Annotated in this window: 104 protein-coding genes, 4 tRNA genes and 3 pseudogenes (1 of these 111 cut by a window edge); 71 read left to right on the forward strand and 40 right to left on the reverse strand. The window is 67.4% G+C overall.

Annotated features, from left to right (window positions below; translation table 11 throughout):
* Nucleotides 1–49: 49 nt before the first annotated feature.
* From ACFOLC_RS11910 to ACFOLC_RS11920, 3 genes are all read left to right on the forward strand, one after another.
* Entirely contained in the window at nt 50–1,690 is a 1,641-nt protein-coding gene (locus tag ACFOLC_RS11910) for a serine hydrolase (RefSeq protein WP_386759481.1), read from the forward strand.
* A 149-nt stretch (nt 1,691–1,839) separates the two neighbouring features.
* Nucleotides 1,840–2,289, forward strand: coding sequence for a hypothetical protein (locus ACFOLC_RS11915; protein WP_386759482.1), 450 nt, complete (start codon nt 1,840–1,842; stop codon nt 2,287–2,289).
* A 121-nt stretch (nt 2,290–2,410) separates the two neighbouring features.
* The gene (locus ACFOLC_RS11920; protein WP_386759483.1) at nt 2,411–3,400 is read left to right on the forward strand and encodes an LLM class flavin-dependent oxidoreductase; all 990 of its coding nucleotides are present in this window, start codon (nt 2,411–2,413) and stop codon (nt 3,398–3,400) included.
* A gap of 4 nt (nt 3,401–3,404) precedes the next feature.
* On the opposite strand, the gene ACFOLC_RS11925 is transcribed toward ACFOLC_RS11920, so the two are convergent.
* Nucleotides 3,405–4,178, reverse strand: coding sequence for a hypothetical protein (locus ACFOLC_RS11925; protein ID WP_386759484.1), 774 nt, complete (start codon nt 4,176–4,178; stop codon nt 3,405–3,407).
* Nucleotides 4,179–4,276: 98 nt separating this feature from the next.
* Between ACFOLC_RS11925 and ACFOLC_RS11930 the strand changes: the two genes are divergently transcribed.
* A complete protein-coding gene (locus ACFOLC_RS11930; protein WP_386759485.1) occupies nt 4,277–5,140 on the forward strand; it encodes a LysR family transcriptional regulator in 864 nt (287 codons plus the stop codon).
* Nucleotides 5,141–5,159: 19 nt separating this feature from the next.
* Here the strand turns inward: ACFOLC_RS11930 and ACFOLC_RS11935 are convergent, their stop codons facing one another.
* The 4 genes from ACFOLC_RS11935 to ACFOLC_RS11950 all read right to left on the reverse strand — a co-directional run bounded on the left by ACFOLC_RS11935 (nt 5,160) and on the right by ACFOLC_RS11950 (nt 7,638).
* On the reverse strand, nt 5,160–5,606 hold the full coding sequence (locus ACFOLC_RS11935; protein ID WP_386759486.1) for an FKBP-type peptidyl-prolyl cis-trans isomerase: 447 nt from the start codon (nt 5,604–5,606) through the stop codon (nt 5,160–5,162).
* Nucleotides 5,607–5,705: 99 nt separating this feature from the next.
* Nucleotides 5,706–6,503, reverse strand: a complete 798-nt coding sequence (locus ACFOLC_RS11940; protein ID WP_386759487.1) for an SDR family NAD(P)-dependent oxidoreductase — start codon at nt 6,501–6,503, stop codon at nt 5,706–5,708.
* 114 nt (nt 6,504–6,617) lie between these two features.
* Nucleotides 6,618–7,145 (reverse strand): SRPBCC family protein, encoded by a 528-nt coding sequence (locus ACFOLC_RS11945; RefSeq protein WP_386759488.1) that lies wholly within the window; start codon nt 7,143–7,145, stop codon nt 6,618–6,620.
* A gap of 103 nt (nt 7,146–7,248) precedes the next feature.
* Nucleotides 7,249–7,638 (reverse strand): ArsR/SmtB family transcription factor, encoded by a 390-nt coding sequence (locus ACFOLC_RS11950; protein WP_386759489.1) that lies wholly within the window; start codon nt 7,636–7,638, stop codon nt 7,249–7,251.
* Between the two features lie 165 nt (nt 7,639–7,803).
* On the opposite strand from ACFOLC_RS11950, the gene ACFOLC_RS11955 reads away from it, so the two are divergent.
* Nucleotides 7,804–8,337 (forward strand): phage baseplate assembly protein V, encoded by a 534-nt coding sequence (locus ACFOLC_RS11955; protein WP_386759490.1) that lies wholly within the window; start codon nt 7,804–7,806, stop codon nt 8,335–8,337.
* 40 nt (nt 8,338–8,377) lie between these two features.
* Nucleotides 8,378–8,698, forward strand: coding sequence for a hypothetical protein (locus ACFOLC_RS11960; RefSeq protein WP_386759491.1), 321 nt, complete (start codon nt 8,378–8,380; stop codon nt 8,696–8,698).
* Between the two features lie 45 nt (nt 8,699–8,743).
* On the opposite strand, the gene ACFOLC_RS11965 is transcribed toward ACFOLC_RS11960, so the two are convergent.
* Nucleotides 8,744–9,973 (reverse strand): BaiN/RdsA family NAD(P)/FAD-dependent oxidoreductase, encoded by a 1,230-nt coding sequence (locus ACFOLC_RS11965; RefSeq protein WP_386759492.1) that lies wholly within the window; start codon nt 9,971–9,973, stop codon nt 8,744–8,746.
* Nucleotides 9,974–9,977: 4 nt separating this feature from the next.
* A complete protein-coding gene (locus ACFOLC_RS11970; RefSeq protein WP_386759493.1) occupies nt 9,978–10,526 on the reverse strand; it encodes a YaeQ family protein in 549 nt (182 codons plus the stop codon).
* 195 nt (nt 10,527–10,721) lie between these two features.
* On the opposite strand from ACFOLC_RS11970, the gene ACFOLC_RS11975 reads away from it, so the two are divergent.
* On the forward strand, nt 10,722–11,588 hold the full coding sequence (locus ACFOLC_RS11975; RefSeq protein WP_386759610.1) for a pseudouridine synthase: 867 nt from the start codon (nt 10,722–10,724) through the stop codon (nt 11,586–11,588).
* Between the two features lie 149 nt (nt 11,589–11,737).
* On the opposite strand, the gene ACFOLC_RS11980 is transcribed toward ACFOLC_RS11975, so the two are convergent.
* From ACFOLC_RS11980 to ACFOLC_RS12000, 5 genes and pseudogenes are all read right to left on the reverse strand, one after another.
* Entirely contained in the window at nt 11,738–12,508 is a 771-nt protein-coding gene (locus ACFOLC_RS11980) for a type 1 glutamine amidotransferase (protein ID WP_386759494.1), read from the reverse strand.
* Nucleotides 12,509–12,626: 118 nt separating this feature from the next.
* The gene (locus tag ACFOLC_RS11985; RefSeq protein ID WP_386759495.1) at nt 12,627–14,696 is read right to left on the reverse strand and encodes a DEAD/DEAH box helicase; all 2,070 of its coding nucleotides are present in this window, start codon (nt 14,694–14,696) and stop codon (nt 12,627–12,629) included.
* Between the two features lie 105 nt (nt 14,697–14,801).
* Nucleotides 14,802–15,066 (reverse strand): annotated as a pseudogene (locus ACFOLC_RS11990) (DUF188 domain-containing protein).
* A complete protein-coding gene (locus ACFOLC_RS11995; protein WP_386759619.1) occupies nt 14,973–15,179 on the reverse strand; it encodes a hypothetical protein in 207 nt (68 codons plus the stop codon). The pseudogene ACFOLC_RS11990 and the gene ACFOLC_RS11995 overlap by 94 nt, the downstream one beginning before the upstream one ends.
* A 33-nt stretch (nt 15,180–15,212) precedes the next feature.
* Complete coding sequence (locus ACFOLC_RS12000) at nt 15,213–15,362, reverse strand: hypothetical protein (protein ID WP_386759496.1); 150 nt, start codon at nt 15,360–15,362, stop codon at nt 15,213–15,215.
* A gap of 148 nt (nt 15,363–15,510) precedes the next feature.
* On the opposite strand from ACFOLC_RS12000, the gene ACFOLC_RS12005 reads away from it, so the two are divergent.
* The 4 genes from ACFOLC_RS12005 (at nt 15,511) to ACFOLC_RS12020 (ending at nt 20,707) form a co-directional block, all read left to right on the forward strand.
* Nucleotides 15,511–17,070, forward strand: a complete 1,560-nt coding sequence (locus ACFOLC_RS12005) for a protein adenylyltransferase SelO (protein ID WP_386759497.1) — start codon at nt 15,511–15,513, stop codon at nt 17,068–17,070.
* Nucleotides 17,071–17,492: 422 nt separating this feature from the next.
* Nucleotides 17,493–19,406, forward strand: coding sequence for a ribosomal protection-like ABC-F family protein (gene abc-f / locus ACFOLC_RS12010; RefSeq protein ID WP_386759498.1), 1,914 nt, complete (start codon nt 17,493–17,495; stop codon nt 19,404–19,406).
* Nucleotides 19,407–19,468: 62 nt separating this feature from the next.
* On the forward strand, nt 19,469–20,071 hold the full coding sequence (locus ACFOLC_RS12015; protein ID WP_386759499.1) for an alpha-ketoglutarate-dependent dioxygenase AlkB family protein: 603 nt from the start codon (nt 19,469–19,471) through the stop codon (nt 20,069–20,071).
* A 75-nt stretch (nt 20,072–20,146) separates the two neighbouring features.
* Entirely contained in the window at nt 20,147–20,707 is a 561-nt protein-coding gene (locus ACFOLC_RS12020) for an SRPBCC domain-containing protein (RefSeq protein ID WP_386759500.1), read from the forward strand.
* Nucleotides 20,708–20,724: 17 nt separating this feature from the next.
* On the opposite strand, the gene ACFOLC_RS12025 is transcribed toward ACFOLC_RS12020, so the two are convergent.
* Entirely contained in the window at nt 20,725–21,558 is an 834-nt protein-coding gene (locus ACFOLC_RS12025) for an SDR family oxidoreductase (RefSeq protein WP_386759501.1), read from the reverse strand.
* Between the two features lie 152 nt (nt 21,559–21,710).
* Between ACFOLC_RS12025 and thpR the strand changes: the two genes are divergently transcribed.
* A complete protein-coding gene (gene thpR / locus ACFOLC_RS12030) occupies nt 21,711–22,295 on the forward strand; it encodes an RNA 2',3'-cyclic phosphodiesterase (RefSeq protein WP_386759502.1) in 585 nt (194 codons plus the stop codon).
* On the opposite strand, the gene ACFOLC_RS12035 is transcribed toward thpR, so the two are convergent.
* The 3 genes from ACFOLC_RS12035 to ACFOLC_RS12045 all read right to left on the reverse strand — a co-directional run bounded on the left by ACFOLC_RS12035 (nt 22,289) and on the right by ACFOLC_RS12045 (nt 25,723).
* Nucleotides 22,289–22,549 carry a hypothetical protein gene (locus tag ACFOLC_RS12035; protein WP_386759503.1) on the reverse strand — a complete coding sequence of 87 codons (261 nt, stop codon included), beginning with the start codon at nt 22,547–22,549 and terminating at the stop codon, nt 22,289–22,291. The two genes, thpR and ACFOLC_RS12035, sit on opposite strands and share 7 nt — an antisense overlap.
* A gap of 302 nt (nt 22,550–22,851) precedes the next feature.
* Nucleotides 22,852–23,889 carry a YbaY family lipoprotein gene (locus tag ACFOLC_RS12040; RefSeq protein ID WP_386759504.1) on the reverse strand — a complete coding sequence of 346 codons (1,038 nt, stop codon included), beginning with the start codon at nt 23,887–23,889 and terminating at the stop codon, nt 22,852–22,854.
* 55 nt (nt 23,890–23,944) lie between these two features.
* Nucleotides 23,945–25,723 carry a M14 family metallopeptidase gene (locus ACFOLC_RS12045; protein WP_386759505.1) on the reverse strand — a complete coding sequence of 593 codons (1,779 nt, stop codon included), beginning with the start codon at nt 25,721–25,723 and terminating at the stop codon, nt 23,945–23,947.
* A 158-nt stretch (nt 25,724–25,881) separates the two neighbouring features.
* On the opposite strand from ACFOLC_RS12045, the gene ACFOLC_RS12050 reads away from it, so the two are divergent.
* From ACFOLC_RS12050 to ACFOLC_RS12065, 4 genes are all read left to right on the forward strand, one after another.
* Complete coding sequence (locus ACFOLC_RS12050; protein WP_386759506.1) at nt 25,882–26,511, forward strand: glutathione S-transferase family protein; 630 nt, start codon at nt 25,882–25,884, stop codon at nt 26,509–26,511.
* Between the two features lie 41 nt (nt 26,512–26,552).
* Nucleotides 26,553–27,281: a hypothetical protein gene (locus ACFOLC_RS12055; protein WP_386759507.1), complete on the forward strand. Its 729-nt coding sequence runs from the start codon at nt 26,553–26,555 to the stop codon at nt 27,279–27,281.
* A 228-nt stretch (nt 27,282–27,509) separates the two neighbouring features.
* Nucleotides 27,510–29,144, forward strand: a complete 1,635-nt coding sequence (locus tag ACFOLC_RS12060; RefSeq protein ID WP_386759508.1) for a POT-type proton-dependent oligopeptide transporter — start codon at nt 27,510–27,512, stop codon at nt 29,142–29,144.
* Between the two features lie 19 nt (nt 29,145–29,163).
* Nucleotides 29,164–29,769, forward strand: coding sequence for a rhomboid family intramembrane serine protease (locus ACFOLC_RS12065; protein WP_386759509.1), 606 nt, complete (start codon nt 29,164–29,166; stop codon nt 29,767–29,769).
* Nucleotides 29,770–29,795: 26 nt separating this feature from the next.
* On the opposite strand, the gene ACFOLC_RS12070 is transcribed toward ACFOLC_RS12065, so the two are convergent.
* Nucleotides 29,796–29,981, reverse strand: coding sequence for a hypothetical protein (locus tag ACFOLC_RS12070; RefSeq protein ID WP_386759510.1), 186 nt, complete (start codon nt 29,979–29,981; stop codon nt 29,796–29,798).
* A 230-nt stretch (nt 29,982–30,211) separates the two neighbouring features.
* Here ACFOLC_RS12070 and ACFOLC_RS12075 point away from each other — a divergent pair.
* The 8 genes and pseudogenes from ACFOLC_RS12075 to ACFOLC_RS12110 form a co-directional block, all read left to right on the forward strand.
* Nucleotides 30,212–30,724 (forward strand): annotated as a pseudogene (locus tag ACFOLC_RS12075) (histidine biosynthesis protein HisIE); the annotation flags it as partial.
* Between the two features lie 268 nt (nt 30,725–30,992).
* Nucleotides 30,993–31,271, forward strand: a complete 279-nt coding sequence (locus ACFOLC_RS12080; protein WP_386759511.1) for a GNAT family N-acetyltransferase — start codon at nt 30,993–30,995, stop codon at nt 31,269–31,271.
* Nucleotides 31,272–31,567: 296 nt separating this feature from the next.
* A complete protein-coding gene (locus ACFOLC_RS12085) occupies nt 31,568–32,281 on the forward strand; it encodes a pseudouridine synthase (protein WP_386759512.1) in 714 nt (237 codons plus the stop codon).
* 95 nt (nt 32,282–32,376) lie between these two features.
* Nucleotides 32,377–33,201, forward strand: coding sequence for a DUF3298 and DUF4163 domain-containing protein (locus ACFOLC_RS12090; RefSeq protein ID WP_386759513.1), 825 nt, complete (start codon nt 32,377–32,379; stop codon nt 33,199–33,201).
* A 91-nt stretch (nt 33,202–33,292) separates the two neighbouring features.
* Nucleotides 33,293–34,435: pseudogene (gene cfa, locus ACFOLC_RS12095) on the forward strand (cyclopropane fatty acyl phospholipid synthase); the annotation flags it as partial.
* 227 nt (nt 34,436–34,662) lie between these two features.
* Nucleotides 34,663–36,084, forward strand: a complete 1,422-nt coding sequence (locus ACFOLC_RS12100) for an amino acid permease (RefSeq protein ID WP_386759514.1) — start codon at nt 34,663–34,665, stop codon at nt 36,082–36,084.
* Between the two features lie 362 nt (nt 36,085–36,446).
* On the forward strand, nt 36,447–41,108 hold the full coding sequence (locus tag ACFOLC_RS12105; protein WP_386759515.1) for a DEAD/DEAH box helicase: 4,662 nt from the start codon (nt 36,447–36,449) through the stop codon (nt 41,106–41,108).
* Nucleotides 41,109–41,206: 98 nt separating this feature from the next.
* Entirely contained in the window at nt 41,207–42,508 is a 1,302-nt protein-coding gene (locus ACFOLC_RS12110) for a glycerophosphodiester phosphodiesterase family protein (protein WP_386759516.1), read from the forward strand.
* 71 nt (nt 42,509–42,579) lie between these two features.
* Here the strand turns inward: ACFOLC_RS12110 and ACFOLC_RS12115 are convergent, their stop codons facing one another.
* Nucleotides 42,580–44,784, reverse strand: a complete 2,205-nt coding sequence (locus ACFOLC_RS12115) for a M3 family metallopeptidase (RefSeq protein WP_386759517.1) — start codon at nt 44,782–44,784, stop codon at nt 42,580–42,582.
* A 197-nt stretch (nt 44,785–44,981) separates the two neighbouring features.
* On the opposite strand from ACFOLC_RS12115, the gene ACFOLC_RS12120 reads away from it, so the two are divergent.
* The 5 genes from ACFOLC_RS12120 (at nt 44,982) to ACFOLC_RS12140 (ending at nt 51,829) form a co-directional block, all read left to right on the forward strand.
* On the forward strand, nt 44,982–45,770 hold the full coding sequence (locus tag ACFOLC_RS12120) for a DUF1223 domain-containing protein (protein WP_386759518.1): 789 nt from the start codon (nt 44,982–44,984) through the stop codon (nt 45,768–45,770).
* A 377-nt stretch (nt 45,771–46,147) separates the two neighbouring features.
* Nucleotides 46,148–48,139, forward strand: a complete 1,992-nt coding sequence (locus ACFOLC_RS12125) for an amidohydrolase family protein (RefSeq protein ID WP_386759519.1) — start codon at nt 46,148–46,150, stop codon at nt 48,137–48,139.
* A gap of 260 nt (nt 48,140–48,399) precedes the next feature.
* Nucleotides 48,400–50,712 carry a TonB-dependent receptor gene (locus ACFOLC_RS12130; protein ID WP_386759611.1) on the forward strand — a complete coding sequence of 771 codons (2,313 nt, stop codon included), beginning with the start codon at nt 48,400–48,402 and terminating at the stop codon, nt 50,710–50,712.
* Nucleotides 50,713–50,948: 236 nt separating this feature from the next.
* On the forward strand, nt 50,949–51,440 hold the full coding sequence (locus ACFOLC_RS12135; RefSeq protein WP_386759520.1) for a glutathione peroxidase: 492 nt from the start codon (nt 50,949–50,951) through the stop codon (nt 51,438–51,440).
* The gene (locus ACFOLC_RS12140; RefSeq protein ID WP_386759521.1) at nt 51,437–51,829 is read left to right on the forward strand and encodes a hypothetical protein; all 393 of its coding nucleotides are present in this window, start codon (nt 51,437–51,439) and stop codon (nt 51,827–51,829) included. The genes ACFOLC_RS12135 and ACFOLC_RS12140 overlap by 4 nt, the downstream gene beginning before the upstream one ends.
* Before the next feature lie 9 nt (nt 51,830–51,838).
* On the opposite strand, the gene ACFOLC_RS12145 is transcribed toward ACFOLC_RS12140, so the two are convergent.
* Entirely contained in the window at nt 51,839–52,648 is an 810-nt protein-coding gene (locus ACFOLC_RS12145; protein ID WP_386759522.1) for a ferredoxin--NADP reductase, read from the reverse strand.
* Between the two features lie 104 nt (nt 52,649–52,752).
* On the opposite strand from ACFOLC_RS12145, the gene ACFOLC_RS12150 reads away from it, so the two are divergent.
* Complete coding sequence (locus tag ACFOLC_RS12150) at nt 52,753–53,424, forward strand: DUF488 domain-containing protein (RefSeq protein ID WP_386759523.1); 672 nt, start codon at nt 52,753–52,755, stop codon at nt 53,422–53,424.
* Entirely contained in the window at nt 53,349–53,777 is a 429-nt protein-coding gene (locus ACFOLC_RS12155) for a hypothetical protein (RefSeq protein WP_386759524.1), read from the forward strand. The genes ACFOLC_RS12150 and ACFOLC_RS12155 overlap by 76 nt, the downstream gene beginning before the upstream one ends.
* A 70-nt stretch (nt 53,778–53,847) precedes the next feature.
* Here ACFOLC_RS12155 and ACFOLC_RS12160 read toward each other — a convergent pair whose 3' ends face one another.
* Together ACFOLC_RS12160 and ACFOLC_RS12165 are read right to left on the reverse strand one after the other, a co-directional pair.
* On the reverse strand, nt 53,848–55,044 hold the full coding sequence (locus tag ACFOLC_RS12160; protein WP_386759525.1) for a PQQ-dependent sugar dehydrogenase: 1,197 nt from the start codon (nt 55,042–55,044) through the stop codon (nt 53,848–53,850).
* A gap of 33 nt (nt 55,045–55,077) precedes the next feature.
* Nucleotides 55,078–56,976, reverse strand: a complete 1,899-nt coding sequence (locus tag ACFOLC_RS12165) for an ABC transporter ATP-binding protein (protein ID WP_386759526.1) — start codon at nt 56,974–56,976, stop codon at nt 55,078–55,080.
* Nucleotides 56,977–57,307: 331 nt separating this feature from the next.
* Here ACFOLC_RS12165 and ACFOLC_RS12170 point away from each other — a divergent pair, with 331 nt between their 5' ends.
* The gene (locus ACFOLC_RS12170; RefSeq protein WP_386759612.1) at nt 57,308–58,822 is read left to right on the forward strand and encodes a fumarate hydratase; all 1,515 of its coding nucleotides are present in this window, start codon (nt 57,308–57,310) and stop codon (nt 58,820–58,822) included.
* Nucleotides 58,823–58,888: 66 nt separating this feature from the next.
* Here the strand turns inward: ACFOLC_RS12170 and ACFOLC_RS12175 are convergent, their stop codons facing one another.
* The 3 genes from ACFOLC_RS12175 to ACFOLC_RS12185 all read right to left on the reverse strand — a co-directional run bounded on the left by ACFOLC_RS12175 (nt 58,889) and on the right by ACFOLC_RS12185 (nt 61,697).
* Nucleotides 58,889–59,845 (reverse strand): patatin-like phospholipase family protein, encoded by a 957-nt coding sequence (locus tag ACFOLC_RS12175; RefSeq protein ID WP_386759527.1) that lies wholly within the window; start codon nt 59,843–59,845, stop codon nt 58,889–58,891.
* Between the two features lie 96 nt (nt 59,846–59,941).
* Nucleotides 59,942–61,132 (reverse strand): phospholipase A, encoded by a 1,191-nt coding sequence (locus ACFOLC_RS12180; RefSeq protein ID WP_386759528.1) that lies wholly within the window; start codon nt 61,130–61,132, stop codon nt 59,942–59,944.
* A 79-nt stretch (nt 61,133–61,211) separates the two neighbouring features.
* Entirely contained in the window at nt 61,212–61,697 is a 486-nt protein-coding gene (locus ACFOLC_RS12185; RefSeq protein WP_386759529.1) for a DUF456 domain-containing protein, read from the reverse strand.
* Nucleotides 61,698–61,911: 214 nt separating this feature from the next.
* Here ACFOLC_RS12185 and ACFOLC_RS12190 point away from each other — a divergent pair, with 214 nt between their 5' ends.
* On the forward strand, nt 61,912–62,121 hold the full coding sequence (locus tag ACFOLC_RS12190) for a cold-shock protein (RefSeq protein WP_137265652.1): 210 nt from the start codon (nt 61,912–61,914) through the stop codon (nt 62,119–62,121).
* Between the two features lie 231 nt (nt 62,122–62,352).
* Here ACFOLC_RS12190 and ACFOLC_RS12195 read toward each other — a convergent pair whose 3' ends face one another.
* Both ACFOLC_RS12195 and ACFOLC_RS12200 read right to left on the reverse strand, forming a co-directional pair.
* Nucleotides 62,353–62,835, reverse strand: coding sequence for a peptidoglycan-associated outer membrane lipoprotein precursor (locus tag ACFOLC_RS12195; protein WP_386759530.1), 483 nt, complete (start codon nt 62,833–62,835; stop codon nt 62,353–62,355).
* A 152-nt stretch (nt 62,836–62,987) separates the two neighbouring features.
* Nucleotides 62,988–63,428 (reverse strand): hypothetical protein, encoded by a 441-nt coding sequence (locus ACFOLC_RS12200; RefSeq protein WP_386759531.1) that lies wholly within the window; start codon nt 63,426–63,428, stop codon nt 62,988–62,990.
* 93 nt (nt 63,429–63,521) lie between these two features.
* Here ACFOLC_RS12200 and tcdA point away from each other — a divergent pair, with 93 nt between their 5' ends.
* Nucleotides 63,522–64,328 (forward strand): tRNA cyclic N6-threonylcarbamoyladenosine(37) synthase TcdA, encoded by an 807-nt coding sequence (tcdA, locus tag ACFOLC_RS12205; protein ID WP_386759532.1) that lies wholly within the window; start codon nt 63,522–63,524, stop codon nt 64,326–64,328.
* 6 nt (nt 64,329–64,334) lie between these two features.
* On the opposite strand, the gene ACFOLC_RS12210 is transcribed toward tcdA, so the two are convergent.
* Nucleotides 64,335–65,102: a TatD family hydrolase gene (locus ACFOLC_RS12210; RefSeq protein WP_386759533.1), complete on the reverse strand. Its 768-nt coding sequence runs from the start codon at nt 65,100–65,102 to the stop codon at nt 64,335–64,337.
* A 4-nt stretch (nt 65,103–65,106) separates the two neighbouring features.
* The gene (locus ACFOLC_RS12215) at nt 65,107–65,307 is read right to left on the reverse strand and encodes a DUF6116 family protein (RefSeq protein ID WP_386759534.1); all 201 of its coding nucleotides are present in this window, start codon (nt 65,305–65,307) and stop codon (nt 65,107–65,109) included.
* A 176-nt stretch (nt 65,308–65,483) separates the two neighbouring features.
* Between ACFOLC_RS12215 and ACFOLC_RS12220 the strand changes: the two genes are divergently transcribed.
* The 6 genes from ACFOLC_RS12220 (at nt 65,484) to asnB (ending at nt 73,424) form a co-directional block, all read left to right on the forward strand.
* Nucleotides 65,484–66,284 (forward strand): glycine zipper 2TM domain-containing protein, encoded by an 801-nt coding sequence (locus ACFOLC_RS12220; RefSeq protein WP_386759535.1) that lies wholly within the window; start codon nt 65,484–65,486, stop codon nt 66,282–66,284.
* Between the two features lie 270 nt (nt 66,285–66,554).
* Nucleotides 66,555–67,718, forward strand: coding sequence for an acyl-CoA dehydrogenase family protein (locus ACFOLC_RS12225; RefSeq protein ID WP_386759536.1), 1,164 nt, complete (start codon nt 66,555–66,557; stop codon nt 67,716–67,718).
* Between the two features lie 196 nt (nt 67,719–67,914).
* Nucleotides 67,915–68,469 (forward strand): GNAT family N-acetyltransferase, encoded by a 555-nt coding sequence (locus tag ACFOLC_RS12230; protein WP_386759613.1) that lies wholly within the window; start codon nt 67,915–67,917, stop codon nt 68,467–68,469.
* On the forward strand, nt 68,466–69,122 hold the full coding sequence (locus tag ACFOLC_RS12235) for a glutathione S-transferase family protein (RefSeq protein WP_386759537.1): 657 nt from the start codon (nt 68,466–68,468) through the stop codon (nt 69,120–69,122). The genes ACFOLC_RS12230 and ACFOLC_RS12235 overlap by 4 nt, the downstream gene beginning before the upstream one ends.
* Before the next feature lie 45 nt (nt 69,123–69,167).
* On the forward strand, nt 69,168–71,465 hold the full coding sequence (locus tag ACFOLC_RS12240; RefSeq protein ID WP_386759538.1) for a thiamine pyrophosphate-dependent enzyme: 2,298 nt from the start codon (nt 69,168–69,170) through the stop codon (nt 71,463–71,465).
* A gap of 9 nt (nt 71,466–71,474) precedes the next feature.
* Nucleotides 71,475–73,424 (forward strand): asparagine synthase (glutamine-hydrolyzing), encoded by a 1,950-nt coding sequence (asnB, locus tag ACFOLC_RS12245; protein ID WP_386759539.1) that lies wholly within the window; start codon nt 71,475–71,477, stop codon nt 73,422–73,424.
* On the opposite strand, the gene ygfZ is transcribed toward asnB, so the two are convergent.
* Entirely contained in the window at nt 73,421–74,293 is an 873-nt protein-coding gene (gene ygfZ / locus ACFOLC_RS12250) for a CAF17-like 4Fe-4S cluster assembly/insertion protein YgfZ (protein WP_386759540.1), read from the reverse strand. The two genes, asnB and ygfZ, sit on opposite strands and share 4 nt — an antisense overlap.
* Before the next feature lie 29 nt (nt 74,294–74,322).
* Between ygfZ and ACFOLC_RS12255 the strand changes: the two genes are divergently transcribed.
* The 22 genes from ACFOLC_RS12255 to ACFOLC_RS12360 all read left to right on the forward strand — a co-directional run bounded on the left by ACFOLC_RS12255 (nt 74,323) and on the right by ACFOLC_RS12360 (nt 91,970).
* Complete coding sequence (locus tag ACFOLC_RS12255) at nt 74,323–74,487, forward strand: DUF1674 domain-containing protein (RefSeq protein ID WP_386759541.1); 165 nt, start codon at nt 74,323–74,325, stop codon at nt 74,485–74,487.
* An 82-nt stretch (nt 74,488–74,569) separates the two neighbouring features.
* The gene (gene sdhC, locus ACFOLC_RS12260; RefSeq protein ID WP_386759542.1) at nt 74,570–74,965 is read left to right on the forward strand and encodes a succinate dehydrogenase, cytochrome b556 subunit; all 396 of its coding nucleotides are present in this window, start codon (nt 74,570–74,572) and stop codon (nt 74,963–74,965) included.
* The gene (gene sdhD / locus ACFOLC_RS12265; RefSeq protein ID WP_386759543.1) at nt 74,962–75,354 is read left to right on the forward strand and encodes a succinate dehydrogenase, hydrophobic membrane anchor protein; all 393 of its coding nucleotides are present in this window, start codon (nt 74,962–74,964) and stop codon (nt 75,352–75,354) included. The genes sdhC and sdhD overlap by 4 nt, the downstream gene beginning before the upstream one ends.
* A 3-nt stretch (nt 75,355–75,357) precedes the next feature.
* Nucleotides 75,358–77,163: a succinate dehydrogenase flavoprotein subunit gene (gene sdhA / locus ACFOLC_RS12270; protein ID WP_386759544.1), complete on the forward strand. Its 1,806-nt coding sequence runs from the start codon at nt 75,358–75,360 to the stop codon at nt 77,161–77,163.
* A gap of 15 nt (nt 77,164–77,178) precedes the next feature.
* Nucleotides 77,179–77,961 carry a succinate dehydrogenase iron-sulfur subunit gene (locus ACFOLC_RS12275; protein ID WP_386759545.1) on the forward strand — a complete coding sequence of 261 codons (783 nt, stop codon included), beginning with the start codon at nt 77,179–77,181 and terminating at the stop codon, nt 77,959–77,961.
* A gap of 89 nt (nt 77,962–78,050) precedes the next feature.
* Nucleotides 78,051–78,473 (forward strand): MAPEG family protein, encoded by a 423-nt coding sequence (locus ACFOLC_RS12280; RefSeq protein ID WP_386759546.1) that lies wholly within the window; start codon nt 78,051–78,053, stop codon nt 78,471–78,473.
* A complete protein-coding gene (locus ACFOLC_RS12285) occupies nt 78,470–78,730 on the forward strand; it encodes an FAD assembly factor SdhE (RefSeq protein WP_386759547.1) in 261 nt (86 codons plus the stop codon). Before ACFOLC_RS12280 ends, ACFOLC_RS12285 begins: the two co-directional genes overlap by 4 nt.
* Before the next feature lie 106 nt (nt 78,731–78,836).
* Nucleotides 78,837–79,151, forward strand: a complete 315-nt coding sequence (locus tag ACFOLC_RS12290; RefSeq protein WP_386759548.1) for a hypothetical protein — start codon at nt 78,837–78,839, stop codon at nt 79,149–79,151.
* A gap of 6 nt (nt 79,152–79,157) precedes the next feature.
* On the forward strand, nt 79,158–80,399 hold the full coding sequence (locus ACFOLC_RS12295; protein ID WP_386759549.1) for a lipoprotein-releasing ABC transporter permease subunit: 1,242 nt from the start codon (nt 79,158–79,160) through the stop codon (nt 80,397–80,399).
* A gap of 7 nt (nt 80,400–80,406) precedes the next feature.
* Nucleotides 80,407–81,132, forward strand: coding sequence for a lipoprotein-releasing ABC transporter ATP-binding protein LolD (gene lolD / locus ACFOLC_RS12300; protein WP_386759614.1), 726 nt, complete (start codon nt 80,407–80,409; stop codon nt 81,130–81,132).
* 3 nt (nt 81,133–81,135) lie between these two features.
* Nucleotides 81,136–83,514 carry a DNA internalization-related competence protein ComEC/Rec2 gene (locus ACFOLC_RS12305; protein WP_386759550.1) on the forward strand — a complete coding sequence of 793 codons (2,379 nt, stop codon included), beginning with the start codon at nt 81,136–81,138 and terminating at the stop codon, nt 83,512–83,514.
* Between the two features lie 25 nt (nt 83,515–83,539).
* Nucleotides 83,540–84,175 carry a MotA/TolQ/ExbB proton channel family protein gene (locus ACFOLC_RS12310; protein ID WP_386759551.1) on the forward strand — a complete coding sequence of 212 codons (636 nt, stop codon included), beginning with the start codon at nt 83,540–83,542 and terminating at the stop codon, nt 84,173–84,175.
* Nucleotides 84,176–84,187: 12 nt separating this feature from the next.
* On the forward strand, nt 84,188–84,622 hold the full coding sequence (locus tag ACFOLC_RS12315; RefSeq protein ID WP_386759552.1) for an ExbD/TolR family protein: 435 nt from the start codon (nt 84,188–84,190) through the stop codon (nt 84,620–84,622).
* Nucleotides 84,619–86,367, forward strand: coding sequence for a lipid A export permease/ATP-binding protein MsbA (gene msbA / locus ACFOLC_RS12320; RefSeq protein WP_386759553.1), 1,749 nt, complete (start codon nt 84,619–84,621; stop codon nt 86,365–86,367). Before ACFOLC_RS12315 ends, msbA begins: the two co-directional genes overlap by 4 nt.
* Nucleotides 86,364–87,395 (forward strand): tetraacyldisaccharide 4'-kinase, encoded by a 1,032-nt coding sequence (lpxK, locus tag ACFOLC_RS12325; protein ID WP_386759554.1) that lies wholly within the window; start codon nt 86,364–86,366, stop codon nt 87,393–87,395. The genes msbA and lpxK overlap by 4 nt, the downstream gene beginning before the upstream one ends.
* On the forward strand, nt 87,392–88,168 hold the full coding sequence (gene kdsB / locus ACFOLC_RS12330; RefSeq protein WP_386759555.1) for a 3-deoxy-manno-octulosonate cytidylyltransferase: 777 nt from the start codon (nt 87,392–87,394) through the stop codon (nt 88,166–88,168). Before lpxK ends, kdsB begins: the two co-directional genes overlap by 4 nt.
* 19 nt (nt 88,169–88,187) lie before the next feature.
* Nucleotides 88,188–88,670 (forward strand): low molecular weight protein-tyrosine-phosphatase, encoded by a 483-nt coding sequence (locus tag ACFOLC_RS12335; RefSeq protein WP_386759615.1) that lies wholly within the window; start codon nt 88,188–88,190, stop codon nt 88,668–88,670.
* A gap of 192 nt (nt 88,671–88,862) precedes the next feature.
* The gene (gene uvrC / locus ACFOLC_RS12340; RefSeq protein ID WP_386759556.1) at nt 88,863–90,749 is read left to right on the forward strand and encodes an excinuclease ABC subunit UvrC; all 1,887 of its coding nucleotides are present in this window, start codon (nt 88,863–88,865) and stop codon (nt 90,747–90,749) included.
* Nucleotides 90,746–91,312: a CDP-diacylglycerol--glycerol-3-phosphate 3-phosphatidyltransferase gene (pgsA, locus tag ACFOLC_RS12345; protein WP_386759557.1), complete on the forward strand. Its 567-nt coding sequence runs from the start codon at nt 90,746–90,748 to the stop codon at nt 91,310–91,312. The genes uvrC and pgsA overlap by 4 nt, the downstream gene beginning before the upstream one ends.
* Before the next feature lie 153 nt (nt 91,313–91,465).
* A tRNA-Gly gene (locus tag ACFOLC_RS12350) sits at nt 91,466–91,541 on the forward strand.
* Between the two features lie 144 nt (nt 91,542–91,685).
* Nucleotides 91,686–91,759 (forward strand) — tRNA-Cys (locus ACFOLC_RS12355).
* Between the two features lie 124 nt (nt 91,760–91,883).
* Nucleotides 91,884–91,970, forward strand: a tRNA-Leu gene (locus tag ACFOLC_RS12360).
* Between the two features lie 5 nt (nt 91,971–91,975).
* Here the strand turns inward: ACFOLC_RS12360 and ACFOLC_RS12365 are convergent.
* The gene (locus ACFOLC_RS12365) at nt 91,976–92,917 is read right to left on the reverse strand and encodes a LysR substrate-binding domain-containing protein (RefSeq protein WP_386759558.1); all 942 of its coding nucleotides are present in this window, start codon (nt 92,915–92,917) and stop codon (nt 91,976–91,978) included.
* Between the two features lie 69 nt (nt 92,918–92,986).
* Between ACFOLC_RS12365 and ACFOLC_RS12370 the strand changes: the two genes are divergently transcribed.
* From ACFOLC_RS12370 to ACFOLC_RS12380, 3 genes are all read left to right on the forward strand, one after another.
* Nucleotides 92,987–94,000: a YeiH family protein gene (locus ACFOLC_RS12370; protein ID WP_386759559.1), complete on the forward strand. Its 1,014-nt coding sequence runs from the start codon at nt 92,987–92,989 to the stop codon at nt 93,998–94,000.
* Nucleotides 94,001–94,086: 86 nt separating this feature from the next.
* Nucleotides 94,087–95,367 (forward strand): nucleotide sugar dehydrogenase, encoded by a 1,281-nt coding sequence (locus tag ACFOLC_RS12375; protein ID WP_386759560.1) that lies wholly within the window; start codon nt 94,087–94,089, stop codon nt 95,365–95,367.
* A gap of 106 nt (nt 95,368–95,473) precedes the next feature.
* Nucleotides 95,474–97,039 (forward strand): FMN-binding glutamate synthase family protein, encoded by a 1,566-nt coding sequence (locus tag ACFOLC_RS12380; RefSeq protein WP_386759616.1) that lies wholly within the window; start codon nt 95,474–95,476, stop codon nt 97,037–97,039.
* 200 nt (nt 97,040–97,239) lie between these two features.
* Here ACFOLC_RS12380 and ACFOLC_RS12385 read toward each other — a convergent pair.
* Nucleotides 97,240–97,314, reverse strand: a tRNA-Val gene (locus tag ACFOLC_RS12385).
* An 84-nt stretch (nt 97,315–97,398) separates the two neighbouring features.
* On the reverse strand, nt 97,399–98,253 hold the full coding sequence (locus ACFOLC_RS12390; RefSeq protein WP_386759561.1) for a hypothetical protein: 855 nt from the start codon (nt 98,251–98,253) through the stop codon (nt 97,399–97,401).
* A gap of 148 nt (nt 98,254–98,401) precedes the next feature.
* Here ACFOLC_RS12390 and ACFOLC_RS12395 point away from each other — a divergent pair, with 148 nt between their 5' ends.
* Nucleotides 98,402–98,713, forward strand: coding sequence for a hypothetical protein (locus ACFOLC_RS12395; RefSeq protein ID WP_386759562.1), 312 nt, complete (start codon nt 98,402–98,404; stop codon nt 98,711–98,713).
* 74 nt (nt 98,714–98,787) lie between these two features.
* Here the strand turns inward: ACFOLC_RS12395 and ACFOLC_RS12400 are convergent, their stop codons facing one another.
* Together ACFOLC_RS12400 and ACFOLC_RS12405 are read right to left on the reverse strand one after the other, a co-directional pair.
* A complete protein-coding gene (locus ACFOLC_RS12400; RefSeq protein WP_386759563.1) occupies nt 98,788–99,414 on the reverse strand; it encodes a TetR/AcrR family transcriptional regulator in 627 nt (208 codons plus the stop codon).
* 35 nt (nt 99,415–99,449) lie between these two features.
* Complete coding sequence (locus ACFOLC_RS12405; RefSeq protein ID WP_386759564.1) at nt 99,450–99,722, reverse strand: acyl-CoA-binding protein; 273 nt, start codon at nt 99,720–99,722, stop codon at nt 99,450–99,452.
* Nucleotides 99,723–99,874: 152 nt separating this feature from the next.
* Between ACFOLC_RS12405 and ACFOLC_RS12410 the strand changes: the two genes are divergently transcribed.
* Nucleotides 99,875–101,863 carry an SDR family oxidoreductase gene (locus tag ACFOLC_RS12410; protein ID WP_386759565.1) on the forward strand — a complete coding sequence of 663 codons (1,989 nt, stop codon included), beginning with the start codon at nt 99,875–99,877 and terminating at the stop codon, nt 101,861–101,863.
* A gap of 97 nt (nt 101,864–101,960) precedes the next feature.
* Here the strand turns inward: ACFOLC_RS12410 and ACFOLC_RS12415 are convergent, their stop codons facing one another.
* The 3 genes from ACFOLC_RS12415 to ACFOLC_RS12425 form a co-directional block, all read right to left on the reverse strand.
* Complete coding sequence (locus ACFOLC_RS12415; RefSeq protein WP_386759566.1) at nt 101,961–102,920, reverse strand: restriction endonuclease; 960 nt, start codon at nt 102,918–102,920, stop codon at nt 101,961–101,963.
* 275 nt (nt 102,921–103,195) lie between these two features.
* The gene (locus tag ACFOLC_RS12420) at nt 103,196–103,753 is read right to left on the reverse strand and encodes a phasin family protein (RefSeq protein WP_386759567.1); all 558 of its coding nucleotides are present in this window, start codon (nt 103,751–103,753) and stop codon (nt 103,196–103,198) included.
* Between the two features lie 88 nt (nt 103,754–103,841).
* Nucleotides 103,842–105,080 (reverse strand): patatin-like phospholipase family protein, encoded by a 1,239-nt coding sequence (locus ACFOLC_RS12425; RefSeq protein ID WP_386759568.1) that lies wholly within the window; start codon nt 105,078–105,080, stop codon nt 103,842–103,844.
* 111 nt (nt 105,081–105,191) lie between these two features.
* Between ACFOLC_RS12425 and ACFOLC_RS12430 the strand changes: the two genes are divergently transcribed.
* Nucleotides 105,192–105,941 (forward strand): FFLEELY motif protein, encoded by a 750-nt coding sequence (locus ACFOLC_RS12430; protein ID WP_386759569.1) that lies wholly within the window; start codon nt 105,192–105,194, stop codon nt 105,939–105,941.
* A gap of 6 nt (nt 105,942–105,947) precedes the next feature.
* Here the strand turns inward: ACFOLC_RS12430 and ACFOLC_RS12435 are convergent, their stop codons facing one another.
* A complete protein-coding gene (locus ACFOLC_RS12435; protein WP_386759570.1) occupies nt 105,948–106,223 on the reverse strand; it encodes a polyhydroxyalkanoic acid system family protein in 276 nt (91 codons plus the stop codon).
* 81 nt (nt 106,224–106,304) lie between these two features.
* Here ACFOLC_RS12435 and ACFOLC_RS12440 point away from each other — a divergent pair, with 81 nt between their 5' ends.
* On the forward strand, nt 106,305–107,105 hold the full coding sequence (locus ACFOLC_RS12440; RefSeq protein ID WP_386759571.1) for an FHA domain-containing protein: 801 nt from the start codon (nt 106,305–106,307) through the stop codon (nt 107,103–107,105).
* Here the strand turns inward: ACFOLC_RS12440 and msrQ are convergent.
* Entirely contained in the window at nt 107,074–107,733 is a 660-nt protein-coding gene (gene msrQ, locus ACFOLC_RS12445; RefSeq protein WP_386759572.1) for a protein-methionine-sulfoxide reductase heme-binding subunit MsrQ, read from the reverse strand. The genes ACFOLC_RS12440 and msrQ overlap by 32 nt on opposite strands.
* A gap of 2 nt (nt 107,734–107,735) precedes the next feature.
* A complete protein-coding gene (gene msrP / locus ACFOLC_RS12450) occupies nt 107,736–108,704 on the reverse strand; it encodes a protein-methionine-sulfoxide reductase catalytic subunit MsrP (RefSeq protein WP_386759573.1) in 969 nt (322 codons plus the stop codon).
* A gap of 137 nt (nt 108,705–108,841) precedes the next feature.
* Between msrP and serC the strand changes: the two genes are divergently transcribed.
* A complete protein-coding gene (serC, locus tag ACFOLC_RS12455; RefSeq protein ID WP_386759574.1) occupies nt 108,842–109,942 on the forward strand; it encodes a 3-phosphoserine/phosphohydroxythreonine transaminase in 1,101 nt (366 codons plus the stop codon).
* 110 nt (nt 109,943–110,052) lie between these two features.
* On the forward strand, nt 110,053–111,156 hold the 5' portion of the coding sequence (pheA, locus tag ACFOLC_RS12460) for a prephenate dehydratase (RefSeq protein ID WP_386759575.1). It continues 96 nt past the right edge of the window; 1,104 of the gene's 1,200 nt are visible here — the first part of the coding sequence; its start codon is at nt 110,053–110,055; its stop codon lies off the right edge, out of view.

The following is a 111,156-nucleotide window of genomic DNA, read 5'->3' on the forward strand; positions in this document are numbered from 1 at the left end:
GGGTCGGGTATCGTCGACAGTGGGGTTTATCTACAGAGGCGGCAATCGGATGGGATTGGGTTCGGGATTGGGGTGGGCGCGGGGCGCCGTGTTGGGCATGTCGCTGGCACTGTGCGGTGCGGCCTCGGCGCAGACGAGCGCGCCAGTCCTGCCGGCGCAGCTGCAGGACTTCGACGCCTATGTCGAGGGCGTGCGCAGGCAGTTCGACGTGCCCGGCATCGCCGTGGCGATCGTCAAGGACGGGCAGGTGGTGCTCGAGCGCGGCTTTGGGGTACGCCAGCTCGAAAACAACGCGCAGGGCAAGCCGTCACCGGTCGATGCGCACACGTTGTTCGCCATCGCGTCCAACACCAAGGCGTTCACTGCGGCCTCGCTGTCGATCCTTGCCGACGAGGGCAAGCTCAGTCTCGACGACCGCGTGATCGAGCACCTGCCGTGGTTCCGTATGTCAGATGCCTACGTCACCCAGGAGATGCGCGTGCGCGACCTGCTGGCCCATCGCAGCGGCCTGGGGCTGGGCGCCGGCGACCTGCTGTACTGGCCCGGCACCGACTACAGCACCGCCGAGGTCGCCCGTCGGCTCAAGGACGTGCCGTTGACCGGCAGTTTCCGTGGCCAGTACGCCTACGACAACATCCTGTACGGCGTGGCGCAGCTGGTGATCGAACAGGTCAGCGGGCAGTCGTATGCGCAGTTCCTGCAGCAACGCATCTTCAAGCCGCTGGGCATGAGCGAGACGCGCTTCAACAGCGATGCGCTGCGCAGGGGCGACAATGTCGCCACCGGTTACGCCAAAGCCGACTTCAAGGATCTGCAGCCGGCGCCGCGGATGGCATGGGGCAATGTTTCCGGTGCCGGCGGCATCTATTCCAGCGTGCACGACATCGGCAAGTGGATGCGCATGCAGCTCGACGGCGGCGTGTACCGCGACGACAAGGGCCGCGAGCAACGCTTGTTCAGCGAAAAGCGCCAGCAGGCGATGTGGTCGGTGATCACGCCGATCCCGATTGCCAAGCCGTCGGTGCCGCAACTCGAAGCCGCCAGGCCCAACTTCCTCGGTTACGGCGAAGGCTGGCAGCTGTCGGATTACCGTGGGCAGAAGCTGGTCTGGCACACCGGCGGCTGGCCCGGCATGGTGTCGCGGCTGACCCTGGTGCCGGAGCACAAGCTGGGCGTGATCGTGCTGACCAGTACCGAGTTGTCCGGCGCATTCAACGCAGTGACGATGCGCGTACTCGATGCCTATCTGGATGCGCCGAAGACCGACTGGAGCGCCGCCTACGCTGCCGCGCTGGCGAAGTCGCAGGACAAGGCCGACGAGGACTGGCAGAAACGCCTGAAGGCGCGCGCGGCCGGCTCCCAACCGTCACTGGCGCTGGCCAACTACACCGGAACCTACCGCGACCCGTGGTACGGCGACGTGCTCGTCGAGCAGCAGTCCGGCAAGCTGCTCCTTCGCTTCAGCCGCACCCCGGACCTGGTCGGCGAGCTCACGCACTGGCAGCACGACACCTTCGTGGTGCGCTGGAACCAGCGCTGGCTCAACGCCGACGCTTTCGTCACCTTCGCATTGACGCCCGACGGCGCGATCCGCGAGGTGCGGATGGAGGCGATCTCACCGCAGACCGATTTCAGTTTCGACTTCCACGACCTGCGCCTGGCACCGGTCAAGGCAGCAGGCGCAAGTTGAGGGTCAGCGCCCGGCAGGTGCGTGGTGATCGTCGCCGCCACGCACCGGGCGAGTACCTGCAGTGCGGCTTCACGATGTACGGTTACTGGCGTCGCCGCGCCGCGGGCTCTGGCCATTCTGGGGTGACGACGAAACGGGAGGAGAGGAGCATGGATCGATCGTGGTGGCAGGACACCCAGGACATTCCACGTTTGGTACGCGCTGTCTACGCCTGCATTTCCGGTCCGGCCGATGCGCCGCGCGACTGGGCGCGCTTCCGCTATCTGCAGCATCCGCGCGCGACCAGCCTGCGCACGGTGGTCGAAGCCGATGGCTCGACGCGCGCGGCCGTGTTCGATGTCGACAGCTACATCGCCGATGTCACGCCGTTCTTTGCTACCAACGACTTCTTCGAGGTCGAGACCGAGCAGCGCGTGCAGCGCTTCGGCCAGGTCGCCCACGTGTGGAGCCGCTACGAGGCGCGACCGGCGCTGGACTCGCCGGTGCTGCTCAAACGTGGTGCCAACAGCATCCAGTTGTGCCACGAGCACGGCCGCTGGTGGGTGTTCAGCACGATCTGGGACAACGAGCGCGAGGGCGTGACGTTCGACCTGTGGTGAGTACGGCATGCAATCGCGCCGACCGGCGCAACTGTGTAGTCACATGGATGAAACGCATCGGCGCTGGCATTGATCGCATGGCGCCCCCAATTCAGTAGTCCGTGCCCAGCGACGTGCCCGCATGATTCCGTTCTCCGTCCTCGATCTCGCCCCCGTCACCGAAGGCAGCGACGCCACGCAGGCGTTCGCCAACACGCTCGACCTGGCGCGCCATGCCGAGCGCCTGGGTTACCAGCGTTACTGGCTGGCCGAACACCACAACATGCCGGGCATCGCCAGCGCGGCGACCGCGGTGCTGATCGGCCACGTTGCCGGCGGCACGCGCACGATCCGCGTCGGCGCCGGCGGCATCATGCTGCCCAACCACGCGCCGCTGCAGGTGGCCGAGCAGTTCGGCACGCTGGCGTCGTTACATCCGGGGCGCATCGATCTAGGCCTGGGCCGCGCGCCGGGCACCGACCAGGCCACGGCGCGCGCATTGCGTCGCTATTTCGACGGTGCTGATACCTTTCCGCAGGATGTGGTCGAGCTGCTGCACTACTTCGAGCCGGCGCAGCCCGGCCAGGCGGTGCGCGCGGTGCCGGGGGCCGGCATCGAGGTGCCGGTGTGGTTGCTTGGCTCCAGCCTGTTTTCGGCGCAGCTGTCGGCGCGGCTCGGCTTGCCATTCGCGTTCGCCTCGCATTTCGCCCCCGATTCCATGGACGAGGCACTGGCGCTGTACCGGCGCGAGTTCCAGCCGTCGGCGCGCCTGCAGCAGCCGCACGCGATGCTGGCGCTGAACGTCATCGCCGCCGACAGCGATGCACAGGCGCGTTATCTGTTCACGACGCAACAGCAGGCCTTCGTCAACCTGCGTCGTGGTCGACCGGGGCTGATCCCGCCACCGATCGACGACATCGAGTCGTTCTGGGAGCCGCACGAGAAGCTCGGTGTCGAGCGGGCGCTGGCGTGCAGCGTCGTCGGCGCCGCGGATGGGGTCGAGCAGGGCATCCGCGCGTTCATTGAGCGGCATCGCCCTGACGAACTGCTGCTGACCGCCAACGTCTACGAGCATGCCGCGCGCGTGCGCTCATTCGAGATCTCGGCACAGGTGCGTGAACGACTGGGCTGAGGACTCATCGTCCTGGGATCAGACTCAGGTCCGCGCGATAGCTCCAGGTTTCCGTCTTGACCGTGGTCGCCGACGCCGTCAGGTCAGCCAGTGCGGCGGCATTGCCGCTGCGTTCGAGCAGCGTTTCGAGGCTGCGGCTGCGGTGGTCGTAACCGGCCTGGCCGTAGTGCGCGATCATCAGCATGTATTCCGGCGCGATACCGCCGTCGCGCTTCTCGTACCAGCTGTGCGCGGGCGCCGTGGCCTCGCCGAGCAGCACGGTCCGCGCGGCGCGCACAGCCTGCTCAAAGCATGGCTGCGTGCCCGGGCGCAATGTGTAGTGGAATACCTGCACGATCTCCGACGGTCGCCAGTGTTCCAGTGGCAATGCGGTGCTCAGCTCGCGGCGCAGGCGATAACTGGCGCGAAAAGCGGGCTCGGCATAGGCGGTGACGTTGCGTGCCGCATCCGCCTGGTCGCCGACGGGATCGATGCGCTGCTCGAAGGCGGCGAACGACGTGCCGAAGCTGCCGTCGACGAACAGGCCGGCGCGGTCGCCGTCGACGATGTCCCAGCCGAACCACGGCAGCGGGTCCTGGCGGTCGCGGTGCCAGCGCAGGTGGGCGCGGTAGCCGGCGTCGAACTGCGCTCGCATGCCCGGCTTTGGGGTGTAGGCGAACAGGTGCGCGGCATCGCCGCTGTCGATCAGTGTTTCCTCCGAGCGTACGGCTTGCGCCGTCAGCGATGGGGAGGCGACGGCCAGGGCCAGGACGAAGAACGGATGGATCGCGGCAGGCATGGCGCCACTCCGGTGGAATCGCCGGCAGGTTAGGGCGCCAGGCCGAGGCGGACCATTTCAAATATTCGCCGGGGTATTCCACGCCATAGAATGAAGCGATGGGACCCGACTTCAAGCGACTGTCCGTATTCCGCACGGTGGTGAACAGTGGTGGCGTCAATGCGGCGGCACGCGTGCTGCACAAGTCGCCATCAGCGGTCACCTACGACCTGCAGCAGTTGGAGCGGCAGTTGGGCGCGTCGCTGTTCCGCAAGTCCGGTCGGCGCCTGGTGCTGACCCCGCGTGGTCGAGCACTCGCCGCATCGATCGAACGCGCCTATCTGGACCTGCAACAGGCCTGGGAAGGGCTGGGCGATGCAAATGGACGCGAGCCGCTGCGCATCGCCTGCGTGTCCGGCTTCGGTCGTTATCGGCTGGTGCCGCGGCTGATGCGGATGATGCCGCCGGAACGGCCGGTCGAAGTGCTGTTCCGCACTGCCAGCGAAGTGCAGGCCCTGCTTGAGAGCGGCCGTGTCGCATTGGGTGTCAGTTATCGACCACTGGTGACGGCCGGTATCGTCTCGACGCCACTGGCGGAAGAGGAACTGGTGCTGGTCGGCCCGAAAACCCGCCGCGCGGCGCCCAGGCCGGAGGACATCCCGAAGCTGCCGTTCGTCACTTACGAGGAGTTCGACTACGTTTTCTTCCGCTGGTTCGAGGCCAATGGCTTGCCATTGCCGCAACCCTGGCATCGCGTCGATCACTTCGATGAACTGGAAGAGGCGTTGGAGAGCGTGGCCAGCGGCCGCGGCTGGTCGATCGTGCCGCTGGATTCAGCGTTGGGACGCGCTTACGGGAGCCGTTTGCGCGTGCACCGCCCGCGACGGCATGCCTGCATCAACGACATCCACCTTGTCGGCAGCGAGCACGAGTTGCGCGGCGAGGACGCCGCGTTGTTGATGCAAGCCGCCAAAGCGGGTTGAGCGACGGGAGCAGCGCGGCTCAGTGCTCGCGCACGTCGAGCAGCTCGACCTCGAACACCAGTGAGCCGTTTGGCGGGATCACGCCACCGGCGCCCTTGCGGCCGTAGCCGTACTCGGGCGGGAGCAGCAGCACGCGTTTGCCGCCGACGCGCATGCCGGCGACGCCGTCGTCCCAGCCACGGATCACACGGCCGGCGCCGAGCAGGAAGGTGAACGGCTCGTTGCGGTCGCGCGAGCTGTCGAACTTGCTGCCGTGCTTGTCCGGTGCCTTCTCGTCGTAGTTCCAGCCGGTGTAGTGCACGGTCACGTCCTGGCCTGACTTGGCGACGGCGCCATCGCCGACCTTCTCGTCGATGGTCTGGAACGCGGCGATCGTGCCACCCGGCGGCGGGCCAGGATCGGCGCAGGCGGCGAGGGCGAGACAGAGCAGCAGGCTGCAATTGCGCAGCAGGGCAGTGGTGTTCATCGAGCTAGCGTAACGCAGCGCGACGGGAGCAAGCTCAGTCCTGGTGGGCGCTTGTAGTAATGCGCGCACGTTCCTGTCGTTCAGCATGTCGTCTGCGGCTCAGTCCACCAGCGCGCCGCAACTGAGGTTGACGATGGCGCCGGTCATCGCGCCGGCACGGTCGGAGGCGACAAAAGTGGCGGTGTCGGCGACTTCCTGCAAGGTCGGCAGCCGCTTCAGCAGCGTTCCGGTCTGCGCGTGCGTGGCCAGCATTTCCTCGATGCTCAGACCGGTGCGTTGCGCGAAACCGGCAAAGACCTCGCGCGTGTGCGAATGAGCGACGGCCTCGGGAATCGCGTGCGGGCGCAGGCAGACCACGCGGATGCCGCTGGCACCGAGCTCGCCGGCAAGCAGGCGCGAGAACGCCTCGACCGCGGCACTGGCGACGCCGTTGCCGAGGAAGCCGGTGCCGCTCATGCGCGCGCCGGGCGTCGACAGCGACAGGATCACGCCGCCGCCGCGTGTGGCCATGTGCCGGGCGACGGCCTTGGCGACGATGAAGTGGGCACGGGCATAGGCGTCGACCGGATGCATGAAATCCTGCAGTGTCAGCTCGGCCAACGGCGGCCCCTGCACGTGGGTGAAGCCGACAGCATTGAAGGTGATGTCGATTCCGCCGGTAGCCTCGGCAATCGCATCGGCATGTGCGTCCACCGCCGCCTGATCGAGCACGTCGAGCGTGGCGACCTCGGCGTGACCGTCGGCAGCGACGATGTCGCGCGCCACGGCCTGCAACCGTGCCGGCGTGCGTCCTGCCAGGAACACCTGCGCGCCTTCACGCGCGAATGTGCGGGCGGTGGCTCCGCCGATGGCGCCACCGGCGCCGTAGATCACCGCGGTCTTGTTTTCCAGCAACATGTCGGATCTCCTGCGTTCGAAGCAAAGTCCATGGATCCCCGGCCACCGGGCATGGCCCGCAAGCAGCGGCGCGCATCGCTCCGTCTGCGCGGGGATGACGAGCTGTGATGCGCCTCAGTCGGCCGGCATGCGACGCGCGTACTCGGCCTCCAGGCGTGTGTGCGTGGCCCAGAAGCCAGGCGGCTCGCGGCCTTCGATGCGGTCGATCAGGATGCCCAGATGCACGTGCCAGCCGCTGGCGACGCTCAGCATCGTGTTGCGGTCCGGCAGACGGCTGTGCGTGACCACCAGCTGCACGCGATCGCCCTGCGCGCGCAGTTCGAAGCGCACTTCCGACTCCTTGCCCCAGGTGTAGGCCAGCAGGTGCGGCGGCTCGCAGGCGGTGATGGTGCCGGACATGCGGCTCTCGCCGGCGTACTGCGCGTACTTGGCCGGCGGCGGCTCGTCGTTGCGGGTGAGTTCGGAGTTGTGGAACACAAGCTCGACACTCCCACCGACGCGCTGGTCCATCTCGCCGGAGGCGAGCCAACTGGCGCGCTTTCCCGATTCGGTGAGGTAGTCCCAGACGCGTTCGATCGGGCCGGGCAGGCTGCGCTCGATGCGCACGGTGCCGGGGGCGATGACGGTGCCGAAATCGTTCATGACGAGCTCCTTGTGATCGGGTGTGGGTTGGGTGCTTGGCCGCCGAGTTGCCGCACGAGCCCGGCCAGCACGTTGACGCGGATCGTGACCGTGTCGTGATGGGTCATCGCGGTTTCCCCGGTGTCTTCGTCTTCCTGGGCTTGCTGGTGGAGGTGCCGGCGGCGCGATCCTCGGCCTGCAGCAGCGCATCAAGCGCATCCAGGCGCTGGTTCCAGAACTGCTCGTAGTAGCGCATCCATTCCATGCCGCCGTGCAGGGGGTGCGCGTCCAGCCGACAGACGTGGGTGCGGCCCTGCACGCTGCGCTGCACCAGGCCGGCGCGCTCGAGCACCTTGATGTGCTTGGACGCGGCCGCCAGCGACATCTCGAAGGGCGCGGCCAGTTCGCCGACGCTGCGTTGCTGCTGCGCCAGGCTGCGCAGCATCGCCCGCCGCGTGGGGTCGGCGAGTGCGCTGAACACGGCGTCGAGCCGCTCGGAATTATTGTCAACCATAAGGTTGAATCTGCTCTCCGTGGCGGGAATTGTCAACCATCTGGTGAAATATTTCCGGCAGACCCAGCAGTCGGCCCCAGCTTGAAAGGCCTCTGGCCAATACCGGCCTGTATTCACGTTATCGCTTAGTGAACAATCCGCGCGAAAACAAACAGGACGGTCCGCATGCCACACGCCAGCAAGCCTGCGCCATCAAGGCATTACGGCAAGCACCGCGGTGTGGTGATCGACAGCATCGATCCGATGCAACTGGGCCGCGTGCTGGTGCAGGTGCCGCATGTGCTCGGTGCCGGGGTGGCGCGCTGGGCGATGCCGTGCGTGCCGGTGGCCGGCCATCAAAGCGGCGTGTTCCTGCTGCCGTCGGTGGGGGCGCCGGTCTGGATCGAGTTCGAACAAGGCGATGCCGAATTGCCGATCTGGGTCGGCGGCTATTGGGTCGACGCGGCCGAGTTGCCGTCGTCTGCGCATGCCGGCCTGGCCGGGGCGTCGGGTCTGGTGTTGTTGCAGACGCCGGGCCAGAACGCGCTGACGATCTCGGACCAGTCCGGCCCCGAAGGCGGCGTCGTGCTGAGGGCACAGTCCGGGGCGACGATCGTGATCAACGAGGCCGGCATCACCATCAGCAACGGCCACGGCGCCAGCATCGTCCTGGCCGGGCCGATGGTGACGATCAACGAAGGCGCGTTGACGGTGATGTAGCGATGGCGATGCAGGGACCAAACCAGCGGGAGCGCGAATCATGCCGGGCGCGGTGATGCACCTGGGCGCCAGCGTGACCTGCGCGCACGGCGGGCCGGCGACGCCGACCGCGCCCTACACCCGCGTCACCCTGGGCGGCCGACCGGTGGTGACGGTGGCTGCACCGTACACGATCGCCTACTGCAACCTGCCGCCCGCGGCCGCGGCACTGCGCTGCAGTGCCGGGCAATGGCTGGCCGGCAGCACGCGCGTATTCGCCGGAGGCCGCGCGCTGGTGCTCGACAGCAGTCCGTCACTGTGCGTGCCGAACGGCGCGGCGATGGTGGTGCTGGAATGCCAGGCGCGGGTGACGGCGGCCTGATCCGCATGCGCTCAGCCGGCCAGAAGCCGGCGCAGCATGCTTCCACTACACGGCTTTGCCGGCGGCGTGGCCGGAGGCCCAGGCCCACTGGAAGTTGTAGCCGCCGAGCCAGCCGGTGACGTCGAGCACCTCGCCGATGAAGTACAGCCCGGGCACGCGCCTGGACTGCAGCGTGCTGGACGAGACTTCATCGGTGTCGATGCCGCCGAGGGTGACCTCGGCGGTGCGGTAGCCCTCGGTGCCACTGGCGACCAAGGGCCAGCTTTGCAGCACCTGCGCCAGCTCGCGCAATTGCGGCGCGTTGTACTGCTTCATCGGTTTGTTCGGCAGCCACACCTCGCACAGGCGCTGCGCGAAACGCTTGGGCAGCAGTTCGGCGAGCACGGTCTTGAGTTCGGCGGCGGGGCGCTCGTGCTGCAGCTGCTGCAGGGTGTCCAGCGCGTCGCGCCCGGGCAGCAGGTCCAGGCGCAGGTCGTCGCCGGGTTGCCAGTACGACGAGATCTGCAGGATCGACGGGCCGCTGACGCCACGGTGGGTGACCAGCAGGAAGTTGCTGAAGCTCTGGCCATTGCACTGGGCGGTGACCGGCAGGGCGACGCCGCTGAGATCGGCCAGCCGCTCCTGGTGCTTGCCGCTGAGCGTCAGCGGCACCAGCCCGGCGCGCGTGGGCAGTACGTGGTGGCCGAACTGGCGTGCCAACTCATAGCCGAAGCCGCTGGCGCCCATGCTCGGGATCGACAGGCCGCCGCTGGCAACCACCAGCGCCGGTGCGGCGAAGTTGCCGCGCGTGGTGTGCAGGCGGAACAACATCCCGCCAGAAGCGTGGCCAGCAGCCGTGCCGCCAGCCGCCGCTGCGCTGTCGCCATGGGCGACGCGCTCGATGCTGCAACTGGTTTCGATGCGCACGCCGGCGGCATGGCACTCGTCGAGCAGCATCTTCACGATCAGCTTTGACGATACGTCGCAGAACAGCTGGCCGAGTTCCTTCTCGTGCCAGGCAATGCCGTGCCGCTCGACCATCGCGATGAAGTCCCACGGCGTGTAGCGCGCCAGTGCTGACTTGCAGAAGTGTGGATTGGCCGAGAGGTAGTTGGCCGGCGTGGTGCCGGTGTTGGTGAAATTGCAGCGGCCGCCGCCGGACATCAGGATCTTCTTGCCGACCCGGTTGGCGTGCTCGACCACCAGCACGCGCAGGCCGCGTTGGCCGGCGGTGAGCGCGCACATCAATCCGGCCGCGCCACCGCCAACGATCAGGACGTCGAAGGTGTCGGCCATGCGCTCAGGCAGCAGCGGCCAGGCGCACGGTCGGGCGCAGGGCGACGTTGGCACTGTCGCTCATCAGTTGCAGCTCACCGTCCTGGATCATCGCGGTCAGGCGCATGCCGCGCCCTAACAGGGCCGCCACCGAGGCGACGCTGGCCGCGTCGATGTCGATCACGGTCAGGTTCTTGAGCCGTGCCAGCGCGGCGGCGTTCTTGTCCCACCAGATATCGGCGCCGTTGCCGCTGTAGGTCAGCACCACCACCTGGCGCGCGCGCCCGCAGGCCTTGCGCAGGCGCGACTCGTCGGGCTGGCCCAGCTCGATCCACTGCTCGATGTCGCCGGTGTAGTCGCGCCGCCACAACGCCGGCTCGTCCTCGTCGCTGAGGCCGCGGCCGAACTCCAGGCGCTCGTCGGCGTGCAGGGCGAACGCCAGCAGCCGCACCATCAGCCGCTCGTCGGTTTCCGACGGGTGCTGGGCGAGGGTCAGGTTGTGCGACGCGTAGTAGTGCCGATCCATGTCGCTGACCTGCAATTCGGCTTTGACGACGGTGGATTTGGGTGCCATGGACTGCCTGCGGCGAATGCCGGGTGAAAACCAGGGCGCATTCTAGGTGCTGGCGACCGGCGCGTCCGATTGGATGCGCGGCCGCCGCGTCAATCGGGCGGCGCACCCGGCGAGGATCGGTGCCGACCAGTCTGTGTTTGCGTCAGACTGACCGACCTTCCCGCTCGGAACCCGCCACCGTTGCCCGCCATTCCCTTGCTCGATGGGCTCGCCGCGAGTCGCCTGCAGTTGCCGCCCGGGCCGTGGGCGACGGTGCTGGAGGGGCTGTGCGCGCAATTCCCGGCGATCGGGCGTGAACAGTGGCGCGACCGCTTCGCGCGCGGGCGCGTGCTCGATGCGCGCGGCGCGGCGCTGGCACAGGACGCGCCGTACCGCGTGGGCAGTCAGATTCACTACTACCGCGAAGTGGCAGACGAGCCGTCGATCCCGTTCGCTGAGTGGGTCGTGCACGTCGACGATGACCTGGTCGTTGCCGACAAGCCGCACTTCCTGCCGGTGGTGCCGGCCGGGCGCTTCGTACGCGAAACCCTGCTGGCGCGGCTGGTGCGCACGCTCGGCAATCCACAGCTGGTGCCGTTGCACCGGATCGATCGCGACACCGCCGGGCTGGTGCTGTTCTCGGCCAATCCGGTCACGCGTGCGGCGTACCAGGCGCTGTTCCGTGAGCGTCGCATCGACAAGGGCTACGAGGCGCTCGCGCCGGCGCTGCCACAGCAGGTCTTCCCGCTGGTGCGGCATTCGCGGATCGAACCGGGCGAGCCGTTCTTCCGCATGCACGAAACTCCGGGTGAACCGAACAGCGAGACCCGCATCGACGCAGTGGCGCGCGATGACGGCATCTGGCGCTACGCACTGGCGCCGGTGACGGGACGCAAGCACCAGTTGCGCGTGCACCTGGCCGCGCTGGGCGCGCCGATCCTCAACGACCCGTTCTATCCGGTGCTGGCCCGGCAGAGTGCCGATGACTATGCGCGCCCGTTGAAGCTGCTGGCCCGATCGCTGGTGTTCATTGATCCGCTCAGCGGTGAGGAACGCCGGTTCGAGAGCGGCTTCGTTTTGTAGCCGGGCTTGGACGCTGGGATGTCGCGTCCGGCCTCCATCCGGCGTCATTCCGAACATCTCCGCCCCGTGTCATTCCGAGCGCAGTGAGGGATCTGCTGCTTTGAAGCAGATCCTTCGCTTCGCTCAAGATGGCAAACGAAGAAACTGCCCTAGACCCACTCGCGCGAAGGCAGGGTGTAGCGCCGCTGCGGGCATCCGACCAGGTCGAGAAAACCGTTGAACACGGCGTCGGCCTGCGCCTGCATCGCCATGATGTGTTTGCCGGTGCGGGCACGGATGGTCTGTTCGTCGCTGGCGTGGCCGGGCTCCAGGCCCGCCAGCTCGGCCAGTTCGGCGCGATAGCCCGGATTGGCCAGCCAGCGGTCGATCAAGCGCTCGTCCATTTCCAGGTGGAACTGGAAGCCGTAGGCGTTGTCGCCGTAGCGGAAGGCCTGCGGTTCGCAGCTGTCGGTGCGGGCCAGGTGGGTCGCACCCTGCGGCACGTCGAAGCTGTAGCGGTGCCACTGGAACACCGGCGTGCCTGGCCCCAATGGCGCCAGCACCGGGTCGGCCTGGCCGGCCGCGGTGGTGTGCAGCGGGTACCAGCCGATCTCGGGCTGGTGGTGCCGCTGCACCGGCGCGCCGAGCACGTGCGCCAGCAGCTGCGCGCCGAGGCAGATGCCAAGCACCGGCTTGCCTTGCACGAGCATGCGCTCGATCGCGCGCATCTCCGTCAGCAGGTGCGCACGGTGCGCGCTGTCCTCGACGTTCATCGGCCCGCCCAGCACGATCAGGCCGCGGTAGCGGTCGACATTGGGCTGCACGTCCGGGTGGCGTTCGAAGTTGGTGAAACGGATGCGGTGGCCGCGCCGCCGGATCAGTGGATCGAGCGTGCCGAGCGGTTCGGCGGCAACGTGTTGGAAGACAAGCAGGCGGGACATGGCGCGGACGGGCAGTGCGGCGATTCGCCACCGACTATGCCAAATCCATGTCCGCGAGCGGTGTTGCGGGGGATCACGGCGTCATGACCGTTCGTCATGACGCCGTGACTGGCCGGATTCAACGCGGCGGACGCGGCTTGCCCGGCTTGTGGAAGCCGCCGGGCTTGTGCGGGCCGGCCCCGTGCGGCTTGCCACCGTGGGGCCGGGGCGCGCGGGGTGGGCGGCGCTCGTCGTCGAAAGCGCGGCCTTCGGCGCGGTGCGGACGCTGGCCATGATCGCCGCCTTCGCCGGCGTGGCTGATGCGCAGCTGCTGGCCGGCGACGCGCACGCGCTTGAGGTGGTCCATGATCTCGCGCGGCATGCCCTCGGGCAGGTCGATCAGGCTGTGGTCGTCGCGGATGTCGATGCGGCCGATGTAGCGGCTTTCCAGCTCGGCCTCGTTGGCGATCGCGCCGACGATGTTGCCGGGTTTGACGCCGTGCACGTGGCCGACCTCGATGCGGAAGGTCTCCATGCCGGGTTCCGACTGGTGCGGAGCACGCGGTTCGCGGCGCGGTGCCGGCGCCTCGTCGTCGAACATGGCTTCGGCGGCGTTGACCGGACGGTCGCCGCTGCGCTCGATGTGGACCGGCGGGGTGAATTGGCGCTCGGCATGACGCGGACGCTCGTCGCGCGCTTCGAACGGCCTGGGTTCGAATTGACGCGCCTCGCGCGGCGGACGGGCGTCACCGCGGTCGCGGGAATGCTCGTGGCGCTCGCGCGGGCCGCGCTCGGACGGTCCTCGCGACGACGGCCCCCGCTCGCCACGTTCGAAAGGCGCGCCCTGCGACGGCCGCAGTCGTTCGGCGGTCACGTCCAGCAGCAGTGGCATGTCGCCCTGCACCAGCTTGGCCAGGGCGGCGGCGATCTCCACCGCCGGCACGTTCTGCTCGCGCTCGTAGCGCTCGACCAGGTCGCGGAACTGCCCCAACTCATCGCTTTCCAGCGCGGTGGTGATGCGGCCGAGGAAGCGATTGACGCGCTGCTCGTTGACCGTCTCGATGGTCGGCAACGACATCTGCTCGATCGGCTGGCGGGTGGCACGCTCGATCGCGCGCAGCATGCCGCGTTCGCGCGGGCTCACGAACAGGATCGCCTCGCCCTTGCGGCCGGCGCGGCCGGTGCGGCCGATGCGGTGCACGTAGCTTTCGGTGTCGTAGGGGATGTCGTAGTTCAGCACATGGCTGATGCGCTCGACATCGAGGCCGCGCGCAGCGACGTCGGTCGCCACCAGCACGTCGATCTTGCCGTCCTTGAGGTTCTGGATGGTCTTCTCGCGCTGTGCCTGCTGCACGTCGCCGTTGATGGCGGCGGCGGCGATGCCGCGCGCGGCCAGTTTCTCGGCCAGCTCCTCGGTGGCGAGCTTGGTGCGGGCGAACACGATCATCGCGTCGAATGGTTCGGCTTCGAGGATGCGGGTGATCGCGTCGAGCTTGTGCATGCCGCTGACCGCCCAATAACGCTGGCGGATATTGGCCGCGGTGGTGGTCTTGGCCTTGATCGAGACCTCGACCGGGTCCTTCAGGTAGGTCTGGGCGATGCGCTTGATCGGCGCCGGCATGGTCGCCGAGAACAGCGCGACCTGGCGCGTTTCCGGGGTCTTCTTCAGCACCGCCTCGACGTCGTCGATGAAGCCCATGCGCAGCATCTCGTCGGCTTCGTCGAGGACCAGGCAGCGCAGTTGCGACAGATCGAGCGAGCCGCGCTCGAGGTGGTCGATGATGCGGCCCGGGGTGCCGACCACGACCTGCACGCCGCGCTTGAGCGCCTGCAGCTGCGGGTAGTAGCTCTGGCCGCCGTAGATCGGCAGCACGTGGAAGCCGGGCAGGTGGTGGGCGTACTTCTGGAACGCCTCGGCGACCTGGATCGCCAGTTCGCGGGTCGGCGCCAGCACCAGCACCTGCGGCTTGGTCTGGGCCGGGTCGATGCGGGCCAACGCCGGCAGCGCGAACGCGGCGGTCTTGCCGGTGCCGGTCTGGGCCTGGCCGAGCACGTCGCGACCGGCCAGCAGCGGCGGGATGGTGGCGGCCTGGATCGGCGAGGGCGACTCGTAGCCGACCTCGGCCAAGGCGCGCAGCAGCGGTTCCGGCAGGGCGAGATCGGTGAATTTCAGGGACGGGGCGTCAGCAGAGGGCGTTTCGGCGCTCATGGGAAAGGGCTCGGTAGCGCCGGCAGACGCCGGTCGGAAGACCGCGCATTGTACCGGACGGGCGCGTATCGGCCCCGTGGACGCTACGGGGCGCTGAACCGTGAGTCAGCGGCGCGCCAGCCAGCGGTCGAGCCGGTTGGCGAAGGCCTGCCGGTAGCGGGCATGGAACACCGGCGGGCCGCCGGTCTGGACACCGGCGCCGCGCAGTTCGTCCATGAGTGCGCATCGACAGGCGCTGGGCGATGTTGTCGCGGGTGTAAAGATCGCCGCGTGGGTTCAGCGCCACCCCACCTTTTTCCAGCACCAGTGCCGCCAGCGGAATGTCCTGGGAGCCACTGGTTGGCGACCAGAGTGACCTGGACCCGCGCACGCTGGCGCGGCGCGGAACAGGATCTCGCGGATCACGCCGGGGCAGGCATCGGTGTCGACCCAGATCCGCGGCGCCTCGGCCGCGGCGCCGTCATGGGCGGTGTCGTCACTCATGTGGGCCACGCCGCCGCAGCGGCCACCGGCCGGTTATTCGCCCGTCTTGTTACCGGACGTGTCGGCGGCGGCGGGGTTTGCCGCGTCCTTGGCGGCCTGCTTCTTCGCCTGCTTTTCGTCCTGTTTCTTCTTCTTGGCGATCTCGCGCTGTCGCTTTTCGAAGGAGTAATTGGGCTTGGCCATGGGGGCGGTCTCGTCTTGGTAATGCCGCCAGTCTAGGCCATCGGCGCCTCATCCCCTAAATCATGCGCAGACATGCCGTTTCTGACGTCCTGGCTGGGTAATCTGCCGGCTTGGGTAACATGCCCGCATTGCCTGTATGAGCGGCCCGGTGCGCAATCTCGTTTTCGACAACGCCTTCGTGCGTGACCTGCCGGGAGATCCGGAGTTCAGCCCCGGGGTGCGCCAGGTGCACGGTGCGCTGTACTCCCGCGTCGAGCCGACCCCGGTGGCGGCGCCGCGGCTGCTGGCGCATTCGGCCGAGATGGCGCAGCGGCTGGGTTTCAGCAAGGCCGACGTGGCCTCGCCCGAATTCGCCCGCGTCTTCGGTGGCAACGCGCTGCTGCCCGGCATGCAGCCGTACGCGGCCAACTACGGCGGCCACCAGTTCGGGCATTGGGCGGGGCAGCTCGGCGACGGCCGCGCGATCACACTGGGCGAAACCGTCAATGCCGCCGGCGAGCGCTGGGAGCTGCAGCTCAAGGGTGCCGGCCCGACCCCATACTCGCGCACCGCCGACGGCCGCGCCGTGCTGCGCTCGTCGATCCGCGAGTTCCTGTGCAGCGAGGCCATGCACCATCTGGGCGTACCGACCACGCGCGCGCTGAGCCTGGTCGGCACCGGCGAATGGGTCGAACGCGACATGTTCTACGACGGCCACCCCGAGCTGGAGCCGGGTGCGGTCGTGTGCCGGGTGGCGCCGTCGTTCATCCGCTTCGGCAACTTCGAGCTGCCGGCTTCGCGCGGTGACGTCGCCGTGCTGCGCCGACTGGTCGATTTCTGCATCCGCCGCGATTTCCCACAGCTGCACGGCGACGGCGAGGCGCTGTACGGCGAATGGTTCGCGCAGGTGTGCGAGCTCACCGCGGTGATGGTCGCGCACTGGATGCGGGTCGGTTTCGTCCATGGCGTGATGAACACCGACAACATGTCGATCCTCGGGCTGACCATCGATTACGGTCCCTACGGCTGGATCGACGACTTCGACCCCGACTGGACACCCAATACCACCGACCGCCAGCACCGGCGCTACCGTTTTGGCCAGCAGCCTCAGGTCGCGTACTGGAACCTCGGCCGCCTGGCAGGCGCGCTGTCGCCGCTGTTCGACGGCGTCGGGCCGCTGCAGGACGGCCTGCGCCGCTATGTCGAGGCCTACACGGCCGCCGATCGCGACAACACCGCGCGCAAGCTCGGCCTGGTCGAATGCCTTGATGAGGACATCGGTCTGATGCAAGTGCTGCAGGAGCTGCTGAAGGCGACCGAGGTCGACATGACGCTGTTTTTCCACGGCCTGGCCGCGATCGACCCGGTCGCGCCGAACCTGGCGTCGCTGGAGGCGGCGTTCTACGACGACGCCAAGCGCGATGCGGCCGAACCGGCGTTGCGTGACTGGCTCACGCGCTACGCGGCGCGATTGGCGCAGCAGGCGCTGCCTGATGCCGAGCGGCGCGCACGCATGCAGGCCGCCAACCCGCGTTACGTGCTGCGCAACTACCTGGCGCAGGAGGCGATCGACCGGGCCGCGCAAGGGGATCTGGGCGGTGTCGACGAACTGCTCGAGCTGCTGCGCCGTCCCTACGACGACCAGCCCGGCCGCGAGCGGTTCGCGCAGCGGCGCCCGGACTGGGCGCGTGACCGCGCCGGTTGCTCGATGCTGTCCTGCAGCTCTTGAATACGGCGGCCGCTCGCCCGGTCACGCTGGCGGGGCGCGGCCGGGCCTAGGGAACTGCTGCGACTTGCGCTGGTGAAGCTGTTCGCTCTGGTGAAGCTGTTCGCTGAGGTCGGCGGCGTGCCGGAGGCGGCGCGATAGCACCTGCCAGCCGCCGTCGGACCACGCTGCAACCTGCGCCGCCAGGCCGGCGGGCATCACACCGGGGCGAAGCCCTTGGTGGTCTTCTTTTCGTTCTTCTCTGCGCGCTTTTCCTTCATCGTCTTGGCCGGCTTCTTCTTCTGTTCCTTCTTGCGGTCCATGCCCTTGCTCATCGTCTTCCCCTCATCGGCGGCCGCCGCGCGATGCCGCGGCCCAGGGCGCAGTATGCGCCTGCCGTGACCGTGCGGGGCGCCGTGGCGGTCGCGGCCACGTAGAATGGTCGGATGCCTCTGATCACCTTGCAAAACGTCGACTACAGCGTCGGCGGCCCGCTGCTGCTCGAAAATGTCGAGCTGTCCATTGAACCCGGCGAGCGTATCGCCCTGATCGGCCGCAATGGCGCCGGCAAGTCGACACTGATGCGCCTGCTGTCGGGCGATATCCACCCCGACGACGGCGAGATCCGCCGCGAAGGCGGGGTACGCATCGCCCGCCTCGAACAGGAAGTCCCGCACGGCGCCGCCGGCGACGTGTTCGACGTGGTTGCCGCCGGCATGGGTGAACTGGGCGCGTGGCTGGCCGAGTACCACCATCTCAGCCACGCCGAGGAGTTCGACGCCGAGGCGATGGGCAACGTCCAGGCCAAGATCGAGGCCGCCAACGGCTGGGGTGCCGACCAGCGCGTGGTCGAGACCCTCGACCGTCTCAGCCTCGACGGCGATGCCTCGTTCGCCGGTCTGTCCGGCGGCATGAAGCGCCGGGTGCTGCTGGCGCGCGCGCTGGTGTCGGCGCCGGACCTGCTGCTGCTGGACGAGCCGACCAACCACCTCGACATCGAGGCGATCGACTGGCTCGAGGAGTTCCTGAAGTCGTCGTGGAAGGGCGCGCTGGTGTTCGTCACCCACGACCGCCGCTTCCTGCGCGCGCTGGCGACCCGCATCGTCGAGATCGACCGCGGCCAGGTCACCAGCTGGCCGGGCGACTGGGCCAACTACGAGCGCCGCCGCGAGGAGCGCCTGCATGCCGAGGCACAGGAGAACGCACGTTTCGACAAGATGCTGGCGCAGGAGGAAGTCTGGATCCGTCAGGGCATCAAGGCCCGCCGCACCCGCGACGAAGGCCGTGTCCGCCGATTGAAGGCGATGCGCAACGAGCGCGCGCAGCGTCGCGACCTCACCGGCAACGTGCGCATGGAGCTGGCGCAGGCCGAGTCCTCGGGCAAGAAGGTGATCGAGGCCAAGCACGTCACGTTCGGTTACGGCGGCGGCAAACTTGGTAAAGGCCTGCTGCTCGACAATGTCTCGACCACGATCTTCCGCGGCGACCGCATCGGCCTGATCGGCCCCAACGGCAGCGGCAAGACCACGCTGCTAAAGGCCTTGCTGGGCGAGTTGCAGCCGGTCGCCGGTGAAATCCGCACCGGCAGCAATCTGCAGATCGCCTACTTCGACCAGTACCGCGCGACCCTGCGCGAGGACTGGAACGCGCTCGAGAACGTGTCCGAGGGCCGCGAGTTCGTCGAGGTCGGTGGCCGCCAGAAACACGTGATCGGTTACCTGCAGGACTTCCTATTCACCCCGGAACGCGCGCGCGCGCCGATCACCCGCCTGTCCGGCGGCGAGCGCAACCGCCTGCTGCTGGCCAAGCTGTTCGCGCAGCCGTCCAACCTGCTGGTGATGGACGAACCGACCAACGACCTCGATGTTGAGACGCTCGAACTGCTGGAAGAGTTGCTGGGCGAATACCCCGGCACGCTGCTGCTGGTCAGCCACGACCGCGACTTCCTCGACAACGTGGTGACCTCGACCCTGGTGATGGAAGGCGAGGGACGCGTCGGCGAGTACATCGGCGGTTACAGCGACTGGCTGCGGCAGCGGCCGGTGAAGAGCGTGCCTGCGCAGTCCCAGGCCAAATCGAGTTCGATGCCGGTCGCGCCGACGGTGGCGGCTGCCGCCGTGCCCGCCGTGCCCGCCGTGCCCAAGCGTAAACTCAGTTTCAAGGACGCACGCGAGCTGGAGCAGTTGCCGGCCCGCATCGAGACGCTGGAGAACCGCCTGGCCGAACTCACCGCGCAGATGAACGAGCCCGCGTTCTACCAGCGCGACAGCGCGGCGATCAACGCGCACAACGAGACGCTGGCGGCGACTCATGCCGAGCTGGACGCGGCCTACGCCCGCTGGGCCGAGCTCGACGCGTAGCCGTCGATCAGAAGCCCGGGAGTGGCGCAGCCGTTGAGACGGCGGCCGCGCATGCTGCCGCCATGGTCGCGCTCCAGCAAACCAGCCTGTTCGCCGCCGGCCCGTTGGTCCTGTTCGAGGACGCCGAAGGCGGCGTGCGGTACTGCCCGGGCGTCCTGCCGCCGGTATTGGCGCAGCAATGGTTTCAGTCGCTGCGCATGGACGTCGACTGGCAGGCGCAGCGGCGGCCGATGTACGACCGCGTGGTCGACGTGCCGCGGCTGGTCGCGGGCTACCGGCTCGACGATCCGAATTTGCCGGTGCCGCTGGCAGAGGCCTCGGCACGGCTGCGCGCCTTCGTCACGGCACCGTTCAACAGCGTCGGCCTCAATCTCTACCGTGACGGCCACGACAGCGTCGCCCCGCATAACGACAAGCTGCACAGCCTGGTGCCGGGTCAGCCGATCGCGCTGCTGTCGCTGGGTGCACCGCGGCGCATGGCGATCCGGGCCAAGCATCCACCGCGACCGGTGCGCCACATCGAACTCGAGGCGGGCAGCGTGTTGCTGATGAGCCATGCTTCGCAGCTGCACTACGATCATGGCATCCCCAAGTCGCGCGAGCCGGTCGGGCCGCGCATCAGCCTGGCGTTTCGCGTGCGTCCGCCGGTGCCGGAACGTCGCTGACGATTGCGTCTGCACTTGCCTGTGGCCCACCGCCGCGCTACATCGACAGCTCACACGGCGACGAAGGCGACGCGGATGCGCACGACGACAGGCATGCTGGTAACGCTGGGCCTGCTCCTGGCGGGCACGGGCACGACGGCGGTGGCTGCGGTCAAGGACTCGGCGAAGGACGGTTTCACCATCGAGAACGAGCGGGTGGTGCCGGTCGACGCGGCGACGGCGTGGCGGGCGCTGGTGGAGGATGTCGACCGTTGGTGGCCGAAGGATCACACCTGGTGGGGAGCGGCCTCGACGCTGTCGATCCAGGCGCGTGCCGGCGGCTGCTTCTGCGAAGTGGCTGGCGCGCAACAGGCACAACACCTGACCGTCACCTTCGTTGATCCCAACAAGACACTGCGCATGATCGGCGGCCTGGGGCCGCTGCAGGGCATGGGCGTGAGCGGCGCGCTGGAATTCCGCCTCGCCGCGGCCGAAGCCGGCGGCACGCGCATCACCTTGTATTACCGCGCCGGCGGGTATTCGTCGGACGACCTGAGCAAGATCGCGCCGGTCGTGGACCGGGTGCAGGGATTGCAGTTGGAGGGCCTGGCCGCCTATCTGCGTCAGCGTGCCGCGCCGGCCGGTCGCCCGCGGTGATGGCGCGGCCGACACTCTCAGCCGATGAACCCGCCGCCATTGACGTGAATGAACTGGCCGGTGACGTAGCTGCTGTCCGCACAGGCCAGGTAGACAAAGGCCGGGGCGACCTCGCTGGGCTGGCCCGGGCGCTTCATGGGGGTGTTGCGGCCGAACTGGGCCTGCTGCTTCTTGCTGAAGGTCGAGGTGATCAGCGGCGTCCAGATCGGTCCCGGCGCGACGCCGTTGACGCGGATGCCGCGGTCGACGAGGTTCTTCGCCAGCGAGTAGGTGAAACTCTCGATCGCGCCCTTGGTCGCGGCGTAATCGATCAGGTGGTCGCTGCCGCGGAACGAGGTCACCGAGCCGGTGTTGATGATCGCGCTGCCCTTGCCCAGGTGGGCGAGGGCATGCCGGGTGAGGTGGAAGAACGGGTAGACGTTGTTCTCGAAAGTATCCCGTAGCTGCGCCGCGGAGATGTCCTCGGGACGTTCCTGCGGCGTCTGTTCGCCGAGGTTGTTGACCAGCACGTCGAGCCGGCCGAGCACCTTGATCGTGCGTGTCACCGCAGAGCGACAGCGCGCCTCGCTGCGCGCGTCGCCGCGCAGCAGCAGGCAGCGTCGTCCTTCGGCCTCGACCAGCGCGCGCGTGTCCTCGGCGTCGCCGTCCTGGCTGCGGTAGAGAATGGCGACATCGGCCCCCTCGCGGGCGAAATGCACGGCGACGGCACGGCCGATGCCGCTGTCGCCGCCACTGACCAGGGCGACCTTGCCATCGAGCTTGTCGGCGCCGCGGTAGTCGTCGCGGATCGTTTCGGGGACGGGATGCATGCGCTGCTGGCGTGCAGTGGATGCGCGGCGTCGGCTGGCCATCGCTCACCTCATGTTTTCAAACCGGTGTGTCGAACCTGTGTCGAGCCCGGTCGAGCCGGGCTTGTCGCACCGGTGCGCCCGATCGTCGCGCGTTGGCCGTGGCCATGGCATGAAGGCACGGCGTGCGCGTTTACACTGCACGCATGCAGCAAATGGATCTGTCAGGAATCGCCGACGATAGAGGGCACGGGGACGTGCATCGGCTGTTCTTCGCGTTGTGGCCGGACGATAGTGTCCGCCAGCGCATCGCCGATGCCGCGTCCTCACTCCGGCAGACGCATTCGCCCGGCGGTCGTTGGCTCGGGCCGCACCGTTATCACCTGACCTTGCAGTTCCTCGGCGATTTCGCCCAGTTGCCACCGACGCTGGCGGCGCGTGCATGTGACGCCGCCGCCGCGTTGCGGTCACCGGCGTTCACGTTGCCCCTGGACCGTGCTGGCAGCTTCCGCAACCGCTCGATCCCGTGGTGGCTCGGCTGCCAGGACGCGCCGCAGGCACTGACCGGGCTTTGGGATGCGCTGGGGCTGGCGCTGGCCCGGGCCGGAGTGAAGGTTCATTCGGGCGGCAAGGCCTTGCAGCCACACGTCACTGTGCTGCGCGACGCCGATCGCGGCTTGCCGTCCACGCCGATCGCACCGCTGCACTGGCCCGTCACCGAGTTCGTGCTGATCCACAGCCAACTGGGACGGCGCAATGCCTACGACATCGTGCAGCGTTGGTCCCTGATGGATCAGTGACGGACGACCAGGCCGGGTTCGTCGTCGACGGTGCCGTCCGCGCGCAGCACCGCGTAGATCCGGTCATCGAGGGAAATCACCGGCACCGGTTCGCCTTGCGCCGACCAGCGCACGAAACGCAACTCCCAGGCAAAGTACTCCAGCACTTGCAGCATCGCGCGCTGGGCGTCACTGAGCTGGCTGCGCAGGCGCATGACCTCGCCTGTGGTGCGGCGTTCCTGCGCGATGACGGCCTGCGTGGAAAGGGGTTGCATGGACGACTCCGTTGCCCGGGTTCCTGACACTCTGACCTGGTGAACGTGAAGACGGGCGCAGAACAGGACGCCGATGTTGAGACTGCCCCGGGTTTTCAAGGCCCCTCTCCCTCCGGGAGAGGGCTGGGGTGAGGGTACGGCGCAGCGGCGATGGTTCCAACCGCTCCGCTTCGCCGTAGCCCTTATCCGGCCTTATGGCCAAAGGGAAACGGGAGTGTCATCGGCGACGCCGGGACGCACCTTGGTGCGCTCTGCGTTCACGAGGCATCAATAGCCGGCGCGGAGGTAGGCCCTCGCAGGATTCAGTCGGCCAGGAAGGCGCCGCAGCCGCGATAGCTCTGGCCGCCTGCCTTGAGTTCGGCGCTGGCATCGAAGCGCTCGCCGCTCATGGCGTCGCTGCATGGCTTGCGCTCGATCCGCAGTTCGATGGCGGTGCCGTTGGCGGTCTTGCCGCTGAAACCGCTGCCGCCCTTGAGCGGCTGGGCGCGGACGATGTCGATCTTGCGGGCGCCGTAGTCGAGCTGAGCGTGCAATGCCGGCGCCTCGCCCATGCCGACCTCGACGTACCAGCCCGGCTCGCTGCCGACCGCGCGGAAGCCGACCCCGCGTTTCCTGGCTTCATCCCAGGGGGAGGGTGTGTCGGTCTGCTTGCAGTCGCGCTTGGCTTCGCCGGCCAGGGTCAATGTGCCGCTGTCGCCCTTGGTCCAGAACTCGTTACCGGCTGCATCGGCGTAACGTGCACCGGACGCCGCCACGGCGTGCGGCAGCTGCAGACGACGCCCGGACAGCGACAGTGTGACGCGGTCGGTCCCACTGTCGGTCATGTTGTTGAGCGCGGCGCCGATTCGCACTTCACCGCACTGCCAATAGCGGATGTCGCCCGCAGCGGCGTTGCCATCGTCCACCACGCGCACCATGCGCAAATCGACCGGGGTGTTGTCGGTCGGCACCACCGGCGCGCGCGTGTCGGTGACAAACCAGAGCTTGCCGTCGGGGCCGTACAGCCCGGCGAGCAGGCCGTATTGACCGTCCGGGCGCAGCTTGGCCGCGTCGTAGGGCAGGGTGAAGGCGTACGGCGGCCCGGCGGCATTGTCCAGCTTGACCTGTGCGAGCACCGCCTGCGGCGTGTCGGCGAGTTGGTTGTCGATCAGCCGCACCTGCAGGCTGGCGCCGGGCGGCATCTGGATACGCTCCAGGTAGATCGCCGTGCCGGTGATCGCATGCGTGCTCCGCGTCGCCGCCTGCGGTGTTGCCGTGGTCGCCGCTTCCTTCCCGCTCTGGGGCTGGCAGGCGCTGAGCGAGAACGCGATGGCGATGGCGAGCAGTCGTGGCAAAGTCATGGGCAGTGCTCCTTGCGAGTCCGTGCAGCCTAGTGAAGCCGTTGTGCAGCCGGTGTCAGCGTGGCGCGCGATCGGTGCGCAACACGGGGTACAGCTGGTAACGCGTGTCCCAGGACGAATGACGACGGGCGAAGAACTCCAGGCGCGCGTGCGGGCTCTTGGCGAACTCGGCATCGTCCCTGAGACGCTGCTCGAACGCGGCCTTGACCTTGGGCTCCTTCAGCATCTGGCGTGCGACGTCCTCGGCGACATAGTCCTCCATGTACTCCTTGCGCTCGAAGTTGTTGTTGAACTCGCCCCACGCCAGCAGCGCGTCCGGCGCCTGCGGTTCCAGCAGGGCCATGACCAGGCGCGCCTTGGGCTGCGCGATCGGCACGAACAGCGCGCCGGCGCGCAGGTCCTGCGTTTCCGGGTTCCATGTGCCGGTCACGCTGAGGCGTTGGTGGCCCTCGACCGACTGTGCGGCGAAGCTGGTCTTTTCGGCACGGAAGGCCTCGACAGTGGCGTGGGCCTGTGCGGCGGCGACCTTGCGGTAGCTCACGCCGTGCTGGTCGAGCTTGGCGGCGACCTGCGCCGCATAGGCAACCGGCACCCAATAGCCGGCCTTGGGCGCGGCGACGATGAGGCCAGGCACGATCTCGTCGCGCAGCGGCACCTTCCAGATCTGCGGCGTGCGTTCGTCGTAGCGCGTCATCAGCGCGCCGGATACCTCCGACGGCGTGCGCGTGTAGGCATAGCCGCGAAACTCGACGGTCCGCGCCTTTTCGGTGGCCTTGTAGTCGAGCGTGACCGGCGTGCCGGCGAGCTTGGCGGCACGGGCATCGGCGGCGAGCGCCTGCTGCCGCCATGCCTTGCCGTCGCGTGCGACCAGGTCGAGCACGGCCACGATGGTGTTGCGCGTGACCTGGACGCGGTGGGGGTAATCACGCCAGGAATGCGTCTCCACCAGCATGCCGATGCGGTTGCGCAACTGGAAATAGCCGTGCGAGAAGCGCGGCGGGGCGACGCCGTCCTCGAAACCCGAGGCCGGGTCATCGGACTGCACGAACGACGGGTAGAAGGGCAACGGCAATGAACCCTGCGCGGCGAGGCGCTCGATCACACCGTCGCGCAGCGCGGTACCGGCCTTGCGCAGGTCGTCGTCACCGCCATGCACCGGCTCGACTTGGATCGACACGTCGTGCTCGAACTGGGCGCCGTCGGTGACGTGCAGGTCGATGTAGGACAGCGGGTCCCAGGCGTTGACCAGGCGCAGCATCGCCTGCATCTCGGGGCTGTCGGCCTTGGTGTAGTCACGGTTGAGGTTGTAGTTCTGCGCGGTGGTGCGCCAGCCCATTTCCTCCGGGCCGCGCTGGTTGGGGCGGTTCCAGCGCGCGAACCGCTCGTGGCCGTCGACGTTGAACACCGGCACGAACAGCAGCACCTGCTTGTCGAGCGCCCCCGGCGCGGCCTCATCGTCCAGTACCTGGCGCAGCGCGAGGAAGCCCGCGTCCTTGCCGTCGATCTCGCCGGCGTGGATGCCGCCCTGGATCAGCGTCACCGGCAGGCCCTGGGCCTGGGCCGCGTCCGGCGTGAACGCACCGGCCTTCGATACGACCAACACTTTCATCGGCCGGCCTTCCGGCGTGGTGCCGAAGTCGGCACAGCGCACGGCGTCTGGATAGCGCTTGGCAAATGCATCGCACAGCGCGATGACCTCGTCGTAGCGGCCGGTTTTCAAGAAGCCACTGCGCTCGGACACGGTGGTCAGCGCGGTGTCGGCAAGGGCGGCGTGGACAGGCAGGACGGCAAGCAGAGCGGCGAGCAGGGCAGTGGATCGAAGCGAACGGGTCATTGCGCGGTCGTCTCACGAAAGGTCGGCGCATGGTAGCCGAGGGTCGCGGTGCGCTTGCCCTGCCCAAGGTCACATTGCTGCCATCGCACTGGCAGCAGCCACGACCGCAGCGAAGCGGTGCATGCGATCATGGCGTGGTCATCGCAGGGGAGTTATGCATGTACAGCCTGTACTACTCGCCCGGTGCGGCGAGTCTGGTCGTCCATTGGCTGCTGATCGAACTGGGCGTGCCGCACGAGCTGCGCCTGGTCGACACCCAAGCCAAGCAGCAGAAGAGTCCCGAGTACCTGGCGCTCAACCCCAACGGCGTGGTGCCGACCCTGGTCGCCGACGGCCAGCCGCTGTATGAAGCCGCCGCGCTGGTGCTGCACCTGGCCGATCGCCATGCCGCGTCCGGCCTCGCCCCGGCCGTCGACGACCCGCAGCGCGGCGAGTACCTGCAGTGGGTATTGAACCTGGCCAATACGCTGCAGTCGCCGCTGCGCCTGTGGTGGTACCCGCAGGACCTCGATGCGGCGCCGCCCGAGGCCGTGCTGGACGGTGCGCGCAAGCGCATCGAGGCGACCTGGGAACGACTCGATGCCCACTTGGCCGCACGCGGGCCTTACCTGCTGGGCGAGCGACCGAGCGCGGCGGATTTCTACCTGACCATGCTGATGCGCTGGACCCGCAACATGCCACGGCCGGGCCACGACTGGCCGCACCTGGCGGCGCTGGCGCAGCGGATGAAGCAGCGGCCGTCGTTCAAGGCCCTGTACGAGCGCGAGGGGCTGACCGAATGGGCCTGAGTCGCATCGTTCCGGGGCCGCGCCGCCCGTGGCGTATCGCAGTGGCCTGCGTGCTCCTGTCGTCGCTGGCCAGCGGCTGCAAGGAAGTCCAGGACATTCGCGAGGAACTGGGCTGGGCCAAGCCCGCCGAGGCGAAACCCATCCCGGTCGTGGCCTCGCTGGAAACCCACTGGGTTCCCGCGGAAGCCGCCGTCGCCGACGTCGGTCAGGCGCAGTGGAGCGCGCGCTGGTGGCAATGGGCGGGGCGCTTCCCCGGGGTCAACGAGCTGCCCTACCGTGATCCGGACGGCCGCCGTTGCGCCCAGTACCAGGAGGAGGGGCCGGTCTGGTTCCTGGCCGGTACCGACGGCGCCTTCGATGCCGTGCGCAGCTGCCGCATCCCGGCCAACAAGCACCTGTTCGTGCCGCTGATCAACTGGATGGCCAGCCGCGGGCTCCAGGGCGCACCGATGTCGTGCGCGGAAAAGCAGGCGCAGGCGAGCAGGCAGGCCGATCATGTCGTGTCCGGGCTGGTGCTGCTCGATGGCCGTCCGGTGGGCGAGCTGCAGCGCATGCGTGTCGCCAGCGGAACCTGCTTCGATGGCGCGCCGGGCGAGGGGGCCGCCGCCAGCGATGGCTATTGGCTGATGCTGAAGCCGTTGCCGCCGGGCAAGCATCAGCTGGCCATTGCCGCCGCCTTCCGCGACGGGCCGCGACAGATGCTGCAGAACTTCCGCTACGAGCTCGAAGTGGAAGGCGATCCGGCCGAGGTGGCGGGGGCTGTTCAGTAAGCCCTTCCGCGTTACGGGCCGCCTGTTGCCCGGAGTCAATGCTTCGCTTGCCGTCCGCCGCTTGCTACTCTCGGTGGCAGGCGGAGCGTGTCTCCGCTGCTTTTTTTGCGGGAATGACGGGTACATGGCCAACGCCGTGACCGTTGCCTGGCGCCGGCCTCCGACGCGCTGGCCGCTTTCGCGAATGGATTCGAGCAGATCAACCCGAACACAGCAGACCAGAACCGGATGACGACCCAAACCGCCGCACTTCCCGCCGAAGCCCAGGGCAAACTGCCCCGGCAGATTCCGTACATCATCGGCAACGAGGCCTGCGAGCGGTTCAGCTTCTACGGGATGCGCAACATCCTGGTGCCGTTCCTGATCAGTTCGATGCTGCTGGCCTACCTGCCCGAGGGCGCACAGCGCGACACCGCCGCCAAGGACGTATTCCACACCTTCGTCATCGGCGTGTACTTCTTCCCGTTGCTGGGCGGCTGGTTGGCCGATCGCTATTTCGGCAAGTACAACACCATCCTGTGGTTCTCGCTGATCTACTGTGCCGGTCATGCCTGCCTGGCGCTGTTCGAGAGCCATGCCACCGGCTTCTACACCGGCCTGTTCCTGATCGCGCTGGGGTCGGGCGGCATCAAGCCGCTGGTGGTGTCGTTCTGCGGCGACCAGTTCGACCAGTCCAACAAGGACAAGGCCAAGGTCGTCTTCGACGCCTTCTACTGGATCATCAACTTCGGGTCGTTCTTCGCCTCGCTGCTGGCGCCGCTGTTCCTTCGCCACTTTGGGCCGGCGGTCGCGTTCGGCATCCCGGGCGTCCTGATGCTCATCGCGACCATCATCTTCTGGCTGGGGCGCAGGAACTACGTCAACGTCCCGCCATCCGGCAGCGACCCGCACGCGTTTTTCGAAGTGGTCAAGACGGCCCTGCGCACGCAGGTGCAGGAGCAGGGCCGGCCCGGTCTTGCCGTGGCGGTGGCGGGTCTGGCCATCGCGGTCGGCTCGCTGCTGCTCTGGAGCCTGCATGCCATCGGCCTGCTGTCGTGGTGGCCCGAGAGCTTCGGCTTCGTCATCACGGCCTGCCTGGCGCTGGGCGTGGTGATCGCGCTGGGTGGCATCGGCACGTCGATGCAGCTCGAACGCGCCCGCGGCGCACACCCCGACGCCGCGGTGGACGGCGTGCGCGCCGTGCTGCGCATCCTGATCGTGTTCGCGCTGGTGACGCCGTTCTGGTCGCTGTTCGACCAGAAGGCCTCGACCTGGATCATCCAGGGCCGTGAGATGGTCATCCCGCACGACGTGTCGTGGTGGCCGAGCTTCCTGATCCAGGACGCCGCGCAGATGCAGGCGCTCAACCCGATGCTGGTGATGCTGCTGATTCCGTTCAACAACCTCGTGCTGTACCCGGCGCTGCGCCGCCTGGGCTACCAGCCGACCGCGTTGCGGCGCATGGGGTGGGGCATCGCCATCTCGGGTGTGTCGTGGATCGTGGCCGGCGCGCTGCAGCTGTGGATCGACGACGGCACCCAGGTGTCGCTGGCGTGGCAGACGCTGCCGTACGCGCTGCTGACCTTCGGCGAGGTGCTGGTGTCGGCGACGGCGCTGGAATTCGCCTACAGCCAGGCGCCGCAGGCGATGAAAGGCGTGATCATGGCGTTCTGGTACCTGACCAGCACCTTCGGCAGCCTGTGGGTGCTGCTGACCAACGCCAGCGTGCGCAACGAGGCGGTGGTTTCGCACATCGCCAGCACCGGGCTCAGCGAGAACGCGTTCCTGATGTTCTTCTTCGCGGGCTTCGCCTTCCTCGCCGCGGCGGCGTTCGCGTTGTACGCGCGCACCTACCCGATGCAGGACAACTACCGCACTGCATGACCCTGCCGAGGCCACCCGGATGCTGACCTTTATTCTGATCGCCGTGACCGTGCTGGTGTCGTGGCAGGCGTTTGAAAGACCCAACCTGCTCAACCGGCTGATCCTGTGGCCGCCGGCGATCGACCGCAACAAGCAGTACGACCGCCTGCTGACCCACGGTTTCATCCATGCCGACTGGTCGCACCTGCTGTTCAACATGATCACGCTGTATTTTTTCGGCCGCGTGATCGAATCGGTGATGAGCCAGCTGATCGGGCCGCTCGGCTTCGTTCTGTTCTACCTGTCGGCGATAGTGATCGCGATCCTGCCGACGTATCTGCGCCATCGCCATGACCCGCACTATCGCAGCCTGGGTGCCTCGGGCGCGGTGTCGGCGGTGTTGTTTGCCTACATCCTGCTGCAGCCGTGGTCGCTGATCATCGTGTTCTTCCTGCCGATGCCGGCGATCGTGTACGCGGTGGTGTACATCGGCTACTCGATCTGGATGGACAAGCGCGGCGGCGACAACATCAACCACAGCGCGCACATTTCCGGCGCGATCTACGGCATCTTGTTCATGCTGCTGATGGAGCCGCGCGTGGGCGCGGTGTTCCTGCAGCGCCTGATGAGCCCCTCGTTCGGCTGACCCGTGCGGCGCGTCAGGCCGGCGCTTCAGGCCGCCTGGCGGTCTTCCTGCTGCGAAGCTTCGCCGTAGGTTTCGGCGAGGCGGGCATAAATCGCGGCGTCGAGCTGCATCGATTCGACCGTGCCGTGGTCACCGCCGCGGGCCAGTTCGTACATGCGGGCCATCAGGGCGTCGTCGCTGACGTTGTCCAGCGTCAGGTTGTGCAAGGTCATGCGCTTTCTCCTTTGCCTGTGTCTTGCAAGTACCGAAGCAGGTTCCGTGCCATGCGTCACGGTCTGCGTGGGCAGGAAAAAGTGACGCGATCGGTCATTCCTGGTCATGGCGGGCGCGATGGAGCTGACGTGGGGCGGCGCACGGCAGGCGCTGCACTCACCCGGCTTGAATGGTCGCCGTGCTAACACCGCCACATCGACGACGCCCGAGAGGAGACCCGAGCATGGCAATGAAGCAGGCCAGCAAGTCCGTCAGGAAGGCCGCGAGCAAGCGCACAGCGAAGAAAGCGGTCAAGAAGACAGCTGCGAAGAAGACGACTGCAAAGAAGACGGTGAAGAAAGTCGTCCGCAAGGCCGCGACCCGCAAGACTGCCTTGAAGAAAGCACCGGTGCGCAAGGCCGCTGCCAAGAAGGTGGCCAAAAAGACCGTCAAAAAGGTCGCGAGAAAGGCAACCAAGAAGACTGCGAGCCGTATCGGCGTGCGCAAGGTCGTGAAGAAGGCGGCGCGCAAGACCGTCAAAAAAACAGCGAAGAAGACTGCCGGCCCGGCGGTGAAGAAGACCGTCAAGAAGGCCGCGCGCAAGGCCGTCCCGAGCAGGCCCCTGGCAAAGAAGGCGGTGGCAAAGAAGACCGCCGACAAGACAGTCGCCAAGAAAGCCATAACGAAGAAGGCGGCGACGAAAACGACGGCGGTAAGGAAAGCCGTAGCCAAGCGGGCCCCCAAGCCGCGCAAGATCACGCCGGAGCAGGCCCTGGCCAATACCCGCGAGCTGCTCGAAGCCAAGCACGAGCACGACCGCCAGCCGCTGCCGTGGCAGCAGCTCGACCCGCATCACGGCCACGTGCCCAAGGCGGGCTTCCAGTCCGACGCCGCCGCGGCCAAGGCCGAGGAACTGCACGCCGGCGAGAGCCGGATGCAGGCGATCCAGGGCAGCATCGGCACCCAGGACCGCCGCAACCAGGGCAAGCGCGATAATCGTTGACCCTGCCGCCCGTCGCCCCGGAGCCGCCATGACCACGCACGCCATCCAGCACGACCCCGCCGCCGAGGTGTTCACCACCACGGTCGATGGCGTCGAGGCCCGGCTCGACTACCACCTGGCGGACGGCTGGATGGTGATCACCCACACCGGCGTGCCCGATGCGATCGGCGGTCGCGGCATCGCCGGCGAGCTGGTCCGGGCTGCCTTCGAACACGCCCGCGCGCAGGGCTGGAACGTGCGCCCGGCCTGCTCGTACGCGGCGGCCTGGGTCGAGCGCCACCCCGAGTACAACCAGCTGCTGGGGTGAACAGGCGCGTTTGGCTCGCGCGCCTGTGAACGCCCGGCCAAGGGCGAATCCGTTGTCATTGATCCGACCGGAATGTTGTTTCATGTAGAAGCGGCTTCAGCCGCGAGCTTTTCGCATGTCTACGGGCCCGCGCCCAGAGTTCGCGGCTGAAGCCGCTCCTGCAACGAGTATTTGAGGGCCGGATCAATAGCAGGTGACCGGAAGCCTGATTCAGCGCCATCGCCTTGCGTTGGGCCCGGCACAGGTATCATGCGCGCCCGTCTTCAATTAAGCGGCGCCGTCCGGCGTCGGCCCGCATGCGCCTGAACAAACACATCAGCGATACTGGTTTCTGCTCGCGGCGCGAGGCGGACCGCCTCATCGCCGAAGGCCGGGTCACGGTCAACGGCATCCGCGCCCGCGTCGGGGCCGAGGTGGGCGAGGGCGACCAGGTGCTGGTCGATGGCCAGTCCTTGCGCGTGCGCACGGTCGCCAAGGGCCAGCGCCAGCACGTCTACATCGCCCTGAACAAGCCCGTCGGCATCACCTGCACCACCGAGGCCGAGGTCAAGGACAACATCGTCGACTTCGTCGGCCACGAGCGCCGCATCTTCCCCATCGGCCGCCTCGACAAGGACTCGGAAGGGCTGATCCTGCTGACCAGCAACGGCGACATCGTCAACGAGATCCTGCGCGCCGAGAACAAGCTCGAGAAGGAGTACCTGGTGGCGGTGAACCACCCGGTCACCGACGAATTCCTGCGCGGCATGAGCCGCGGTGTGCCGCTGCATGGCCAGACGACCTTGCCGTGCAAGACCGGCAAGCTGGGCAAGTTCGGCTTCCGCATCGTGCTGGTGCAGGGCCTGAACCGGCAGATCCGCCTGATGGCGGCGCACTTCAAGTTCCGGGTCAAGCAGCTGATGCGGGTGCGCATCGGCAACGTCAAGCTGGCCCATCTCAAGACCGGTCAATGGCGCAACCTCACCGACGCCGAGCTGCACGGCCTGCTGCCGCATCGCACGCAGTGGTGAGCGATGGCGGCGACCTGCGTCGTCGCTCCAGGCGCGTGTGCATACGGGCATCACGCCGGCGACGATAGCCTTGTGGGAAAGACTAAGGATTGCCCATGAAGCGAGTGATGGCCTGCATCGTGCTGGCCGTGGCCCTGGTCGCATGCAAGCGCGAGGGCGAACCGGCGCCGCCGGCAGCGTCTCCCGACGCCACGACCGCCAGCGGCACTCCGGTGGCGCCGACCGCGGTCGTGCTCAATGACGTGGTCGAAACCATGCCCGACTACATCATCGGCATCAGCTACCCGCCCAAGGCTGCCCGCTATCCGGGGCTGGCGGCGGAGCTCAAGCGATACGCCGACGCCGCGCGCGCGGACCTGATCGAGGCCGCACAGGCCCGCAGCCAACCGGGCGGGGCAACCTCCGCGCCGTACGACCTCTCGCTGAGTTTCAGCGAGCAGCTCGACACCCCTGGCCTGGTCGTGATCGCCGCCGACGGCAGCAGCTACACCGGCGGTGCCCACGGCGCGCCGCTGATCGCGCGCTTCGTGTGGCTGCCGCAGCAGGGCAGGCTGCTCAAGGCCACCGACCTGGTGCCCGGTGCACAGGGCTGGAGCGCGATTTCCGCCTACGTGCGCGAGCAACTGCACTCGGCGCTGTCGCAACGCGTGGACGCCGACGACCTGGAGCCGGCCGAACGAGCCGAGATGGTCAAGGATGCTGGTCGCATGATCGACGACGGCACCGATCCCGATCCGGCCAACTTCGTCCTGTTCGAGCCGATGGCGGCCGCCGACGGCAAGCTCAGCGGCCTGCGTTTCGTGTTCGCGCCGTATCAGGTCGGCCCCTATTCCGACGGCACCCAGACGGTGGAGGTGCCGGCCTCGGTGCTGTTGCCGCATGTCGCGCCGGAATACAGGACGCTGTTTGCCGGGGACTGATCACGGGCCGCCGACGTCGCCGCGTTAGGATGACCCCGCGCCCGCGGCGGTTGCGTGGACGCGAACCTTCCGGTCGCATGCCACCGAGGTCTCCATGTCCGCCACGCGTTTGCGCAGTCGGGTTGAACAACTGCTGGCCATTGCCGACGTCCGTCTCGACGGCGACCGCCCCTGGGACCTGCACGTCGACGACGACCGCTTCTACGCGCGCGTGCTGGCGCAGGGCTCGCTCGGCCTGGGCGAGTCGTACATGGACGGCTGGTGGCGAGCCGTGTCGCTCGATGGCCTGCTGTTCCGGCTACTGCGCGCCAACCTCGACCGCCAGGTGCGCGGCTGGGGCGCCCTGTTCGATGCCCTGCGCGCGCGCCTGGTCAACCTGCAAAGCGCCCGCCGCAGTTTCACCGTCGGCGAGCGCCACTACGACCTCGGCAACGACCTCTACCGCGCCATGCTCGGCCGGCGTCTGGTCTACAGCTGCGGTTATTGGCGCGACGCGGGCGGTGCGTCGCTGCACGAACTCGATGCCGCGCAGGAGGCCAAGCTCGACCTGGTCTGTCGCAAGCTCGCACTGCAACCGGGCATGCGCGTGCTCGACATCGGCTGCGGCTGGGGCGAGGCGCTGAAGTTCGCGGCCGAGCGTTACGGCGTCAGCGGCGTCGGCGTGACAGTGTCGCGCGAGCAGGCCGAATTCGCCCGCGAACTCTGCGCCGGCCTGCCGGTCGAGATCCGCCTGCAGGACTACCGTGAGCTAGACGAGCGCTTCGACCGGGTTTTCTCGCTCGGCATGTTCGAGCACGTCGGGGTGAAGAACTACCGCACCTATTTCGAGGTCGCGCGCCGCTGCCTGGGCGACGTGGAAGGCGGGCTGTTCCTGCTGCACACCATCGGCACCAACCGCTCGGTGAAGGTGACCGATCCGTGGATCGCCAAGTACATTTTCCCGAACTCGATGTTGCCTTCCGCAACGCAGATTGCCCAGGCCAGCGAGGGGCTGTTCGTGCTGGAGGACTGGCACAATTTCGGCGCCGACTACGACCTCACCCTGCAGGCATGGCGCAGCAATGTCGAGCATGCCTGGCCGCAGCTGGACGCGCATTACGACGAGCGCTTCCGCCGCATGTGGCGCTTCTACCTGGCCGGGTCGATGGCCAGCTTCCGCTGCCGCCATGCCCAGTTGTGGCAACTGGCGCTGTCGCCCAACGGCGTCCCCGGCGGCTATATCGCGCCGCGATGAGTCCGGGCGGTAGCCCGGGTAAGCGCAGCGCATCCGGGGCGCATCGGCAGGCTCACCCGGGGTGCGGCCTTCGGCCTTGCCCGGGCTACGGCCCACGGGATCAGAACGCACGTCACGTTTGCGCAAGCACCTAACGGCTCCGGCGCGCAAGTTGCACTGCACATCGCATCGCCGCGGCCGATGGCTCACTATGGGCGCCTTATTCCGCCTGCTCGACAGAGGGTTTTATGCAGACATGGCTCCGGCGCAAGGACATCGACCAGGTCACCGTGCACGAGGAGGGGCGACGGCTGGTGCCCACCCTGAGCTGGCCGCACCTGATCGCGCTGGGCATCGGCGCCATCGTCGGCACCGGCATTTACACCCTGATCGGGGTCGGCGCCAACCTGGCCGGTCCCGCGGTGCTGCTGTCGTTTGCCGTGGCCGGCATCGTCTGCGCCTGCGCGGCGCTGGCCTATGCCGAAATGTCCACGATGATGCCGGCTGCCGGCAGCGCCTATACCTACAGTTACATCGTGCTGGGCGAAACCATCGCCTGGATCGTGGGCTGGAGTCTGATCCTGGAATACTCGCTGGTGGTGAGTACCGTGGCGGTCGGGTGGTCCGGCTATGCGGTCGGCTTCCTCAAGGGGCTGGGCGTGGACCTGCCGCTGGCGCTGACCGCCGGGCCGCATGCCGGCGGCCTGGTCAACCTGCCGGCGGTGGCGATCGTGTTCGTGGTGGCCGGCCTGCTGATGGCGGGCACGCGCGAAAGCGCCACGCTCAACGCGGCGCTGGTGGTGCTCAAGATCATCGCGCTGGGGATCTTCGTGGCCATCGCCTTGCCGCATTTCGACAGCAGCCATCTGCAGCCCTTCATGCCTCATGGCTTTGCCAAGTCGATGGGCGTCGATGGCGTGGAGCGCGGGGTGATGGCGGCGGCGGCGATCATCTTCTTCGCCTTCTACGGCTTCGATGCGATCTCCACGGCCGCCGAGGAAACCAAGAACCCGGGCCGCGACCTGTCCATCGGCATCGTCGGTTCGATGGTCGGCTGCACCCTGATCTACATGATCGTGGCCCTGGCCGCGGTGGGCGCGCTGAGCTACACCGTGTTCGGCAACAGCCCCGAGCCGCTGGCACTGATCCTGCGCGAACTGGGGCAGGGCAAGGCGGCCACGGTGATCGCAGCGGCGGCGGTGATCGCGTTGCCGACGGTCCTGCTGGCGTTCCTGTACGGACAGAGCCGCATTTTCTTCGTCATGTCGCGCGACGGCCTGCTGCCGCGCAGCTTGTCGAAGGTCAACCAGCGCACCGGCACGCCGATCGCCACCACCTTGTTCACCGCCACCCTGGTGGCGGCGCTGGCGGGTGTGGCACGCCTGGACGAGATCGCCGCGTTGGCCAACGCCGGCACCCTGGCGGCCTTCATCGCGGTGGCGGTGTGCCTGCTGGTGCTGCGCAAGCGCGACCCGGCACGCACGCGTGTATTCCGCGCGCCGCTGGCGTGGCTGGTGGCGCCGATCGCGATCTTCGGCTGCCTGTACCTGTTCTGGAGCCTGCCGCAGCGCACGCAGCTGTGGTTCCTGGTGTGGAACGTGATCGGCGTGGTGGCGTACCTGGCCTACGGACGACGCAACAGCCTGCTGGCACGCGGCAAGGAAGCGTGATCGGGTTATGGCGCTTCGATAGTTGATCTTCGCAGGAGCGGTTTCAGCGGCGAGCTCGCCGTTGTGATAGCAAGAGCTCGCGGCTGAAGCCGCTCCTGCGGAAAACCCGTAGCCAGTGCGGCCGACAGCACGGCACCGGCCTCGGCAGCCTCGCGCACGAAGCGGTAGTCGGGATGCCGACAGCCGGTGCTGTTCCGGCCAGTACGAAGACCTGCTGGCACGGCGATGATGTCGACGGGCAAGGGCTGGGAAAGGGTGGGCAAGGCCCCATCTCTCATTGACCTCCTCCTAGCCTGAAGCTGAAGCGTTCAGCTCCTGTCGTCGTCTCATCCGCTGAGACCGGCACGCAACACCATCCCCCCATGCCCCTGGCTGCCTTCCATCCTGCGGTCGCGCAATGGTTCCGCCACGCCTTCCCGGCGCCCACGGAGGCCCAGGTGCGGGCCTGGCCGGCGATCCGCAGCGGCCGCAACACCCTGGTCGCGGCGCCGACCGGTTCGGGCAAGACTCTGACCGCGTTCATGACCGCGATCGACGGCCTGGTGCGGCAGGGGCTGCAGGGCAGCTCACCGGGGCTGTTCGGCTATGAGCCGCTCGCGTTGGGCCTGCCTGACGAGACCACGGTGGTCTACGTTTCGCCGCTGAAGGCGCTGTCCAACGACATCCGCATCAACCTCGAGGCCCCTTTGGCCGGCATCCGTGCCGAGCTGGAGGCGATGGGCCTGCCCGATGTCGAGATCCGCACCGCCGTGCGCACCGGCGACACGCCACAGGCCGAACGCGCGCTGATCCGGCGCAAACCACCGCACATCCTGGTCACCACGCCGGAATCGCTGTACGTGCTGCTCGGTTCCGAATCGGGGCGGGCGATGCTGGCGACGGTACGCAGCGTGATCGTCGATGAAATCCATGCCGTGGCCGGCAGCAAACGCGGCAGCCACCTGGCGCTGTCGCTGGAGCGGCTGGAGGCGCTGTGCGGGCGCCGGCTCACGCGCATCGGCCTGTCGGCGACGCAGAAACCGATCGACGAGGTTGCGCGTTTCCTGGTTGGTGCCGCCAGCATCGAGCCCGACGGCACACCCGATTGCGAGATCGTCGACATCGGTTACGCCAAGCAACGCGATCTCGCCCTGGAACTGCCGCCGACGCCGCTGAGCGTAGTGATGTCCAACGACCAGTGGGAGCAGGTCTACGCGCGCGTGTCCGAACTGGTCGAGCAGCACCGCACCACGCTGGTGTTCGTCAACACCCGGCGCATGGCCGAGCGCGCGGCGCGGCACCTGGCCGAAAAACTCGGCAAGGAGGCGGTGGCCGCGCACCACGGCAGCCTGGCCAAGGAGCTGCGCCTGGACGCGGAGCAGCGGCTCAAGCGCGGCGAGCTGCGCGTGCTGGTCGCGACCGCGTCGCTGGAGCTGGGCATCGACATTGGTGACGTCGACCTGGTCTGCCAGCTCGGTTCGCCGCGTTCGATCGCCGCGTTCCTGCAGCGCGTCGGACGCTCGGGCCACGCGGTGGGCGGCGTGCCGAAAGGACGGCTGTTCCCGCAGACCCGTGACGAGCTGGTCGAATGCGCGGCGCTGCTCGACAGCGTGCGTCGTGGCGAACTCGATGCGCTGGTGATGCCGGTCGCGCCGCTGGACGTGCTGGCACAGCAGATCGTGGCCGAGGTGTCGTGCCGGGAATGGGACGAGGACGCGCTGTACGACTGGCTGCGCCGTGCCTGGCCGTATGCGCGGCTGGCGCGCAAGGATTTCGACGCGATCGTGCGCATGCTCGCCGAGGGCTTCACCACCCGGCGTGGCATCCGCGCCGGTTACCTGCATCGCGATGCGGTCAACCGCAAGCTGCGCGGCCGCCAGGGCGGGCGTATGACCGCGCTGATGTCCGGCGGCACGATCCCGGACATGGCCGACTACACGGTGATCCTCGAGCCGCAGGCGCAGAACATCGGCACGGTCAACGAGGATTTCGCGGTCGAGAGCATGGCCGGCGACATCTTCCAGTTGGGCAACGCCAGCTACCGCATCATCCGCATCGAGCCCGGCAAGGTGCGCGTGGACGACGCGCAGGGCGCGCCGCCGAGCATTCCGTTCTGGCTGGGCGAGGCGCCGGGGCGTACGGATGAATTGTCGTTCGCGGTGTCGCGGTTGCGTGAGGAAGTGGCACAGCGTTTAAAGCCCCTCTCCCAGCGGGAGAGGGGTTGGGGAGAGGGCGGGGATGCCGCTGCTGCTTCTGAAACGGCATTGGCTGCCGAACCCTCTCCCCCGACCCCTCTCCCAGCGGGAGAGGGGAGTAGTGCAGGCCGCTGGCTCACTGGCGAGCTGCGTCTGCCCGCCGCCGCAGCCGAGCAGATCGTCGATTACCTCGGCCGCACCGTTGCCGCGCTCGGTGCGATGCCGAGCCAGGACACGATCGTGCTGGAGCGTTTCTTCGACGAGTCCGGCGGCACCCAACTGGTCATCCACACGCCCTACGGCAGCCGCGTCAATCGCGCCTGGGGGCTGGCGCTGCGCAAACGTTTCTGCCGAAAGTTCAATTTCGAGTTGCAGGCGGCGGCGACAGAGGACGCAATCGTGCTGTCGCTGTCGACCGCGCACAGTTTCCCGCTCGACGAAGTCGCGCGTTACCTGCATTCCAGCTCGGCCCAGGACGTGCTGGTCCAGGCGTTGCTGGACGCGCCGCTGTTCGGCGTGCGCTGGCGCTGGAACGCCACCACCGCACTGGCCTTGCCGCGCTTCATCGGCGGCAAGAAGGTGCCGCCGCAGCTGCAGCGGATGAAATCCGAGGACCTGCTCGCCACCGTGTTCCCGGACCAGGTGGCCTGCGCCGAGAACCTGGTCGGCGAGCGTGAGGTGCCCGACCATCCGCTGGTGGCGCAGACCCTGCACGACTGCCTGCACGAGGCCATGGACGTCGACGGCTGGCTGCAGCTGTTGCGCGCGATGGAAGCCGGCGAGGTGCAGGTGTTGGCCCGGGATCTCACCGCGCCGTCGCCGTTCGCGGCCGAAGCGCTCAATGCGCGGCCGTATTCATTCCTCGACGACGCACCGCTTGAGGAGCGCCGCACCCAGGCGGTGCAGACACGCCGCTATGCCGATCCGGACAGTGCGGACGACCTCGGCAGGCTCGATCCCGATGCGATCGAGGCCGTGCGCGGGGAAGCCTGGCCGCAGGTACGCAATGCCGACGAGATGCATGAAGCGTTGATGGGGCTGGGCGTCGTCACTGAGCGTGAGGTGCGTGACAACGCTGGCTGGGTCGACTGGTTGCAACAACTCGCCAAGGCGCATCGCTCGACGCGAGTGGTCCCCTCTCCCTCTGGAATTGGTGTAGGGGAGAGGGTGCGCCGGAGCGACGAATCTGAAATCGCGCCGCAGCAATGGGGGACGAGCGCGATCGACGCTCACCCCACAGAACCCTCATCCGGCGCTGCGCGCCACCTTCTCCCGGAGGGAGAAGGGAGTGAATTGTGGGTCGCTGCCGAGCGCCTGCCCCAGTTGCGCGCGCTGTTCCCAGATGCGTCGTTGCTGCCACCGATAGACGCGCCGGCCGAATACACGCAGCAACCATGGACACGCGAAGACGCCCTCGTCGAACTGCTGCGCTCACGCCTGACCGGACTCGGCCCGACGCCCGCGCGCGTGCTCGCCGATGACCTGGCGCTGCCACCGGCCGACATCGGCCTGGCCTTGCTGCGTTTGCAGGGCGAGGGTTACGTCATGCAGGGACGGTTTTCGCCCAACACGTACACGCCCGACACCACCGAAGATGAGTGGTGTGAACGCCACCTGCTCGCGCGCATCCACCGTTACACGCTCAAGCGCCTGCGCCGTGAGATCGAGCCGGTCGAGCCGCGCGACTTCATGCGCTTCCTGTTCGACTGGCAGCGTGTCAGTTCGAGCGCGCGCGTGAGCGGGCCGGAAGCGTTGGCCGGCGTGCTCGCCCAGCTCGAAGGCTTCGAGGCGCCGGCCGCCGCCTGGGAGTCCGAATTGCTGCCGGCGCGCATCAACGATTATTCGATCAGCTGGCTCGACGACCTGTGCACTGCCGGCCGCACGCTGTGGACGCGGTTGCGTGCAAGCAGTGGTGACAGCAGCGGCCAACGTGGCAGTTCGCCGGTGCGCGCCACGCCCATCGTGTTGCTGCCGCGCCGCGATGCCGCCGCCTGGACCCGGCTCGTGCCGTCGGCCGTCGACGCCGACGCGACGCTGTCCTCGCGCGCTCAGCGCGTGGCCGATTACCTGGGCGAGCACGGGGCCTCGTTCTTCGACGAACTGGTCGGCGGTGCACATCTGCTGCGCACCGAACTGGAGGATGCACTGGCCGAACTGGTCGCGCGCGGCCGCGTGCACTGCGACAGCTACGCCGGCCTGCGGGCACTGCTGGTGCCGGCGTCGAAGCGGCCCACGGCCCATCCACGCCGGCGCCGCCGCGCCGCGCTGTTCGGGATCGAGGACGCCGGCCGCTGGGCGTTGATCCGGCGGGGGGCTGCAACCACCGACACCAAGCCCGATGCCGATGCCATCGAGCACATCGCCCGCGTGCTGCTGCGGCGTTACGGCGTGGTCTGCTGGCGCCTGCTCGAACGCGAGGCGGCCTGGCTGCCGCCGTGGCGCGAACTGATCCGCGTCTACCACCGCCTCGAAGCGCGCGGCGAGATCCGCGGCGGCCGCTTCATCGCCGGTCTGTCCGGCGAGCAGTTCGCGCTGCCCGAGGCGATCGGCCTGATGCGCCAGGTCCGCCAGCGTGCGCACGATGGCGCGTTGCTTTGCCTGTCGGCGGCCGACCCGCTCAACCTGGTCGGCACCGTGCTGCCGGGCAACAAGATTCCGCGTCTGAGCGGCTCACGCGTGCTGTATCGCGATGGCATTGCGTTGGCGAGCCTGGTGGCCGGTCAGGTCGAAATGCTCACGACGTTGAATCCGGACGAGGAGCGCATGGCTCGCAAGGCACTGCTGCGTGAACCCGATTCGGTGTTTGCACCGCCCCCGGAATGGGCCGGCGATCGCAAAGCCATGCACTGACGTATCGCCGTCAAATCTCCGCAACCTCCACCGCCGACCATCCACCGGCCGGCTGACAGGGGAGTCGGCACCCCCGACTTCCCATGAGGTTTGCCGTCATGAAGCTGCATTGCACTAAGCTGATTCAGGTGTTCGTCGTCTGTGCGCTCATCGCCAGCAGCACCGCCGCGTTCGCCAAAGAGCCCGCCGTGACCGATACGCCCACCCGCCATTCGCACCGCGACCACCACGGCCTGATCGTGATCGGCCACCGTGGCGCCAGTGGTTACCGCCCCGAACACACCCTCGAGGCTTATCGGCTTGCGATCCGCCAGGGCGCCGATTTCATCGAGCCCGACCTGGTCGCCACCAAGGACGGTGTGCTGATCGCCCGCCACGAAAACGAGATCTCCGGTACCACTGACGTCGCCGCGCGCCCCGAGTTCGCCAACCGCCGCACCACCAAGACCATCGACGGCGTGGCGATGACCGGCTGGTTCACCGAAGACTTCACCCTGGCCGAGATCAAGACCCTGCGCGCGAAGGAGCGCATCCCGGCGGTGCGCCCGGACAACACCCGCTTCGACGGTATGTACCAGGTACCGACCTTCGCCGAAGTGGTGCAGCTGGCTAAGCGCTACAGCCGCCCGGACCGCGTCATCGGCATCTACCCGGAAACCAAGCACCCGACCTATTTTGCCAAGGAAGGTCGGCGCCTCGACGGTAGCCCGATCGCGACCTCGCTTGGGCGCAAGCTGATCGAGACGCTGGTCGCCGAAGGCTTCACCGACCCACGCCGCGTCTACATCCAGAGCTTCGAGTTCGAGAACCTGATCGAGCTCAAGAAGCAGGTCATGCCGCAGGCCGGCGTCGATTTGCCGTTGGTGCAGCTGTACGACGACATCTACGAGGCCAAACCCTACGACGTGGTCTACAACGCCAGTCACGGTGCCGATCTGGCTGCGTTGTACGGCGGCCTGACCACACAAGTGGAAGGTAGACTCGGCGCCGGCACGCGCTATGGCGCATTGGCCACCGAGCCGGTGCTGATGTGGATGAAGGCGAATTACGCCACTGGCATCGGCCCGTGGAAAGGCAGCCTGTTGCCGCGCTCGCCGTTGCCGGCAAAGGTCGACGCGAATGGCGACGGCCAGGCCGAGTTGGCCAGCCAGGGCACTGGCCTGGTCCATCCGATGCTCGGCTGGGCGCTCAAGGCCGGTCTACAGGTGCACCCATACACGCTGCGTGCGGAGGAAAGCTACCTGGCGCAGACGCCGGACGGCATCCCGCAATCGGTGATCGCCGAGGCGATGCAGTTGTACGGCCTGGGCGTGCAGGGCTTCTTCATCGACCAACCGGATCAGGGCGTGGCTGCACGCGAGATCTTCCTCGACCTCAGCCGGCCGTTGCACGAGCGCTGATACGTCGAGACCAGACAACAAAAACCGCCCGGATCGCTCTGGGCGGTTTTTTTCGTCAGCCGGCGAAGTGCTTACTTCTTCGCGGCCTTGCCGGTCGGCTGTGCGCCGTCCGCGGCCGGTGCGGTCAGGCCGCGCTTCTCCAGCAGCGGCTCGATCTTGGGATCGTGGCCGGCGAAGTTGCGGAACAGCTGCAGCGCGTCCGTGCTGCCGCCCTGCGACAGCAGGCTCTGGCGGAAGTGGTCGCCGTTCTTGCGCGACAGGCCGCCGTTCTGCTTGAACCATTGCACCGAGTTGGCGTCGAGCACTTCCGACCAGATGTAGGCGTAGTAGCCGGCCGCGTAGCCGCCCATGATGTGGCTGAAGTACGGCGTGCGGTAGCGCGGCGGCACCGCGGCGTAGTCGACGCCGTCCTTCTTGAGCGCGCTGGCCTCGAAGCCCATCACGCCGCCGGCTGCCGGCAGCTGGTCGGCAGTGGCCTGGTGCCAGTTCTGGTCGAGCATCGCCGAGCCCAGGTATTCGGTGGTGGCGAAGCCCTGGTTGAACTTCGACGCGGCCACGACCTTGTCCAGCAGCGCCTTGGGCATCGCTTCGCCGGTCTGGTAGTGCTTGGCGTAGTTGGCCAGGATCGACGGCCAGTCGGCCCACATCTCGTTGACCTGCGACGGGTACTCGACGAAGTCGCGCGGCACGCTGGTGCCGCTGAAGTACGGGTACTCCACGTTCGAGAACATGCCGTGCAGGGCGTGGCCGAACTCGTGGAACGTCGTGGTCACCTCATCCCAGGTCATCAGGGTCGGCTTGCCGGCCGACGGCTTGGGGACGTTGAGGTGATTGGCGACGACCGGCTTGAAGCCGGTCAGACCGGACTGGTCGACGTAGGAGTTCATCCACGCGCCACCACGCTTGGAACTGCGCGCATACGGGTCGAAGATGAAGATCGCCAGCTGCGAACCGTCCTCGTTGAACACGTCGTACACCCAGGTGTCGGCGTGGTAGGTCGGCAGGTCGGTGCGCGGCTTGAACTTCAGGCCGTAGAGCTGGCCGGCGGCGTAGAACACGCCGTTCTCCAGCACGTTCTTCATCTCGAAGTACGGCTTGAGCTGCGACTCGTCGAAGCTGTACTTCGCCTGGCGCACCTTCTCGGTGTAGAACGCCCAGTCCCACGGCTGCAGTTGGAACGTCGGCTCGCCCTTGGCCTTCTGCTCCTGGTCGATCATCGCCTGCAGGTCGGCGGCCTCGCGCTTGGCGTTGGCGACCGCGGCCGGGGCGAGCTGGCCGAGCATCTTGTTGACAGCGTCCGGGGACTTGGCGGTCTCGTCCTCGAGCACGTATGCCGCGTAGTTCGGGTAGCCCATCATCTTGGCGCGCTCGGCGCGCAGTCGGGTGACCTGGGCGACGATGGCGGTGTTGTCGTACTCGTTGCCACGGCTGCCACGCGCGACCGAGGCCTTGTGCAGGCGCTCGCGCAGGGCGCGGTTGGTCAGCGAAGACTCCGGCGGCTGGCCGGTGGTGTTGAGCAGGGCCAGCACGTACTTGCCGTCGAGCTTGCGCACCTTGGCGGCTTCGGCGGCGGCGGCGATCTGCTCGTCGGACAGGCCGTCGAGTTCTTCCTTGGTGTCGACCACGAGCGCCGAGGCGTTCACTTCGGCCAGCACGTTCTGGCTGAACTTGGTGCCGAGCGCGGCGAGCTCGGAGTTGATCGCCTTCAGGCGGGTCTTGTCGGACTCGGACAGGTTGGCGCCGGCGCGGACGAAGTCGGTGTAGTAGCGCTCGACCAGGCGCACGCCCTGGGCGTCGAGGCCGAGCGTGTCACGCGTGTCGTGCAGCGTCTTGACACGCGCGAACAGCTTGGGATTCAGGTTGATCGCGTCGCGGTGCGCGGAAAACTTCGGCGCGTACGTCGCCTGCAGCTTCTCGCGGGTCGGATTGGTGTCGGTGCCGACCAGGTTGAAGAACACGGTGGTCGCGCGGCTGAGGGTGCGGCCCGACTTCTCCATCGCGATGATGGTGTTGTCGAAGCTCGGCTTGTCGGGGTTGCCCGCGATCGCGTCGATCTCCTTCAGCTGTTCGGCCATGCCGGTGTCGAAGGCCGGGGCGAAATCGGCGTCCTTGATCTTGTCGAACTGGGGGTAGTGCAGCGACAGCGGGCTGTCGGCAGTGAACGGGTTCGCGGCTTGTTGCGCACTCACGGTGGGGTCCGCCTTGGGAGATTTGGCATAGGTGGGGGCGGTTGCGGCCAATGCCACGGCCAACGCCAGCGTGAGAGGGTGCTTCATGGGACGGAAACCTCGTCAAAAGGAACCCGCAGCCTACCCGATGGCCGGGACGCGGACCCCTGACGAAAGGCATGGGCCAAGGCGGGGGGCGTGGCGGAATGTGGCGGTTGGCCTCGCTTGAACCCGCAAGCCTTGCACAACCGTCCGCGCCCCGTGGGCGTAGCTTCCGCGGTTGAAGACGACAGGAGGGACGTGCCATGACCCGATCCATCGGGCTGATGTGTGCCGGCTGGCTGCTGGTGGCCGCCCCCGGCGCAGCGGCCGAGCACTGCCAGGCGCGCAGTGGCACCCAGACCGTGCCGCTGGTCGAGCTGTACACCTCCCAGGGCTGCAACGGTTGCCCGCCTGCGGAGAAGTGGCTGGACCGATTCATCGAAAGCGAGGATCCGGCCAAGACGGCGGTGCTCGCGCTCCACGTCGACTACTGGGACGACCTGGGCTGGCGCGACCTGTTCGGCGCAAAGCTGCACAGCCAGCGCCAGAACGCGCGCGTGGCCATGGCCAAGGGCAAGGTCGTGGTCACGCCGCAGGTGATGATCGGCAAGGAGGTCAATGTGAACTGGCGCTCGGGATCGCGGGTCGATGCGGTGCTGGAGCAGGTCAGGGCGCAACCGGCGGCGGTCGACCTGGCGATCCAGAGCCGGACGCAGGACCAGACCGTCCACGTCGACTTCACCGCGATCCGCAATGCCGGGCCCAGCGGCACCGAGCCGGCCTACGTCTGGCTGGCGCTGTACGAGGACGGTCTCAGTAGCGCCATCCGCGAGGGCGAAAACAAGGGCAAGACGCTGCGCCATGAGCGCGTCGTGCGGGCCCTGAAGGGGCCCTGGGAGCTGGATGCTCGGCCCATCGCTGGCGATGCGCAGATTGCCTTGCCCGACCGGGCCGATCCCGCACAGATGGGGGTGGTGCTGTTTGCCGAATCGCGCGCCAATGGTGCGAGCCTGCAGACACTGCAGGTGCCGCTGGCCAGTTGCCTGCAGTAGCGCCAGCACGGGTGATCGATGCCCCGTATGCGGGGCTGGCAGGCGGTTGCGATCGTTGAACGCCGAGTGCGTTCAAGCGCGTTCTGGTTCTCTGTGCCTTCGGTTCAGGCTCGCGGTTATCGACGCCGCACATCAGGTGCCGCAAGCGCGATGCACTGCAACGACGATGGCGCGATGCACCGCGAGTTGCAGGCACGGGGCTGTAGGCGAGACGGGCTTTCCGGTCTATCGTCACGGTGGCAAGCTTCGCGTCACCGACCCGGATGGTTGCGTCACGCCGGTCGCCCATGCCTGAATCAACCGTACTGACTGGGGAAGCACACATGAAAGTAGCAGCGAGGACCTGGCTGACCCTGTGCCTGGGGATGGGATGTGCGATGACCGCGAGCGCCGTGGAAACGACGCGCTACGTGGCACTGGTCGACGGTGGCAAGCAGGCCGGTCGGCAGGTGGTGACGCGCGGCGACGACGGTGTCACCCGGGTCGATTTCATCTTCAAGGACAACGGCCGCGGACCGGAGCTGAAAGAGGAATACACGTTGGCCGCGGACGGCACCTACCAGACCTATCGGGTCAAGGGCAGCTCGACCTTCGGCGCGCCGGTCGATGAAAGCTTCAGCCGCAACGGCGACCAGGTGCAGTGGAAGTCGACCTCGGACCACGGGACGCAGGCGGTCAAGGGCACCGCCCAGTACTCGCCGCTGGGCGGCACGCCGGCCGGCTTCTCGGTGGCGTTCAATGCTTTGTCCCAGCGCAGTGACGGCAAGCTGCCGCTGATCCCGAGCGGCACGCTGACCGTGCGCAAGATCACCGAGGCCGACGTCACCCGCGATGGCCACAAGCGCAAGGTGCAACTGGTCGCGCTGACCGGCGTCGGCCTGACCCCGACGTTTGCCTGGGCGACCACGGACGCCCAGCCGCGGTTGTTCGCCTGCATCTACCCCGGCTTCCTGCAGTTGATCGAGGACGGCTGGCAGGGCAACGCCGATGCATTGGAGGCGAGGCAGAAACAGGCCGAGGGTGAGGCCCTGGTCGACCTGGCCAAGCGCCTGGGCCATCCGCTTGCCGGTACCACGCTGATCCGCAACGCGCGCGTGTTCGACAGCGAGCAGGCCAGGCTCGGGCCGGCCAGCGATGTGCTGGTGAGGGATGGGAAGATCGTCTCGGTCACGCCGACCGGGCAGGGCACGGCCGAGGCCGACCACCTCATCGACGCTGGCGGCAAGGTGCTGCTGCCGGGCCTGTTCGACATGCACGGCCACGTCGGCCGCTGGGACGGCGGGCTCAATCTCGCCGCGGGCGTGACCACCGTGCGCGACATGGGCAACGACAACGCCACGCTGCAGCAGATGCTGGCCGAGATCAAAGCCGGCACGCTGATGTCGCCCGACGTGGTGCCGGCCGGTTTCATCGAAGGCGAAAGCAAGTTCTCGGCGCGTAATGGCTTCGTCATCAAGAACCTAGACGAAGCCAAGAAGGCGGTCGACTGGTACGCGCAGCACGGCTACCCGCAGATCAAGATCTACAACTCGTTCCCCAAGGACCTGCTCAAGGACACGACGGCGTACGCCCACAGCAAGGGCATGCGGGTCAGCGGTCACGTGCCGGCGTTCATGCGCGCGCAGGACGTGGTCGACCAGGGCTACGACGAGGTCCAGCACATCAACCAGCTGTTGCTGAACTTCTTCGTCGACGACAAGACTGACACCCGCACGCTGGCGCGCTTCTACCTGGTCGCCGACAAGACCGACGGCCTGGATCTCGACAGCGCGCCGGTCAAGGACTTCATCGCCACGTTGGCGAAAAAGCAGGTGGTGATCGACCCGACCCTGGCCACGTTCGAGTTCCTGCACCAGCGCGACGGCGAGATGTCGCCGATCGTGGCCGACGTGGCCGATCACCTGCCGCCTGACATCCAGCGCGGCCGCCGCGCGGCCGAACTGAACATCCCCGACGACGCGACCGGCGCCAAGTACAACCGCTCCTACGCCAAGCTGGTGGACTTCGTCGGCCGTGCCTACCAGGCCGGCGTGCCGCTTGTGGCCGGTACCGACGAGATGGTCGGTTTCACCCTGCAACGCGAGCTGGAACTGTACGTGCAGGCGGGCCTGACCCCGGCACAGGTGCTGCAGGTGGCGACCTGGAACGGTGCCAAATACACCCGCACGCTCGACCAGCGCGGCTCGATCCTGTCCGGAAAGCGCGCCGATCTTGTGCTTATCGACGGCGATCCGACGGTCAACATCGCCGATATCCGCAAGGTGGCGCTGGTACTGAAGGGCGACACCGCCTATTACCCGAGCGAGATCCACGAAGCCCTCGGCATCAGGCCGTTCGCTGCACCGGTCAAGGTCAGCGCCGCCCGCTGAGCCCCGCTACCGCCCCATGCCGCCCCGTGACCGCAAGGCACGGGGCGTACGCTTCGGTACGGCCGCTTTAACGCTCTGGTAACATTCCGCCGTGATGTCAGCCGCCGTGGCGCGGGTGGGTCCGCGTCTAGGTCGTCAAGGGACGGCCTGAGTCGTCTATCGCCGTGTCGGCATGTCGGAGAGAGGCATGCCGCTGCGTCGGCCTTCGAACCTTTGGCGTCCTTTTGACGCCTCACCTACGAGACCGCCCAATGCCTTCCATGCCGCTTGCCCGCAAGCTTCCCCGTCATGCCCTGACCGTCGCCATCACCCTGATGCTGCCAGCCTTTGCGCTGCATGGTCAGGTTGCTTTTGCGCAGGATGCGCAGCCCACCGCGCCGGCCCAGGGGGAAACCCAAACCGCGGCCACGCTCGACGCCGTGCAGGTCACCGCGCAGCGCCGGGTCGAGAACCTGCAGGACGTGCCGGTTTCCATCACAACGATCAACGCCGAGGAATTGGACGTGTTCGGTTCCGGCGGCAACGACGTGCGCTTCCTGTCCGGTCGCGTGCCCAGCCTCAACATCGAGTCCTCGTTCGGCCGTGCGTTCCCGCGTTTCTACATCCGCGGCTACGGCAATACCGACTTCCGCCTCAACACCTCGCAACCGGTGTCGCTGGTGTACGACGACATCGTGCAGGAGAACCCGATCCTCAAGGGCTTCCCGGTGTTCGATCTGGACCGCGTCGAAGTCCTGCGCGGCCCGCAGGGTTCGCTGTTCGGCCGCAACAGCCCGGCCGGCGTGGTGAAGTTCGAGTCGGCCCGTCCGAGCCAGGAGTTCGACGGTTACGGCAAAGTCGGCGCCGGCAGCGACAACATGTGGAACCTGGAAGGCGCCGTCGGCGGCGGCCTGAGCGAGAACTGGTCGGCGCGCGCGTCGGCGTTGTTCCAGCGTCGAGATGACTGGGTGACGAACACCTACCCGGGTCCGAACGACGGCTTCGAGGGTTATGACGAGTCGGCCGGCCGCGTGCAGTTCCTGTACGAGGGCGAGGGCTTCGAGGCGCTGCTGGGCGCGCATGCGCGTCACCTCAACGGCACCGCGCGTCTGTTCCGCGCCAACATCATCCAGAAGGGCACGAACGACCTGGTCGACGGTTTCGACGAGGACAAGGTGTCGTTGGACGGCTTCAACCATTCCGAGCTCGACAGCCAGGGCGCCAACGCCCGCCTGAGTTGGGACCTGGGCGGCTACACGCTGTATTCCATTACCGGCTACGAGTCGGTGGAGACCTACAGCCGCGGCGACATCGACGGCGGCTTCGGCGCGGTGTTCCTGCCGGTGTCCGGCCCCGGCGTGATCCCGTTCGCATCGGAAACCGCGGACGGCATTCCCGAGCACTCGCAGTGGACGCAGGAATTCCGCATCGAGTCGAACAACGAAGGCGCGCTCAACTGGCAGGCTGGTTTCTTCTACTTCAACGAAGACTACGACGTCGAAAGTTTCAGCTACGACTCGCTCAACGGCGGCGCGCAGGACGGCTATGAGCGCGTCAACCAGACCAACGATTCGTGGGCCGTGTTCGGTGCGCTGACGTGGCAGGCCACCGACCGGCTCGAACTGCGTGCCGGTGCGCGCTACACCTGGGACGAAAAGGACCTGAAGGTCGAGGAGTACTGGAACACCGGTTTCGCCCCGTGTGTGCTCGGTGGCCTGTGCTCCATCGAGGACCTGGCCGCCGCCGAGCCCGACGGCAACCTGTCGGCCTCGACCGAGGACAAGAAGTTCAGCTGGGACCTGTCGGCCACCTACGAGCTCACCGACGACGTCAACCTGTACGGCCGCGTCGCCACCGGCTACCGCGGCAGCAGCATCCAGGCGGCCGGCGCGTTCAACACCAAGTCCGTCGCTGCACCGGAAACCTCCACCGCATACGAGATGGGTGTGAAAGCCGACCTGTGGGACAACCGGGCGCGCATCAACGCCGGCGTCTTCTACTACGAGATCAAGGATCAGCAGCTGACCGCTGTCGGCGGTTCGTCCAACGCCAACATCCTGCTCAACGCCGACAAGAGCGTGGGCCAGGGTTTCGAGATGGACTTCCAGGCATACCTGACCGACACCGTGTTGTTCACGCTGGGCAGCAGCTACAACGACACGCAGATCAAGGACAGCGATCTGGCCGTGTCGGTGTGCGCACAGTGCACCGTCACCGATCCGCTCACCGCCGACGGCAAGGCCCTGATCGACGGCAACCGGTTGCCGCTGGCGCCGGAATGGACCCACAACCTGACCCTGCGCTGGGGCGTGCCGATGGACAACGGCGGCGAGTTCTACGTCTACACCGACTGGGTGTACCGCGACGAGGTCAACTTCTTCCTGTACGAGTCGGAAGAGTTCACCGGCAAGTCGCTGCTCGAAGGCGGCCTGCGCGTGGGCTATAGCTGGGACTACGGCAAGTACGACGTCGCGCTGTACGGCCGCAACATCACCGACGAGGTGCAGGTGGTTGGCGCCATCGACTTCAACAACCTCACCGGCATGATCAACGAGCCGCGCCTGTTCGGCGTTGAGTTCAAGGCCGATTTCTGACGCACGGGTAGACTGTCGTGATGCATTGCCAACGCCGGGTTCGCCCGGCGTTGGCGCATGAGGCGCCGACCTGGGGGGCGCCATCCAGGAGTGCGTTCCGACTTTGGTCGCATTGAACCGGCGTGCCGGTCCGGACAAGGATCGTGTCTGGGGATCTCCGCGGTTCGCATCTTTGCCACCTGCCGCTCGCGGGTGGTGGCACTATGCTCCCACTCGGGTCCGAACCGGAGCGTGTCATGACCACCGTCTACGATTTCACCGCCGCCGACATCGACGGCCAGGGACGCTCCCTCGACGAATTCCGCGGCCAGGTGCTGCTGGTCGTCAACGTCGCCTCGCAATGCGGGTTCACACCGCAGTACACCGGCCTGGAAAAGCTCTGGCGCGACTACGGCAGCCGCGGCTTTGCGGTGCTGGGGTTCCCGTGCGACCAGTTCGGCCACCAGGAGCCGGGCGACGAAGCGCAGATCAAGCACTTCTGTTCGCTCAACTACGACGTCAGTTTCCCGATGTTCGCCAAGGTGGATGTCAACGGCGATGCCGCGCATCCGTTATGGAAGTGGTTGAAGGACGAGAAAGGGGGCATCCTCGGTATCGATGCCATCAAGTGGAACTTCACCAAGTTCCTGGTCGGGCGCGATGGCCGGGTGCGCAAGCGCTACGCGCCGACCGACAAGCCCGAATCCATCACCAAGGACATCGAAGCCGCACTTGGGGTGACGCCATGAAACTGACGCAGACAATGCAGACCTCCCTGGAGGTCGAAATCGACGATCACCCGCTCGGCCTGCGCGTGCACGTGCAGGGCGAGGAAACCTACGAGAACACGCTCGCCTACTGGCTGATGATCGCGCCGCGGCTGGAAACCGCCCAGGGCAAGGGCTTACTGCTGATCGACGAACTGCTGGGGCCGCCGATGTCCGAGCAGCAATGGCTCGAACTGGTGCTCACCATGGAGTACGCCCAGCTGTGGCGCTACCGCATCGCCCACGTCAAACCGCGCGGCCTGAAGGAGGTCGAGTACTGCGAGCTGTTCGCGCGCGATGCCAACCTCGACGCCAAGGTGTTTACCGACGAGCGCGAGGCGGAACGCTGGCTGGGCGAGGGGCGGCACTGAGCCGGGCGCTCATTTCTCGACGAAGGCGCGCTCGAACACGTACTGCCCAGGGACCCCGATACGCGGCGCGGCACTGAAGCCGCGTGCGTCGAGGATGCCGCGCAGGTCGGCCAGCATCTGCGGGCTGCCACAGATCATCGCGCGGTCGTGCTCGGCATCGAGCGGCTCAAGGCCGAGCTGCTCCATCATGCGACCGCTGGCGAGCAGGTCGGTGAGCCGGCCGCGGTGGTCGTGGCCGTCGAACTCGAATGCCTCACGCGTCACCGCCGGGTAGTACTTCAGCTTGGCGGCTATCTGCTCGCCGAGAAACTCGTGGCGTGGCAGCTCGTTGACGATGTAGTCGCGGTAGGCCAGGTCCTGCGCGCTGCGCACGCCGTGGGTCACGATGACCTGGTCGAAGCGCTCGTAGGTTTCCGGATCCTTGATCACGGCCAGCCACGGCGCGAAACCGGTGCCGGTGCCGAGCAGGTAGAGGTTGCGGCCGGGGTGCAGGTCGTGGACCAGCAGGGTGCCGGTCGGCTTGCGGCCGATCAGCACCGGGTCGCCGGGCTGGATCGACTTCAGGCGCGAGGTCAGCGGGCCGTTGGGCACCTTGATGCTGAAGAATTCGAGCTGCTCCTCCCAGTTGGCGCTGGCGATCGAGTACGCGCGCAGCAGCGGCCGCAAGGAGCCGTCCGCCTGCGGGACTTCCAGGCCGATCATCACGAACTGGCCGTTCTCGAAACGGAAGCCGTCGTCGCGGGTGGTGGTGAAGCTGAAGTAGTCGTCCGTCCAGTGACGGACATCCAGCACCGTTTCGGTGCCAAATGCGGAGGACATGCGCGTGGGAGGGGAAGCAGAGTCGCGCGCATTGTAGCGGATCAACCACTTTTGATGAGATCGGTTCTCATCTGTTGTGCCCATGACGACTATGCTGGCGCGTCATGGACAGGCTATGGACCATCGGCCACTCCACGCGCGACTGGAGTGTGTTCACCGGCATGCTGATCGAAGCCGGCATCGTGACCCTGGTCGACGTGCGCCGCTTTGCCGGCTCGCGGCGTCATCCGCAGTATTCCGGCGAGGCGATGGCGCGGGCTTTGCCCGAGTCCGGCATCGCTTACGTGCCGCTGCCGGCGCTGGGTGGGCGCCGCCGGCCGCGTCAGGACTCGCCACACACCGCCTGGCGCAATGCCAGCTTCCGCGGGTATGCCGACTACATGGACACGCCGCCGTACCGCGATGCGCGCGAGCACCTGGAGCACATGGCGCGACTGGCGCCGACCGCGGTGATGTGCGCCGAGGCGATGTGGTGGCAGTGCCACCGCAGCCTGATCGGCGATGACTTCAAGGCGCGCGGCCGGGTCGCAGCGAGCCGCACCCCTACAGTGCGGCCGCGCGTCTGGTCGATGGCCGGCTCGACTATTCGGCCCCGGTCGACGACCCGCAGCCCTCGTTGTTCTGACGCACTCCACTGCGTGGGCGTGGCAGTTCACGGCCGGACGGCTATGATCTCTTCCAGTCCGCTCGGAGGTGCGCCATGTCCATTCATTCCAAGGCGCGCCGCGACGCCAAGAAGCGCCGGCTCGCCAAGTTGCGCACGGCCGTGCCGGTAGTGGTGCCGATCGAGCCGCACGCGGAATTGCGCGACCCGCAGGGCAACCTGCTCGGCGGCATCGTCCGCCGCGAGGGCGAGTGGACGCTCGGGCTCGGTGGCCGCATCGTCGGCGAATCCGACAGCGCTGCCAGGGTGCTGGCCATGCTCAAGCGTGCCGCCAGCCTGCACGAACGCGAAGGCCAGACGGTGCAGTTGACCTGCTCGCCGGTGCTGCGCAACGCCGCGGACCAGGAAGTGGCCGGGCAGGGGCTGAGCTTCGAGCAGTTCGAGGCCAAGCTGGCCGAGGAAATGGCCGGCGAAGGCGTGATGCCGCGCGGGACGGTGCCGGGCAGCAGCGAAGTCCGGCACTAGGTTCGTCGAGGGTCTGGAGAGCGCTCTGTGGGTGAGGCCGGCGAGAAATAAACGCGCCGACCCTGCGCACTCAGCCGCTCGGCGGATCCAGTCGCAGCAGCTTGCCGTCGTTATCGTCGGTCAGCACATAGACCTTGCCATCGGCACCGACGCGCACGTCGCGGATCCGGGCGCCCAGCTCTTTCAGCAGACGCTCTTCGCCGGTGATCGTGTCGCCGTCGAGACTGAGCCGGATCAGGCTGCCGTCGGCGAGCGCGCCGAGAAACAGGCTGTCGTTCCACTTCGAGCCGGGATGGCCGGTGTAGAACGCCATGCCCGACAGCGCCGGTGATTTTTCCCAGACGTGGTACGGCGGCTCCATGCCCGGCGCCGAGGTGCCGACCGCCTCGGGGATCTTCAGGCCGGAGTAGTTGATGCCGTGGGTGATGACCGGCCAGCCGTAGTTCTTGCCCGGCTCGGGAATGTTGATCTCGTCGCCGCCGCGCGGGCCGTGCTCGGCCTCCCAGATTTTTCCGGTGCGCGGATCGGTGGCCAGCGACTGCATGTTGCGGTGGCCGTAGCTCCAGATTTCCGGGCGCGCGTCCTTGCGGCCAACGAAGGGGTTGTCGGCCGGCACGCTGCCGTCCAGGTTCAGGCGGACCAGCTTGCCCTGCAGCATGTCGAGCTTCTGCGAGGTCGGGCGGTCGTTGCGCTCGCCCTGACTGATGAAGACGTGACCCTTGCCGTCGAAGGCGATGCGTGAGCCGAAGTGGTTCGGCCCGACCAGCTTGGGTTCCTGTCGGTAGAACACCTTCACCTCGGACAGCGTGCTGTCGCCCAGCGTGGCCGTCGCCACCGCGGTGCCGGCACTGCCGTCCGGGCCGGGCTCGGAATAACTCAGGAAGATGCGCTTGCTGGTCGCGAAATCAGGCGCCAGCACGACATCGAGCAGGCCGCCCTGACCCTCGGCCCACACTTTCGGCACGCCTTCGAGCGGCGACGAGACCGCGCCCGCGGCGGAGACGCGACGCAGGCGCCCGGGACGCTCGGTCACCAGGAACCCGCCGTCGGGGAGCAGCGCGACGCTCCACGGATGCTCGAGGCCGGCGGCGATCTGGACGACCTGCACCTGGCCCGCCTGGCTGCCTACGGTCTGGGTGGGCTGGGCCTTGGCGGCGGGTTGGGCCGCGGCAGGCGCGGCGGTTTCCTCGCCTTGCCGTGCCTGGCAGGCGACGAGCGTCAGCGAAAGGGCGAAGGCGAGGGTGGTGCAGTGCACGGCGTGGCGCATGGGAAAGGTCCGGTGCGGAGGGCGAACGAGGGGTCAACGATAACCGGCGGCCTGGAGTTCGAACAATTCGGCGTAGCGACCGCCCTGGGCCAGCAGTTCGGTGTGGGTGCCGCTGGCCTCGAGCCGGCCTTCGGCCAGCACCAGGATGCGGTCGGCCATGCGCACGCTGCTGAAGCGGTGCGAGATCAGCACCGCGGTCTTGTCGTCGGACAGTTCCTTGAAGCGCTGGAACACCTCGAACTCGCTGCGCGCATCGAGCGCGGCCGTCGGTTCGTCGAGGATCATCACCTGCGCATCGCGCATGTAGGCACGCGCGATCGCGATCTTCTGCCACTGGCCACCGGACAGGTCGACGCCGGTCTTGAAGCGGCGTCCGATCAACTGGTGGTAGCCGTGCGGCAGCGGCTCGATCACCTGGTCGGCCATCGCCCGGCGCGCGGCCTCGCGGATGCGGTCGTCGTCGTTCATCGCGTCGATCTGGCCGACGCCGATGTTCTCGCCGGCGGTGAGGTGGTAGCGCACGAAGTCCTGGAAGATCACGCCGATGTTGGCGCGCAGGTCGTCCAGGTCGTATTCGCGCAGATCGCGGCCGTCGAGCAGGATGCGGCCCTCGTCGGGGTCGTACAGCCGTGCCAGCAGCTTGACCAGGGTGGTCTTGCCGGCGCCGTTCTCGCCGACCAGGGCCAGCACCTCGCCGGCGTGCAGCTCGAAATTCAGGCCGCGCAATGCCCACTTCTCGGCATCGGGATAATGGAAGCCGACGTTCTCGAAGACGAAGCCGCGCGTGATCGGCATCGGCACCGGAACCGGCTGCGGTGGCGAGGTGATCTCCGGCTCGATCTCGAAGAACGAGAACAGGTCTTCGAGATACAGTGCCTGCCCGGCGACCTGCGAGAAGCCGACCAGCAGGCCTTCCAGCAACTGCCGCAGGCGACGGAAGCTGCCGGCGAGGAAGGTCAGGTCGCCGATGCTGAAGTCGCCCTTGACCGTGCGCCAGGCGATATACGCGTACGCGATGTAGTAGCCGAGCGTGCCCAACGCCGCCAGCAGCGCCCCCCAGAACGCGCGCCGACGCGCGAGGGCGCGATTGGCGCGGAAGAACTTGTCGGCCAGTTCGCGGTACTTGGCGACCAGGTATTTGTGGAGGTTGAAGATCTTCACCTCCTTGGCAGTCTCGACACTGGCGCCCATCTGGCGGATGTATTCGAGCTGGCGCCGCTCCGGGGTCCAGGCGTAGTTGAGCGAGTAACCCAGCGCGTTGAAGTGCGCTTCGCCGACGAAGGCCGGAATCAGCGCGATCGCCAGCAGCAGGATCAGCCACGGCGCGTACACCAACAGGCCGATGGCGAAGCTGACCACTGTGATGGAGTCCTGCACCTGGCCGAACAGCTGGCTCATCAGGTTCATGCGGCCCATGGTCTGCCGGCGCGCACGGTCGAGCTTGTCCTGCAGGTCCGGGTCCTCGAAGTCCTCGAGATCGAGCGTGGCCGCGTGTTCCATCAAGCGCACGCTGGTGGCGTTGGTGAACAGCTCCGACAACAGCGCATCGCCATAGCTGATCAGGCGGCCGAGCAGGTCGGAGCCGATCGCCAGGCCGAACTCCAGGATCAGCAACCACATCAGCGTATCGAGCTGGCCGCTGTGCCAGGCGGTGGCGATCGTGCCGAAGCCGCCGCCGGTGGCGACCAGGCGCACGGCCTCGTCGATGATCAGCTTGCCGACGTACAGCGTGGCGATCGGCAGGAAGGCACGGACGATGCGCAGGCCAAGCGTGGCCAGGGTCAGGCTGGGACTGGTCGCCCAGATCTGTCGCAGGAACGGCGGCAGGTTGCGCAGTGCGTTGAAGCGCTCGCGCAGGCTGGGCTTGCCGCCGCCGGGCGTCGCCGCTGATGCCGGACTCGGAGCAGAAGGGCTGTCGTCGACTTGGGCCATGCGCTGATTCTGCCTGCCTTGCATGTTTTACGGGTGAAGGCAGTCCCGCATTTCACGCACGGCTGCCGACGCTCGATATCGCTGTCGACGGCAGTGCTGGTCATTGGCTGACCGAGATGATCGTCGGCGCGCGGGAGGGCGCAGCCAAGGCCGTGGTCGAGGAACGCAAGCAGGTCACCCCGAAACGGATCGCAAAGGTCGCCCGAAGAGACCCCCTGCCATGGCCGGGTAAACTATGCGCCCCACCGCCAGCCCGATGCCCGCCGTGAGCCGCACTGTTTCCGCCTCCTCCAGCAACTCCGTTTCTTCCCAGCCGGCTTCTTTCCAGCCTGTGTCGATCAAGCAGGAAGACCTGATCCAGTCCATCGCTGACGGACTGCAGTACATCAGCTACTACCACCCGGTCGATTACATCCGCAGCCTCGCTAAAGCCTATGAGCGCGAGGAGTCGCCGGCGGCCAAGGACGCCATCGCCCAGATCCTGATCAACTCGCGCATGTGCGCTGAGGGCCATCGCCCGATCTGCCAGGACACCGGCATCGTCACCGTGTTCCTCGAGATCGGCATGAACGTGCGCTGGGACGACGCCACGATGGGCGTGGAGGACATGGTCCACGAGGGCGTGCGCCGCGCCTACAACCACCCCGACAACAAGCTGCGCGCCTCGGTGCTGGCCGATCCAGCCGGCAAGCGCACCAACACGAAGGACAACACGCCCGGCGTGGTCAACGTCAAGATCGTGCCGGGCAACACGGTGGACGTGATCGTCGCCGCCAAGGGCGGTGGCTCGGAAGCCAAGAGCAAGTTCGCCATGCTCAACCCGTCCGACTCGATCGTCGACTGGGTGCTCAAGACCGTGCCGACCATGGGCGCCGGCTGGTGCCCGCCGGGCATGCTTGGCATCGGCATCGGTGGCACCGCCGAGAAGGCGATGCTGCTGGCGAAGGAGTCGCTGATGGAGCCGATCGACATCACCGAGCTGCAGGCACGTGGCGCATCCAACCGCGCCGAGGAGCTGCGCCTGGAGCTGTACGACAAGGTCAACGCGCTCGGCATCGGCGCGCAGGGCCTGGGCGGCCTGACCACGGTGCTCGACATCAAGGTCAAGGATTACCCGACCCACGCCGCCAACCTGCCGGTGGCGCTGATCCCGAACTGCGCGGCCACCCGCCACGCCCATTTCACACTCGACGGCAGCGGTCCGGTGATGCTCGACCCGCCGTCGCTCAAGGACTGGCCGGAGCTGACCTACGACGCTTCCAAGGGCCGCCGCGTCGATCTCGATACGATCACCCCGGAAGACGTCGCCAGCTGGAAGCCCGGCGAGGTGCTGCTGCTCAACGGCAAGCTGCTGACCGGCCGCGACGCCGCGCACAAGCGCATGGTCGACATGCTCAACAAGGGCGAGACGCTGCCGGTCGATCTGCGCGGCCGCTTCATCTACTACGTCGGCCCGGTCGATCCGGTGCGCGACGAGGTCGTCGGCCCGGCCGGTCCGACCACCGCCACGCGCATGGACAAGTTCACCGAGCAGGTGCTCAGCCAGACCGGCCTGCTTGGCATGGTCGGCAAAGCCGAGCGCGGCCCGCTCGCGATCGAGGCGATCCGCAAGCACCGGTCGGCCTACCTGATGGCGGTCGGTGGCGCGGCCTACCTGGTGTCGAAGGCGATCAAGGCGGCCCGCGTGGTTGGTTTCGCCGACCTCGGCATGGAGGCGATCTACGAGTTCACCGTGCAGGACATGCCGGTGACGGTCGCGGTCGATTCGACCGGCGAATCGGTGCACCAGGCCGGCCCGCGCGAGTGGCAGGCGAAGATCGGCAAGATCCCGGTGGTGGTTGCCTGACGGCACCCGGTACGCGCCGGCACACAGGTGCCGGTGCGGTCGCGCCACGGTCTGGCGGAAACGACGCTACAAGCGCGTCGCCAACGCCGCGAGTTTCTTCCGGGTGGAAGCCTGCAGCAGGTAGTTCTGCGCCATCGCCTCGAGCCCGGCGAGGTTGGTCGAACTGACATCGTCGAGGTCGTCGAGTCCGGTCAGCAGCTCGGCCTGCAAGCGGAAATAGCCGTCGCCGACCAGATGCTGGGCGATGTAGTCGACGGCATCGGTGTTGCCATCGAACAGCACGTCGATGATCGGGATCGCCCACTCCAGCGCCCCCCATTCCTGCGCTGATTTCAGCTCGATCGGGCGGTTGCGCTCGCCGGTGCCGACCGACAGCACCACCAGGTCGTGCGCGTTGTCGACGCGCGCGTCCTTGCGCAGGGCCTCGGCGATCGCGCAGGCGGTCGGGTTGTTCGCGACCACGCCGCCGTCGATCATGGCGCGCTTGCGTCCCTCGATGGTCATCGGGTGCGCGGGGAAGTAGGTCGGGGCGGCCGAGGACGCGCGGCAGACCTCCCACATCGGCAGGTCGGCGTGTTCGGGCTTGAAGCTCTTGAGCACCAGCGGCGTGCGCGAGATCGTGTCGTAGCTGGTGACCAGCAGGGGCTTCTTGGCCTGGCCCAGCGTGGTCGTGCCGAAGGTCTTCTTCAACACTTTCTCCAGGCCCTTGCCGTCGTAACGCGGCGCCGACACGCCTTGGCTCAAGAAACGTCCGGTCCGTGACCACAGGCGGTCGGCCATGCCCGGGAAGATCGTGTGGCGTTGCGCGCGGTACAGCTCGGCCATCTGTTGCGGGGCCAGGCCGATGGCCAGTCCGCAGGCCACCAGTGCGCCGGTGGAGCTGCCTGCCAGCAGGTCGAAATTCTTCAGCAGTCCGGGCTTGCCGGCTTGGGCCAGCGCATCCTCGACGCCGCCCAGCCATACGCAGCTGACCAGGCCGCGGATGCCGCCGCCGTCGAGGGAAAGGATACGGCGCATTTTCATCGGGACGTCTCCTGGCACATGGACTCCTGTCTCCGCTAAGTGGACGTAATGATCGGCGAAGCGCGTCGCAAGGACTGCGACCTGCGACGCGTTCGCTCAGTACCACTCCAGCAGCGAAATGCCCAGGCCAATGTAGGTCGCGCGGTGGTTGTAGTCGATCAGGCTTTCACCGTAGCCGTCGAAGATCTGCACGTGGCCGCGCAGGCTGTTGTGGATCGGGAAGCCCCATTCCAGCTGCACCGCGCCGTGCGACTTGTCGCCGCCACGCAGCGAGTGCCGGCCCATCAGCGATACCTCGTGGCCGTTGCGGCTGTAGACCAGCGTGGCATCGCCACGGCCCACGTAATCCTCGATGTCGGCATTGTTGTCGTCACTGGCGCTTTCCGGCACGCGCCACCATGGACGGATCGTCAGCGCCCAGTTCTCGCGGTCCAGGCCGATCATGCCGATCACGCGGTTCCAGCTGCGCGAGAGCGGGTCGGCACGGCCGTTGGACTGGTGGGTGAAGCCGATGCCGGCCATGCGTCCCTTCCAGCCGCCGATGCTGTAGTTGTTGCGGAACACCAGCATGCCTTCGGGTTCGTAGTTGGTTTCACGGAACGGGCGCGACTCGTCGGCGTTGTAGACCTGCCAGTGCGAGACCTGGGTGTACGCCAGCCACAGGTCGCCGTTGTCGCCGAAGATGTTCTCCCAGGCCTTGGTCTTGAAGCTGACCTGGAACTTGGCTTCGGTCGGCTGGATGTTCAGCGGCTGCGTCACCGTGTTGTTCGGATTGGGCGAGTGCGGCGTCTCGTTGACGTCGCTGCTCCAGAGCATCGGTAACAGATAGACCGGCTTGTAGGCGCGGAAGTTGAAGATGCCCAGCTTGGAGTCCTTGGCCAACTCCCAGCGGCTGTCGAGCAGCGATCCCTTGCCGGCGTTGGCGATCGCGCGGGTCAGCGGGTCTTCGTGCCGGTACAGGTCGCTGCTCGGCGCCGATTGCGGTTCCGGCGCGGCCTCGGTGGAAGGCATGGCCGGGGCGACCGCTTCGCCGAGGGCCAGATTCTGTTGGATCGCCTTGGCTTCCTTCGCGGCGATGTCGGCGTTGTGCGTGTCGCGGGCGACCCGGCCGAGCGCGGCGTCGTAGCAGGCAAGGCGGTCGGCATCGACGGTGATGGCCACGCAGGCTTCCGGGGTGGCGGCGCTGGGAATGGATTGCGCCTGCGCCAGTGCCGGCGTCGCCAGGATCGCCATCAACAACAGTGGGCGGGAAGCGAGAGAAGGGGACTGCGTTCGATCTTGAAGCATGCGGGGGGCTCACGTTTCACGCGGGAAGAGTCCGACGGAGTGTTGCATCCGCCGCGGGCGAGTGGGGTGAATGACGGGTCTAGAAAAACCAGGCGAATGCGAACAGGCCGAGCATGGCGCAGGCCAGGCCGAGTTTGAGCACGACGCCGGCAAGGATGCCGAGCCAGGTACCGAAGCCGACCCGGGCGGCTTGATGAACCTGGCGGCCGTGGATGAGTTCACCGGTCAACGCACCGACGAACGGCCCGACGAACACCCCGGCCAGTCCGAATGCCAGACCGGCGAAGGTGCCGATCACCGCGCCGAGCAGGGCCAGGCGGCTGGCGCCGACGCGTTTGGCACCCAGCGCCGTGGCCAGGAAGTCGATGCCCAGGGACAGCAGCGTCAACAGGCCCAGCACCACCAGCATCCCCCAGCCGACCTGCTGGAAATGCCCCGCCCACGACGCCAGCAACATGCCGGCGAAAACTAGCGGCAATCCGGGCAGCGCCGGCAGCACCGTGCCGGCGATTCCGACCAGGATCAATACCCCGGCCAACACATAATAAATAGCCTGAAAATCCATGCCGAATCCCTGTGCTGACGGGCCTTTTGGCCCCGATTGCATTTTCACCCAGCGCGGGGTACTTTGCGGGCGCTGTGTTTGCCAGGGTCACCGTGAATCGTGGCCCGATGCGGTTGATCCATCGATCCGCTACATCGTTGCACCTCGCTTCCTCCTTGCAACCAGCACGCCGCGCAAGCGGTGTTATCAACCAAACGTTTCAAGGAGCAAGTCAATGTCGAACCGTGAAACCGGTACCGTCAAGTGGTTCAACGATGCCAAGGGCTTCGGCTTCATCAGCCGTGAGAACGGCGAGGACGTGTTCGTGCACTTCCGCGCGATCCAGTCGCAGGGCTTCAAGAGCCTGAAGGAAGGCCAGAAGGTCTCCTTCACCGTCGTCCAGGGCCAGAAGGGCCTGCAGGCTGACGCCGTCGAGCCGATGTAAGGCGCACCGCCTGATTCTGGCGCGCCATCAGGCGACGTCGTTTTCAGGATATGAAAAACCCGGCATCGGCCGGGTTTTTCTTTATCAGCGGGAAATTCCGAAGCGGCGGGCGCCGATAACCAAAACAAACGACCCGCAAGCGCGGGCCGTTTGCCGATGTCGATGGAATATCCGGTGCGCATCGGGCGGTTATCTGTGCAGGTATATCTGTATAGGTATATCCGCCCCGTATTAGCGGACCCAGGCGCGGCCGTTGTAGACGCGCACGTAGGCGCCTTCGCGGATGCCGTCGAGATCCTTCTGCGTGACCACCGTGGTGCGGCCGTCGTTCATGCGGACGTAGACGTTGTAGGACCCGCTGCCGGTGTTCTTCTGGATCGCGTTGCCGGCGAGCGCGCCACCCACCGCGCCGGCCGCGGCGGCGATGTTCTGGTTGCCCTTGCTGCCGCCGGTATGGGAGGAGATTTCGTGGCCGGCCACGGCGCCGACGATGCCACCGAGCACGGCGCCGGTCGCGCTGGGCGCGCTGCTGCCGGCCGCGACCTGTTCGATGCGGGTCACGGTGCCGCAGTCGTAGCAGTCGGCTGTGCTGGTGCTTCCGCCATAACTCGGCGGCGGCGCGCTGCCGTAGCCAGGCGACGTGCTGGCGCAACCGGCCAGGGCAAGTGCGGCGGCCGTAGCCACGCCGAGAAGACGGAGCGTCTGGGTGTTCATGGGGTTCTCCTTCAGTGGAGGCGGTGGCAAGCCGTCAGGATTGGGCCACGTGGGTAGAAGCTAGACGCCGGCCAGTGAACCGCCGATCAATGCGGGCCGCCGCGGCTGCATTCAGCGCGCGGCGGGAGAGGTGCAGGCCGCCTTGACGCGACTCAGCGGAAGTCCTGGTGACAGGCCTTGCAGGCCTCGCCGAGGTCGGCGGTGGCGGTGCCGACGCTGGCACAGTTGAGCGGCGGGCTGGCCAGGGCACTGTCGAGGCGCGCGCGCATGCGGCTGGCGTGCTCGATGAAACGCTTGTCGTCGCGCAGATCGGGGAAGGCCGGCTCGAGGTCGTCGGCCAAGATCCGCAGGGTCTTCAGGTCCGGCAGGATGTCGGTGGCGGCGCAGCGGTTCTGTTCGACCTTCTGCTTGAGCTGACCCAGGTGCCATTGCTGCACGTGCATCACGCCCTCGTGGAAGTGATCCTTGCGCGCATCGATCGCGCGCATCGCCATCACCGTCGCGATCACGCCGATGACAAGACCGAGCAGGAACAGGAACAGGTACTTCGAGGCGTTGCCGGGGCGTGCCGTGCTGGGCTGGGTGTCGTTCATTGCCTGGCCTCCATCCAAGGTGGCGGCCACGATATCACGCGGTTCCACCGCCCCCGGCGCGGGTCGGCGCACCGTGCCGCTTACAATGGCGGCATGAGTACGACGTCATTGGATTCGGTTTGGCAGGAGCGTTTTGCCGGCATCGACCGGCTTTACGGCACGGGCGCGCTCGCGCGCTTCGCCGCCTGCCGCGTTGCGGTGGTAGGCATGGGCGGTGTCGGGTCGTGGGCGGTCGAGGCACTGGCGCGTACCGGCATCGGGCATCTGAGCCTGATCGACGCCGACGATCTGTGCGTGTCCAACACCAACCGGCAGCTGCCGGCGCTGGCCGGCCAGTACGGCCGCGCCAAGGTTGAGACCATGGCCGAGCGTTGCCGTGCGATCAATCCGCAGATCACGGTCGAGGCGATCCCGAGCTTCGTCACCTCGTCGAACCTGGCGGAGATGCTCGACCGCGGCTTCGACCTGATAATCGATGCCTGCGACAGCTTTCGCAGCAAGGTCGAGATGGCCGCGTGGTGCCGCCGCCGCAAACTGCCGTTGATCGTGGTCGGCTCGGCCGGTGGTCGCACCGACCCGACCCTGGTGCGGGTACGCGACCTGTCGCGCACCGAGCACGACGCGATGCTGGCGCTGGTGCGCAAGAAGCTGCGCAGTGAGTTCAACTTTCCCAAGAACGCGGACCGCTACTTCGGCATCTCGGCGATCTATTCGCTGGAGAACGTCAAGTATCCGCAACCCGACGGCACGGTCTGCGGCCTGCGTCCGCAGCTCGGGGCCGATGCCGCGCTCAAGCTCGATTGCGGCATGGGGCTGGGGGCGGCCACGCACATCACTGGTACGTTCGCGTTCGCCGCGGTCGGCCGCGCGCTGGAACTGCTGCTCAAGCGCAAGCCGTGACCGGCGTCAGGCCGCGGGCAGGCGGAACAGGCGTTCGGCGTTCGCGGTCGTGGCACGCGCCAGGTCATCCGGCGCCATGGCACGCAGCCCGGCGATGGTCGCGAGCACCTGCACCAGCCGTGCTGGCTCGTTGCGCTGGCCGCGGATGCCGGCGTCGGGCTGGTCGGGGGAGTCGGTTTCCAGCAACAGGTGCTCGAGCGGCATGCTTGCTGCCAGACGACGCAGGCGATTGGCGCGCTCGTAGGTGACCGGTCCGCCAAGGCCGAGCAGGAAGCCGGCCCGCCACAACTGCCGGGCCTGCTCCTCGCTGCCGGAATAACTGTGCACCACGCCGCGCAAGCCGCCGATGCGTCGGATCGTGGCGATCACCTCATCGACGGCGCGTCGTGCATGCACGATCACCGGCAGGTCGAATTCGCGCGCCAGCCGCAGTTGGCCTTCGAAGCAGTGCCGCTGGCGCTGCGGGTCGAGGCCTTCGACGAAGTGGTCCAGGCCGCACTCGCCCACGGCGAGCGGGCGTTCGCGCTCGATCCACTCTCGAAGCTGGGTCAGGTGCTCGTCGCGATGCGCCGCCAGGTACATGGGGTGCAGGCCGTAGGCCGGAAACAGCCCGGGCGCCTGTTGGCTCACCTCGCGCAGCTTGGGCCAACTGGCCGCATCGACGGCCGGCACCACCTGCCGGGTCACGCCGAGGGCGCGGGCGCGCGCGATCACGCTGCTGCGATCGACATCGAATTCGGCGGCGTCGAGGTGGCTGTGGCTGTCGACCAGCATGGGGTCAGGGCGGCGGAACCAGCGAGTCCTTGCGCTTGCGCGACAGCAGCAAGGTGCCGAGGCCGAGCAGGATCTCGTCGGCCAGGGGAATGAAGTCCGGCACGATCAGGTCGATCACGAACAGCGCCGCGGTCAATAGAAACAGGCGCGGATAGCTGAGTTTGCCAAGGAAGCCCAGGACCGGGGAGAGCAGGGGGTTGGCCATGGTGGAAGCTTTAGCTGGGGGCGGATGCGGCGACGCTAGCACGGCTCTTCAACGGGGTTCACAGTTGCGACAGCTTGACGTTAAAAAATCGGCAGCTGTTCAGCTTCGCGGTGGTGGAATGCCTGCGTCCAACAACCGCTGGCTCACCGCCGCAGAGGCCTCAAATGAACAAGAACATGCTTGCAGTTGCAGTGGCTGCGCTACTCGTCGGCGGCGTAGCCGTGGCGGCTTTCAACAGCTTCCGTGGCAACGACGCCGGCTCGACGGCGCTGACCCCGGCCGACGGCCAGGCCGCCGGTCTCACCGGCGACATGGCTGCCGATGGCGCGATCCAGACTGGCCGCGTCGAGTACGCCGAAGTCCTCAACGTCAAGCCGATCACCGAGAAGCAGGAGCTGTATGCCACCGTGATCGGCACCGATCCGGTGCGCGAGACCAGCACCACCTCGACCCCGCGCGAGGTCTGCAATGACGTGGTCGTGCAGGAACGCGCCCCGGAGCGTGACGGCAACGTCGGCGGCACCGTCGCAGGTGCCGTGATCGGTGGCCTGGTTGGCAACCAGATCGGTGGCGGCAACGGCAAGAAGGCGGCGACCGCCGCTGGCGCCGTGGCCGGTGGCTTCATCGGCAATCGCGTCGACCGCAACCACGTTGGTGGGCAGGTGGTGAACCGCACCGAGCGCCAGTGCCACACCACGACCTCTTCCTCGCAGTCCTCGCGCGTGGTCGGCTACAACGTGACCTACCGCAATCCCGACGGCACCACCGGTACCATGCGCACCGGCAGCAAGCCGGGCAACCGCATCGCGCTGGGCAGCGAAGACAAGACGGTCGGCTACGATGTGACGTACCGCTACCAGGGCCAGGAGCAGAGCGTGCGCCTCGACGAGCGCCCGGTCGGCAACCGCCTGCCGGTCATCGACGGTCAGGTCGTGACCCAGACCGCGTCCGCTTCGACCGGCGCCAGCCAGGGCTGATTGGCCAAGGCGATCGTTCGATCGTAGACGCAATGCCCGTGAGGGGCTGGAGCAATCCGGCCCCTTTCTTGTTATGCGATGCGCTTCGGCGTTTCGACGAAATTCTGGGGCAAGCACGGCGGAGCGTCGATGCTGGTCTGTGGAATGCACAGGCAGCCAGTCGCGAGGCCGCATGCGTTTCTTCGGTACCCGTCTGCGGGCGTTTCCGCGGCCTTACCCACGCCGTGGGTGGCCATTACAATGTCGGTCTTCCCTTACTACGAGTGCGCCATGGCCCTGCATCCGTACGACCTCTACGACGTCCGCTCCCTGCTCAGCGAGGAGGAGCGTGCCGTACAGGACACGGTGGCGCGCTTCACCGATGAGCGGGTGATCCCGATCATCGGCGACGCCTTCGACCAGGGGCGCTTTCCGAAGGAACTGGTCGGCGAGATCGCCGAGCTCGGTCTGCTCGGTTCGTCGCTGCCGGAAAAGTACGGCTGTGCCGGCCTCAACGCGGTCAGCTACGGCCTGATCTGCCAGGAGCTGGAGCGCGGCGACAGCGGCATCCGCAGCTTCGTCAGTGTGCAGTCGTCGCTGTGCATGTACCCGATCTACGCCTACGGCAGCGAGGAGCAGCGCCAGCGCTGGCTGCCGGACATGGCCACGGGCAAGGTCATCGGCTGCTTCGGCCTGACCGAGCCGCACGGCGGTTCCGACCCGGCCAACATGAAGACCCATGCCAAGCGCGACGGCGGCGACTGGGTCCTCAACGGCTCCAAGATGTGGATCACCAACGGCAACCTGGCCGACATCGCCATCGTCTGGGCGCAGACCGACGAGGGCATCCAGGGCTTCGTGGTCGAGAAGGGCATGCCCGGCTTCGCCGTGCAGGAAATCAAGCACAAGATGAGCCTGCGCGCGTCGGTGACCAGCTCGCTGTTCTTCGACAACGTGCGCGTGCCCGATGCCAACCGCCTGCCCAATGTGAAGGGTCTCAAGGGGCCGCTGGGCTGCCTGACCCAGGCTCGTTACGGCATCACCTGGGGGCCGATCGGCGCGGCCATCGCCTGCCTGGACGAGGCGTTGAATTACACCAAGGAACGCATCCTGTTCGACCGCCCGGTGGCGGCGACGCAGTCGGCGCAGATCAAGATGGCCGAGATGGCGCGCCGCATCACCCTGGCGCAGTTGCTGGTGGTGCAGTTGGGGCGTCTCAAGGACGCCGGTGTCATGCAGCCGACGCAGGTGTCGCTGGCGAAGTGGAACAACTGCCGCATGGCGATCGACATTGCCCGTGAGTGCCGCGATCTGCTCGGCGGCGCCGGCATCACCACCGAGCATGCCGCGATCCGCCACGCGCTCAACCTCGAATCGGTCATCACCTACGAGGGCACCGAGACCGTGCACCAGTTGGTGGTCGGTCGTGAGCTGACTGGTATCAGCGCGTTCTGATTTCCGTGTTCTGATTTGCGCTCCTTCTTCCTTCGGGAGAAGGTGGCCGCAGGCCGGATGAGGGAGGCGAAAGGTGTCCGACCCGATTTCGGCGGAAGTAAAAGGCCGACGGTTTGTTCCGGGAAAGGGAGCAATACCGTTTCGCCGACCCTCACCCCAACCCTCTCCCGATGGGAGAGGGAGTCAGGAGCAGAGCGTGTACGTGCCGGACATCCAACTCGAAACCGAACGATTGATCCTGCGTCTGCCGCGGATCGAGGATTTCGACCGCTTCGCCGAGATGTTCGCGGACGAAAGCTCGGCTCACATCGGCGGCCCGCTCACGCGTGGCGACGCATGGCGCCGCTTCCTGCAGATGCCGGGCGCATGGATGCTGCAGGGCTTTGCCATGTTCGCGGTCGTGGAAAAATCCACCGGCGTGTGGACCGGCCAGGCCGGGCCGTGGCAGCCCGACGGTTGGCCCGGCACCGAGGTGGGCTACAGCTTCCACCCGGACGCCCGCGGCAAGGGCTACGCCACCGAGGCCTGCGCGGCGGCGATGGACTGGGCCTTCGACGTGCTGGGCTGGGACGAGGTGATCCATTCCATCGCGCCGGCCAATGCCGCGTCGCAAGCCGTTGCCGAACGGCTCGGATCGCGCAATCGCGGGCCCGGCACGCTGCCGAAGCCGCTGGACGCGCACGCCATCGACATCTGGGGCCAGACCCGCGAAGAGTGGTTCGCGCGGCGCACACGCAAGGAAACCAAATGATCACCGTCTACGGCTATTCCAGTTCCGGTAACTGCCACAAGCTCCGCCTGTTGCTGACCCAACTCAAGCGCGAATTCAAGTGGGTCGAGGTCGACAGCACCGCCGGCGAGACCCGTACTGCCGAGTATCTGGCCAAGAACCCCAACGGCAAGGTGCCGATTCTCGAAAGGGATGACATCGAAGGCGACGACGGCCGCATCATGACCGAGTCGAACGCGATCCTGTGCTGGCTGGCCGAGGGCACGCCGTACTGGAGCGGCGATGCCTGGCAACGCGCGCAGGCACTGAGCTGGCTGTTCTTCGAGCAATACAGCCACGAGCCGTATGTCGCGGTGGCGCGCTTCATCCGCGGCTGGACGCCGCTGGATTCGCCGCGTCGCGCCGACCTGCCGCAACTGCGCGAGCGTGGCCAGCAGGCGTTGGCGGTGATGGAACAGCACCTCAAGGTGCACCCCTGGTTCACCGGCGACGCCTACGGCATCGCCGATATCGCCCTGTTCGCCTACACCGATGTTGCCGACGAGGGCGGTTTCGACCTCGCGCCGTACCCGGCGGTTCGCGACTGGCTGGCACGGGTGCGCAAGACCCCGGGCTTCATTGCGATGCCGTCGCCGCCGGTGGAAGCGGCCTCGCGCATGGCGCTGCCCGACTGATTCCTCACTTCAGATCTTCTCCTGACCGAGAAGCGGAGCTCCTTGATGTCCGCACAACCGCAGTACGCCGTGCCCCATCCGACCAATCCAATCCCAGCGCGCATGAAAGGCCTCAATCGCGCCGAGATCTGCGACGTCAATTTCACCGAGTTCGTCAAGCAATGGAGTGGGCACGCGCAGGCGAGGCCTGCACCCGGCGAGGCGATCCTCGACGGCAGCGCGCTCGACGCGCGCGGCTTCCGTGAACTGTTCGAATCGCAGTTGGTCAGCCGTCACCTCGACCTGATGGCGCGCGTGCTGCGCGTGCAGAACAAGGTCTTCTACACGATCGGCTCCAGCGGCCACGAAGGCAATGCCATGGTCGCGCGCCTGACGCGCCATACCGATCCGGCGTTCCTGCATTACCGCAGCGGCGGCTTCATGGCCGAGCGCTTCCGCAAGCTGCCTGGACTTGATCCGGTGATGGATTCGGCACTGAGCTTCGCCGCCAGCAAGGACGACCCGGCCTCCGGCGGCCGCCACAAGGTCTGGGGCAGCAAGCCGTTGTGGGTACTGCCGCAGACCTCGACGATCGCCTCGCACCTGCCCAAGGCGCTGGGCACCGCGATCGCGATCGAGACCGGCAAGCGTCTTGGCCATGCGTTGCCGATCCCGGACGACAGCATCACGATCTGTTCGTTCGGCGACGCTTCCAGCAACCACGCCACCGCGCAGACCGCGTTCAATGCCGCGGCCTGGACGGCGTATCAGAAGCTGCCGGCGCCGGCGCTGTTCGTGTGCGAGGACAACGGCATCGGCATCTCGGTGAAGACCCCGAACGGCTGGGTGGCGCGCAACTTCGCCCAGCGCCCGGACCTCGATTATTTCTACGCCGACGGCCTCGACCTGGCCAACGGCTACGGTGACGTCCAGCGCGCGGTCGAGCATTGCCGCCGTACGCGCCGGCCGACCTTCCTGCACCTGCGCACCACCCGCATCATGGGTCATGCCGGTACCGACTTCGAGATCGAGTGGCGTTCGATCGAGGAGCTGTGCGCGGTCGAGGCGACCGACCCGCTGCTGCGCTCGGCTGCGATCGCGCTCGAGTCGGGCCTGATGACGAAGGACGAAGTGCTGGCACTGTACGAGGCCACGCGGAAGCAGTGCTTCGCCGCGGCCGAGGAAGCTGACCGTCGGCCCAAGCTCGATCAGCTCGAGGAAGTGATCGCGCCGCTGGCACCGTACACCGCGAAAGCCGTGCAGCAGGAGGCCCAGCGCGCCGACTATGCCCAGCGCCGCCTGGAGGTGTTCGGCGGCGAGGCCAAGCTGCCCGAGAACCAGCCGCCGCGGCATCTGGCGATCCAGATCAATAACGCGCTGCACGACACCTTCGCCAAGTATCCGGAAACGCTGCTGTTCGGCGAGGACGTGGCGCAGAAGGGCGGCGTCTACACCGTCACCAAGGGCCTGCAGAAAGCGTTCGGCCCGCGCCGCGTGTTCAACACGCTGCTCGACGAGACCATGATCCTGGGCATGGCGCAGGGCTTTGCCAATGTCGGCCTGCTGCCGATCCCCGAAATCCAGTACCTGGCGTATTTCCACAACGCCTGTGACCAGATCCGCGGCGAGGCGGCCTCGCTGCAGTTCTTCAGCAACAACCAGTACGCCAACCCGATGGTGGTGCGCATCGCCGGCCTCGGGTATCAGCGTGGCTTCGGCGGGCACTTCCACAACGACAACTCGATCACCGCGCTGCGCGACATCCCAGGGCTCGTGGTCGGTTGCCCGTCGCGCGGCGATGACGCGGCGACCATGCTGCGCACGCTGACCGCGCTGGCCAAGGTCGACGGCCGCGTCAGCGTGTTCCTTGAGCCGATCGCGCTGTACATGACCAAGGATCTGTACGAGCCCGGTGACGGCGGTTGGCTGACCAGCTATCCGAAGCCCGACGAGGCGATGGCGCTGGGCGAAGGCCGCGTCTACGGTGAAGGCAATGACGACCTGGTGATCTTCACCTACGGCAATGGCGTGCCAATGAGTCTACGTGCCGCGCGTGCGATCGAAGCCAGGCACGGCTGGAAGGCGCGCGTGATCGACCTGCGCTGGCTGGTGCCGCTCAACGAGAACTACATCCGCGAGCAGGCCAAACGCGCCAAGCGCATCCTGATCGTCGACGAAGGCCGCCACAGTGCTGGCGTGGGCGAGGGCGTCCTGACCGCGATCGCCGAGGGCGGCTTTGGCGCGCGACCGTTCCAGCGCGTGGTCGGTGTCGATACCTACACGCCGCTGGCGGGCGCCGCGTTCCTGGTGATTCCGGGCGAGGACGACATCGTCGCCGCGGCCGACGTGCTGGCGCAGGGCTGAGGCCAGGCTATGTGCGGCTTGGCCGGTCTGTTACGTCCTGCACCCGACACGGACGAGGAACGGCTGACTGCGCTGGTGCGCGCGATGGGCGACGCGCTTGTCCATCGCGGCCCCGACGACAGTGGCGTATGGGCTGATGCCCAGGCCGGTGTCGCGCTCGCGCACCGGCGCCTGAGCATCCTCGACCTGTCACCACTTGGCCATCAGCCGATGGCCTCGGCCGATCATCGCTATGTCGTGGCCTATAACGGCGAGATCTACAACTTCGCCGAGTTGCGCGAGGTGCTGGTCGCGCGCGGCCACGGGTTTCGCGGTCATTCCGACACCGAAGTGCTGCTCGCCGCAGTGGTGGAGTGGGGAGTCGAGGCCGCGATCACCCGCTGCAACGGCATGTTCGCAATCGCGTTGTGGGACCGCCAGGAGCGCTGCCTGTGGCTGGCGCGCGATCGGGTCGGCAAGAAACCGCTGTACTACGGCTGGGCCGGCGACACCTTCGTGTTCGGTTCCGAGCTCAAGGCGCTGTGGCAGCACCCCGATTTCGACAACGCGGTCAGCCGCGACGCGCTGGCGTTGCTGCTGCGCCTGGATTACATTCCGGCGCCGCATGCGATCCACGTCGATACCTTCAAGCTGATGCCGGGTTCGCTGTTGCGTATCGATGCGGTGGCGGTGGCAAGCGGTGCGGCGGCGCATGCGCCCGAGCGCGACCAGCATCGATACTGGCAGCCGCGCGAACGCATGGCGGCGGCGATCGCCCAGCCTTTCGGCGGCGATGTGCTGGAAGCCGAGAATCGGCTGGACGAACTGCTGCGTGAAGCGGTGGCGTTGCGCATGGTCGCCGACGTGCCGGTCGGGGTGTTCCTGTCCGGCGGCACCGACTCCTCGATCGTCACCGCGCTGATGCAGGCGCAAAGCCGGCACCCGGTGCGCACCTTCACGATCGGTTTCGAGCGCTCGCACCACGACGAGGCCCACCTGGCGCGGGAAGTCGCTGAGCACCTGCACACCGGGCACACCGAGCTGTACGTCAGCGGCAGCGATGCACTGGCGGTGGTGCCGACGTTACCGGCGATGTTCGACGAGCCGTTTGCGGATGCTTCGCAGGTGCCGACCGCGCTGGTGGCCAAGCTCGCCCGCAGCGCGGTCACGGTGGCGCTGTCGGGCGATGGCGGTGACGAGCTGTTCTTCGGCTACAAGCGCTACGAGCGCGCGCTGCGCAACTGGCGCTGGCAGCAACGCGTGCCGTCGCTGCTGCGACGGGCGTTGGCTCGCAGCGCGCAGCAGCACGGTGAGGCCTCGCGCGCGGGCGGTTTCGCGGCGTTGGCGGCGGAGATGGGCGCGCGCGGCATCGGCGATGTCTACCGCCAGCGCATCGCACGCTGGCGCGACCCGCAGGCCGCGGTGCCGGGCGCCACGTTGCCCATCACTTTGTACGATCAGCCCGATCCGCTGCGCGGCGCCGGCACGCCGGCTGACGCGATGATGCTGGCCGATTTCAGCGTGTACCTGCCCGAGGACCTGTTGTGCAAGGTCGACCGCACCAGCATGGCGGTCAGCCTGGAGGCGCGCGCGCCGTTGCTGGACTGGCAGGTGGCCGAATTCACCTGGTCGCTGCCGCTGGACTTCAAGCGCCATCCATCCGGCAACAAGTACCTGCTCAAGCAGGTGTTGCGGCGTTACCTGCCTGACAGCATGGTCGATCGCGGCAAGCGCGGTTTCGGCGCGCCGGTCAGTGAGTGGCTGCGCGGCGACCTGCGCGAGTGGGCCGCGTCATTGCTCGAGCCGCAGCGTCTGCGTAACGAAGGTTATTTCGATGCCGATTTGGTGCACGGCCTGTGGCAGCAGTTCCTCGGCGGCGAGCGCAAGTGGCACACGCACCTGTGGAACGTGCTGATGTTCCAGGCCTGGCACGAGCATTGGCGTGAGCAGCGCCGCGCCTTGTGCGCGGCCAACACCTAGCGCGCCAGTCCATCCAGCAGGGGTCGCTCACGCAGCGGCTGGCTTTCCACGCTGAGCGGCTGGGCTGCGCGCTCGAACGGCAGCACCGCCAGCGCGAGATGCCGGCCGGTGTGGTCGGCCGTGGCGACCAGCTTGCCCAAGGCCGTCGACTCGCCGCGCACTTCTGCGCCGTCCGCCAAGGCCGCATCGGCTTCGAACAACGCCAATCCGCGCTTGGCCTGTCCGAGGAAGTGCGTGCGCGCGACGATCTCCTGGCCCGGGTAGCAGCCCTTCTTGACGCTGAAGGCGTGCAGGCGCTCAAGCGACAACTGCTGCGGCGTCCAGTGCTCGGCTTGCGAAGGCGCAAGGCGGGGCAGGCCGTGCTCGAGGTCGAAGGCGGCCCAGCGCGATCGTGCGTCGTCATCGCTCGCGACCGCAGCGGCGAGGGCGATGCGCAGGGTGCGTGCGCCGCCGGTCGCGCCGAGATCGAGCTCGATGCCGCTACTTTCGTCGCCGGCAAACGTGTCGCCCGACGCCGAGGCCGGCGCCGCGAACCGGCCCTGCACCAGCAGGTCGTCGCGTACGTCGATCGTCACCTTGGCGCGGAACACGAAACGCTGCAGCGCCGCGGAAAACGCGACCGGGTCGGCATCGGGTAGGACCAGCCACAGCGCGTCATCGGCCAGTTTCAGCAAAGCGAACAGGGCCAGCACACGCCCTTTCGGCGTCAGCCAGCCACTCCAGTGCCACTGTCCGGGTGCCAGCCCGGTGACGTCGTTCATGAACTGTGCCTGCGCAAAAGCCGCGGCATCACGCCCGGTCAGGGCGATCACGCGATGATCACCCAGGGCGAAAGCAGGGGCGGTGGAGGTTTGCGGGTTGTCAGGCATGAAGGCGGGACTTAAGATTTAACGCTGTGATGATAGGCCAAACCACTCCGGTCACCGCGCCCGAGGCGCCCGAAGCACCGGTTCCCACGCCGGTTGCCGACGACGCCCATGCGAAAGAGTTCGGGGGCCGCGAAGGCCCCGAACCGACCCGCTACGGCGACTGGGAAAAGAACGGCCGCTGCATCGATTTCTGACGCGTCACTTCACCGTTCCATTCCGTAGATTTTTTGTCCCGCCACGCGGCCACGCCGCCCAGCCGAGAGACAGCGCACGCTCATGGCGAACCGCGAACGACCTCTTTCACCCCATCTGCAGGTGTATGCCTGGCAGATCCAGATGGTGACCTCGATCCTGCACCGGGCCACCGGTGTCGTCCTTGTCCTGGGCAGCCTGCTGGTCCTGTGCGGCTTCCTGTCGCTGGCGGCCGGTCCCGAGTCATGGGCGAAGTTCAGTGGCTTCACCCGTTCGGGCTTCGGCTTCCTGATCCTGTTCGGCTGGAGTTGGGCACTGGCCTACCACCTGATCAACGGCATTCGCCATCTGGTCCAGGACGCGGGCTACGCCTACAAGGTCGAGACTTTCGTCCGCAACGGCTGGATCAGCGTCGTCGGCAGCCTCGTGCTGACCGCCGCGATCTGGCTGGTCGCCATGCTGCAGCGGGGTGCTGCATGAGCGCCAACGACAAGCTGCGCAACCCGCTCAAGACCGCGCGCGGTCTGGGCTCGGCGAAAGACGGCACGCATCACTTCATCGTCCAGCGCATCACCGCGATCGCGCTGGTGTTCCTGTCGATCTACGTGCTGTGGCTGATCGTGTCGCTGGTCGGCGCCGATTACGCGACGGTCCGCGCCAAGGTCGCCAACCCGTGCCACGCGGTGCTGCTGATCGCGTTCCTGGTCTCGATGTTCTGGCATGCCCAGCTCGGCATCCAGGTGATCATCGAGGACTATGTCCATACCCCCGGGCTCGCGGTGGCTTCGCAGCTCGCGGTCCGTTTTGTTTGCGTCCTCGCTGCACTCGCTAGCGTGCTCGCCGTACTCCGCATCGCGCTCGGGAGCTGATCGATGGCTGCTTATAAGAACACCGCTTACAAGATCACGGAACACCAGTTCGACATGATCGTGGTCGGCGCTGGCGGTGCCGGCCTGCGCGCCACCTTCGGCCTGGCCCAGAAGGGGCTCAAGACCGCCTGCATCACCAAGGTGTTCCCGACCCGCTCGCACACCGTGGCCGCGCAGGGCGGCATCTCGGCCGCGCTGGCCAACATGGGCGAGGACGACTGGCGCTACCACTTCTTCGATACCGTCAAGGGCTCGGACTGGCTGGGCGACCAGGACGCGATCGAGTACATGTGCAAGGAAGCGATCCCGGCGATCATCGAGCTCGAGCACCAGGGCGTGCCGTTCTCGCGCACCGCCGAGGGCAAGATCTACCAGCGCCCGTTCGGCGGCATGACCACCAAGTACGGCGAAGGCCCGCCGGCGCAGCGTACTTGCGCCGCCGCCGACCGCACCGGCCACGCCATCCTGCACACGCTGTACCAGCAATCGCTGGCGCACGACGCGCAGTTCTTCATCGAGTACTTCGCGCTCGACCTGATCATGGACGCCGATGGCGCCTGCCGTGGCGTGCTCGCGCTCGACATGGCCGAGGGCACGCTGCACCTGTTCCGCGCCCAGGGTACGGTGCTGGCGACCGGCGGCTACGGTCGCGCCTACTTCTCCGCGACCTCGGCGCACACCTGCACCGGCGACGGCGGCGGCATGGCGCTGCGCGCCGGCCTGGGCCTGCAGGACATGGAGTTCGTGCAGTTTCACCCGACCGGCATCTACGGCGCCGGCTGCCTGATCACCGAAGGCGTGCGAGGCGAGGGCGGCATCCTGCGCAACAGCAACGGCGAGCGCTTCATGGAGCGCTACGCGCCGAGCGTGAAGGACCTGGCGCCGCGCGACATGGTCAGCCGTTCGATGACGATCGAGATCCGCGAAGGTCGCGGCGTCGGCGAGCACAAGGACCACATCCTGCTCGACCTGACCCACCTCGGCCCGGAAGTGATCCACGAGAAGCTGCCGGGCATCGCCGAGTCGGCGCGTATCTTCGCCAACGTCGACGTCGAGAAGCAGCCGATCCCGGTGATCCCGACCGTGCACTACAACATGGGCGGCATCCCGACCAACTACCACGGCGAAGTGGTGCAGCTGAAGAACGGCAACCCCGATGCCGTGGTGCCGGGCCTGTACGCGATCGGCGAAGCCGCCTGCGTGTCGGTGCATGGCGCCAACCGTCTGGGTTCCAACTCGCTGCTCGACCTGGTCGTGTTCGGCCGCGCCGTGGCCAATCGCTGCGCCGAGACGATCAAGCCCAACGGCAATCCCGGCAAGATCGCTTCCGATGCCTGCGATCAGGCCCTGTCGCGCCTGGACAAGCTGCGCAATGCCAGCGGCGGCACCCCGACCGCGGTCATCCGCGACAAGATGCAGCGCACGATGCAGGCCGACGCGGCCGTGTTCCGTACCGGCGAGACCCTGGCCGATGGCGTGCGCAAAATCCGCGAGATCAACGCCTCGTTCGCCGACGTCAAGGTGTCCGACAAATCACTGGTCTGGAACTCGGACCTGATCGAGACCTACGAACTGTCGAACCTGCTGGGCCAGGCGCTGGCCACGATCGTTTCGGCCGAGAACCGCACCGAGTCGCGCGGCGCGCATGCGCGTGAGGACTTCCCGGATCGTGACGACACCCATTGGCACAAGCACACGCTGTGCTGGGTCGACGACACGGGTGAAACCCGCATCGACTACCGTCCGGTGCACATGTACACGCTGACCGATGACGTCGCCGTGGTCCCGCCGAAGAAGCGCGTCTACTGATCCGGAGCGAGCACTGTGGCTGAATTCAACCTCCCGAAGAACTCGCAGATCCAGAAGGGCCGTCACTGGCCGACGGCTGGCGCCAAGCAGCCGCGTACCTTCAAGGTCTACCGCTGGAACCCCGACGACGGCATGAACCCGCGCGTGGACACCTACGAGGTGGACATGGCGAGCTGCGGTCCGATGGTTCTGGACGCGCTGATCAAGATCAAGAACGAGATCGATCCGACGCTGACCTTCCGTCGTTCCTGCCGCGAGGGCATCTGCGGTTCGTGCGCGATGAACATCGACGGCACCAACACGCTGGCCTGCACCAAGGCGATCGAAGATTGCGAGAAGGCCGAAGTTCCGGTCTACCCGCTGCCGCACATGGCGGTGGTCAAGGACCTGGTGCCGGACCTGACCCATTTCTATGCCCAGTACGCCTCGATCAAGCCGTGGCTGCGCACGCAGAGCCCGGCGCCGTCGGACCGCGAACGCCTGCAGTCGCCGGAAGACCGCAAGAAGCTCGACGGCCTGTACGAGTGCATCCTGTGCGCATGCTGCTCAACCAGCTGCCCGAGCTACTGGTGGAACGGCGACCGCTACCTCGGCCCGGCCGTGCTGCTGCAGGCCTACCGCTGGATCGTCGACTCGCGCGACGAGGACACCGGTGCGCGCCTGGACGACCTGGAAGATCCGTTCAAGTTGTACCGCTGCCACACCATCATGAACTGTGCGCGGACCTGTCCGAAGGGACTGAACCCGGCGCAGGCGATCGGCGAGATCAAGAAGCTGATGCTGGCGCGGCGTGTCTGATCGTTGAGTTGACGCATGGAACCCAAAGGGCGCGCGTAATGCGCGCCCTTTTTTCTGGCAGGACAGCGCATCACTTCCGAGGGTGGACGATGGACGAACGCGCGATCTTTCTCCCGGCGCTGGCGATGGTGGCGCTGACGTTTGTGGTCTGGTGGCGCATGTACTTCATGCGCATCGGGCAGATGAAGCGCGAGCGCATCCACCCGCAGGCGGTCGCGACCTCGGCGCAGGCCACTGCCAAGCTCACCGACAGCCGCGCCGCCGACAATTTCCGCAACCTGTTCGAATTGCCGGTGCTGTTCTACCTGGCGCTGGTCGTGGCTGCGCAAGCGGAGCTCGTCAGCACGACGGTTCTGTGCCTGGCCTGGTTGTTCGTGGCGTTGCGTGTGCTGCACAGCGCGATCCAGTGCACCTACAACAAGGTCATGCACCGCTTCTATGCCTATCTGGCCGGTGGCGTTGTGCTGTGGGGGCTCTGGGGTGTCCTGGCGGTCGGGTTGCTGCGCGCATGAGCGAAGCCGACGAAATTGAGTTGCGCCGCCTGCGCTGGCGTTGCCGGCGCGGCATGCGCGAGCTGGACCAGTTGTTCGGGCGCTACCTCGACCGCGAATGGCGGCAGGCGTCCGAAGCGCAGCGCGGCGTTTTCCTACGCTTGCTGGACACCGAGGACGATAAGCTCTGGCACTGGTTCATGGGGTACGAGACCGCGACCGATGCCGAACTCGACCAGCTCGTCCAGCACATCCGCACCCTACCGCCCGCCGACTGAAGCATTCGGGGGCAGGCTTGAGTGGCGACCGTCGCGCCTGTTGGGCGCGGTGTTGCTGATGCTGGGCGTGCTGGCAGCGATTTCCTTGATCGCATGCGAATTGCCCGTGGTCGCTTCGATCCCGCTGGCCCTGTTGGCGCTGACCTATGGTGTCTGGCTGTATCGCCGTGAGCTGCGACAGGCCCCGCAGGTACTGGTCATCGCCGGTTCGGCGACGGCGACCCTGGACGGCGAAGCCATCACCGAGCTGCGCCTGCACTGGCGTGGGCAATTGGCGTTCCTGCGCTTTCGTGAGCGCGAAGGACGGTTGCGGCACCTGTCCTGGTGGCCCGATACGCTCGACACCCACGCGCGCCGTGAACTGCGGCTGGCCGTTCCGGTCGAAGCACAAGCGCGGCCCCCGCGTTCGATGGCACCATAAGCCCATATGTTCAAACCCATCCCTGTTGCCATCGGCCTGCGCTACCTGCGCGCCAAACGCCGCAATGGCTTTATCTCCTTCATCTCCCTGGCCTCGATTGCCGGCATCGCCCTGGGCGTGACCGCGCTGATCACCACGCTGGCGGTGATGAGCGGCTTCCAGCGCGAGATCCGCGACCGCATGTTGCAGATGGCCGCGCACGCCACCGTCAGCGCCTACGGCGAGCCGCTGGGCGACTGGCAACAAGCGGTGGCCAAAGCGACCGCCGACCCCCGCGTTGCCGGAGCGGCACCCTATGTCGAGAAAGAGGCGCTGCTGTCGGGCGCACGCAACCAGCCGGCAATCGTACGCGGCGTGTTGCCGACGCACGAGCGCAAGGTCTCGGTGCTGGCTGACAAGATGGTGCTGGGCAAGCTCGACTCGCTCAGCCCCGGCAGTTTCAACATCGTGCTCGGCAAGGAGTTGGCGCTGTGGCTCGGCGTTGGCGTCGGCGACAGCGTGGTGATGACCACCTCGGATTTCCGCAGTACCCCGCTGGGCGCGGTACCCCAACTCAAGCGCTTCACCGTCAGCGGCCTCTTCGAAGCCGGTTATAACGAGTTCGACCGTGGCATGGCGTTCGTCAACCTGAGCGACATGCAGCGCGTGCTGCGCATGGGTGAGGGCGTCACCGGCGTGCGTCTGAGGTTGCACGACATGGACCAGTCGTGGGAGGTGGCGCGTGATCTCGCCGTCAAGCTCGGGGGGCTGCGCATCAGCGACTGGACCAGCGAGAACGCCAACATGTTCCGTGCGCTGAAGATGGAAAAGACCATCATGGCGATCCTGCTGTCGCTGATCATCGCGATGGGCGCGTTCAATCTGGTCAGCTCGCAGGTGATGCTGGTCACCGACAAGCAGGCCGACATCGCGATCCTGCGCACGCTGGGCTTGACCCCACGCGGGGTGATGCAGGTGTTCGTGGTGCAGGGCACGCTGATCGGCGTGATCGGCACCGTACTTGGCGTGATCGGCGGCGTCGTGCTGACGCTGAACCTGGAGCACATCCTCAAGGCGATCGAAGCCGTGCTGGGCGTGCAGCTGTTGCCGGAGGACGTCTACTACATCACCGGCCTGCCGACCGACCTGCAGGGCAGCGACGTCGCCATCATCGCTGCCGTCGCGCTGGCGATGGCGTTCCTGGCCACCATCTATCCTGCCTGGCGCGCTGCGCGCACGGCCCCGGCGGAGGCGCTGCGTTATGAGTGATGCCGTCATGAAGGATGCGGCCGTGAGCGGGCAGGCCATCAACGAAACCGTGCTGAGCTGCGAGCACCTGGCGATGACCTATGCCGAGGGCTCGCTGCACACACCGGTATTCCACGACCTCGACCTGGCCGTGGCCAAGGGCGAGACGGTGGCGATCCTCGGTGCGTCCGGCGCCGGCAAGAGCACACTGCTGCACCTGCTCGGCGGCCTCGACACGCCGACCGCAGGCGAGGTGTTTGTTGCCGGGCAGAAAATGAGTGGGCTGTCCGATGCCGCACGCGGCGCGCTGCGCAACCGTGCGCTTGGTTTCGTCTACCAGTTCCATCACCTGCTACCAGAGTTCACCGCGTTGGAGAACGTGATGCTGCCAGTGCTGCTGTCCGGTGCTAGCGTCGGTGCGGCCGCGTCGCAGGCGAGGACGCTGCTCGAATCGGTCGGGCTCGGTCATCGTCTCGAGCACAAACCCGGCGAGCTGTCCGGCGGCGAGCGCCAACGCGCTGCCGTGGCGCGCGCGCTGGTCAACAAACCGGCCTGCGTGCTCGGTGACGAGCCGACCGGCAATCTCGACGAGAAGACTGCCGCGACCGTGTTCGACCTGATGCTCGCGCTCAACCACGAGCAGCACACCAGCCTGGTGCTGGTCACCCACGACCGCCGCCTCGCGCGCCGCCTCGACCGCGTGCTGGAGCTGCACGACGGCAAACTGCGGCAGCTCAGGCCCGACGAGGTGTAGTGCATGCGTGATGCGGCAAGGACGCCGCCGTTTGGAATCATCACCGCGGCTGCGCTGCTGGCCGGTGTCGTCGCCTGCCTGTGGTTGCCGCGCCTGCTGCCGTGGCCGCTGTCGCTGCTCCTGCTGCTGGCCGGACTGGCCTGGTGGTGGTGGGGGCCGCGCTGGCGCGGGTGTGGGCCCGTGCTGCTCGGTTTCGGCCTGGCGGGATTGCATGCGGCCCATGCCTTGTCGCTGCAGTTGCCGCCGTCGTGGGAGAAGCGCGAAGTCGTGCTCAGCGGCCGCATCGTCGACCTGCCCGAACACGAAATCCGACGCACGCGCTTCCTGTTCCGCGTCGACCGTGACCGCGCGCAGCCGGCATTGCTGCGCGGGCGCGACCTGCGCCTGGCCTGGTACGACGACGATCCGGCGTCGCGTAACGCGCTGAAGGCCGGGCAGCATTGGCGCCTGGCGGTGCGGCTGCGGGCGCCGCGCGGGCTGCGCAATCCCGGCGGCTTCGACGCCGAGAAATACGCACTGGCGCAGCGGATCACCGCCACCGGTTACGTGCGTGATCCCGCGCGAGCCCGCTTGCTGGCCGCAGCCACCGGGCTGGAGGCATGGCGCGAGGGCATGTCGGCACGGATCGCCGCATCGGTACCGGCTCCGTCGTCGCGCTTCGTGCGTGCGCTGGCGTTGGGTGACACCCGCGCGCTTGACGATGCCGACTGGAACATCCTGCGTGCAGACGGGTTGACCCACCTGATCGCTATTTCCGGCTTCCATGTCGGCCTGGTCGCCGGCTTCTTCGCGCTGGTGATGCGTGGCCTGTGGTGGTTGTGGCCGCCTCTGGCGCGTCGTTGCCCGGCCCAGATCGCTGCGGCCGTGGCGGGGGTGGTCGGCGCGGCGCTGTATACGGCGGTGGCCGGGTTCGCGCTGCCGACGGTGCGCACTTTGCTGATGATCGCGGTGATCGCCGCGGTGCGGGTATTCCGGCGCCCGCTGCAGGCATTCGAGGCATTGGCGCTGGCTGCCATGGCGGTGCTGTTGGTAGACCCGCTGGCGGTGCTCGGTGCAGGTTTCTGGCTGAGCTTCCTCGGCGTGGCCTGGCTGCTGTGGTGCCTGCCGCATGGCGGGCAGCGGCTGCTGCGTGAGGCTGCCAGGGATTTCCTCTCGGCGCAGGCGGTGGCAACGCTGGGGTTGCTGCCGCTGTGCGTGATCCTGTTCGGCCAGGCCTCGCTGGCAGGACCGTTCGCCAATGTGCTGGCGGTGCCGTGGTGGAGCCTGGTGGTGGTGCCGTTGTCGCTGGTCGGCGTGGCACTGGAGGCCGTGCAGAGCGGCGCCGGGGCATGGGCCTGGCGTGCCGCGGCGTGGTGCTTCGACCTGAGTTGGCCGTTGTTCGAGCGTCTTGCCGCCAGTGGCCTGGCGTTGTGGTGGCTGCCAGAGCCGCGCTGGGGCGGCGCGTTGCTGGCCCTGGTGCTGGCGCTGCTTGGGGCGTTCTGGTTGTTGCTGCCGCGCGGCGTGCCTGGCAAGCCGCTGGCGCTGCTGTTGTGGTTGCCGTTGCTGTGGCCCGACCGCGACCTGCCGCGACCGGGCGAGGCTGAGCTGGTGGTGGTCGATGTCGGCCAGGGGCTGTCGGTGCTGGTGCGCACCGCCAGACATGCCGTGCTGTACGACATGGGGCCGGCGGTGCGTGATGGCTTCGACGCCGGCGAGCGTGCGGTGGTGCCGGCCTTGCACGCACTGGGCGTGCGTCGGCTCGACCGCGTCGTTGTCAGTCACGGCGACAACGATCATGCCGGCGGACTGGACGCGGTGCGCCGCGTATTTCCGGTAGCGGAGGCCTTCGCACCGGAAGGTGCCGAGGTGGCCGGCGCCCGCCCGTGCGTGGCCGGCAACGGCTGGGAATGGGAGGGCGTGCGCTTCCGCTTCCTGCACCCGCCGCCGTATTTTCCGTACCTGGGCAACGAGGCCAGCTGTGTGCTGCGCGTCGAAACCCGGCACGGCGCGGCCCTGCTGACCGGCGACATCGGCGAGGTGATCGAGCGAGACCTGCTGCACCGCGATGCCGCGGCCTTGCGCGCCGACGTGGTGTTGGTCGCGCACCACGGCAGTGCCGGCTCGTCCGACCCGGACTTCGTCACCGCCACCGGTGCACGCCACGCGCTGGTCTCCTCCGGCCATGGCAACCGCTTCGGTCACCCCAAGCCGCAGGTCGTCGCACGCTGGCAGGATGCGGGCGCTGCGGTCCTCGATACCGCCCAGGGCGGGGCGCTGCGGGTACGGCTGCAGGCCGGCGGCACCACCGTGGAAACGCGACGCCAGGCACAGCCACGGCTCTGGGACGCCGCGCAGCGGGCCACGGCGGGGAGCACGGCTGGGCTATCCTATCGACCGGATTAACACGGCCACAGGCCGGAGGTCGCGAGTGCTGGAACTGGTCAAGGCCGGCGGTTGGCCGATGATTCCGCTGTTGATGCTGTCGGCGCTGGCGCTGGCGATCATCGTCGAGCGGCTGTGGACGTTGCGGCGCCCGGCCGTGCTGCCGGCCAGCCTCGGCAAGGAAGTGCGGGCCTGGGCCGGCAGCGGCAAGCTCGACCCGGCCCATATCGAGTCGCTGCGCAAGACCTCGCCGCTGGGCGAGCTGCTCGCTGCCGCGCTGGACGTGCGCAACCGGCCGCGCGACCAGATCCGCGAGCGCATCGAGGACGTCGGCCGCCACCTGGTCCACAAGATGGAGCGCTACCTCAACACGCTCGGCTCGATCGCCGCTGCCGGCCCGCTGCTCGGCCTGTTCGGCACCGTGGTCGGCATGATCCAGATGTTCCTCGGCATCCTCGACCACGGCATCGGCGACGTGAACCAGCTTGCCGGCGGCATCGGCAAGGCGCTGGTCTGCACCGCGGCCGGCATGATCGTGGCGATCCCGGCGCTGGTCGCGCACCGCTGGTTCCGCGGCCGCATCGCCGAGTACATCGTGGCGATGGAGCACGAGGCCATCGCGCTGATGGACACGCTCGAGCCGCGTCCGGTCAGCGCCGTGCGCACGCAGAACGCGGCCTGAGGCCCGTCCACGATGCGTATCCGTGACCACCGCGCCTTCGACGAGCCGGAAATCAACCTGGTTCCGCTGATCGACGTGATCCTGGTGCTGATCATCTTCTTCGTGGTCACCGCCACCTTCGAAGCGCGCTCGGTGCTCAAGCTCGAACTGCCGCGCGCCACCGGCGAGCAGGGCGACACGAGCAAGGCGCTGAGCGTGCTGGTAAATGCCGACGGCCGTTATTTCGTCGACGATCGCGAAGTGCTGCGTGACGACGTCGAGTCGCTCAAGACCACGCTGGCGGAAGTCGCAGGCAGCGACCGCGAGCGGCCGGTGCTGCTGCGCGCCGACGCGCGCACGCCGCACCAGGCCGTGGTCACCGCCTACGACGCGCTCGGCCAGCTCGGCTTTCGCCGGGTGATGGTGGCCACGGCGCCCGAGCCTGGCGCGGCAGGGGCCGCACGGTGACCGGAACCGTCCCGCCGTTCCAGACCTACCGCCGCCTGCTCGGTTTCGCCCGGCCGTACCGGCCGCTGCTGAGCGTGGCGCTGGCCGGCATGCTGATCGAGGCGGCGGCGGGCGCGGCTTTCACCAAGCTGATGGAGCCGGTGGTCAACGAGACCTTCATCGCCAAGAACGCCGAACTGAGCGTGCTGTTGCCGCTGGCGATCATCGGCCTGTTCTTCGTGCGCGGCATCGCCGGCTACGTCACCGACATGAGCATGGGCAAGTCGGCGCGCAGCATCGCCCGCGACCTGCGCGTGCAGGTGCTCGGCAAGTACCTGCGCCTGCCCGGGCTGCGCTTCGACAGCGAACCGGTGCCGTCGATGCTGGTGCGGTTGGGCTCCGACAGCGACCAGGTCGCGCAGGGCGCCGTCGACGCGATGAAGGTCATGCTGCAGCAGTCCTTCCAGATCATCGGTGCGCTGGTGGTGATGCTGTGGACCAGCTGGCAGGTGACCGTGGCGATCCTGCTGCTGGGTCCGCCGCTGGCCTGGATGATGGACAAGGTCGGCCGCCGTTACCGGTCGATCAGCCACCGCATCCAGGAGAGCGCGGCGCAGCTGTGGCAGTCGGCCGACCAGGCGCTGTCGAACCAGCAGGAGGTCAAGGTCTACGGCGCGCAGACGGTCGAGCTCGACCGCTACGCCGGGCTCGCCAACAACAACCTGCGCCTGGCGATGAAGGTCGAGTCGACCCGCGGCATCTCCTCGGCGGTGGTGCAACTCATGGGCTCGGTCGGGCTGGCGTTGCTGCTGTTCTTCGCCGGGCGCGAGGCCATGGCCGGACGGCTCAACGCCGGCGGCTTCGTCGCGCTGATGATGGCGATGATGGCGATGATCCCGTCGCTCAAGCAGCTCACCAACGTGCAGGGCATGTTGCAGCGCGGTGTCGCCTCGGCTGAGCGGCTGTTCGACGTGCTCGATGCGCCGGACGAGCTCGACTCGGGCACCCGTCGATTGGAGCGCGCGCAAGGCGTGCTCGAATTCCGTGGCGTCACCGCACGCTACCCGGGCCAGGCGCAGCCGGCGCTGGCCGACATCAGCTTCGTCGCCAAACCGGGCACGGTGACCGCGATCGTCGGCCGCTCGGGCAGCGGCAAGTCGACGCTGATCAAGCTGATCCCGCGTTTCTACGACATCGAGGCCGGCAGCATCCTGCTCGACGGCCATCCTCTGCAGGAGTACCGGCTGGCCGACCTGCGTCGCCAGATCGCCCTGGTCGGGCAGCAGGTGATGCTGTTCGACGGCACGGTCGCGGCGAATGTCGCCTACGGCGAATTGCAGGACGCCGCCCCGGAAGGCCTGGAGCAGGCGGTGCACGGTGCCAACGCGATGGAGTTCGTCGAGCGCCTGCCGGACGGGTTGCAGACGCCGATCGGCAGCAAGGGCGGGCGCCTGTCCGGCGGCCAGCGCCAGCGTCTGGCGATCGCGCGCGCGATGCTCAAGGACGCACCGATCCTGATCCTCGACGAGGCCACCGCCGCGCTCGACACCGAATCCGAACGGCTGGTCCAGGACGCGCTCAACCGGCTGATGCCGGACCGCACGACGCTGGTGATCGCGCACCGCCTGTCGACGATCGAACACGCCGACCAGGTGCTGGTGCTCGACCACGGCCGCATCGTCGAGCGCGGCAACCATGCCGAATTGCTGGCGCACGACGGCCTGTACGCGCACCTGCACCGCATGCAATTCCGCGAGGCCGAATGAGCCGGCGCGGATCACACCTTCCCGAATACTGGTACGGCGATGCGCCCGTACCGATGACCGCCCGCCTGCTGTCCGCGCTGTACGGCGCGCTGACCGGGCTGCGCCGCAGCCTGTATGCCAAGGGCTGGTTGCGCCGCCGCCACCCGGGCGTGCCGGTGGTCGTGGTCGGCAACATCACCGCCGGCGGCGCCGGCAAGACGCCGATGACGATCGCCCTGGTCGAGCGCCTGCGCGAGCAGGGCTGGACCCCTGGCGTGGCCAGCCGCGGCTACGGCCGCGACGAGGCCAAGCAGGCGCTGTGGGTGGAGGCCGACACCGATCCGTCCCGGGCCGGCGATGAGCCGGTGCTGATCGCGCACCGCACCGGTGCCAAGGTCCGGGTCGACCGCGACCGCGTCGCGGCGGCGAAGGCGCTGGCCGCAGCCGGCTGCGACATCGTGATCTGCGACGACGGCCTGCAGCATTACCGGCTTGCGCGCGATCTCGAGATCGAGGTCGTCGACGGCCGCCGCCGCTACGGCAACGGCCAGCTGCTGCCGGCCGGCCCATTGCGCGAGCTGCCCGAGCGCGCAGCGTCGTGCGATTTCCGTGTGGTCAATATCGCCAACGCCAACGGAGGCGATACCGGTTTCGGCGAATGGCCGATGCGGTTGATCGCCGACCAGGCGCTGCCGCTGCTGGGCGGCCGGCCACGGCGGCTGAACGCCTTCTCGGGCCAGCGTGTGCACGCGGTCGCCGGCATCGGTGATCCCGAGCGATTCTTCGCGATGCTGCGCGGCTTCGGCATCGCCGTGGTGCCACACGCGTTCGCCGACCACCATCGCTACAGCGCCGAGGATTTCGAGTTCGGCAGCCGCGAGCTGCCGGTGCTGATGACCGAGAAGGACGCGGTGAAGTGCATGGCCCTCGCCAACGACCGCCACTACAGCGTGCCGGTCCGCGCCGAACTGCCGGAAGCGTTCTGGGTGGCGTTGCTTGATCGCTTGTCCGGGCTGCGCAGAGCGCACCGGAATGGAAACGACACATGAGCCTGGCCCGAGATTTCGTCGTCGCCATTCCCGCGCGCTACGCCGCCACGCGCTTGCCCGGCAAGCCATTGCAACTGCTCGCAGGCGAGCCGCTGGTGTTGCACGTGGCACGGCGAGCGCTGGCTGCCGGTGCCCGCGAGGTCTGGGTCGCCGCCGACGATGAGCGCATCGCCGCGGCCCTCGACGGTTGCGGCGTGCGCGTGGCAATGACTTCGACCGGGCACGCCTCGGGCACGGATCGCCTCGCCGAATGCGCGCGCATCGCCGGTTGGTGCGATGACACCGTCGTCGTCAACCTGCAGGGCGACGAGCCGTTCGCGCCCGCGGCGGGCATCCGTGCCGTGGCCGAACTGATGCATGCCGGCAACACCGAAATGGCGACGCTGGCCGCGCCGATCGATGAGGTCGAGACCCTGCTCGATCCGAACGCGGTGAAGCTGGTGCGCGCCGACAGCGGTCAGGCCCTGTACTTCAGCCGCGCGCCGATTCCGTGGCCGCGCGACGCCTTTGCGCAGGATCGAAGCCGCATGCCGACGCAGGGCGAGTGGCTGCGCCATATCGGCATCTACGGCTACCGCGCTGGCTTCCTGCAGCGCTTTGCGGCCTTGCCGCCAGGACGCCTGGAGCAGATCGAATCGCTGGAGCAGCTGCGCGTGCTTGAGGCTGGGTTCCGCATCGCGGTCGGCATCACCCCGGAGCCGTTCCCGCCCGGGGTGGACACGCCGGAAGACCTGGCCCGTGCCGAAGCCCGCATTGCGGCCGATCGTGGCTGAGCCGAGCCTGGGCAAACCCATCCGCCTGCTGGTGGTCTGCCTCGGCAACATCTGCCGCTCGCCGATGGCCGAGGGCGTGCTGCGCGCGCGCATCGCCGCTTCGACGCTGGCGGGGGAGGTCGAGCTCGACTCGGCCGGCACCGGCGACTGGCACGTCGGCCAACCGCCGGACCGGCGCGCGATCGTCAAGGCCGCCGAGCACGGCGTCGACATCACCGGCCTGCGCGCGCGCCAACTCGATGCCACCGATTACCAGCGCTTCGACTGGTTGCTGTGCGCCGATCGCGCCAACCTGCGCGACGTGCGCGCGCGCATGCCGCAGGGCGCGCATGCCAGGGCGGCGCTGCTGTTGGACTGGGCGGCGGGCGGGGGCGAGGAAGAGATCCCGGATCCGTACACAGGCGGATCGGAACAGTTCGAGCATGTGTTCCAGCTGCTCGATCATGCTGCCGAGGGCGTGATCGCCCGGCTGCGCCAGGAGCTGGCGGAGCGCGCGCGGTAAACCAGCGCCACCTCGGCACGCAGCCCTTTCTCCAGGCTTGCCTGATCGTCCCTCGCCACCCTTGCAGTGACGCATAATCGACCCAATCCATGGGCCGATGCTTGTGATCGCAATACCTGCCGCCTGTTCGTTGTCCGCCACGCCCGTTGAGGCCATCCCGGGCGATCGTGCTTTCTGCAGGATCGACCGTTGATGGGCGCGCTCAAAACGCCGGCTTTCGACGGCAAGACTTTCGTCAAGAACCTCAGCACCGCTCCCGGCGTGTACCGGATGATCGCGGCCGACGACAGCGCGCTCTACGTCGGCAAGGCCGGCGTGCTCAAGAACCGCGTCTCCAGCTACTTCAACGCCACGCCCAAGTCGGCGCGGATCATGACCATGCTGGCGCAGACCGCACGCATGGAGGTCACGGTCACGCGCACCGAGGCCGAGGCGCTGATCCTCGAAAACCAGCTGATCAAGTCGCTCAAGCCGCGCTACAACGTGCTGCTGCGCGACGACAAGAGCTATCCCTACGTGCTGATGACGCAGGAGGCGTGGCCGCGCATCGCCATGCACCGCGGCGCGCGCGCGATCCCAGGGCGTTACTTCGGGCCCTATGCCAGCGTCGGCGCGGTGCGCGACACCCTCAACCTGATGCACAAGCTGTTCAAGCTGCGCAGCTGCGAGGACAGCGTGTTCCGCAACCGCTCGCGGCCGTGCCTGCAGCACCAGATCGGCCGCTGCAGCGCGCCCTGCGTCGGCCTGGTGCCGGCCCGTGACTACGCCGAGAGCGTGCGTCGCGCCGGACTGTTCCTCGAAGGGCGCAGCGACGAGCTCAGCGACGAGCTGCTCAAGACGATGGAGGCGGCGAGCGTGCGGCTCGATTTCGAGGAGGCCGCGCGCCTGCGCGATCTGGTCGCCTCGATCCGCAGCCTGCAGGCGCGCCAGTACGTCGACGGTCGTGCCGCCGACCTGGACGTGCTCGCCATCGCCATGCAGGGCGTCGCTGCCTGCGTGCTGCTGTTGGCGTTCCGTGACGGCCGCAACCTCGGCACGCGCGCGTTCTTCCCGAAGACCAACGGCAGCGACAGCCCCGAGGAAGTGCTCGCCGCGTTCGTCTCGCAGTACTACGGCGAGCAGACGCCGCCGGGCGAGATCGTGCTCGATCGCGACATCCCCGACCGCGAACTGCTCGAACAGGCCCTGGCCAGTGCCGGCGAGCGTCGTGTGCAGATCAAGACCAGCGTGCGCGGCGAGCGCGCCGGCTACCTCGATCTGGCTCGCCGCAACGCCGAGTTGGCCCTGGCCAGCGAACGCACCAGCCACGCTGCCCAGCACGCGCGCGCCGAAGCGCTGAGCGAATTGTTGGGATTGGCGGCACTGCCAGCGCGCATCGAGTGCTTCGACATCAGCCACACCATGGGCGAGGCGACGGTGGCCTCGTGCGTGGTGTTCGATGCCGAAGGCCCGGTGCGCGGCCAGTACCGGCGTTACAACATCAGTGGCATCGAGCCGGGCGATGACTACGCGGCGATGCACCAGGCGATCGACCGCCGCTTCCGGCGCGCGGTGGAGGAGGGCGGGGTGATGCCCGACGTGTTGTTGATCGATGGCGGCCTCGGCCAGGTCGCGCAGGCGCGGGCGGCGCTCGACGACCTCGGGGTCGAGGGCGTGGTCCTGGTCGGCGTGGCCAAGGGGCCGGCGCGGCGGCCCGGCGACGAGGAACTGCTGCTGCCCGATGGCCGCACCGTGCGTCCCGGCGCGGAATCGCCGGCACTGCAACTGGTCCAGCAGGTGCGCGACGAGGCGCATCGCTTCGCGATCACCGGCCACCGTGGTCGCCGGCAGAAGGCGCGTAACAGCAGCCGGCTGGAGGACATCCCCGGTATCGGCCCACGCCGCCGCGCCAACCTGTTGCGGCATTTTGGCGGCCTTGGAGGGCTCAAGGCCGCGGGGATCGAGGAAATCGCGCGGGTCGAGGGCGTCAATGCCGCCCTGGCCGAACGCATCTATGCGACCCTGCACGGACTGGACACGCCTGACAAAGACAGCCCAGACACGATTGGCCCGACCAGCGGCGCGCGGAGTGAAGGATGAAGTTGACGGTACCGACCATGCTGACCCTGCTGCGGATCGTGATGATCCCGGTGCTGGTATTGGTGTTCTACCTGCCGTTCAAATGGACCAACGTGGCCGCGGCCGTGATCTTCGCGTTCGCCTCGATCACCGACTGGCTCGATGGCTGGATCGCGCGCCGCTACGACCAGTTCTCGGCATTCGGTGCGTTCCTCGATCCGGTTGCCGACAAACTGATGGTCGCGGTCGCGCTGCTGTTGACCGTGCAGAAGCACCCGACCGTGTGGATGGCGTTGTGGGCAGCGGTGATCATCGGCCGCGAAATCGCCGTGTCGGCGCTGCGCGAGTGGATGGCCGAGCTCGGCCAGCGCGCCAAGGTCAAGGTTGCGACGATCGGCAAGATCAAGACCATCGTGCAGATGGTGGCCCTGGTGTGCCTGCTGTATCAGGAGCGCCTGCTGGGCCTGCCGATCTTCGTGATCGGTGAATGGCTGCTGGCTGCGGCGGCGCTGCTGACACTGTGGTCCGGTCTGGCGTACCTGCGCGCGGCGTGGCCAGTCTTGCGCGAAGACGCCCGTTCATAGAAAATACGCACATCGCGAACGGTACAGTGTTCGACGGTCGATCGGGCAGGTGGCAACGCACGATCGGGATGGCGGAGAGTCCGGCGACGGGTTTCTCCGGAAACGAAAAAAAGTTGACACTTTTCGTTTCATGCCTAAAATGTCGCTTCCTCTGCGGGAATAGCTCAGTTGGTAGAGCACGACCTTGCCAAGGTCGGGGTCGCGAGTTCGAGTCTCGTTTCCCGCTCCATATTCGAAGGTGCCTTTCGCAAGAATCGCACCTTCAGACAAGGCCCCGCACGCGGGGCCTTGTTGTTTCCGACCTGGATGCATCGGCCCGGATGTGCGGATGCTCTGGATATGGAAGAATCCGCAACAGCGGATACAAGTCACCGGCCTGGTGGCAGAGTGGTTATGCAGCGGCCTGCAAAGCCGCGTACGCCGGTTCAATTCCGACCCAGGCCTCCAGTTGTACGAAAGCCCGATCGAATGATCGGGCTTTTTGTTTCTGGCAGGTCGCACGCGAAGGCCTCCGTCATTGCGCCTGCTCGCGTAAGCTGTTCGCACGCGATGCTTCTTGCGCGTGCCTCCTGCCCGGATGGCGGAATTGGTAGACGCATCGGACTTAAAATCCGCTGGCCGCAAGGTCGTGCCGGTTCGACTCCGGCTCCGGGCACCAGGTTTTCAGCTTTTTGTCTTCAACGTTGTAGCCGTCGCCGTGGTCGGTTCGGTTCTGCTTGAGCGTGGTGGCTGCACGCTGTCGAGAAACGCCTGCAGCAGCGCGCTGCGGTAGCGGCGCCGGTGCAACACCAGGCTCAACGGCCGCTTCAAGGACAGGAAGGGCGTGCGCAGCACCGCCAGTCGGCCGGCGACATGGGCGTCGGCAACGGCGACAGCCGGCAGCATCGCCAGCCCGAGTCCGGCGATGACGGCCTGCTTGATCGCCTCGCTCTGGTCCAGCTCCAGCACCGTTTCTCCTGCCGGCAAGGCGGCCAGGGCCCGCTCGGTCTGCGACCGGGTGGCCGAGCCGGTTTCGCGAAGAATCCAGCGCGCACCGGCAAAATCCTCGCGTTGCAGCCGACGCCGCTGGGCGAGCGGGTGGGTAGTTGGCGCGCAGATGCGCAGCTCGTCCTCGCGCCAGGGCAGCAGTTCCAGGTCCGGGTGCGCGGCCGGGCCCTCAATGCAGCCCAGGTCGACGCTGTAGTCGAGCACGCTCGCGACGATCGCGGCGCTGTTGTCGACATGCAGCTTCAGTGCAACCTGCGGGTGCGCGTTGACGAAACCGCCGAGCAGGTCGCCGACCAGGTAGTTGCCGACCGTGTTGCTGGCGCCGAGGCGCAATTCGCCGCTGAGCAGCTCGCTGGGCGCCGCGAGCTGGTTGCCCAGTTCGCGCATGCGCTCCAGTACTTCCCGTGCGAGCGGCAGGGTGCGGCGTCCGTTCGCATTGAGGTGCAGGCGGCGTTGGCTGCGGTCGAAGAGTGGGGCGCCGAGCAGGCGCTCGAGCTCGGCCAGGGCCATGCTCGCTGCGGGCTGGCTCAGGTGCAGTTGCTCGGAGGCCGCGCGCACACTGCCCCCGGACGCGATGGCGACGAACACCTCCAGCTGGCGGGGGCTGATCCCAATCATCAGCTTTCCTTATGAAGTGGCTCAATATTTTAAACTGTACTGAATTTGTGGCGACCGCGACCATGCGCCATGTCGATCGCCCAGCCCATTGCTTCGTCCCGCTCCTGGCCGCCGCTGCCAGGCTTGTTGCTCGCGCTGGCCATGGGGTTGCTGGCCCTGGGGCTGGCGCAGTTGCCATTGCTGCAGCGTTGGCAGTTGAGCGCGCTGACCGTGGCGATCGTGCTGGGCATGCTGCTCGGCAACCTCGGCGATGGCCGCCTGTCACCAAAACTCGCTCCCGGCATCGGGCTGGCGCAACGGCAGCTGTTGCGTGCCGGCGTGGTCCTGTACGGGTTGCGGCTGAGCTTCCAGGACGTCGCCGCGATCGGCGTGTCCGGACTGCTGATCGACCTGGTCATCGTCGCGTCGACCCTGGGCCTGGGCACCTGGATCGGCCGGCGCTGGTTCGGCCTCGATCGCGACACGGCGCTGCTGACCGCGGCCGGCAGCGCGATCTGTGGCGCGGCGGCGGTGCTCGCGGTCGAGCGCGTGATCCGGCCCGATGCCAGCAAGGTGGCGATCGCGGTGGCGAGCGTGGTGCTGTTTGGCACCTTGAACATCTTCCTGTACCCGCAGTTGTACCCGCACCTGGGTCTCGATGCGGCCGCGTTTGGCCTCTACACCGGCGCCACGGTGCACGAGGTCGCACAAGTGGTCGCGGTCGGCAGTGCGATCAGCCCGGAGACCGCGGACGCGGCCGTGGTGGTCAAGCTCACGCGCGTGCTGATGCTGGTGCCGGTGCTGTTCCTGCTCGGCTGGCGCGAAACGCGCAACGGCGGCGCGCGTGCGATGGTGGTGCCGTGGTTCGCGATCGGCTTCCTCGGTGTGGTCGCGCTCAATTCGGTGCTGGCCGTGCCGTCGGCGTTGAAGTCGGCGTTGTTGACCCTGGACACGCTGTTGCTGGCCACGGCGATGGCCGCGCTCGGCCTGGAGACGCGTCTGGCGCGACTGCGTGCGCTCGGCCCGCGCCCGCTGTTGCTGGCTGCGGTGCTGTTCCTGTGGCTGAGCATCGGTGGCTACGTGCTGGTGCGGCTGCTCGGTTGAGTTCGGCAGCCGCCGTTGCTGGCCATAGAATGGTGCGGTGAGGGCGCCCGCCGTGGGCGGCTGGACCAAGGCGGACGGGAGCGGGGATGCTGGAACCTGAGCAGGTGCGGATCGCGGTCATCGGGCTGGGTTATGTCGGGTTGCCGTTGGCGGTCGAGTTCGGCAGGCGCTACGACACCCGCGGCTACGACATCGACACGCGTCGCATCGAGCAGTTGCGTGCCGGCGAGGACGGCAACCGCGAGACCGGTCCCGACGAAATCGCCACTTCGACCGGTCTGTCGTTTGCCGCATCGCCGGACGAGTTGCGCGACTGCAATGTGTTCGTGGTAACGGTGCCGACCCCGGTCGACGAGCACAAGCGTCCCGATTTCTCGCCACTGGTGCAGGCCAGTCGCACCCTTGGCGGCCTGCTCAAACCGGGCGACACGGTGATCTACGAGTCGACGGTCTACCCCGGCGCCACCGAGGAAATCTGCGTGCCGGAACTGGAGCGCGCCTCGGGCCTGCGCTTCAACGAGGACTTCTTCGTCGGCTACAGCCCGGAGCGGATCAACCCGGGCGATCGCCAGCGGCGTCTGGTCGACATCCCCAAGGTGACCTCCGGCTCGACCCCTGAGGCAGCCGATTTCGTCGATGCGCTGTACCGCAGCATCATCAAGGCCGGCACCCACAAGGCATCGAGCCTGCGCGTGGCCGAGGCCGCCAAGGTCATCGAGAACACCCAGCGCGACGCCAACATCGCCCTGATCAACGAGTTCGCGTTGATCTTCCAGCGCCTGGGCATCGACACCACGGAGGTGCTGGAGGCGGCCGGCAGCAAGTGGAATTTCCTGCCGTTCCGGCCCGGACTGGTTGGCGGCCACTGCATCGGCGTGGACCCGTATTACCTGATCCAGAAGGCGCAGGCGGCCGGCTACTATCCCGACATCCTGCTGGCGTGCCGGCGCATCAACGACGCGATGGGCGAGCACGTCGCCAGCGAGGTGATCAAGCTGATGATCCAGCGCGGTATCGCCGTGGCCGGCTCGCGCATCCTGATCCTGGGCATCACCTTCAAGGAAAACTGCCCGGATCTGCGCAATACACGCGTGGTCGAGCTGGCGCGCGAGTTCGGCCAGTACCGGGCGCGGGTCGACATCCACGATCCGTGGGCCGATGCCGACGAGGCGCGGCGCGAGTACGGCATCGACTTGTTGACCGATACCCCGGCGCGCGGTGATTACGACGCAGTGGTGCTGGCGGTTGCGCACGACGAGTTCCGCAAACTCGGTGCCGACGGCGCGCGTGCGTTCGGCAAGTCGCATGCCTTGCTGTACGACATCAAGAGCCTGTTTCCGCGCGAAGGTGTCGACGCGCGACTCTGAGCGCTGCGGCCGCGCGTATCCTTGCCTCAGCTCCGCTTACGGAACGTCGATGATGCGCTACGCCCTCTATGTCGCCTGCCTGGTCGCCACGCTGGTCTCGATCTGGCTGTGCCTGCACGAGCCCGTCTGGTTGTGGGGCGTGGCGGTGTTCGGTGCGTTGTCCGTCCTCGGTACCTGGGATCTGCTGCAGACGCGCAGCACCTTGCGGCGCAACTACCCGGTGTTGGCGCACTTCCGTTACGGCCTGGAGTCGATCGGCCCGGAGATGCGTCAGTACTTCATCGAGGCCGACACCGCCGAGGTGCCGTTCTCGCGCCAGCAGCGCGCCCTGGTCTACCAGCGCGCCAAGTCGGTCAACGACGTGCGTCCATTCGGTACCCAGCAGGACGTCTACGGCGTCGATTACGAATGGATCAACCATTCGATGCTGCCGGCGCCGCACGGATCGCACGATTTCCGCATCATCATCGGTGCACAGACGGCGCAGCCGTACTCGGCCAGCGTGTTCAACATCTCGGCAATGAGCTTTGGCTCGCTGTCGGCCAATGCGATCCGCGCGCTCAACCACGGCGCCCGGCTTGGCGGCTTCTACCACGACACCGGCGAAGGCTCGATCTCGGCCTACCACCGTGAACACGGCGGCGACCTGGTCTGGGAAATCGGCTCGGGCTACTTCGGTTGCCGCAACGACGATGGCAGCTTCAACGCGGAACGCTTCGCCGCCAATGCGCGCGATCCGCAGGTGAAGATGATCGAGATCAAGCTGTCGCAGGGTGCCAAGCCCGGCCACGGTGGCGTGCTGCCGGCAGCCAAGGTCAGCGCCGAAATCGCTGCGACGCGCGGTGTGCCGATGGGCGTGGATTGCGTATCACCGGCACGACACGGCGCCTTCGATACGCCGCGGGGCCTGCTCGAGTTCGTGGCGCAGCTGCGCGAGTTGTCCGGTGGCAAGCCAGTCGGGTTCAAGCTCGCGATCGGGCATCCGTGGGAATGGTTCGGTATCGCCAAGGCGATGCAGGAGAGCGGGCTGCTGCCGGATTTCATCGTCGTCGACGGTGCCGAAGGCGGTACCGGTGCGTCGCCGGCCGAGTTCATCGATCACGTCGGCGTGCCGATGCACGAGGCCTTGATGCTGGTGCACAACACCCTGGTCGGACTGGAATTGCGCGAGCGCATCCGCATCGGCGCCGCCGGTCGCATCACCAGTGCATTCGACATCGCGCGCACCCTGGCGATGGGCGCTGACTGGTGCAACGCCGCACGCGGCTACATGTTTGCACTGGGCTGTATCCAGGCGCAGAGCTGCCACACCGACCGCTGTCCGACCGGCATCGCGACCCAGGACCCGAGGCGCTGGCAGCACCTTGATGTGCCGGATAAGGCCACGCGCGTGTTCAAGTTCCACGAGAACACGCTCAAGGCCCTGCGCGACCTGTTGTGCGCGGCGGGGTTGGAGCACCCGCAGCAACTGGGGCCCGAGCACATCCTGCGTCGGGTGTCGCCGACCGAGGTGCGCTCGCTGGCGGCGCTGTACAACTTTCTCGCGCCGGGCGACCTGCTCGGCAAGATCCCCGGGCACGCCGTATTTCAGGCCTTCTGGGCCAACGCGCGCAGCGACAGCTTCGCCGCACCGGCGATGGTGCAGTCGATACGGGGCAGCAAGGCGTTCTGAGGCAGTGCCTCAGTCGACCTGTTCGAGTACACGTTCGGGCGGGCGGCCGATCACGGCGCGGTCACGGTGGACGAAACTCGGGCGTTCGATCAAGTGCGGGTTGCGCTGGAGGCGGGTGCGGTTCACCGAGGGCCCCTCGTCTGACGCCGCACCGTCGCAGAAAAGCAAAAAGCCGGCTTGCGCCGGCCTTTGCCTGGATCTGGTGGGCGGTACAAGTTTCGAACTTGTGACCCTCGCCGTGTGAAAGCGATGCTCTACCGCTGAGCTAACCGCCCAAATCCTGTTGGGCCGCAAAGTTTAAGGGGGCAATTCGATTCAGGCAAGCGTGTTCGGTTCAGGCAGCGCTGTGTCGAGCCGGTTCATTCCAGTTGCGAGCGGGCATAGGCCGCATCCAGCGCCTCCATGGCGTCGACCGGCTTCAGCTTGGCGGCCTTTTCGTAGGCCGCCGCCGCTGCGTCCTCCTGCTTGTCGCCGTGCAGCAGCATCAGCACGTTGCCGTGCTCGATATGGGCGATCGGCGAATCCGGGGTCAGCTTGAGCGCGGTCTTGATGTGCTTCTCGGCCTCGGCCGCCTTGGCGCCGTAGGTCAGGCCGCCGATCATGCTGCCGACCTTGCCGATGATCTCGGCGTGGTACAGCGCCATCGCGGTATGGGCCTCGGCGTGCTTGGGGGCCAGTTGCAGCGCAGTGTCGAGCGCGCCGCGCACCTTGCCGGCGATGCCGGCCTTGAGCGCCTTGGCGATGCTCAGGCCCTGGCTGTAACGGCCCAGCGCGAAGGCGTGGCGGTAGTGGCTGTTGGCCTCGTCGGGCAAAGCCTTGACCGCGCCCTCGGCCAGCTTGGCCGCCTGCTCGAAGCGCTTGAGCTTTTCGGCATCGTCGTCGACCAGGTAGGTGGCGTGGATGCCGAGCGCCTTGACCGCGACCGAAGCCCCGACTGGGCCGAGTGCCTCGCCGGCGTCGAACGCGGCCTTGAAGTCGCCGCGGTGGAACGCGCGCCAGGCCTCCTGCAGGTCGGCGGACAGTGTTTCGGCATCGACTCCCTTCGGCGCAGCCTTGCCGGCGGCGGCGATCAGGGCGGCGGCGTGCTTGCCGTCGGGGTAGGGCTCGGTGTCGCCGGCATGCAGTTTCGGCCAGGCTTTCTTCAGGGCTTCGCCGGGATAGGCGTAGCCCTTGGCATCGTGCGGGAATGCGGCCCAGCTGGATTTCGCAGCCATATGCGGTCCTTGTCGGCAGGTCGGAGCCGCAGCATCCCGCCGCAGCTTGGCACTGGCAAGAGGTAGTGTGTTTGCTCGATCGACGGTCGACACAGTGGCCCACGGAAACCGGCCGCCCGGGCCGGTCAGCGGAGCAAACATGGCAGCGGTGAAACGCACATCCCGCGCAGCAAACGGGACCACGCTGCGCCACCTCTGGCTCGCCAGCCTCGGCCTGGCCGTGATGGCGCGGCGCGAGGCCTTGGCCGCGGGCGTTCAGGTCATCGGGCACGCCGATGCCCTGCAGCGCCGCGTGCGCGGCCAGGTCGAACCCAGGGTCGTGCAGTTCAGTGCCGAGGTCGAGGCGCGACTGGCGCCGGTGCTCGAAAAGCTGGGCCTCAAGCCGGCCAAGGCCAAGCGCCCGCAGCGGGTGACGCGCAAGGTCGCCAAGCCGGTCAGGCGGGCCGCGCGCAAGCCCTGAATCTTCATTCCATCGTCAGTGGAAAGGAAACGCAACGCCCCGCGCAAACGGGGCGTTGTCGTTGCGGCGTCGGATCAGTCGAGGTAGGCGCGGGTGAGGGTGTTGAGGTGCACCCGTTCGACGTCGCGCAGGAACGGCGCCAGCAGCATCATCACCTGGACGATGCCGGCTCGGATCGCGGCATGCTCGTCCTTGTCGCCACGCGCGGCGGCGTAGTTGAGCCAGAACGTGGCGATGACCAGGACGTTGGTGGCGGTCGCGGCCAGCTCGTCCTTGGAAGCGCGCATCACCCCGGCCCGCGACAGGCCCTGCATCACCGTGTGGGCCTGCTCGTCGGCGCGCCTGAGGATGCGCGCGAAACGCAGGCGCAGGCGACGGTTGCGGCTGAGGATCTCGACCAGGTCACGGTGCAGGAAGCGGTAATCCCAGATGCACTCGAACACCAGGTGCAACTGCAGCCAGATGTCCTCGAGCCCAGGCAGGCGCCCCTGCGGCGCGGCGAGCGCGACGTCCATGCGCTCTTCGAAGCGCGCGAACAACTGCTCGATGATGTCGTCCTTGTTGCGGAAGTGGTAGTACAGATTGCCGGGGCTGATCTCCAGCTCGTCGGCGATGTGGTTGGTGGTGACGTTGGGCTCGCCCTGCGCGTTGAACATGGTCAACGCGGCATCGAGGATGCGCTGTCGGGTCTGCTTCGCCATGGGTTCAGTTCACCGAACGGCCCGCCGCCCGCGGCTCAGCCGCGCAGCTTCTTGACCAGGTCGATGTACTTCTGCCGGGCTTCGGCCTGGTCGGTGCCCTTGAGCTTGACCCAGGCCTCGTACTTGGCGGTGCCGACAAAATCGAAGAAACCGGGCTTGGCGCCACTGACGTCACCCTCCGCGCCCTGCTTGTAGAGCGCGTACAGACGCAGCAGGGTGTCGTTGTCGGGGCGCTCGGACAGTGACTTGACGTCCTTTGCGGCTTGCTCGAATGCCTGCTGCAAATCAGCGTTACGCAGATCGGACATGGTGGCGCCCCTCCCGGCGGCCAAGATGGTGACGGCATTACCGCACGCGCTGTTGGGGTGGTCAATACGAGGGAATTGTTCGACGGCACCGGCTCTGGCAACGTAGCGGCATACACCGCAGCGGCGGTCGACTCGGATCCAGGGAGAAGGGCATGAGTTATTTCGTCACCGGCGCGACCGGTTTCATCGGCCGCTATCTGGTCAGCAACCTGCTCAAGCGCAAGGGCACTGTTTACGTGCTGGTGCGCAAGGACTCGCACAAGAAGCTCGACGCCATCGCCAAACGGATGGGCTGGGACAGCAAGCGTGTGGTGCTGGTCGACGGCGACATGACCAAGCCCAAGTGCGGCGTCAGCGCCGCCCAGCTGCGTGCCCTCGATGGCAAGGTCAGGCATTTCTTCCACCTGGCCGCGATCTACGACCTGACTGCCAAACCGGAAGCCCAGCGCGCCGCCAACATCGACGGCACCCAGCACGCCCTCGACCTGGCGGCGACGATCAAGGCAGGCACCTTCCACCACACCAGTTCGATCGCCGCCGCCGGCCTGTACCCGGGCGTGTTCCGTGAGGACATGTTTGACGAGGCCGAGGGCCTGGATGATCCCTATCTGCGCACCAAGCACGATTCCGAGGGGCTGGTGCGCAGGGAGAAGCGCCTGAAATGGCGCATTTATCGTCCGGGCATGGTGGTCGGCCATTCGCAGACCGGCGAGATGGACAAGATCGACGGTCCGTACTACTTCTTCACCTTCCTCAAGAAGCTGCGCGAAATGCTGCCGCCATGGATGCCGACGCTCGGCATCGAGGGCGGGCGCATCAACGTGGTGCCGGTCGATTTCGTGGTCGATGCGATGGACCACATCGCCCACAAGCCCAAGCTCGACGGCCATTGCTTCCATCTGACCGATCCCGAGCCGCAGCGCGTCGGCGAGGTGCTCAACACGTTTGCCCGTGCCGGCCATGCGCCGGAGATGACCATGCGCATCGACGCGCGCATGTTCGCCTTCGTGCCCAGCGGCGTGCGTGGCGCGGTCGGTAACCTGCCGCCGGTGCGGCGCTTCATCGGCATGCTGCTGCGCGACTTCAAGATTCCCAAGGAAACCCTGAAGTTCATCACCTATCCCACGCGCTTCGACAACCGCGAGGCCGAGCGCGCCCTGCGCGGCAGCGGCATCAAGGTACCGGCCCTCGACACGTACGCCTGGCGGCTGTGGGACTACTGGGAGCGCCACCTCGACCCGGACCTGTTCGTCGACCGCACACTCAAGGGCAAGGTGCGCAACAAGGTGGTTGTGATCACCGGCGGCTCGTCGGGCATCGGCTTGGCAACGGCGGAGAAGGTGTCCGCGGCCGGCGCGATCACGATCATCGTTGCCCGCGGCGAGGGCGACCTGTTCAAGGCACGTGACGCGATGAATGCCAGCGGCGGCAAGGTCTTCGCCTACACGGCGGACCTGTCCGACATGGCCGACTGCGATCGCCTGGTGAAGCAGATTCTCGACGAACACGGTCACGTTGACATCCTGGTCAACAACGCCGGCCGTTCGATCCGCCGTTCGATCGAACTCAGCTACGACCGCTTCCACGACTTCGAACGCACCATGCAGCTCAACTACTTCGGCAGCCTGCGCCTGATCATGGGCTTCATGCCGAGGATGACCGAGCGCCGCAAGGGCCACATCATCAACATCAGCTCGATCGGCGTGCTGGCCAATTCGCCGCGGTTCTCGGCCTATGTCGCCTCGAAGGCGGCGCTGGATGCGTTCAGCCGTTGCGCGCAGGGCGAGTTGTCGGGCAAGGGCATCAGCTTCACCACGATCAACATGCCGCTGGTGAAGACGCCGATGATCGCGCCGACCAAGATGTACGACAGCGTGCCGACGCTGACCCCGGACGAGGCCGCCGACCTGCTGGTGAAGGGCATCATCGAGCGGCCCAGCCGCATCGCCACGCGCCTGGGCATCTTTGCCTCGGTGGTCAACGCGCTGGCGCCGAAGGCCTACGAGGTGGTGATGAACACCGCGTTCGAGCTGTTCCCGGATTCGGCTGCGGCCAAGGGCGACAAGAAGGCGATCAAGGAAGAGCACGCCAGCAACGAGCAGATCGCCTTTGCCGCGCTGATGCGGGGCGTGCACTGGTAGGCGCAGGCGTCAGGCAGCCCGCGCCCTTTCGCCTGCAAAGCGACGAGCTTTGCGGGCATCACTCAATAGGCCAGTCGCCCAAGCTGGTGTATCGCGCTCAATAACTGCGGCATTGCAGGAACCGCACCGTGCGCCCGCTGCCCGGCGGCGGTTGCAGCTGCAGGCGCGAGACGCGCAGGGAGTCGTAGCTGCCGAGGATGGCGCAGATCGGTTGCACCGGATCGGGGCTGTCGTCGTCGCGCTGGTGCACCAGCAGGGTCGACTGGGTCGACCAGAGCGCGCGTTCGATCCCGGGCAGCGCACCCACCGTGCGGATGACCTCACTGCGCTCGAACTGCTCGCGGTTCGGGTCGGCCGGTGCCGGTGCGGTCAAGGCCGTGTCGGCGACCGAGGGAGCGGCGCTGGGCGGCTGCACAGTCGTCGTGGTCGCCGGCGCGACCGGGGCCTGAGCGTCCGCGTCCTGCAACAGGGGCAGCAGCAGGCCGGCGCCCACGCCGAGCACGACGGCCGCGACCCAGACCAGGCCGGTCTCGCGCATGCTGCGCTTGCGCGCGCTGGCCGTGAGGTCTTCGTGCAGGGAGGGGGGGAGCAGGGGGCTGACCAGCGCCCACAGCCCGCTGCCGTCATAGAGGTCGATTGCGGTCGCGGCCTTGCGTGCCTGCGGCTCGATCCGGCCAGGCGTGGCCAGGATGCCGCCGGCCGCGTTGTGGAAACGCACGGCGTCAGCCAGTTCCAGCACCGTGGCTTGGCCGACGCGGTAGTTCATGCCGCCCTGCTTGCAGGCCAGTAGCCAAGGGCGACCATCGCGAAGCAGGCGCAGCTCGGCCTGCGACCCGCGTTCGACGGTCTGCTCGATGGATTCGGCGGTGTAGCCTTTTGCCTGCAGCGCCTCGATCACCAGACGCGCCAATTCGCGCCAACGCATCGCGGACAGGGCGGCAACGCCGGCCGCGGTCTCGGCCTGGCGCCGGCGGATCAACCACAGGTAGGCCGTGAACAATCCACCCAGCAACACGGTGACGGCGGTCGCGATCAGTACGGAAAAACCAGTCGACATGCACGGCTCGAAGCGTTTTGGGACGGCGACTATACGTCAGCCGTGCCTTCGCTCCCGTGGCATCGATCACGGGCCGAAATCCGCACAGTGGCAACGTGTCGAGTCTTCCGGCACGGGCACGCTCAGCGGCGGAAATCAGGCATAAGAAAGCCCGCCAGTCCGAAACCGTAAGGGGAGGGGAGCATACGGAAGCGCGGACTGGCGGGCTTGTGACGCGCGTGGCACGCGGCCACGCGATGGATCGACTGCTTTGGACCGAGGTACTTTCTGCGGCGTTACGGCGCGGCCGGCGACTTGCGTCGCGCGGTCGATTTGTGTGCGGCCTTCTTGGCAGCAGGCTTCTTCGCCACGGCTGCCCGGGCCGGCGCCTTCTTCGCTGCCGACGGCTTGCCGCCCTGCCTGCGCAGTTCCGTGGTCAGGGCATCAACGCGCCTGCTGAGCTCACCGAGGTCGTCGCGGCCCGGCACGCCGAGCTTGACCAGGGCGCGGTGCACGCGCTCCTCGAACACCTTCTCGAGGCGGTCCCAGGTATCGGCGGCGCGTTCGCGCGCCTGGTCGACCCGGGATTCGACGACGTCGCGCACGGCATCGGCCTGGCCACCGGCGAACTTGCGCGCGGTCTGCTCCAGGCTCAGGCCTTCCTTGACCAGGCCCTCGAACAGCTTGGTGCCCTCGGACTGGGCGCGGGCGAAAGCGCCGACGCCGGCCAGCCAGATCTGCTGGGCCGACTCGCTGAGGGTCTTGGACAGGCGTTCGGCCTGTTGTTGCGGGCTGGGCTTGCCGGCCGGGCGGCTGCCGGTGGCCTTCTTCGCGGTCTTCTTGAACTTGGCCATGCGCTTGCGGATCCGGTTGGGCGGGTATGGGCCACCATCTCCCGCCGGTCTAGAGCTTTCACACCAGCCCCGGGCAGGGGCTGGCAGGTCAGCGTCTGCGGCGACGGGCGACGAGCTGGTCGACATCGTCGAGCGCGCGCTTGAGGCGTGCGGTCGTTTCGGTATCGCGGCTGGGCGGGGTGATGCCGTCGAGGATCGAACGCTGCTCGTCGGCCAGGATCTCATCGCGCAGGCGGATGCCGTGTGCGGCCAGCAGCGGCCGCAGTGTGTCGGCACGGCGGCGCAGGTCGGCCAGGGTGTTGCGGTAGGCGATCTCGCAGATGCGCTGGCGTGCCGAGAAGCTGAAGGCATTGGTGAAGAACAGCTCGCCGTCTTCGGCGTTGGGCTCGAACACCAACTGGTCGATATCCGGGTACTGCTGGCTGTAGCGCGCCAACCCGACCTGCATGCGCGATTGCAGCAGCGTGCGGAAGGTCTGCGACAGCACGGCCGGCAGACCGCCCGCGGCCAGGCTGCGCTCGTGTTCGACGGCGGCGACGCCGCCCTGGTTGAACGGCACCAGTGGGTTGATGCCGATCATCAGATCGATGCCGCGATCGAGCACGGCCGAGGCATTCATCGTGCGGCGCAGCGCACCGTCGACGAAGTGGCGGCCGCGCACCTCGACCGGCGGATACAAGCCGGGCAGCGCGGCGCTGGCCTGTACTGCCTTGGAGATCGGCACGTCGTCCCAGCCTTCACCGCCGAAACGCACCACCGCACCGTTGTCGAGGTCGACCGCGACAACGTACAGCGGCGCGGCCAGGTCGCGGAAGTCATTGCTGCGGCCGCGGCGGGTGAACACTTCGCGCAGGAAGTGCTCGACCTGGGCGTTGTCGAACAGCCCGTTCGGCACCAGACCGCCGAAACGGGTGACCAGGTCCGACCAGCGTGCCTCGCGCGGCGAAAACAGCAGCTCGCGCCACCATTGCGTAGCCAGCCGCGGCAGGCTGGCGGCGCGGCGCAGGTATTCGAAGATCGCCGGGCGCAGGAAGGTCTCGGGCCGGAACTGCACGTCGTCGCTGTCGCCGGTGATGAATATCCGGCACATCTGCGCGGTGTCGATGCGGTTGGCCAGGCCGGCGGCGAGGAAGGCGCCGCTGCTGACGCCGACGTAGCTGTCGAGGCGGGTCAGGTCGAGGCCCTCGAAGGCCTCGTCGAGTGCGCGCAGCGCGCCGAGCTCGTACATGCCGCCGATGGGACCGCCACCGGCAACCGCCAGGCCGATCCGGGCAGGACGGTCGGCGTTCGCGCGTGCCCGTGTCCGGGCGGTGTGGAGTGACAGCATGGAGGCACGTGCCGCGGGGTTCGCCCGAGTGTAGCGGAAAGCTGCCAAGTGCCCTTCGGCCGCGGGCGTGGGCGGTTGCAGCCATCGTGCGCCGCCGTGAATATGGCCGCGATGTCCAGGACGAATGCACGACGCCCCTCCAGCGGCCGCCCCTTGCCGGAGCGGTTGGCCGACCTGTTGGTTCGCCATCAGGCCCTGTACGACCCGACGCAGGAACCACGCAATGACCTGCGCTGGCTGCCCGAGCTGCGGCAGTGGCAGGCACGGCGGCTCGAGGCCAGCTTCGACCGCTTCCTGCGCGATCCGCAGCGGCGCCCGGCGGCGCAGTTCTTTCTCAGCGACGTCTACAACGACCATGACTTCAGCCGCCGCGACGCCGACATCGCCAAGGTGCTGCCGATGATGCAGCGGCTGCTGCCGCAGGCGCTGCTGACGACTGTCGCCGACGCGATCGAGCTGGGCCTGCTGACCCATGCCTTCGATCTGCGCATGGCGCAGGCGCTGCACGAGCTCGCGCCGAAGCGTCGCAAGCTCGATGCGCCGCTGTATGCGCAGGCCTACCGCCGCTGCGGCCTGCCGCGCTTGCGTGCGCACCAGATCGACCTGATCGCGCGGGTCGGCAACGGCCTCGGCCAGGCCTTGCGCCTGCCGGGCGTGGCCACGTTGTTGAAGCTGTCGCGTGGGCCGGCGCGGGTGGCCGGACTGGCCGAGCTGCAGGGCTTCCTCGAACGCGGCTTCGCCGCGTTTGCCAAGCTCGGCGACGTGCGCGGCTTCATCGCCGAGATCGAGGCCGATGAGCGCGACGTCTCGCAGCGCCTGTTCGCAGGCGAGGCCGACCCGTTCCGCGGCCAGATCGCCTGAGCTGGCTCAGGTGAAGCGTTCGTCGAGGACGCGGCGGATCTCGGTTTCGATCGGTCCCTTCAGCGCGCCGAGCAGAAAGCCCAGCTTGGCGGTCACGTGCAGTTGCTGCGGCTCCAGCGCGATGTGGCCGTCGACGCCGCTGCGGGTGAAATTGAGCGTGTCGCCGGCCCAGTCGTAGTCGACGCCGAAGCGCTCGGCCAGCTTCTCGGCAACTTCCTGTACGGCCTTGCGGGCCTGGCCGGGCGCCAGCGAATGCGGGTGGTGGATATCGATGTTCGACATGTGGGATCTCCGGGAGTGACGGTATTGTGCGGGCGTCACCCCCTGCATCCAAGTGTGCGCCACGTGCTAGATTGCGCCCGCGTGGATGCCCTCAGACTGCGATTCCCAAACCGCGAACATGCCGACCTGGTGCTGAGCCCGGGCGTGCATGCGCTTGGCCGCGACGGTCACGGCCGCGTCGCCTTGACCCATGACGCCGACAACGCCGTCGCACAGTTGTGCGTCGATCGCCGCGGGGTCTGGCTGCAGGTGCGCGAAGGCATGCGCGGCCTGCACGTCAACGGTCGCCCTGTCCGGCGCGTGGCGATGCTGCGGATCGGCGACGCGGTCTTCCTCGACGGCATCGAGCTGGTGCTGCTGGCCGCCGAGCCGCTGCCGGCCCCGGCCGACTACGGTTTCTCCGGCGGCAACGACACGCGCATGGTGTTGCGCGGTGTCGGCGGGCCGCACCACGGCCGCAGCTTCACCCTCGATCGCCCGCGCACCGTCGGCCGTGCCGGCGAAAGCGACATCCGCATCAGCGAGTCGGGCTTTGCCGAACGCCATGCCCTGCTGGAGGCCCATGCCGATGGCGTGGTGCTGCGCGACCTGGGCTCGGTCGAGGGCAGCGTGGTCAACGGCCGTCCGGTCCGCCATGCGCTGCTGCAGCCCGGTGACCAGGTCGTGTTCGGCGTGCAGCATCGCTTCGTGATCGAGTCGCCGACGCAACGCAGCGGCCCGGTCGAGGCCACTGCGGTCGTGCATGCGCGCGTGCCGGTGGAGGAATCACCACGGCCGTCGTCGCCCTTGCCGCGCTCGGTGCGGCGCATGCCGTGGCTGCTGTTGGCCGCGCTGCTGCTGGCCGGTGCGCTCAGCCTGCTGCTGTTGTACGGCGCGCGTTGATCGTCCGCAGCCGCTTCCACAAGCGCCAGCCCAACAGCGCCGCGAGCAGGCTTGCGTACAGCAGCGGCTCGCGGATGTCGGATTTGACGATCCACCAGAAGTGCAGCACCGCCAGCACCGCGACCACATAGACCAGTTGGTGCAGACGCGCCCAGTTGTGGCCCAACCGGCGGATTGCCGCCTGGGTCGAGGTGATGGCCAACGGCAGCAACAGCAACCAGGCGGCGAAGCCGACGGTGATATAGGGACGCTTGGCGATTTCCTCGAAAACCTGCGTCCAGTAGCCGCGCAGGTCGAGCACCAGGTAGGCGGTGAAGTGCAAGGTCGCGTAGAAGAACGCGTACAGACCGAGCATGCGACGGAAGCGCAACACGACCGGCTGTCCGCTGAGCTGGCGCAGCGGCGTGATCGCCAGCGTGATCAGCAACAGGCGCAGCGCCCACAGGCCGAGGCGGTGCTCGATCGCCGCAACCGGGTCGGCGCCGAGGCCGCCGCTGCCGGTCAGGAACTCCTCGCGGATCTGCCAGGCCAGGATCGCCGCCGGCGTCAGCGCGAGCAGGTGCACCAGAGTCTTGCTGAGAATCAGGGCCTGCCGGCCGGGGCGCCAGATCGGAATCGCCAACGTCATCGTCAGAACCAGCGCTTGAGGTTCATGCCGGCGTACAGGCCCGCGACCTGCTCGGCATAACCGTTGAAGAGCTGGGTGGGGATGCGCTCGGCGAACAGCTTGCTGCCGGTGCCGGCGATGCGGCGCTCGGTCTTCTGGCTCCAGCGCGGGTGGTCGACACGCGGATTGACGTTGGAGAAGAAGCCGTACTCGCTCGGCTGCGAATCGTTCCAACTGGTGAACGGCATCTTCTCGACGAAGGTGATCGCGACGATTGACTTGATGCTCTTGAAGCCGTACTTCCACGGCACCACCAGCCGCAGCGGCGCGCCGTTCTGCTGCAGCAGCGGCTTGCCGTACAGGCCGGTGGCGAGGATCGTCAACGGGTGCATGGCCTCGTCGATGCGCAGACCCTCGCGGTACGGCCAGTCCAGCGCCCGGTACGACAGGCCGGGCATCTGCTTGCGGTCGGCGAGGGTGGTGAAGGCCACGTACTTCGCCTGCGAGGTTGGTTCGAAGCGCTTGAGCACGTCGGCCAACGGCACGCCCAGCCACGGGATCACCATCGACCAGCCTTCGACGCAGCGCAGCCGGTAGACCCTCTCCTCGGGCGTGAGGCCGTGGAGCAGGTCGTCGAACGAGAGTTTGCCGGGCTTGGCGCAATGGCCGCCGACGGCGACTGTCCATGGGCGCGTGCGCAGGGTGCGGGCCGCGCGCGACGGGTCGGTCTTGCCGGTGCCGAACTCGTAGAAATTGTTGTAGCTGGTGATGTCCTCGAAGCGGGTCAGGGGCTCGTTGGTGTGGAAGCCGGCGCGGGCCTGCTCGGGCGTGACAGCAGTTTGCGGTGGTGCCGGTGGCTCGGCCTCGGCGCAGCCGGGCAGGCCCAACGCGGGGGCGGCGGCGAAGGCGGCGATCAGACGCCGACGCTCGCGGTAGACCGCTTCGTCGGTGATCTGGGTGGCGGGAATCTTGAGTGCGTCGCGCAAGGACATGGCCGGCTCCGGATGGGCGCTGTACCTGAACTATAGAGGCCGTAATCGTGCAAAAAGTTGCGCGGGAAACCATGAACCCGCAGCGTGCTGCGCTGCGGCATACTTGGACTCCGATCTTCCTCTCTCCGGAGCGTTTCATGTCGCGCGCGTTCAACTTCAGTCCCGGTCCCGCGACCTTGCCCGAACCGGTATTGCAGCAGGCGCAGGCGGAGATGCTCGACTGGCACGGCGTGGGCGCCTCGATCGTGGAACTGAGCCACCGCGGCCCCGAGTTCATGCAGGTGGCCCACGAGACCGAAGCCGACCTGCGCACGCTGATGGCGATCCCGGACGACTACGCGGTGTTGTTCCTGCAGGGCGGGGCGACCGTGCAGCAGGCGCTGATCGCCTTGAATTTTGCCGATCCGGGCCAGGCCACCGATTACGTGATCACCGGTCACTGGGGCAAGACCGCACTGAAACAGGTCACGCCGTACGTGCATGCCAACCTGGCCGCCGACGGCGAACCCGGCGGGTTCCGCGACATCCCGGCACGCAACAGCTGGCGGTTGTCCGACGGTGCCGCCTACGTCCACTACACCGCCAACGAGACCATCCACGGCGTCGAGTTCAGGTCGGCGAACGGCTGCGACATTCCCGACGTCGGCGACGTGCCGCTGTTTGCCGACTTCAGCTCATCGATCGCTTCCGAGCCGCTCGACATCTCCAGGTTCGGCGTGATCTACGCCGGTGCGCAGAAGAACCTCGGCCCGGTGGGCGTGACCGTGGTGATCATCCGCCGCGACCTGCTTGAGCGTGCCGGCCAGCCGCGCGCCGGGATCTTCGACTACCGCGCGCACCTCAAGGGCGAGTCGATGCTCAACACGCCACCGACCTGGAACTGGTACCTGCTCGGCCTGACCGTGAAGTGGATGCTGGCCGAAGGCGGCGTGGCCGAATTCGCCCAGCGCAACGCGCGCAAGTCGGCGCTGCTGTACGACACCATCGACACTTCCGGTGGCTTCTACTGCAACGAGGTCGCCACGGCGGCACGCTCGCGCATGAACGTGCCGTTCTTCCTGCACGACAGCGCACTCGATGCGGCGTTTCTGCAGGAAAGCACGGCCGCGGGATTGATCTCGCTCAAGGGGCACCGAGTGCTGGGCGGCATGCGCGCCTCGATCTACAACGCGATGCCGGAGGCGGGCGTGCAGGCGCTGGCGTCCTTCATGCGCGACTTCCAGCAACGGCATGGGTGAGCGGCCGCGGCCGCGAACGCCCGGCCATGGATGGCCGGGTCGGACGATCCGAAGGCGAGGGTGTCTCGCCATGGACGGCAACCAATACCTTCGGAGGCAACGAGACTCGAATGAAAGACAAATCTGAAGTGACAAAGCGGTCAAAGGCCAACAAGGAGCCGGTAGTGAAGAAAGCAGCGGCGAAAAACGTTGCTGCAGGCACGGACAAGAAGGCCAGCCAAACCCAGCTCCCCGCACTCGACCTGGCCATGCTGCGCGATCGAATCGACGGCATCGACCGCCACATCCAGGAGCTGATCGTCGAGCGCGCGCAGTTCGCCAACCAGGTCGGCAAGGCCAAGGGCAAGCTCGCGGCCGCCGTCGACTATTACCGTCCCGAGCGCGAGGCGCAGGTGCTGCGGCGTGTGGTCGACCGCAACGACGGCCCGCTCAACGACGACGTGCTGGTGCGGTTGTTCCGCGAGATCATGTCGGCCTGCCTGGCGCAGCAGGAGCCGCTCAAGATCGGCTTCCTCGGCCCGGAAGGCACGCACTCGCAGCAGGCGGTGTTCAAGCATTTCGGCCACTCCATCCACGGCCTGCCGCTGGGCAGCATCGAGGAGGTGTTCCAGGAAGTGGAAGCCGGCAATGCCGATTTCGGCGTGGTGCCGGTGGAGAACTCCACCCAGGGCACGATCCAGTCGACGCTGGACATGTTCCTGACTTCCAAGTTGAAGATCTGCGGCGAGGTCGAGCTGCGCGTCCATCAGCACCTGTTGTCGCGCAGTGGCCGCATCGAGGACATCGAGCGTGTCTATTCGCACCCGCAGTCGTTCGCGCAGTGCAAGGCCTGGCTGCGCCAGTACCTGCCCAAGGCCGAGAAGATCGCCGTTGCCAGCAACGCCGAGGCCGCGCGTCGTGCGCGCAGTTCGGACGATGCCGCGGCGATTGCCGGCATCAGCGCCGCCAATGTCTACGGCCTGAAGTCCATCGCGGGGCCGATCGAGGACCGCCCGGACAACACCACCCGTTTCCTGGTCATCGGCCGCGAGCTGTTTTCGACTTCGGGCAATGACCGCACCTCGCTGCTGATCTTCATCAAGGACCAGCCCGGTGCGCTGTACCACGTGCTGGCGCCGTTCGCCAAGCACGGTCTGAGCATGAACCGCATCGAGTCGCGCCCAGGTCATACCGGGCTGTGGCAGTACGCCTTCTTCATCGACGTCGGTGGCCAC

The organism is Lysobacter cavernae (assembly GCF_042648505.1).
Lineage (GTDB): Bacteria > Pseudomonadota > Gammaproteobacteria > Xanthomonadales > Xanthomonadaceae > Lysobacter_L > Lysobacter_L cavernae.

Bases quoted from the DNA above. Each gene is read 5' to 3' on its own strand.
- ACFOLC_RS11910 (WP_386759481.1), top strand. From the start codon at position 50: ATGGGATTGGGTTCGGGATTGGGGTGGGCGCGGGGCGCCGTGTTGGGC.
- ACFOLC_RS11915 (WP_386759482.1), top strand. From the start codon at position 1,840: ATGGATCGATCGTGGTGGCAGGACACCCAGGACATTCCACGTTTGGTA.
- ACFOLC_RS11920 (WP_386759483.1), top strand. From the start codon at position 2,411: ATGATTCCGTTCTCCGTCCTCGATCTCGCCCCCGTCACCGAAGGCAGC.
- ACFOLC_RS11925 (WP_386759484.1), bottom strand. From the start codon at position 4,178: ATGCCTGCCGCGATCCATCCGTTCTTCGTCCTGGCCCTGGCCGTCGCC.
- ACFOLC_RS11930 (WP_386759485.1), top strand. From the start codon at position 4,277: ATGGGACCCGACTTCAAGCGACTGTCCGTATTCCGCACGGTGGTGAAC.
- ACFOLC_RS11935 (WP_386759486.1), bottom strand. From the start codon at position 5,606: ATGAACACCACTGCCCTGCTGCGCAATTGCAGCCTGCTGCTCTGTCTC.
- ACFOLC_RS11940 (WP_386759487.1), bottom strand. From the start codon at position 6,503: ATGTTGCTGGAAAACAAGACCGCGGTGATCTACGGCGCCGGTGGCGCC.
- ACFOLC_RS11945 (WP_386759488.1), bottom strand. From the start codon at position 7,145: ATGAACGATTTCGGCACCGTCATCGCCCCCGGCACCGTGCGCATCGAG.
- ACFOLC_RS11950 (WP_386759489.1), bottom strand. From the start codon at position 7,638: ATGGTTGACAATAATTCCGAGCGGCTCGACGCCGTGTTCAGCGCACTC.
- ACFOLC_RS11955 (WP_386759490.1), top strand. From the start codon at position 7,804: ATGCCACACGCCAGCAAGCCTGCGCCATCAAGGCATTACGGCAAGCAC.
- ACFOLC_RS11960 (WP_386759491.1), top strand. From the start codon at position 8,378: ATGCCGGGCGCGGTGATGCACCTGGGCGCCAGCGTGACCTGCGCGCAC.
- ACFOLC_RS11965 (WP_386759492.1), bottom strand. From the start codon at position 9,973: ATGGCCGACACCTTCGACGTCCTGATCGTTGGCGGTGGCGCGGCCGGA.
- ACFOLC_RS11970 (WP_386759493.1), bottom strand. From the start codon at position 10,526: ATGGCACCCAAATCCACCGTCGTCAAAGCCGAATTGCAGGTCAGCGAC.
- ACFOLC_RS11980 (WP_386759494.1), bottom strand. From the start codon at position 12,508: ATGTCCCGCCTGCTTGTCTTCCAACACGTTGCCGCCGAACCGCTCGGC.
- ACFOLC_RS11985 (WP_386759495.1), bottom strand. From the start codon at position 14,696: ATGAGCGCCGAAACGCCCTCTGCTGACGCCCCGTCCCTGAAATTCACC.
- ACFOLC_RS11995 (WP_386759619.1), bottom strand. From the start codon at position 15,179: ATGAGTGACGACACCGCCCATGACGGCGCCGCGGCCGAGGCGCCGCGG.
- ACFOLC_RS12000 (WP_386759496.1), bottom strand. From the start codon at position 15,362: ATGGCCAAGCCCAATTACTCCTTCGAAAAGCGACAGCGCGAGATCGCC.
- abc-f (WP_386759498.1), top strand. From the start codon at position 17,493: ATGCCTCTGATCACCTTGCAAAACGTCGACTACAGCGTCGGCGGCCCG.
- ACFOLC_RS12015 (WP_386759499.1), top strand. From the start codon at position 19,469: ATGGTCGCGCTCCAGCAAACCAGCCTGTTCGCCGCCGGCCCGTTGGTC.
- ACFOLC_RS12020 (WP_386759500.1), top strand. From the start codon at position 20,147: ATGCGCACGACGACAGGCATGCTGGTAACGCTGGGCCTGCTCCTGGCG.
- ACFOLC_RS12025 (WP_386759501.1), bottom strand. From the start codon at position 21,558: ATGGCCAGCCGACGCCGCGCATCCACTGCACGCCAGCAGCGCATGCAT.
- thpR (WP_386759502.1), top strand. From the start codon at position 21,711: ATGGATCTGTCAGGAATCGCCGACGATAGAGGGCACGGGGACGTGCAT.
- ACFOLC_RS12035 (WP_386759503.1), bottom strand. From the start codon at position 22,549: ATGCAACCCCTTTCCACGCAGGCCGTCATCGCGCAGGAACGCCGCACC.
- ACFOLC_RS12040 (WP_386759504.1), bottom strand. From the start codon at position 23,889: ATGACTTTGCCACGACTGCTCGCCATCGCCATCGCGTTCTCGCTCAGC.
- ACFOLC_RS12045 (WP_386759505.1), bottom strand. From the start codon at position 25,723: ATGACCCGTTCGCTTCGATCCACTGCCCTGCTCGCCGCTCTGCTTGCC.
- ACFOLC_RS12050 (WP_386759506.1), top strand. From the start codon at position 25,882: ATGTACAGCCTGTACTACTCGCCCGGTGCGGCGAGTCTGGTCGTCCAT.
- ACFOLC_RS12060 (WP_386759508.1), top strand. From the start codon at position 27,510: ATGACGACCCAAACCGCCGCACTTCCCGCCGAAGCCCAGGGCAAACTG.
- ACFOLC_RS12065 (WP_386759509.1), top strand. From the start codon at position 29,164: ATGCTGACCTTTATTCTGATCGCCGTGACCGTGCTGGTGTCGTGGCAG.
- ACFOLC_RS12070 (WP_386759510.1), bottom strand. From the start codon at position 29,981: ATGACCTTGCACAACCTGACGCTGGACAACGTCAGCGACGACGCCCTG.
- ACFOLC_RS12080 (WP_386759511.1), top strand. From the start codon at position 30,993: ATGACCACGCACGCCATCCAGCACGACCCCGCCGCCGAGGTGTTCACC.
- ACFOLC_RS12085 (WP_386759512.1), top strand. From the start codon at position 31,568: ATGCGCCTGAACAAACACATCAGCGATACTGGTTTCTGCTCGCGGCGC.
- ACFOLC_RS12090 (WP_386759513.1), top strand. From the start codon at position 32,377: ATGAAGCGAGTGATGGCCTGCATCGTGCTGGCCGTGGCCCTGGTCGCA.
- ACFOLC_RS12100 (WP_386759514.1), top strand. From the start codon at position 34,663: ATGCAGACATGGCTCCGGCGCAAGGACATCGACCAGGTCACCGTGCAC.
- ACFOLC_RS12105 (WP_386759515.1), top strand. From the start codon at position 36,447: ATGCCCCTGGCTGCCTTCCATCCTGCGGTCGCGCAATGGTTCCGCCAC.
- ACFOLC_RS12110 (WP_386759516.1), top strand. From the start codon at position 41,207: ATGAAGCTGCATTGCACTAAGCTGATTCAGGTGTTCGTCGTCTGTGCG.
- ACFOLC_RS12115 (WP_386759517.1), bottom strand. From the start codon at position 44,784: ATGAAGCACCCTCTCACGCTGGCGTTGGCCGTGGCATTGGCCGCAACC.
- ACFOLC_RS12120 (WP_386759518.1), top strand. From the start codon at position 44,982: ATGACCCGATCCATCGGGCTGATGTGTGCCGGCTGGCTGCTGGTGGCC.
- ACFOLC_RS12125 (WP_386759519.1), top strand. From the start codon at position 46,148: ATGACCGCGAGCGCCGTGGAAACGACGCGCTACGTGGCACTGGTCGAC.
- ACFOLC_RS12130 (WP_386759611.1), top strand. From the start codon at position 48,400: ATGCCGCTTGCCCGCAAGCTTCCCCGTCATGCCCTGACCGTCGCCATC.
- ACFOLC_RS12135 (WP_386759520.1), top strand. From the start codon at position 50,949: ATGACCACCGTCTACGATTTCACCGCCGCCGACATCGACGGCCAGGGA.
- ACFOLC_RS12140 (WP_386759521.1), top strand. From the start codon at position 51,437: ATGAAACTGACGCAGACAATGCAGACCTCCCTGGAGGTCGAAATCGAC.
- ACFOLC_RS12145 (WP_386759522.1), bottom strand. From the start codon at position 52,648: ATGTCCTCCGCATTTGGCACCGAAACGGTGCTGGATGTCCGTCACTGG.
- ACFOLC_RS12150 (WP_386759523.1), top strand. From the start codon at position 52,753: ATGGACAGGCTATGGACCATCGGCCACTCCACGCGCGACTGGAGTGTG.
- ACFOLC_RS12155 (WP_386759524.1), top strand. From the start codon at position 53,349: ATGTCCATTCATTCCAAGGCGCGCCGCGACGCCAAGAAGCGCCGGCTC.
- ACFOLC_RS12160 (WP_386759525.1), bottom strand. From the start codon at position 55,044: ATGCGCCACGCCGTGCACTGCACCACCCTCGCCTTCGCCCTTTCGCTG.
- ACFOLC_RS12165 (WP_386759526.1), bottom strand. From the start codon at position 56,976: ATGGCCCAAGTCGACGACAGCCCTTCTGCTCCGAGTCCGGCATCAGCG.
- ACFOLC_RS12175 (WP_386759527.1), bottom strand. From the start codon at position 59,845: ATGAAAATGCGCCGTATCCTTTCCCTCGACGGCGGCGGCATCCGCGGC.
- ACFOLC_RS12180 (WP_386759528.1), bottom strand. From the start codon at position 61,132: ATGCTTCAAGATCGAACGCAGTCCCCTTCTCTCGCTTCCCGCCCACTG.
- ACFOLC_RS12185 (WP_386759529.1), bottom strand. From the start codon at position 61,697: ATGGATTTTCAGGCTATTTATTATGTGTTGGCCGGGGTATTGATCCTG.
- ACFOLC_RS12190 (WP_137265652.1), top strand. From the start codon at position 61,912: ATGTCGAACCGTGAAACCGGTACCGTCAAGTGGTTCAACGATGCCAAG.
- ACFOLC_RS12195 (WP_386759530.1), bottom strand. From the start codon at position 62,835: ATGAACACCCAGACGCTCCGTCTTCTCGGCGTGGCTACGGCCGCCGCA.
- ACFOLC_RS12200 (WP_386759531.1), bottom strand. From the start codon at position 63,428: ATGAACGACACCCAGCCCAGCACGGCACGCCCCGGCAACGCCTCGAAG.
- tcdA (WP_386759532.1), top strand. From the start codon at position 63,522: ATGAGTACGACGTCATTGGATTCGGTTTGGCAGGAGCGTTTTGCCGGC.
- ACFOLC_RS12210 (WP_386759533.1), bottom strand. From the start codon at position 65,102: ATGCTGGTCGACAGCCACAGCCACCTCGACGCCGCCGAATTCGATGTC.
- ACFOLC_RS12215 (WP_386759534.1), bottom strand. From the start codon at position 65,307: ATGGCCAACCCCCTGCTCTCCCCGGTCCTGGGCTTCCTTGGCAAACTC.
- ACFOLC_RS12220 (WP_386759535.1), top strand. From the start codon at position 65,484: ATGCTTGCAGTTGCAGTGGCTGCGCTACTCGTCGGCGGCGTAGCCGTG.
- ACFOLC_RS12225 (WP_386759536.1), top strand. From the start codon at position 66,555: ATGGCCCTGCATCCGTACGACCTCTACGACGTCCGCTCCCTGCTCAGC.
- ACFOLC_RS12235 (WP_386759537.1), top strand. From the start codon at position 68,466: ATGATCACCGTCTACGGCTATTCCAGTTCCGGTAACTGCCACAAGCTC.
- ACFOLC_RS12240 (WP_386759538.1), top strand. From the start codon at position 69,168: ATGTCCGCACAACCGCAGTACGCCGTGCCCCATCCGACCAATCCAATC.
- asnB (WP_386759539.1), top strand. From the start codon at position 71,475: ATGTGCGGCTTGGCCGGTCTGTTACGTCCTGCACCCGACACGGACGAG.
- ygfZ (WP_386759540.1), bottom strand. From the start codon at position 74,293: ATGCCTGACAACCCGCAAACCTCCACCGCCCCTGCTTTCGCCCTGGGT.
- ACFOLC_RS12255 (WP_386759541.1), top strand. From the start codon at position 74,323: ATGATAGGCCAAACCACTCCGGTCACCGCGCCCGAGGCGCCCGAAGCA.
- sdhC (WP_386759542.1), top strand. From the start codon at position 74,570: ATGGCGAACCGCGAACGACCTCTTTCACCCCATCTGCAGGTGTATGCC.
- sdhD (WP_386759543.1), top strand. From the start codon at position 74,962: ATGAGCGCCAACGACAAGCTGCGCAACCCGCTCAAGACCGCGCGCGGT.
- sdhA (WP_386759544.1), top strand. From the start codon at position 75,358: ATGGCTGCTTATAAGAACACCGCTTACAAGATCACGGAACACCAGTTC.
- ACFOLC_RS12280 (WP_386759546.1), top strand. From the start codon at position 78,051: ATGGACGAACGCGCGATCTTTCTCCCGGCGCTGGCGATGGTGGCGCTG.
- ACFOLC_RS12285 (WP_386759547.1), top strand. From the start codon at position 78,470: ATGAGCGAAGCCGACGAAATTGAGTTGCGCCGCCTGCGCTGGCGTTGC.
- ACFOLC_RS12295 (WP_386759549.1), top strand. From the start codon at position 79,158: ATGTTCAAACCCATCCCTGTTGCCATCGGCCTGCGCTACCTGCGCGCC.
- lolD (WP_386759614.1), top strand. From the start codon at position 80,407: ATGAAGGATGCGGCCGTGAGCGGGCAGGCCATCAACGAAACCGTGCTG.
- ACFOLC_RS12305 (WP_386759550.1), top strand. From the start codon at position 81,136: ATGCGTGATGCGGCAAGGACGCCGCCGTTTGGAATCATCACCGCGGCT.
- ACFOLC_RS12315 (WP_386759552.1), top strand. From the start codon at position 84,188: ATGCGTATCCGTGACCACCGCGCCTTCGACGAGCCGGAAATCAACCTG.
- lpxK (WP_386759554.1), top strand. From the start codon at position 86,364: ATGAGCCGGCGCGGATCACACCTTCCCGAATACTGGTACGGCGATGCG.
- kdsB (WP_386759555.1), top strand. From the start codon at position 87,392: ATGAGCCTGGCCCGAGATTTCGTCGTCGCCATTCCCGCGCGCTACGCC.
- uvrC (WP_386759556.1), top strand. From the start codon at position 88,863: ATGGGCGCGCTCAAAACGCCGGCTTTCGACGGCAAGACTTTCGTCAAG.
- pgsA (WP_386759557.1), top strand. From the start codon at position 90,746: ATGAAGTTGACGGTACCGACCATGCTGACCCTGCTGCGGATCGTGATG.
- ACFOLC_RS12365 (WP_386759558.1), bottom strand. From the start codon at position 92,917: ATGATTGGGATCAGCCCCCGCCAGCTGGAGGTGTTCGTCGCCATCGCG.
- ACFOLC_RS12370 (WP_386759559.1), top strand. From the start codon at position 92,987: ATGTCGATCGCCCAGCCCATTGCTTCGTCCCGCTCCTGGCCGCCGCTG.
- ACFOLC_RS12375 (WP_386759560.1), top strand. From the start codon at position 94,087: ATGCTGGAACCTGAGCAGGTGCGGATCGCGGTCATCGGGCTGGGTTAT.
- ACFOLC_RS12390 (WP_386759561.1), bottom strand. From the start codon at position 98,253: ATGGCTGCGAAATCCAGCTGGGCCGCATTCCCGCACGATGCCAAGGGC.
- ACFOLC_RS12400 (WP_386759563.1), bottom strand. From the start codon at position 99,414: ATGGCGAAGCAGACCCGACAGCGCATCCTCGATGCCGCGTTGACCATG.
- ACFOLC_RS12405 (WP_386759564.1), bottom strand. From the start codon at position 99,722: ATGTCCGATCTGCGTAACGCTGATTTGCAGCAGGCATTCGAGCAAGCC.
- ACFOLC_RS12410 (WP_386759565.1), top strand. From the start codon at position 99,875: ATGAGTTATTTCGTCACCGGCGCGACCGGTTTCATCGGCCGCTATCTG.
- ACFOLC_RS12415 (WP_386759566.1), bottom strand. From the start codon at position 102,920: ATGTCGACTGGTTTTTCCGTACTGATCGCGACCGCCGTCACCGTGTTG.
- ACFOLC_RS12420 (WP_386759567.1), bottom strand. From the start codon at position 103,753: ATGGCCAAGTTCAAGAAGACCGCGAAGAAGGCCACCGGCAGCCGCCCG.
- ACFOLC_RS12425 (WP_386759568.1), bottom strand. From the start codon at position 105,080: ATGCTGTCACTCCACACCGCCCGGACACGGGCACGCGCGAACGCCGAC.
- ACFOLC_RS12430 (WP_386759569.1), top strand. From the start codon at position 105,192: ATGTCCAGGACGAATGCACGACGCCCCTCCAGCGGCCGCCCCTTGCCG.
- ACFOLC_RS12435 (WP_386759570.1), bottom strand. From the start codon at position 106,223: ATGTCGAACATCGATATCCACCACCCGCATTCGCTGGCGCCCGGCCAG.
- msrQ (WP_386759572.1), bottom strand. From the start codon at position 107,733: ATGACGTTGGCGATTCCGATCTGGCGCCCCGGCCGGCAGGCCCTGATT.
- msrP (WP_386759573.1), bottom strand. From the start codon at position 108,704: ATGTCCTTGCGCGACGCACTCAAGATTCCCGCCACCCAGATCACCGAC.
- serC (WP_386759574.1), top strand. From the start codon at position 108,842: ATGTCGCGCGCGTTCAACTTCAGTCCCGGTCCCGCGACCTTGCCCGAA.